Origin of the sequence: Sandarakinorhabdus sp. (assembly GCF_040398665.1) — a bacterium.
GTDB lineage: Bacteria > Pseudomonadota > Alphaproteobacteria > Sphingomonadales > Sphingomonadaceae > Sandarakinorhabdus.
In genome coordinates, this window is the sequence record NZ_JBBATQ010000011.1 from 1 (window position 1) to 111,787 (window position 111,787).

Below are 111,787 nucleotides of genomic sequence, written 5' to 3' on the forward strand. Positions count from 1 at the left end.
TCTTCACGCTGGACGGCGTGATCAGCGGCGACGGTGCGCTCACCAAGACCCAGGCGGGTACGCTGGTGCTGAACGGCGCCAATGATTACCGTGGCGGCACGGCGTTCAACGCGGGCACCATCCGTGTCGGAAACAGCCTTGCGCTGGGGACCGGCGCGGTGGCGGCGGCCGCCGGTACCATCCTGCAAGCCGGCAACGCCGGTGTGACGCTGGCGAACAACATTGCCCTGGCTGGCGGCATGACGGTCGATGTCTTCGGCCGGGTCTTCACGTTGGGTGGTGTGATTTCCGGCACTGGTCCGCTGTCGGTGATCGACACTGCGGCAGTTGTGGGTGACGCGCTGGTTCTGACCGGTGTGAACAGCTACACTGGCGGCACGGTGGTGACCGGCACCACGGTTCAAGTGAGCCAGGATGCCAATCTGGGCAATGTGTCCGGCGGTATCACGCTGATTGGCGGCGCGCTGCGCACGACGGCCAGCTTCACCACGGCGCGGGCGATCACATTGGGTGCCGGTGGCGGTTCCCTGCTGGTTGATATCGGCACGACGCTGACGGTCGATGGCGTGATCAGCGGCACCTCGCTCACCAAGAACAGCGGCAATCTGGTGCTGAATGCGGCCAATACCTACACGGGTGGCACGTCGCTGAATGCCGGCACCATCACGGTGGGCAACAACGCCGCGCTGGGAACGGGTGCTCTGGCCATGGCCGACGGCACAACGCTGAACACCAAGGTGAACGCTGGTACCACCACCAACACGCAGACTGTGGCGCTGGCCAACACGATCAGCACCGCCGGTGTGGGCACCGTCAATGTCGATACCGGCTTGACGCTGATCCTGAACGGCACCGTGTCGGGTGCCGGTTCGGTCAACAAGACGGGCGCCGGGCTGCTGGTGCTGGGCAGCCAGAACAGCTTTGCTGGCGGCACCACGCTGGTTGGCGGCACCATCCGCACTGGCAGCGGCCTGGCCCTGAGCACCGGCCGCCTGACGACCACCGGCGGCACCACGCTGCAGGCCGGTCTTGCCGACCTGACCGTGGCCAACGCCATCACGCTGGGCACGGGCACCACCACGGTGGACACGCAGGCCTTCACCTACACCCTGTCCGGTGTGGCGTCGGGTGCCGGCGGCGTGTCGAAGGCCGGTAGCGGTGTGCTCAACCTGACCGGCGCCAGCACCTACACCGGTGCCACCACGGTGGCGGCAGGCACGCTCAACGTCGCCGGCTCGCTGGTCTCGGCGGTCACGGTCAATTCGGGCGCGGCGATCACCGGCACCGGCACGGTTGGCGCACTCAATGTGCTGGCCGGCGCTTCGGTGAACCCGGCCGCTCCGGCCACCACCAACGCCGGGACGCTCACCGTCACGGGTGCAGCCACATTGGCAGGTACCTACACCGTGAATGTCACCGCTTCGGCAAACGACCGCATCACGGCGGGCGGTGCGCTGACCCTGGGTGGCACGCTGGCGGTGGTTCCGGCCACGTCGCCGATCTTCAGCCAGTTCAACGCGTCGTTCACGGTGGCCAGCGGCGCAACCCGCACCGGCACCTTCGCGACCGTCACCGGCCTCGATCAGTTCGGCATCGCCTTCAACCCGGTGGTGGATTACACCGCCACGCAGGCCAATATCCGTCTGGCACCGCAGAGCCTGGTGACGCTGGGCAACCGCTTCGGCGGCATCTCCGGCAACGCGCTGGAAGTGGCCAACGCCTTCGATCGCGCCGTGGCGGGGGGTTACAACCCGCAGGCGTTCTTCAACGTCTATGCCAACGCCGGTTCGGCGCTTCCGCAAACGCTGCGCCAGATGTCGGGTGAACAGCGCGCGACCGAACGCCGGGTGGTGCTCGATACCAGCCGCGTGGTCCGTGAATCGGCGCTTGATCGTCTGAATGGCGGCCTGGCCTCGCTCGGCGGCCAGCAGGTGAGCAGCAGCGATGGTGATCGCACGATCACCTTCTGGCTGCGCGGCGCCGGTTCGTGGGGCAAGAGCCGCACCAGCGGTGCTGCAACGGCCTTCACCGCCGAACAGCGCGGCGTGGTCACCGGTATCGATTGGGCCAAGGGCAACCTGACGGTCGGTGGCGCATTCCACTACACCAGCACCAATGTCGAATATCAGGTGCTGGGCGGCAGCTCGAACGTCGAAACGGTCGGCGGTACGGTCTATGCCGGTTATCGTCAGGATGGCGGTGTGGTCGCCAACGGCGGTGTCAGCGTCGCCGGCGCCCGCACCAACGGCAGCCGCGCCATCAATCTGCCGAGCTTCGCGCAGACATTGGCGGGGACCACCACGGGCACCACTTATCAGGTCTTCGGTGAACTGGCCTGGGATCTGGCGGCCTCGGCCGACACGCGGATCGAACCGTTCGCACGCCTCACCTATGTGAAGGCCGATATGGGCGGGCTGGCGGAAACCGGCGGCGTTGCGGCGCTTGCTGCGACCAAGCAGTCCTATGACATCACGGTCACCAACCTGGGTGCGCGGTTCGGCGGCAATGTTGCCGATGGCAAGGTGGCGCTGAGCGCAGCGGCATCGTGGCAGAACACCGGCGGCGATCGCAGTGCGGCGACGGTGATCGGCATCCCGGCGGTGGGCCAGAACAGCCTGATCCGTTCGGTGCAGATGGATCGTGACGCCCTGTCGTTGCAGGCCGATATTGGCGTGAACCTGTCCGATATGATCCGCTTCAGCCTCGGCTACTCGAGTCTCATCGGGAAGCGCAACGACGATCACGGCGGTCGCGCCACCCTCAACTTCGCGTTCTGATCGCGAAGCCAGCAGGGTTGAGCGATGGCAACGGCGGTCGCCTTGGGGCGGCCGCCGTTGCCATGTCCGGGGCTGTCCTGAATCCGCGGCTGCGACAAGTGGCAGGGCGCGTCCGGCATTGACCGGCGGGCATCGGCATCCCTATCGGAAGGCCATGAACCAGATCGCCAACTTCATGTCTGACAATGCCGCCGCTGCATGTCCTGCGGTGATGGCCGCGGTGGCAGCCGCGGCGCCGGCGCAGCCGGCGGGCTATGATGGCGATGATTGGTCGGGCCGGCTCGAGGCCATGTTCGGGGATATGTTCGCCCGTCCCTGTGCGGTGCTGCCGGTATCGACCGGCACGGCCGCCAACGCGCTGGCGCTGGCTTGCCTGGTGCCGCCGTGGGGCGCCGTGGCCTGCCATTCCGAAGCACATATCCATGTCGACGAATGCGGCGCGCCGGAGTTTTTCACCGGTGGCGCCAAGCTGCTGCTGTGCCCGGGCGACAATGGCAAGCTGACCCCAACCAGCATCGATGCGGGGCTGGCCAGCCACCGCGGCGATGTGCACCAGGTGCAGATGGCGGCCCTGTCGATCACCCAGGCCACCGAATGCGGCACGGTGTATCGCCCGGCGGAGGTGGCGGCGCTGGCGGCGCATGCCAGGGCTCAGGGCTGGCGGCTGCACATGGATGGCGCGCGCTTTGCCAATGCGGCGGCGTTTCTCGCCTGCCCGCCGGCCGATCTGGTGGCTGATATGGATGTGCTCAGCTTTGGCTGCATCAAGAACGGCGGCATGTCAGCCGAAGCCATCGTGCTGTTCGATCTCGGCCTGGCCGATCAACTGCGCTGGCGGCGCAAGCGGGCCGGGCAGATGCCATCGAAGGGCCGTTTCAACGCTGCGCAGATCCTGGCCATGGTGACGGACGGCGTCTGGCTCCGCAACGCAGCGGCGGCCAATGCCGGCGCACAGCGACTGGCCAGCGCGGCCAGCGATCGCCTGCTCTATCCGGTGGAGGCCAATGAAGTCTTCGTCCAACTGGCGCCAGGCGAGCCGGAGCGGCTGCGCGCGCAAGGCTTTCTGTTCTACGATTGGGGTGCTGCCGGATCAAACGAAGCGCGTCTGGTGGTGAGCTGGGACACGCCGCCCGATGCCGTGGAACGCTTGGCTGCTGCCTTGGCCGCCGGTTGATGGCCAACAGCGCAGCGCCGGCCGTCGGCCGCTTCACGCCGCGGGCCTGGGGGGCGTTCATCGGTTGCACCCTGATCTGGGGCTGCACCTGGTTCGTGATCCGCACCCAATTGGGTGAGGTGCCGGCGAGTTGGTCGGTTACCTGGCGGTTCCTGCTGGGCGCGGCGGTGATGTTCGGCCTTTGCATCGTGCGCCGCAAATCGCTGCGGCTTTCGGCGCGTCAGCACGGGTTTGCCATTCTGGTGGCGGTCAGCCAGTTCGTGCTGAATTTCAATCTCGTCTACCGGTCTGAACAATATCTCGCGTCCGGGCTGGTCAGCCTGACCTTCGCCTTTCTGCTCGTGTTCAACACGCTGCTGGCGGCCCTGTTCCTCGGCCAACGCGTGACCGGGCGGTTCGTTCTGGGCAGTTGCATCGGGCTGGCCGGGGTCGGCCTGTTGTTCGCGCCCGATCTGGCCCGGCCAGACAGTGGCGCGATGGGGCTGGGGCTGGCGCTGGCCTTTGGCGGTGTGCTGTCGGCCAGCATCGCCAATGTGTTGCAGGGAACCCGGTTCGGCCGGGCGATGCCGTTGGAGGCGGGGATCGCCTGGGCGATGGCCTGGGGCGCGTTGTTCGACGGCGCGCTGGCCTGGGCGCTGGCGGGGCCGCCGGTGATCTCGTTCACGCCCGTCTATCTGGCCGGGCTGGCCTATCTCGGCATTGTCGCCTCGGCGGTGGCGTTCAGCCTTTATTATGTGCTGATCCGCACTGTCGGGCCGGGGCAGGCAGCATGGAACGGCGTGGTGGTGCCGGTGGTGGCCATGGCGCTTTCGACGTTTCTGGAAGACTGGCAATGGACCGCCACTGCCGTGGCCGGCATTGCATTGGCGCTGGTCGGGCTGGCCATCGCGCTGACGGCAAAGCCAGCGGCCACGTGATTTCCCTTACGCAATGATCCGGATTCTGCGGTTCCCTGGACGAGGCCACACTGTTGCCAAGCCAACAAGGGAAACGCGCGATGAAGACGATCCTGGTGCACATCGAAGGCGACAACGGGCAGGAATCCCGGCTGAGCGCGGCGTTTGATCTGGCGCGCGCCACCGGCGGTCATCTCGTCTGCCTGTCGGTCATGCCCTATGCGGCCTATGCGTTGGGCGATCAGGCGATGGGCGCGTTTCCGATCACCACATTGATCGACGCGCTGGAGGCGCGCCGCAAGATCGAACGTGTGGCCATCGAAGCGCGGCTGGCGCGCGAGGGGGTGAGCTGGGACTGGCTGGCTGCCGATGGCGATGCCAGCGACCGGCTGGTCGAGCATGCGCGCCTGGCCGATGTGGTGGTGATGAGCGCCGGGCCCTTTGCCCATCAGGCCGCCCTGCAACTGGGCCGGACCGGGGATGTCGCCATCCGTGCGCCGGCGCCGGTGCTGGCCGTGCCCGAAGGCGCCGCGGGCATCGATGTGGCCGGGGCGGCTTTGCTGTGCTGGGATGGTGGGCAGGAAGCTGGCACGGCGCTGCGGGCGGCGTTGCCGCTGCTCAAGCTTGCCCAGAGCGTGACCCTGTTGACGGTCGCTGAAAAGGACACGCCCTACACCGCACGGGCGGCCGCGGCCTTCCTGTCCCGCCACGATACCCATGCCGAAGTCATCGAACGCGGCGGCGATGATGCCAATATCGAACAGGTGATCCGCAGCGTGGCTGCCGAACGTGAAGTGGCGTGGATCGTGCAGGGCGCCTATGGCCACAGCCGCATGCGCCAGATGCTGTTTGGCGGGGTGACGCGCGGGCTGCTTGCCGACGCACCGGTGCCGATCCTGATGGCGCACTGATCTGGGGTCAGGCCGTGGCCACCCGGCGGCGGCGCGCCGTCGCCCCGACCAGGCCGAAGCCGGCGATCAACATGGCCCAGCTCGCGGGTTCCGGCACGGCCGGCAATGGGCTGTAGGGCTGGCTGTAATTCTGGCCGGACAGGCTGCTCACCGTCGCGCCGGTTACCGGGTCGCTGTTCGCATCCAGAAATTCGATTCCCTGCCAGGTCACGCTGTTGCCCAGATTGCAGTCGAGATTGGAACTGTCGTTGCCGTTGGCGCTGCTGGCCGTCAGGCAGGACAGGCTGCCGCTCACCGTCCAGGGCTGGCTGATGTCGAATGCAAACACCCATTCAAAGGTGCCGAACGCATTGGCCGGATTGGTGCTGCTGTTGCTCTGCGGCAGGCCGCCGATGGTCGATTCGGTGTAGAGGCTGTTGGTCTGCACGACTGCACCGGTGAGCGGATCGGCAGAAATCAACGACAGCAGATCGAACCTGGCCGAATGGTTGTTGTCGTTTGACGATGCGGTGAAAAACACCCCGAAGCGCGAATCGCCGAACACGCGGGTAAGGCCGCCATCGCCGAGCACCGAGCCATCGATCTGCAATGTGATCCTGGCGAAACCGACCGGATCGACGCTGACCCCGGTGAGCGTGTCGGAAAAGGACGCGTTGGCCAGCGCAAAGACCGAATTCAAGCCCATCGGATCATGGACATAGTTGGTGAAGCTGACCGAAGTGCTGGCCTTGAGCAGACCGAAATCGGCCAGCGCGAAGGCGCTGGCGGCTTCGGTGCTGTTGGCCGGCAAGGCCAGCGCGGCGGTGCTCGAACCGGGGCCGCTTTGCGAGACGGTGGGGACAAATCCAGACTGCGGGCCAGAGGCTTGCGCCCGGGCCGAAGTGCTTGCCGGTGCGGCCAGCACCGGCGCTGCCGCCATCAATGCCAACGCCGACAGCCCGAACCTGAAATTCCGTACCATGGTATACCCCCCGTTACACCATGGCTATCTTACGTATCAGGCCGCGCGATGGAAGCCGATATTCTGCGCCAGCCGCCACAATTTTTCCGGCGTTGCCGGCATTTCGACCTGTTGCCCGTCCAGCGCGTCGATGATGGCGTTCATCACCGATGGCATGGCACCGATGGTGCCGGCCTCGCCGCAGCCCTTCACGCCGAGCGGATTGGTCGGCGATGGGGTGTTCAGCGTTTCGAAGGCCACTGCCGGCGGCATCACGTCGGCGCGCGGGATGCCATAATCCATGAAGCTGCCGGTGATCAGCTGGCCGGCGTCGTCATAGACGATATTCTCCAGCACGGCCTGGCCCAGGCCTTGCGCGATGCCGCCGTGGATCTGGCCTTCGACCAGCATCGGGTTCACCAGCACGCCGAAATCATCGACGATGCTGTAGCGCGTCACCGCGACCATGCCGGTGTCCGGATCAAGCTCGACCTCGGCGATGTGGCAGCCATTGGGGAAGGTCGGCGCGGGCTTGCCTTCCTTGGTCTGGTAGCGGCTGCGGCCATCGAGTGCGCCCGGATGGCGGGCGGCCAGTTCCGCCCACGATGCGGTGGCGTTGCTGCTGCGGGCGCGGAACAGGCCGTCGGCATAATCGACATCGCTGCCCAGATCGGCGCTGGCCAGCTCGCTGCCGCGCGCGATCATGTCGTCGGCGCATTGCAGCACGGCGCCGCCGCCGAACGCCATCGATCGCGAACCGCCGGTGCCGCCGCCCACATCCATGCGATCGCTGTCACCCTGCACGATGCGGATCTGCTCCATTTCGATGCCCAGCCGGGCGGCGAGCACTTGCGCATAGACGGTTTCATGGCCCTGGCCGTTGGATTGCGTGCCCACCGCCATTTCGATCGCGCCATCGGCGGCGACCCGCACATCGGCATGTTCCTCGGTGCCGCCGCCGCCGGCGATTTCGACATAATAGGCCATGCCGCGACCCAGCCGCTTGCCGCGGCGCGTGGCATCGGCCTGGCGGGCGGCAAAGCCCCCCCAATCGCCGACGACCTTGGCGCGTTCCAGCACCGCCGGGAAATTGCCGACGTCATAGGTGAGGCCCAGGCCATTGGCGTGCGGCAGTTCGGCCGGCAGCAGCAGGTTGCGCAGCCGCATTTCATCGACGCCGATGCCGATTTCGCGTGCCGCAGCTTCGACCAGCCGCTCCATCAGATAGGCCGATTCCGGCCGGCCGGCACCGCGATAGGCATCAACCGGCGCGGTGTTGGTGACAACGCCGTGCACCAGATTGTGGATCGCCGGGATGCGATAGACGCCGCCCATGATGCGGCCGCCAGCCATGGTCTGGATGGCCGGGCCGAACTGCGCCTGATAGGCGCCCAGATCGGACCAGGTTTCCACCTGCAGCGCCAATATGCGGCCCTCGGCATCCAGCGCCAGCGCGGCATCGCTGACCATGGCGCGGCCGTGCGTGTCGGTCTGGAAGGCGTCGGACCGCTCGCCGGTCCACTTCACCGGCCGCCCCAACGCGCGCGCCGCGTGCAGCACCAGCGCATATTCCGGGTAGAGGAAGCTCTTCATGCCGAAGCCGCCGCCGACATCGTGGGTGACGACGCGCACCTGATCGGTGGGCACTTTCAGGATATTCTTGGCCAGTTCGCGGCGCATCGACACCACGCCCTGGCTGCCGGTGGTCAGCGTGAAGCCGCCATCGGCTTCATATTCGCCCAGCGCAGCGCGCACCTCCATCGAGGCCGGGGCGACGCGGTTCTGCACGATGCGCAGGCGGGTGACATGGGCGGCACCCGCGACGGCAGCGGCCACGGCAGCGCCATCGCCGACCTGCCAATCGAACAGGCTGTTCGACGCGGCGGCCGCCCAGATTTTCGGCGCGCCGGGTGCGATGGCATCGTCCATGCTGGCGACCACGGGCAGCTCGTCATAATCGACCCACACGGCTTCGGCGCCGGCACGGGCGGCCTCGCGGGTTTCGGCGACAATGAAGGCAACGCCATCGCCGACAAAGCGCACACGGTCTGCCGCCAGCAGCAGGCGCGGGGTGGTCACGTCGCCCGACAGCGGCACCAGGCAGGGGATCGGGCCATAATCGGCAACATCGGCGTGGGTGTAGACGGCAACGACGCCGGGCACCTCCAGCGCTGCCGACACGTCGATGCGCTTGATTTCGGCATGGGCATAGGGGCTGCGCAGGCTGACGCCATAGAGCATGCCGGACCGCGCCAGATCGTCGGTATAACGTCCCTGGCCGGTGAGCAGGCGCGCATCTTCAACGCGGAGCGTGGATTGACCGGTGCCGAACTTCATGGGTGCATTTCCTTCAGACAAGCCTGCAAGCCAGCGTGATAATCGGGGTAAAGCAGCGACACGCCAAGCTGCCTTTTCATGCGGCCATTGGCCACGCGCCGGCATTCGGTATAAAAGGCGCGGCCCATCGGGGACAATGTGGCCTCAGCCAGCGGCACCAGCGGCGACGGTTCCTGCCCCAGCAACCGCGCGGCAGCGGCGGTGACGGCTTCGCCCGGCGCCGGCAGATCGTCGGCGATATTGTAGAGCCCGGGCGCGCCGCCCGCCATGCTGGCCAGCGCGGCGGCGGCGATATCGTCGACATGGATACGGCTGAAGACATGGCCGGGCTGGTCGATGCGCGCCACCGGCCCGGCGCGCAGCCGATCGAGTGCGCTGCGGCCCGGCCCGTAAATGCCGGGCAAGCGGAACACGCGCGCCTGGGGGTGAAGCGCTTCCCAATGTTCATCGGCCAGATTGCGCCCGGCGCGGCGGCCCTGGCGCGGGCTGGCTTCATCGACCCACGCCCCGCCGACATCGCCATAGACGCCGGTGGACGACAGATAGCCGATCCAGCGGGCCGGCGCGCGCGCCAGTGCATCACCGTGCGCCGCCAGCACCGGATCGCTGCCATCGGCGGCGGGCGGCACGGAAGACAATATGTGGCTGGCGCTGGCGATGACGCCGGGCAGATCGGGGCTGTCGAGGGTCAACACGCCATCGCCGGGGCGCGAGCGGACGGCGGTGATGGCAAAGCCGGCGTTGCGGGCGGCATCGGCGATGCGACCGGCGCTGTAGCCGAGGCCGAGGATGAGCAGGTGCATGGCTTTGGTGTAGCAGGCTGTGCGCATCGGGGGGAGGGGGTTAAGCCCGCCGATCAGCACAAGTCATGCTGGCGCAGGCCAGCATCCGTTGTGCCGCTTGGCCCATTCTCCACCGTGGATGCTGGCCTGCGCCAGCATGACTTGGTTCCTCTGGGAACGGCACGTCTTCAGCGCACGTCCGCCTCGGCCACATGTTCCGCCTTCCAGCGCATGGCCGTGCGCACGCGGGTGTGGCCGCTGGGGTGGTCGAAGAAGATATATTCCTCCCAGGCGCCCGGTTCGATCTTGCGATATTGCGACAGCTTCATGGCGATGCGGGCAAAGCCGTCGGGTGCGCGGGCGGCATTGAGGCCAAATATGTCGGCCTCCTGTTCCTGCACGCGGATCAGGCTGTTGGTGATCGGCGTGCCCAGCAGGAACACAAAACTGATCACGATGGTCAGCGCCGGCAGCGCGCCGGGATCGGCCATGCCCTCGATACCCCAGCGCCCGCCAAGGCGCGCCAGCAGCCAAGGCGTGCCTACTGCCACCAGCGCCAGGCTGAGGGCGATCATCAGGGCAACGGCGATGATCAGTTTCCACATGTGATTCAGCACATAATGGCCGAGTTCATGCGCCATCACTGAACGGATCTCGTGGATGTCCTGCTTCATCAGATTGTCATTCAGCGCGATGCGGATGGTGCCGAACAGGCCGGTGACATTGGCGGAAATGCGATCAGATTGACGGCTGGCGTCGACCAGATAGACATTGTCTGCTGGCACCCCATTGGCGCGCGCCATTTTCAGCACTTCGCTCTTCACCGGGCCATCCGGCAGCGGGGTGTAATCATTGAACAGCGGATTGAGATAGACCGGTGCCAGCGTGATGGTGACCATCAATACGCCAATGGTGAGGCCGGCGCCGCCCAGCCACCAGCCACGCGGGAAACGGCGGATGGTGGCGTTTATGCCCATCCAGAGCAGCGCTGCCAGCAATGTGTCGACGGCGATGAAGATCAGTTGCTCCCCGCCATATTCGGCAAAGCTTTGATTCGACAGGCCATAGGCATGTTCGCGCACGAAATCGGTGTAGATGCTGAACGGCAGGGTCAGCGCCGTGATCAGCAGCAGATAGGGCACGGCAAACAGGAAAGCCGCCAGCAGCGGCCCGGCCTTGCTGCGCGCCCAGCGTGACAGGCGCGCCGCCCAGCCCAGCCGCAGCACGATCAGATTGGCGATCAGCGCCACCAGAAAATCCCACAGGATCAACCAGTAACCGCCCTCGAAATAGGCGTCCGACTTGGCGCGCGCCGCGCCTTTCAGCGTTGCCATATAGGCCTGGGTTGCCAGTTCCACATCAAATGCCATCATGTCCTCCCGATGTGACCTGTCTTGCACAACTAATACAGTTGGGCAAGAGCCGCAAAGCCGACGTCGTTCCTGGCCCGATCCAAAATCCGCTTCCCTCGGCCGGCGGACTGACGCAACATCAAGACCATGCAAGATGTTCGCAACACGCCCGTGCTCACCTCGGTCCGTTTGGCCGATTACAGCCCGCCGGATTGGCTGGTGCCGGAGATTGATCTGGATTTCCAGCTGGATGCCACTCGCACGGTGGTGACCGCGCGGCTGCGTGTGGTGCGCAATGGCAATCATGATCGCCCGCTGCTGCTCGATGGCCATGGCCTGGAAACCCGCCGCATCACGCTGGAGGGTGCGCCGGTGCCCGCCGTGCCCAACAATGATGTGCTGCGCATCGATATCAGCGGCGACAGCGCGTTGATCGAAACCGAAGTGGTGCTGCACCCGTCGCGCAACACCCGCCTGATGGGCCTTTATGCCAGCGAAGGCCGGCTGGTGACGCAGTGCGAGGCCGAAGGCTTCCGCTCCATCACCTGGTTCCCGGACCGGCCCGACATCTTGTCGCGCTATACGGTGCGGCTGGAAGCGGACAAGGCGCTGTATCCGGTGCTGCTGTCGAACGGTGATCGCGGCGCGGCGCGTGATCTGGATGGCGGCCGCCACGAAATAAGCTGGACCGATCCCTGGCCCAAGCCGAGCTATTTGTTCGCGCTGGTCGGCGGGCAGCTCTCCGCGCTGCACGACGATTTCACGTGCGGAAGCGGCCGGCAGGTGAAGCTGGCGATCTGGACCGCAGCCGCCGACGTGCCGCGCTGCGCCCATGCCATGGCGGCACTGAAAGCCAGCATGGCCTGGGATGAAGCCATCTATGGCCGCGAATATGATCTGGATGAATTCAACATCGTCGCCGTGGCCGATTTCAATGCCGGCGCGATGGAGAACAAGGGTCTCAACATCTTCAACAGCAAGTATATTCTGGCTGACAGCGAAACCGCGACCGATATGGATTTCGATGCGGTCGCCGGCGTGGTGGCGCATGAATATTTCCACAACTGGACCGGCAACCGCGTCACCTGCCGCGACTGGTTCCAATTGTCGTTGAAGGAAGGGCTGACCGTGTTTCGCGATCAGCAATTTTCCGCCGATCAGGGCAGCGCCGCGGTGCGCCGCATCGATGATGTGCGCGCCTTGCGCGCCGTGCAGTTCCCCGAAGATGCCGGGCCGCTCGCCCACCCGATCCGCCCCGATCATTATGTGGAAATCGCCAATTTCTACACCGCGACCATCTACAACAAGGGCGCCGAGGTGATCCGCATGCTGCACAGCCTGCTGGGGGTCGATGGCTTCCGGCGCGGCACCGATCTCTATTTCGACCGCCATGATGGCGAGGCGGTGACCTGTGAAGACTGGTTGCAGGCGATGGAGGCGGCGGGCGGCATCGATCTGGCGCAGTTCCGGCGCTGGTATGATCAGGCCGGCACGCCGCGCGTCGCGGTGGAAACGCGGCAGACCGGCAGTTCGGTGGAGGTGACCTTGCGCCAGAGCGTGCCGGCCACCCCCGGCCAGCCCGACAAGGCGCCGATGCACATGCCGTTCCGGCTGGCGCTGATCGGGCGAGACAGCGGCGCGCGGGTTGGTGACGAACAGGTGGTGCAGATCAAGGCGCCGGTGACGCATCTGACCTTCGATGGCATCGCCGAGCCAGTGCTGCCCAGCCTCAACCGCGGCTTTTCGGCGCCGGTGGTGGTGGAGGCCAAGCTGGCCCGCGCCGATCTGGCCTTCCTGGCGGCGCACGACGATGATCCGTTCGCGCGTTGGGAGGCGTTTCAGCAACTGGCGCTGTCGGTGCTGGCCACCGACGATGATCCGGCCGAACTGGTCGCGGCGGTGCAGGGCACGCTCGAAGATCCCGATCTCGATGCGGCCTTCAAGGGCGAGGCCGTGCTGTTGCCCACCGAAAGCTTCATCGGCGATGCCGCCGATCTGGTCGCGGTGGAGGCCATCCACCGCCGCCGCGAAACCGCACGGCGCGCGATCGCCACGGCGCTGGAAGGGCAATGGTGGGCGATCTACGAAGCCCATGCCGGTGCCGCAACCGACCAGACACCGCAGGCCAAGGGCGCGCGCCGGCTGGCCAATGTCGCCCTGTCCTATCTGGTCACCGCCGGGTCCGACGCTGCGCTGGTGGCGGCGCGCAAGCAATATGACACGGCGGCCACGATGACCGATCGCATGGGCGCGATGACGGCGCTGGTGAACAGTGTTTCAAGCGAGCGCGAGGCGGTGCTGGCCGATTTCCATCGGCGTTTTGCCGGCAACAATGACGTGATCGACAAATGGTTCGGCGTGCAGGCGCTGGCCAATCGCCCCGATGTGCTGCTGGCGGTGGAGCGCTTGCTGAAACACCCGGATTTCACCATCACCAACCCCAACCGCCTGCGCAGCCTGGTCGGTGCCTTTGCCGCCAACCAGCGCTGGTTCCACGCTGCCGATGGCGAAGGCTATCGCTTGCTGGCCGATCAGTTGATCGCCGTCGACCGCATCAACCCGCAAAGCGCCGCGCGGCTGGCGGTGCCGCTCGGTCGCTGGCGGCGGTTTGATGCGGGCCGCGCCGGGCAGATGCGGGCGGAGCTGGAACGGATCATTGCAACGGCGGGCATGTCCAAGGATGTGCTGGAAATGGCGTCGCGGGCGCTGGCGTGATTGACGAGCAATCACCTCTCCCCTGTGGGGAGAGGTCGGACTCGCGCAGCGAGCCGGGAGAGGGTTCGCTGGGGCAAGAACCCCTCTCCCGGGCCGCGCTACGCGCGTCTCTCGACCTCTCCCCGGAGGGGAGAGGTGATACTTTATCCCTACCGCTCTTTTTCCATCCCGACTACGCGCCCACACTGCCGCCCGGCCACCGTTTCCCGATGTCGAAATATGCGCTGTTGCCCGGCGCATTGGACGCGCTGGGGCAGGCGGTCGAGCGGTTCGATCCGCCGCTGATGCCGGCCGAGTGGTTGAACGCCGTGCATGATCCGGCCTATGTCGCCGCCGTGCTCGCCGCGGCGGTGCCGGCAGAGATCGAACGGCGGATCGGCCTGCCGGTAACGGCCGCCGTTGCCCACCGCACCCGGCTGGTGGCCGGCGGCACCCATGCCGCGGCGCTCCACGCACTGGCGCACGGCTGGGCGGCGAACGGCGCTGGCGGCAGCCATCATGCCGGGCCGGACGGCGGCGCCGGCTATTGCGTGACCAACGATCTGGCCATTGCCGCCCACCGGCTGGTGCGCGAGGGCGCGGTGGCGCGTGTGCTGATCGTCGATTGCGATGTGCACCAGGGCGACGGCACCGCGCGCATCATGGCCGGGCGCGACGATATCATCACCCTGTCCATCCATGCCGCGAAGAATTTTCCGGTGCGCAAGGCGCGGTCACACGTCGATATCGAACTGCCCGATGGCACCGGCGATGCCGAATATCTGGCTGCGCTGGAACCGGAATTGCTGGCGCTGCTGGCGCGCCATCGCCCGCAATTGCTGCTGTATCAGGCGGGGGTCGATCCGCATGGCGAGGATCGGCTGGGGCGGCTGGCGCTTACCGACGCCGGGCTGGCGGCGCGCGAGGCGTTGGTGGCGCGGGCCTGCCACGGGGCGGGTGCGGCGCTGGCGGTGACGCTGGGCGGTGGCTATGCTGATCCGCCGGTGGCTGCGGCCCGCCATGCGGCGGTGCTGGCAGCGAGTTGGCAGGCGTGGTGCGCGCTGGGTTGAAACGCGGGGCTGAAACGAGGGAAGTTCCCGGCTGAAACGTAACAGGGGCAGATGAAGATGGATGCGCCTGCTCCCGGATCTGGCCCCTTGATGCCCTCGCTCGCGACGGCGCTGATGCTGCGCGTGGCGCAGGGCGATGCGGCCGCCTTCACGCAACTGGTGCGGCTGTTGGAACGCATGGCGCTGGGCCTGGCCTGGCGCACGCTGAATGATCGCGTCGAAGCCGAAGATGCCTGCCAGCAGGCGTTCGCGCGGCTGTGGACGCAAGCGGCGCGCTTCGATCCGGCGCGCGGCAATGTCGAAGCCTGGTTCCGCCGCATCCTGGTCAATCTCTGCCTCGATCGGCGCCGCGCCATCCGCCCGGTGCAATCGATCGATGCGGCGTTTGATCTCGCCGATACCGCGCCCGATCCGGAAGCCCAGGCCATCGCCCGGGACGATCAGGCAAGGCTGGCAGCCGCGATGGCGCGGCTGAATCCCCGCCAGCGGCTGGCGCTCAGCCTGTTCCATGGTGAGGGCCATTCCATGGCCGAAATTGCCGCGCAGATGGAGACCACCGCCAAGGCCGTCGAGGGATTGCTCGGCCGCGCCCGTAATGAATTGCGAACCATGATGAATGAGAGTGTGATGCCGTGACCGCCCTGTCTCCTGAAACCGCTCTGGCGATCCTGGCCAGCCATGGTGCCGATCCGGCGCGTTGGCCGGTGCAGGATCGTGCCGCGCTGCTGGCTCTGGCTGGCCGCGACGCCACCGTGGCGGCGGCGCTGGCCGACGCGCGGGCGATGGACGCGCTGCTGGCCGGTTGGGCCGCTGCGCCAGTGCCGCCGGCCCGGATCGATACGGCCGCGATCACGGCGTTGCCGCAGCAGCGCCCGGTGCCGCCTGGCCCCGTTCGCGCCTGGCGCCCGGCACTGCTGGCCGCCAGCCTGGCGCTGGTGGTGGCGGTGGGCGGTTGGATCGGTTTTGCCGGCCAATATGGCGGCCAAGTTGCCACCGAAATTGCCACCGCAACGCCGTCGTCGGCCGGCGTGGCGGCGGCAGAGGCCGATCTGGCCTTTGCCTATGTGTTTACGCCGACGGCTGCTGAGGAAGACGTGATATGAACCCGAGGATGCTGTTATTGGCAGCGCTGCTTGCTGCTGCTCCGGCCTTGGCCCAGCCCGCGCCGCCCCCACCGCCCCCCGGCCATCATGGTGGAGGCCCCGGCATGCCTGGTCGCGACCAGCGCAAGGGCGAACGCATGTTCCCCTCGATGAGCGAAGCCGGCCGCGCCACCATTCGCGAAGCGATGATGGCCGGCGGCGATCGCCGCGCCGATCGTGCCAAGGTGGAAGCCGCCCGGGAACGGATGATGGCGGCGCTGGATGCCGATCGCTTTGATGCCGCGGCCGTCAAGCGCGCCATGGACGAGGAACGTGCGCTGGCCGAAGCCACCAAGCTGGAACGGCAGGCCGCCATGCTCGCCGCCTTCGGCAAGCTGAGTGCGGCCGATCGCAAGGCGTTTGTCGCCGACAGCCGCGCCATGAAGGACCGGATGGACAAGCGCATGCGCGACTGGCGCGAACGGGTGCGCGACCGCCGCGACCGCCGTGGCGCGCCGCCACCACCGCCGCCGCAGGAATCGCCGGCGCCGGGGTTGGACAGCGACCTCTGAACTGAACTTCTCCCCCAGGCGCCCCCAGCGCCCGAACTCAGGCCCGCCAGCCCGTCTGGCGGGCCACTTCATTCCAGACCAGTTCGGCCAGCCGGTGCGTGACCGGCCCGGGCGTGCCGCCGGCCACCGCCTGGCCATCGATGGCGACCACCGGCAGGATCGGCGCGGTGGTGGAGGTCAGGAAGGCTTCATCGGCCGCACGCGCTTCGGTGAGGGTGAAGGCGCGTTCCTCCACCAGCATCTGGGCTTCACGGGCCAGCCGGATCAGGCTGTCGCGGGCGATGCCGGGCAGGATGTGGGTGCCGGTGGGATGGGTGATGATGCGTCCGTCCTTGATGATCCAGGCGTTGGTGCTGCTGCCTTCGCGCACGATATCATCTGCCACCATCCATGCCTCGAACGCCCCCGCCGCGCGCGCCGCCTGCTTGGCGAGCACATTGGGCAGCAAGCCCGTGGTCTTGATATCGACCCGGCCCCAGCGATTGTCGCCTTGCGTGATCACCTTGATGCCGGTGGCCAACTGGCGCACGCGCTGGGCAAAATCGAAGCGGCGCACCGTCATCACCAGATTGGCCGGCGCATCGGCCGGAAACACATGGTCGCGCCGCGCCGTGCCACGAGAGACCTGCAGATAGAGCAGGCAATCCTGGTGGCCATTGCGCGCGATCAGCCGCCGCGCCTGCAGGCCGAGCGGGCCGTCGGCGATATCGAGCGTGATGCCGAGCTCCGCCAGATTGCGGCGCAGGCGCACGCGGTGGGGCTGCCAATCGAGGATCTGGCCGTTCAGCACGGCGCACACTTCGTACACCGCATCGCCAAACTGGGTGCCGCGATCCTCGACGTGCAGGCTTGCCGACGCCAGCGGCAGGATCTGCCCATTCACATAGGCCAGTTGCGGCATGATGAAGCTTCCCCCAGAACTGGATGGTGACTTGATTGACCACAGGCCCTAGCGGCTGGCGCTCCTGTCTGTCGAGAGGCTGCGCCGATGACCACCCAGCTTGTCTGGTTTCGCAATGATCTGCGTCTGGCCGATCACCCCGCGCTGATCGCGGCGGCGGCGCGTGGCCCGGTGGCGGCGCTGTTCGTGCTGGACGATGAAACGCCGGCGCATTGGCGCATCGGCGCGGCGCAGCGGTGGTGGCTGCACCACAGCCTGGCCAGCCTGGGCGCCGAGATCGCGGCGCGTGGCGGCCGGCTGATCCTGCGCCGGGGCCGTGCCGGCCCGGTGGTGCAGGCGCTGGCCGCCGAGCTGAGCGCCGACGTGCACACGCTGGTGCATCACGAACCCTGGGCGCTGGTGCAGGAGGATGAGGCGGGCAATGTTTCGCGCCATCACGGCGTGACGCTCGCGCCGCCAGACAGCGTGCGCAGCGGCACCGGCGGGCGTTACCGCATCTTCACGCCGTGGTGGCGCAAATTGCAGGAGCAGATGCCGCCGCCGCGCCCGCGGGGTGTTCCCGATCTGCGCTGGGCCGATGCGGCCGGCGTCGCCAGCGATGATCTGGCGGCGTGGGGCTTGCAGCCGACCAGCCCGGATTGGTCGCGCGGTTTCGCCGATTGGCAGCCGGGCGAAGCCGGGGGCGCGGCACGGCTGACGGATTTCGCCCGCCGCGCTGCGCGTTATGACGACACGCGCAATCTGCCGTCGGTGGAGGGCACGTCGCGCCTGTCACCGCATCTGGCGGTGGGGGAGGTGTCGCCGAATGCCGCCTGGCATGTCATCGCCGATGCGGTGGGTGCTGCGGCGGCAGAGCCTTATCTGCGCGAACTGGGCTGGCGCGATTTCGGCGCCAATATCATCGATCAGTTCCCCGACCATGGCGATGCGCCGGGCCGCGATGCCTTCAACCGCTTCCCGTTCCGCGCTGATCCGGTGGGCCTGCGCGCCTGGCAGCGCGGGGCAACCGGCTATCCGATCGTCGATGCCGGCATGCGGCAATTGTGGGCAACGGGGTGGATGCACAATCGGGTGCGGATGATCACCGCCAGTTTCCTGGTCAAGCATCAACTCATCGATTGGCGGGACGGCGAACGCTGGTTCTGGGACACGCTGGTCGATTCCGATTATGGCAGCAATTCCTTGGGTTGGCAGTGGGTGATGGGATCGGGCGTCGACAGTTCGCCGTTCAATCGCATCTTCGCGCCGGTCGGGCAAAGCGCGAAATTCGCTGCGGCCGATTATATCCGCCGCTGGGTGCCGGAACTCGCCAGCCTGTCCGATGCGGACATTCACGCGCCCTGGGCGGCGGGTGTTGGCCTGATCCGCGCCGGGGTGAGGCTGGGCCGGGATTATCCGGCGCCGGTGGTGGAACATGAAGCGGCGCGGGCGCGGGCTCTGGCGGCGTGGGCGGGGGTGAAGGGATAAGTTCCCACCCCAACCCCTCCTGGCTGCGGGAGGGGAGTCGTTCGGCCCTTGCGCAATCTGCTCCCCCCGCAGCCAAGAGGGGCTGGGAGTGGGTCTCGGCGAGCGCTTTACGCCAGATCGAACACCAGCACCTCCGCGCCGGCATCCGACGCCAGCGCCAGTTCAGTGGCATCCTTCACCGCCAGGCCGTCACCTTGCGCCAACGCATGGCCATCGACCATCAAAGCGCCCTTGGCCACCTGCACCCAGGCATGGCCGCGGGTGATCGGGGCGGTCAGCGTGCCGCCCGGTGCCAGCACGGCGCGGGTGATGCTGGCGTCGCTGTGGATGGTGACGGCGCTGCCTGGCGCATCCGGCGCGGCGATCACGTCCAGCCGCGATTCGCCTGTCGCCACCGCCGGCAGCGTCTTCTGTTCATAGCCCGGCGCAATGCCGCGTTGGTTCGGCAACAGCCAGATCTGCAACAGATGCACTGGCTCTGCGGCGCTGGCGTTATACTCGCTGTGGCGGATGCCGGTGCCGGCGCTCATGCGCTGCGCCTCGCCGGGGCGGATGACTTCGCCGTTCCCGATGCTGTCGCGATGTTCCAGCGCGCCATCGAGGATGTAGGTGACGATTTCCATATTGTCGTGGCCGTGGGTGGGGAAGCCGCCGCCGCCGGCGATGCGGTCCTCGTTGATCACCCGCAAGCTGCGGAAGCCCATGATGTTGGGATCATGATAGCTGCCGAACGAGAAGCTGTGCCTGGCCTTCAGCCAGCCGTGATCGGCCTGGCCGCGGGCGTCGGATGTGCGATGCAGATACTGGGGCATGTCATGTCTCCCATTCCAGTGGTTGCGGCCGATATGGGGGCGGCGGCCGTCATTGCCAGATGCGAAACCATCGCAGCAGTCATGTCAAAAGGGAATGACGTCGCCCGCCCAGTCGATCAACTGGCCGGATTGTGCCGGGGTGGCGGCATCGATCACGCGCAACAGATGGCGGGCGCTGGTTTCAGGCGAGAACAGGGTCGGCACGCCCTTCTGGAACGGCTTGGACAGGCCGGAATCCGCCGTGCCGGGGTGCAGGGCCAGCAGAATCTGGTCGGGATTGCGGCGCGCCTGCTCGATGGCCATGGTGCGCAGCAACTGGTTGAGCGCCGCCTTCGACGCGCGATAGCTGTGCCAGCCGCCCAGGCGATTGTCGCTGATCGAGCCGACGCGGGCCGACAGCGCGGCCAGCACTGTTTTGCGGCCCTTGGGCATGATCGGCAGCACGGCGCGGGCGACCAGGGCCGGGCCGATGGCGTTGATGGCAAAGGCGGCGGCCAGTGCTTCGGCAGACAGTTGCGCAGTGGCCTTTTCCGGCGCCAGGCCCCCCCCGTGCAGCACGCCGGTGGCAATGAACACCAGATCGGGCGGGGTGGTGAGAGATGCAGCCGCACGCGTGATGCTGGCGGGGTCGGTCAGTTCGACGCCGCTGCTGCGGCTCCATCGCGTGACGTGCGCGCCATCCTGTTCGAGCAGCGTTGCCACCGCAGCGCCGATGCCGCCGGTGGCGCCGACCACAAGTGCGTGCAGCTTGGGCTGGAAACTGGGAAGCAGGCTCATCCCCGCCGCCTTATCGCGGCAGCCGCCGGCCGCCAGCGCCCGCGACGTCGCAGGCGCCTATTCCTTCTCCATCGTGCATTGCAGCGGATGGTTGTGGCGGCGGGCGAAATCGATGACCTGGTTGACCTTGGTTTCGGCGACTTCATAGGTGAAGATGCCGCACACCCCCACACCGCGCTGATGCACGTGCAGCATCACCCGCGTCGCATCCTCGATGGTCATCTTGAAAAAGCGCTGCAACGTCAGCACCACGAATTCCATCGGGGTGTAATCGTCGTTCAGCATCAGCACCTTGTACAGCGCCGGCTTGGCGGTCTTGGATTCGGGCTTGGTGGCCAGGCCCACGCCGGTGGTGCCGCGGCCGCCATCGGCGTCACGGTCCTCGTCGGTCATGGTCGGCATCAGGCTGGCGCCATCGATCATCAAACAACCCGGGGGCAAAAGGGGACGATATTGCCCCTGTATAGCAAAATCGCCGCCAGAAAAAAGGCCCGGCGCGAAGGGCGGGGCACGGGCGGTCAGCGCCGACACGAGAACGGGCGGGAGGCCTGCTGGCCACCCGCCCGGTTCCGGCCCGGGCGCGCTGGCGCCAGGGCGAAGGCTTCAGACCTTACTTGGCCCAGGTCGACTTCAACTTGTCGGTGGCCACGGCGATCTGGTTCTGCATCGGCTCCATCATTTCGCCGGCCAGCTTGACCATCATCTCGGTCAGCTTGCTGTATTCCGACACGGCGGAGTCGAACTGCGTCTTGGCGAAATCGGTCTGCAGCTGCAGCAGTTCGTTCGGGGTCTTGGCGGCGGTCAGGCTCTTCATGATGGCCGTGGAATCTTCGAACGACTTCTTCGACACTTCGGTCAGGTGGGCAACGACCTGCTCGACACCGGCCGTGGCGGCGCGGGCCGAAGCGATCAGCGCATCGACATTGGCGCGGGCCATGTCGTTCATTTCGTCGAGGCTCTTCATGCTGGCTTCGACGGCTTCCTTGGACTTGGCCGCAACCTGTTCCATCGCCGCCTTGCCGCTGTTGATGGCGGTTTCGGTCTGGGCGTTGAGGGTGGCGGTGGCGGCGCGAACGGTTTCGCCGGTGGTTTCAAAGGCAGTGGCCATGATCGGTTCCTTGATTGGGAGGATGGTGGAGGTCCGGAGGGGAATCAGCTTCGCGGTGGCCGGGGCGGGGGGCGCCGGTTCAGCCGCCGGGACCACCGCGTCCGGAACGGACACCGCAGTCACGGGCGCCGCCTTGGATGCGGGCCGCCGGGCGTTGCGCTTGGCCTTGGCCGAGGGTTCGGCAGAGCTTGGCGTGTGCTTGGCGGTCATGGTCATCTCCGGCTTTGCTGCGATGCAACATAAGCCGGTGCCAGCCGCGGTTCAAGGGGGGAAATGGTGCAGTGCAACAAAAAACTGGCGCTGCGGGTTCAGCGCCAGGACAAGCCATTGGCAGAGTGCGACAGTTCGCGGCCGGCCCGGTGCGCGGCGGCCACCACCATGGCGGCAACAGCGCCGCGATTGCACACGGCTGGTGCGCCGGAAAACACCGCGGCCACCGAATCAGGCCAGGTGCAGCCCTGCGCCATGATCACCGCAGACGGCGTGACAGTGATCGCGCGGGTGCGATTGAGATCGGCCAGCAGCATGGCACAGCCCGCCACGACGGCCGGCATGCCTTCGCTGGCATCGCCCGCAAAGGCCCAATCGACGTTGGTGCCATCCAGGCCTTCCCGGATCAGCCGTTCCAGGGCGGCCGAACTCATCGCGGCATCGGCCGCACCCAGCGCCAGCCGCACCAGACGCAGCCGGCCCGTCAGGCGGCGCGCGCCGAACTGGATCAACTCGTTGATCTCGGGGTCGGGCTTGTCGTCCAGCAATTCACTGGCCGTCATCACGCTGGCGATCGGGGTGGCCAGATCGTGGCACAGCCAGCGCACAAGATGATGGGGCAGTTCGTTCATGTTGCTGTCTCGATACCTTCGTTACGCAATTTCAAGCCAAATGCTATCAAGCGGCCATCGCCGTCTTGTGCAAGCTCGAAATCGAGTCGCTGCCCAGGCTGCAACGGTTCCAGCCCGGCATCGACCAGCGCACTGATGTGCACGAACACGTCGCGCGGGCCGAGATCGGGGGTGATGAACCCATAGCCCTTCTTGCCATCGAACCATTTCACCGCGCCGCTGGCCATCATGCGACCTCCAGCACGACAGGCTGGAAGGTCGCCGGGCCGGCGCCCACCGTATGGGCCGCCCAGGCGCCGATGCCACCGCCGGCGATGATCAGCCAGATCTGCCCGTTGTCGGTGGCGCGGGCGGCATCGCGGGTGGAGGGCTCGCGCTTGCCATCGGGGTGGCTGTGCCAATGGCCGATCACCTTCTGCCCGGCGGCGCGGGCGTTCCGGTGGCTGGCGAGCAGCGTGGCGGGCGCAATTTCAAAGCTGCGCGATGCATCGGCAGCGACATTCCGTGCCGGCAGCAGGGCGTCGACGCGGCCGGGCTGGCCGAGCAGCAAGCCGCAAATTTCATGATCCGGGCTGGCAGCAGCCGCCGCAAGCAGAAATTGCTGGTGTGTGCTTGATATCTGCAACTTCATCCCGACATCGCTAACCCATGGGGGACGAAGAGTCGATCATCATCACTTTGCCGGCCACGGCGGCCGGCCAGCGGCTTGACAAGGCGCTGGCCGAAACCCTGCCGCAATACAGCCGGGAACGGCTGAAAACGCTGGTGCAGGGCGGCCGCCTGACCGGCGCGGCCGGCGTGATGTGGGATCCGGCCACCAAGATGCGCGGCGGCGAGGCGTTCACCCTGGTGATCCCCGCCCCGCGCCCGGCCCACAACATCGCCCAGGATATCCCGCTGATCATCGTGTACGAGGATGAACATCTGCTGGTGATCGACAAGCCGGCCGGGCTGGTGGTGCATCCGGCCGCCGGCAATTTCGACGGCACGCTGGTCAATGCGCTGCTGCACCATTGTGCCGGCGGCCTGTCGGGCATCGGCGGCGTGGCGCGGCCCGGCATCGTCCACCGCATCGACAAGGACACATCGGGCCTGCTGGTGGTGGCCAAGAACGACCCCACCCATGAAGGCCTGGCGGCGCAGTTTGCCAAGCACAGCGTCGATCGCCGCTATGCCGCCGTGGTGGCCGGTGTGCCGGTGCCGCCGGCCGGGCGCATCGAAGGCGCCCTGGCGCGCAGCAGCGCCGATCGCCAGAAAATGGCCATCGTGAAGGACGGCCGTGGCAAGCACGCCATCACTCATTATCGCACCATCCAGACCTTTGCCGGCGCCGCGCAGGTGGAATGCCGGCTGGAAACCGGCCGCACCCATCAGATCCGTGTTCATATGGCATCCATCGGCCATGCCCTATTGGGGGATGCCTTCTATGGGCGCACACCCGGCAAGCTGTTGCCGTTGCTGCAAGGTCTGGGTTTTGCCCGCCAGGCGCTGCACGCCGCGACCTTGGGGTTCGTGCATCCGGTGCGCAAAGAAAAACTGTGTTTCGAAAGCCCTCTGCCAGACGATATTCTGGCGTTGATCGGCGCCCTGGATGGCGCAACGGTGGAGTGATGCGATGAGTTCGAATCTGCCCGCAGTGAAGCAAAGCAGCATCCCGGTGCTCGGATCAGAGGCCGGCCTCAACCGCTATCTGGCGGAAATCCGCAAATTCCCGCTGCTCTCGCCGGAACTGGAATATATGATGGCCCGGCGCTGGCAGGAACATCAGGATCCGGCCGCGGCGACCAAGCTGGTCACCAGCCACCTGCGGCTGGTGGCGCGCATCGCCATGGGCTATCGCGGCTATGGCCTGCCGGTGAATGAACTGATTGCCGAAGGCAATATCGGCCTGATGCAGGGCGTTCGCAAATTCGATCCGGAAAAGGGCTTCCGCCTCGCCACCTACGCAATGTGGTGGATCAAGGCGGCGATCCAGGAATATATCCTGCGGTCGTGGTCGCTGGTGAAGATCGGCACCACGGCGGCCCAGAAGAAGCTGTTTTTCAACCTGCGCCGCCTGAAGGGCAAGATCGGCGCGGTGGAAGATGGCGATCTGAAGCCGGCCGATGTCGAAACCATCGCGACCACGCTGGGCGTGGCGCAGGACGAAGTCGTCTCGATGAACCGGCGCATGGGCTATGGCGGCGATGCCAGCCTGAACAGCCCGCTGCGTGAGGATGGCGAAGGCGAATGGCAGGATTGGCTGGCCGATGATGGCCCGCTCGCCGACGAACTGCTGGCCGACAGCGAGGAGCGCGACCAGCGCCACGGCCTGCTGGTGGCGGCGATGAGCGAATTGAACGAGCGCGAGCGCGACATCCTCACCCAGCGCCGCCTGATCGACGAGCCCGAAACGCTGGAGTTGTTGTCACAGCGCTATGGCATCAGCCGGGAACGCGTGCGCCAGATCGAAGTGCGCGCGTTCGAGAAACTCGCCAAGGCCATGCAGACCGCGGCCATCGATCAGCGGCTGATGCTGGAGCAGGTGTAAGACGACCGCATTGACGCCCACCCCTCGCACAGGCGAGAGAACGGCAGATGATTGCGGGCTTCTTCTCGGCGGTGTTCGGCTTGGCGTTCCGGTTGGTGCTGGCCTTCGTGCTGCTCAGCTTTGCCTGGGTGGCGGTCTACCGCTTCGTGCCGCCGCCGATCACCTGGTTGCAGGCACGTGATGCCATTGCCGGCAAGCATGTCGCGCGGGAATGGGTGCCGCTGACGGTGATGACCAAGGCGCTGCCGCGCGCGGTGATCGGTGCCGAAGATGCCAAATTCTGCGACCATGGCGGCTTTGATCTGGACGCCATGGAAGCGGCCGCCAGCGCGAACATGGCCGGCAAGACATTGCGCGGCGGCTCGACGATCAGCCAGCAAACCGCGAAAAATGCCTTTCTGTGGCCGGGCCGATCCTATGTGCGCAAGGGGCTGGAGGCGTATTTCACCCTGTTGATCGAACTGGTGTGGGGCAAGCCGCGCATCATGGAAGTCTATCTGAACATCATCGAAATGGGCCCCGGCATCTATGGCATGGAGGCGGCGGCCGAGCATTATTTCGGCACCACGGCCAACAAGCTGAGCAAGCGGCAGGCGGCCCGGCTGGCCGCGATCGTGCCGCAACCGTTGAAGCGCAGCGCCGCAGCACCGTCACGGCAGGTCAAGCGCTACGCCCGCCGCATCGAGAAACGCGTGCGGGTGGTGGCGGAAGGTGGGATTGATTCCTGCTTGTGGCGTTGAACCAAATCCAGGCACTTCAGTTCCCTCCCCCTTGCGGGGAGGGCGACTCGGCGCCAGCCGAGCGGGGTGGGGGTTCCACATGTGGCCACGCGCAGGCCCCCGCTCGCGCCAAGAGCCGCAAGTCGCTTTCCCCGCAAGGGGGAGGGCGTGGCGCGCGCTAAACTAACCGCCACCCTGTCCGATCAACCCGGCACCACCAGATATTTCTGCCCGGTCCGCCGCGCATACCAGCCGGCGACGGCGTCGGGCGTCACCATCTCTTCCAGCGACACGCGGTGGCTGTAATGGCTGGCGAAGGTGGTGGTCAGTTCAGCCGCAACCCGCTGTTTCAGTTCGGCAAATTTGGCGTTGCCAAACACGCGCATGCGCGGGAACAACAGCCAGCCGCCCACCGCCCAGGCCATGCCGAAGCCGCGGCCGAATGTGGTGGGTGCCATGTCGAGCCCGCCATAGATATAGACCTGCTTCAGCACTTCCGAGCCATAGCGGCTGTAGCCGCCGGCGCGCGCGTTGATGGCAGCCTCCATCGCGGTGAGGATCTGCCCCGCCAGTGCGCCGCCGCCGATGGCATCGAAGGCCAATGTCGCGCCGGTTTCGGTGCAGGCCGCAATCAGCCGGCCCATGAAATCCGGCGCAGTCGAATCGATGACATGCGTCGCGCCCAGCGCCTGCAGCAGCGCCACCTGTTCGGCAGAGCGAACGATGTTGACCAGCGGCACGCCATCGGCGGCGCAGATCTTCACCAGCATCTGGCCGAGGTTGGACGCCGCCGCGGTGTGGATGATGGCGCTGTGGCCCTCCAGGCGCATGGTTTCGACAAAGCCCAGCGCGGTCAGCGGGTTGACGAAGCAGGAGGCACCCTGTTCTGCGGTTGCACCTTCGGGGAGCAGCAGCGCCTCGCTGGCCTTGACCACGCGGTAATCGGCATAGGTCGCGCCGCCGATGATCGCCACCTTGCGGCCGATCAGATGTTCGGCACCGCTGCCCGCCGCCACCACCGTGCCGGCGCCTTCATTGCCGCACGGCATCGCCTGACCAACGCGGGCCGCCATGGCGCGCAGGCCGGATGGCGGCACCGGCGCGCTGATGCCGCCCGGGATCGCCACCGTCTGGTTCACATCCGCGGCGCCGGTAAGGAGCCCGATATCGGACGGGTTGATCGGCGCTGCCTCGATGCGCAGCTTGATCTCGCCGGCACCCGGCTCCGGTTCCGGCACTTCGGCCAGCGCCAGAATCAGTTCGCCTTCGGCCGTGATCGTCGAATGAATTTGGCGCATTTGGTGGCTCCTCAAAAGTCGGGCAGTTTGAAACCGGGCGGCAGTTGCATTCCGGCGGTCAGCTTGCCCATTTCGGTGCTGCCGGCCTGGTCCGCCTTGTGCTTGGCATCATTGAACGCCGCAACGATCAGATCTTCCAGCATTTCCTTTGAATCAATCGTCAGCAGCGACGGATCGATCTCCAGGCTGCGCACGGCGCCGCGGGCGGTGGCCACCACCTTGACCATGCCGCCACCCGATGCGCCTTCCACTTCGATCTGATCGAGCTGGCTTTGCGCGCGCGCCATCTGCTCCTGCACGTTGCGCGCGGCTTCCATCAATTCTTCGAGACTGGGCATCTGAACCTCAAGCGCTTATTCTGATTGGGGAAAGTTCGGCATCGGGAAAGGCGGTCAGCAAGGCTGCCACGGTGGGATCATCGCGCATCCGTTGCTCCAGTGCCGCCAGCGCCGCCTGTTCGGTCTCGCGCAGCGTCGGCCCGCCGCCGTCGCTCAGCCATTCGATGCGCAGGCCCTTGCCGGTCCATTCGGCCAGGCGCTGATCGATATCCTGGATCACGTCACGCGGCACCCCGCGCGCGTTCAGCGCCGGTTGCGGCTGCCAGCGCACCGGGCGGACATCGTCGGTCAGATGATGCACCAGCCGCGATTCGCCCGCCGCGCGGAACAGCGCCACCATGGCTTCGAAACTGTCCGGCACGGCGCCGTTCTGCGGGGCCTTTGCCTGAACCGGTGCCGGAAACGGCGCGGCTTGCGGCCGTTGTACGGGCGCAGCAGCATCCGCAACCGGCGCGTCCTGCAATTGGCGAATCAATTTGCCGGGATCGGGCAGTTCTGCCGCATGGCACAGGCGCAGCAGCGCCATTTCGGCGGCCTGCAACGGCACCGGCGCCTGGTTCACCTCCTCCAGGCCCTTCAGCAACAACTGCCACAGCATCGACAGGCGCGGGAAGGGCAGGGCCTGCGCCCATTCATCCAGCGCCGCCTGTTCCTCGGCCGACAGCGCCGGGTCGCGGCGCGGCGCCATGCGTTGGCGGGTGATGCCGTGCACCAGCTCCAGCAGCTCGCGCAGCAACTGCGCCGGATCCTGGCCCAGATCATATTGCCGGCCCAGCGCCGCCAGCATTTCGGGCACCTCGCCGGCCAGCACCTGGCCGAACAGCGCCCGCACCGCGCCGCGATCGGCCAGACCCAGCATGTCGCGCACGGCGGCGGCGGTGATATGTTCGGCCGAATGGGCAATCGCCTGATCGAGGATCGACAGCCCGTCGCGCACACTGCCTTCGGCGGCGCGTGCGACCAGCGCCACGGCATCGTCTTCAAAGGCGACATGTTCGGCGCGCAGGATCGCCGCGAAATGCTCGACCAGCATTTCGGCCGGAATGCGCTTGAGATCGAAACGCTGGCAACGCGACAGGATCGTCGCCGGCACCTTGTGGACTTCGGTGGTGGCCAGGATGAACTTCACGTTGGGCGGCGGTTCTTCCAGCGTCTTCAACAGCGCGTTGAAGGCGTTTTTGGTGAGCATGTGCACTTCATCGATGATGTGGATCTTGTAGCGCGCCGACACCGCGGCATAGCGCACGCTTTCGATGATCTCGCGCACATCATCGACACCGGTGTTCGACGCTGCGTCCATCTCCACCACATCCAGATGCCGCCCGCCCGCAATGCCGGTGCACGGCTCGCACACGCCGCACGGCGATATGGTCGGGCCGCCCTGGCCATCGGAGCCGATGCAATTCAGCGCCTTGGCGATGATCCGCGCCGTGCTGGTCTTGCCCACCCCGCGCACGCCGGTCAGCAACCAGGCCTGCGCCAGCCGGCCGCGCGCAATGGCATTGGCCAGCGTCTGCACCATCGCCTGCTGGCCCAGCAAGGTTTCGAAACTGGCCGGGCGATATTTGCGCGCCAGCACGCGATAGGCCGGCGCGGGCGCAGGTGGCTCCATGCCGGGCAGGCTGATGGCGGATTCGTCAGGCATCGCCGACCGCTTTAGCGCAGGGGTCCCGCCCCGTCACGCCAGTCTTGCACTTCGCCGCGACTCCCGCCATATGCACCGTGGGAGCTGGGCGGACAGAGCGCTCGCCAACCCGGTCAGGTCCGGAAGGAAGCAGCCGTAACGATTCCGGTCTGGGTCGTTCCCGGCTCCCACCTCAAAACAGCATAGAGCCTTGCCACCCCGGCAGCGGACGTGGCATTTGATCATCAGGGTCATCACTTCGCCAGCCGGGGGCGCGTTCGATGATCCTTGCCAAAACGATATTGTTGCTCGCCGCCCTGGTCTCCCCGAACCAGCCGATCGCCGTAGCGGTCGCGGTGCAGCCCGGTGCAATCAAATCGCGGGTGGCGCCGTTCGATCCGGCCATGCTGCGCCAGGCGCTGCTGCGCGAACTGGCTGCGGCCGGCATCGCCACCGGCACGTCGCCCGATCTGCCGCAGCTGGTGGTGCAGGTCGATGCCGTCGATCCCGGCAACAGGCCGGCGCTGGATCAGACGGCAACGATTTCGGTCACCTCGTCATTCATGCAGACCGGCGCGCCTGGTCGGCCGGCAAGCAATGTGGCTATCCCGCCGGCAAGCTGCGCTGCTCGGGCCAAATTTGGCCTGCTAAGCACGCCCGGCGAGCGGGCGCGACTTGCGCTGGCCAGGTGCATCGATCAACTCGCCTTGCACATTACCGAGAATCTCACGGTAACCATTGGTTCGGTTCCCGCGCGTTGACGACGACCGCGGTACCCCACCAAATAAAAAATTTACGTCGCAAGTCTCATCTTAGATGTAGTTCGATCATTTTTGTGCTGCAGGATTAGAGGGTGTCGATGGCGCGACAGGAGAAGCTGGAACTTGAGTTACACCTTGCTGAGTTGTCGAAGCTGGACCTGCTGGCGGGTTGGCAGCTGTTTGTGGGGACGCAGGTTTTGCTAAAGCGTTACGAACAAACAGTGCCTCATCGATTTTTTCCCATGCCGCACGGTAAGCAAGAGGATCAAGAATAGGCTTGTCAGCCTGCGATCTCTGTCCATATGAACTGGAAGACTCAACCGAATTTACAAAATTCAACCTTATCTTTGTGTACCCGTTGGGACCTTGCTCGATAAAAGCTGTTGCTTTAGTAAGCCCTTGGGAGGCAATGCCAGCCATTGCACCCCAAAAATTTGTCTTGTTTTTTACCGGGCTACTCGCCGTAATAAAGCCAGTTTCAATATCTGCACTGTTTATTGTGTATCCTAAATCTTGAAACACGCTCATCGCTGACGCAAAAACGCTGGCCTTTGAAGCTTCAAATTCCTTCGATTGAAGAGCTTGCAATTCCATTGGCGTCAGAACTGGCTTCTTGGCAGCCAAGGCAGGTGTGTTGACGCAAGACATTGCCAATGCAATGGCGAAAGCAAAGCGAATATTATTTGTCATTGGATTAACCCCCTTATTCTCGGATGCGGATTAAAACTCACTCATTCGACTTTGAAAATCCGAAACGATATCAGATTTATCAAATTTGACAATTAACGTTGCGGTCCTTGTAGATTGGGAGAACCCCTCCGCTCTGCTGCCGGCGCTAGCAATAATAATAGAAAAAAAGGAACCGCTCGATGAAGACTGTGAAACAGTAGCGTGGCGCTGATAACTCCAGACTTCAGCACCGGACGAATCTCGAGTAGTAATGTTAGGTGAGCCAAATTTCTCCAGCACTTCTAATTTTGTGGTCTTTCCAACCGCTAGGTTTAGTTGAACGTTGCCCTGGGTTAGCGTGTTCGCTCTGGCATCAACGGGCTTGGTGCGCTCCTTTGGAGCGGCAGCAGCGGAGGTCGACAGCAAAAAAATTGACAAAAGTAAAATGGTTTTGAACACAGTATGATCTCCGTTTGGACCGACTGAATGGGCCGTCATTAACAATAGTCAGCTAACTCGTCTAGCTTCGATGAAATCAGACATACTGCCAGCAAGCATTTCTGCGGAGGCGTCGGGCTGCTCGGTTCCACGCGCGCTACCCCTCCGTCGCCCTGCCGGCGCCACCTCCCCTTGCAAGGGTGATGGCGGGTCCCTCAGCGGCTGTTGTCCATCACGCCGCGCGGCATCTTCACGTCCAGGCTGGTGATGTCGGCGGTCAGTCTGATCTGGCAGGCCAGCCGGCTCTGGCGGTTGGCGCCGGCGGCGAAGTCCAGCATGTCTTCTTCTTCGTCGGATGGCGGCGGCAGTTTGTCGGTGTCGCCGCCCACCAGATGCACATGGCAGGTCGAACAGGCCATGGCGCCTTCGCAGGTGCCTTCCAACGGCTGCCCATGCGCCTGCGCGATATCGAGCAGGCGGTCGCCGGCTTTGGCCTGCACCATGGTTTCATGGCTGCCATCTGCGGAAATGAAACGAATGCGGATCATGGGGTCGATGCCGAGGTTGAAAACTGTGGTGCGAATCTGTCCCGTCACTATTCTGCAAGATTGCGCTGCACTGCAACATTGATTTGCGCCGCTGCGGCGTCAATCTCGTCAATGGTGGTGAATCGGCCAAAGCCGAGGCGCAGGCTGGCCTTTGCGGGCCCGTCGGACAGGCCGATCGCCGTCAGCACATGGCTGGGCCGGCCGGTCACGGCGGCGCAAGCCGATCCCGACGAGATCGCCAGGCCCGGCAGTTGCGACAGCAGCGGCACCGCCACGCCGGGAAAGCTGAGGTTGAGATTGCCCGGCCAGCGCTGCGTGCGGCTGCCGTTGACGTGCACCTGCGCGGTCAATCCGGCGAGCAGCCGATCGCGCAACTGCACGGCGTGGGCATGATCGTCGGCCATGCGCGCCTGCGCAAGGCGCGCTGCCGCGCCCAGCCCGGCGATCAGCGCGGTCGGCAGCGTGCCGGATCGGCCATCCTCCTGGCCGCCGCCGTGCAACAGCGGCGTCAGCATGGTGAACGGCCGGCGATACAGCGCGCCGACGCCTTTCGGCCCGTAAATCTTGTGGGCGGTGATGCTCATCAGATCGATGCCCATCGCTTCGACATCGATCGATATCTTGCCGAATCCTTGCGCGGCATCGACATGGAAGACCGCGCCGACACCGTGCGCCAATGCCGAAATGCCGGCCAGATCCTGCACCACACCGATTTCATTGTTCACCGCCATCACGCTGACCAGCGCGACATCCTCGCCCAGCGCACGCGCCAGATCGCCATGATCGACCAGGCCGTCGCTGCGCACCGGCACGATGGTCAACTGCGCGCCGATGCTGGCGAGATACTGCGCGGTTTCCAGCACGCTGCTATGCTCGGTGGCGAGCGTGACGATGCGGCGGCGCGATTGGCCGGGCGCGGTGAGCAGGCCCTTCAGCGCCCAATTGTTGCTTTCGGTCGCACCACTGGTGAAGGCGATGGTTTCGGGCGGAGCGTTGATCAGCGCCGCCACCGCATCGCGCGCCAGTTCCACCGCAGCCTTGGCCTGATAGCCCCACAGATGCGCGCTATGGGGGTTGCCATAGCCGGCAATGCCCCAAGGCTCCATCGCTGCGGCCACCGCCGGATCAAGCGGCGTGGTCGCGCCATAATCGAGATAGAGGGGCTGGCTCATGCCCCATGCTTTCGGCCGAGCCGGGCGGCCATGGCAAGCCAGGCGGTGATGAAGTCGGCAATGTCGCCGTCGGTCGTGGCCGGCGACAGGCTGACGCGGATGGCTTCGCCGGCCTGGGCGCCCAGCCCCATCGCCGCGAGCACATGGCTGGATTTGACCTTGCCCGACGAGCAGGCGGCGCCGGCCGAGACCATGATGCCATCGAGATCGAGCATCATCACCTGCGTGGCCGCGGCCACGCCGGGCAGGGCGATGTTGCTGACATGCGGCAGGCGCGGGGCCGTGGCACCGTGGATGCGGGCGCCGGCGGCAACCAGCGCGGCCTCCATCGCGTCGCGCCTGGCGACCACCGACGTCCAGTCGTGCGCCCTGTCCGTGGCTGCGCCCACCGCCGCGCCGAAGCCGGCGATGCCGGGCAGATTGTGGGTGCCGCCGCGAAAGCCGCGCTCCTGCCCGCCGCGCTGGATGGCGTGCAGCGTGTCGGGATGCTTGACGATCAACGCGCCAACGCCCGGCGGCCCGCCGAGCTTGTGGGCGGACAGGGCGATGAAATCAGCGGCGGGCAGGGGCAGCTTGCCGGCGCTCTGCACGCAATCGGCGATCAGGAGGCCCCCGGCGGCCTGCACCAGTGCCGCGACCTCGGCCAGCGGCTGGATCACGCCGGTTTCATTGTTGCCGGCCTGCACCGCCACCAGCGCCGGGCCAGTGCGCAGGGCAGATTCCAGCGCGGCGAGGTCGATCAGGCCATGGTGTTCGACCGGCAGGATGGTGATGTCGTCGCGCGCGCCGAGCACGGCGCTGTGCTCGGTGGCGCTGGCCAGCACGCGGGAAACGCCGCGCGCGCCGCCCAGGGCCAGCGCCAGCGCTTCGGTGCCGCCGCTGGTGAAGATGATCTGTTCGGGCGCCGCGCCGGCAAAACGCGCCACGGCATCGCGCGCGCCCTCCAGGCAGGCATTGGCGGCCCGGCCGCCGGCGTGCACGCTCGATGGATTGCCGACGATGTCCAGCGCTTGCGCCATTGCGGCGCGCGCGGCGGCACCAACCGGCGTGGTGGCGGCGTGATCGAGATAGATGCGGCTTTTCATTGCATGCGGGCCTTCGCGACCCATATAGGATGCATCTTCAATTTTGTGCGAATTTAAGGGACCAATATGCCCGAAGTGATCCTTACCGGCCCGGAAGGCCGCCTCGAAGGCCGCTACCAGCCCGGTACCGCGCCGCGTGCGCCAGTGGCCATCCTGCTGCAACCGCACCCGGCGCAGGGCACGATGAACCATCCGATCGTGCTGGCGCTGTATCAAAGCTTCGTGCGGCGCGGCTTTGCGACGCTGCGGTTCAATTTCCGCGGGGTCGGGCGCAGCCAAGGCACGTTCGACAACGGCATCGGCGAACTTTCGGATGCGGCCAGCGCGCTCGATTGGTTGCAGCAGTTCAACCCGGAAGCCCACACCACCTGGGTGGGCGGCTTTTCGTTCGGGGCGTGGATCGGCATGCAGCTCCTCATGCGCCGGCCGGAGATCAAGGGCTTCATCTCGATCGCGCCGCCGGCCAACATGTATGATTTCACCTTCCTGGCGCCCTGCCCATCGAGCGGCATCATCGTTGATGGCGAAGTCGATGAAGTGGTGCCGACCGCGGCAGTGCAGAAGCTGGTCGACAAGCTGAAAACCCAGCGCCACATCACCATCGATCACGAGACCATCCCGGGCGCCAACCATTATTTCCAGAACGAAATGGTGGAATTGATGGCGGCGGTGGATGCCTATCTGGACATGCGCCTGGCGAACAACGGGCGGTAGGCCAAGGCCGCGCTGTTCCCGCGAGCGGGCGGGGAGCAGAGCCTTCATGCACAAGTGGCTCCCCTCCCGCTTGCGGGAGGGGCGGGGGGTGGGAAAATCCTACACCAGCCGCCCGCCCACCATCGGCATCGGCACCCCGGTCGTTTCCGGCCAACTGAGCACCTTGCCATCCAGCACCCGCACCGCCAGCCAGGCGAAGGCTTCGGCCTCCAGCGCGTCACCGTTCCAGCCGACGCTTTCAACCGGATCGCACGCCACGCCACAGCGCGTGGCGATTTCCGCCATCAGCACCGGATTGAGCCGCCCGCCGCCGGTCACCAGCAGCCGGCCGATCGGCGGGACGTGGCCCAGCGCCAGCCGCACGGTTTCGGCCGTGAACGCCGTCAGCGTCGCGGCGCCATCGCCCGGCGAAAGCCCGCGCAGCGCGCCGATATCCCAGGCGTTGCGATCCAGCGATTTGGGCGGCGGCGCATCGAACCAGGGATTGTCGGCCAGAGTCATCAGCACATTGTCGTGGACCATGCCGCTGGCCGCCACAGCGCCATCTTCGTCATAATTGCGCCCGGTGTGGGTGCGCACCCAATCGTCGATCAACGCGTTGCCGGGGCCGGTGTCGAAACTGCCCCAGGTGCCATCTTCGGCAAACCAGGTGAGATTGCCGACCCCGCCGAGGTTCAGCACGCCCAACGGCCGGCCCAGTTCTTCAGACCGCGCGCGGTGATAGCCCGGCGCCAGCGGCGCGCCCTGGCCGCCGGCGGCGACATCGGCACTGCGAAAGTCAAAGGCGACCGGAATGCGCGTGGCGACCTTCAGCGTGGCGCCATCGCCGATCTGCCAGGTCCATTTGCGATTCGGCCGGTGCGCCACGGTCTGGCCGTGAAAACCGATCACCGCCACGTCATCACGCCGGGTCTGGGTGGCGGCGAGCAGGCGGTGCACGGCCATGGCGTGCAGGCCGGTCGATTCCTGTTCCACCGCATCGATCAGGGCATCGCGGCACGGCGCATGCAGTTCAAGCGCCCGCGCGGTGGCGGCGCGCAGGCGGTGGCGGAAATCGGGCTCATAGGGAAAGAACATGAAGGCGACGGGGGTCACGATGCCCTCGCCATCGGTTTCGATCAGTGCGGCGTCGATGCCGTCCATGGAGGTGCCGGACATCAGGCCGATGGCAAGTCTTGTCGTCATGCGGGGCAGACTAGCGCGCTCTGGCGCGGCTGGCCATGCCGGCTTATGAACCTGCCATGCGCCTGATCCTCGCCCTTGTTCTGCTCTTGGCCAGCCCGGCCGCCGCCAATCCGTTGGCCGATCTCGTCGCGGGGCGCGATGCGCGCAGCCCCCGATTGTCGGGCGTGGCTGCCGTGGTGGCCAGCAGGAGCAGGATCATCCGCGCCGAAGCGCACGGGATGGCCGATATCGCCAACGGTCGGCCGTTGACGCCGGACAGCGTGATCCGCGTGGCGTCGATCTCGAAATTGGTGGTGGCCATCGCGGTGTGGCGGCTGGTGGAGCAGGGCAAGCTCGATCTCGATGCCGATGTTTCGGCCACGCTGGGCTGGCGGCTGCGTCATCCGGCCCACCCCGATACGCCGGTCACGCTGCGCCAGTTGCTCAGCCACACCAGCGGCATTGTCGACGGGCCGGGCTACAGCTTCCCGCTGGAGGACCGCTTGCAGGATCGGCTGACGGCCGAGCATTGGGGGCCCGGCGGGCCCGGCGGGCGGTTTCACTATGCCAATCTCAATTACGGCCTCATCGCATCGGTAATGGAGACCGCGACCGGCGAACGCTTCGACCGGCTGATGACGCGGCTGGTGCTGGCACCGCTGAAGATCGACGCCGGTTACAACTGGCAGGGCGCATCCGATGCGGCTGTGGCACGCGCTGCGGTGCTGTATCGCAAGGGCCGCGATGAAACGTCGTGGGACAGCGCCGGGCCTTGGGTGCCGCAAGTCGATGATCTGAACGGCAAGCGTGCCGCCTGCCCGGTCAGCAGCCGGGCGGGCTGCGATCTGGCCGGCTATCGCCTGGGCAGCAATGGCACGATGTTCTCGCCGCAAGGCGGCTTGCGCATCAGCCTCACCGATCTGGCGCGCATCGGGCAATTGCTGCTGCGCGGCGGCGAGGTGCCCGATGCTTCTGGACACGTGCGCTTGCTGAAACCCGCCACCGTGAAGGCCATGCACGCACCCGTCTGGCAGGCCGGCGGGCCGGTGCCGGGCGATGATTATGAAGGCCAGATGCTGTGCTACGCCGCCGGGCCGCAATGCCTGTCGGGCCGCGCCGGTGGGACGGATCAGCCGGTGGCCGAAGCCGCCTGGTGGGGTCACTTGGGTGAAGCCTATGGCCTGCTCGCCGGCCTGTGGGTGGACGAGCGTCGTGGTCGGGTGATGGCCTATGCGCTTACCGGCAGCGCCGACGATCCGTTCAAGGCGCCCAAGCTCAAATCCGCCTTTTCGGCGCCGGAGGACATCATCATGGCGGAATTGGCGAAATGACGGCCGAGGTAATGGCGGCGCGCACCGGCCTGTGGCATGTCTGCGGCGGTTTGATGGAGGACAGTCGATGATCGGTTACGCACTTTTCGGCAGCAACGATCTGCCGCGCAGCTTTGCCTTTTATGATGCGGTGTTCGCCAGCATCGGCATCAACCGGCTGATGGAATTTCCCACCGGCGCGGTGGTGTGGGGCACCGGCTGGACAGCGCCGATGCTGGGGACAGGCCCGGCCTATGATGGCCAGCCGGCCACGGCCGGCAATGGCACCATGATCGCCATCACCCTCGACAGCCGCGCCAAGGTCGATGCGTTTCATGCGGCGGCGCTGGCCGCTGGCGGCGCGGACGAAGGCGCGCCGGGTGTGCGCGGCGACGAAGGCCCGCAGGCCTTTTATGGCGCCTATTTCCGCGATCCGGATGGCAACAAGCTGTGCGCCTATCGGGTGGGGCCCGCCTGACCGACCTGGCGATCATCACCGGCGAACTGCAGGCCCGCGACCGGGATCGCTGGCTGGCGTGCCTCTATGCGCCGGCCAGCGCGCGCGGTGGGCTGATAGCGCTGTTCGCGCTTGATTGCGAACTGGCGCAACTGGTGGCGAGCACCACCGAGCCGATGCTGGGCGAGATCCGCCTGGCCTGGTGGCGCGAACGGCTGGAGGAACTGGATGCGGGCAAGGCCCCGGCGCAGCCCTTGCTGGTGGCGTTGCGCGACCACGCACTGCCGGTGCTGCGCGGCGCGGAACTGGCCGGGCTGGAGGATCGCTGGCTGCCGCTGATCGGCAGCGACGACGTGCCGCCGGCGCATGTGGAAGGCGGCGGGCATCTGTTTGCGCTGGCCGCAAGGCTGCTGGGCGGCGATGGCGGCCAAGCGCAGGACATGGGCCGGGCCTGGGTGTTGGGCGAGCCCTTGCTGCAACACGCGCCGCCGCCGCTGCGCCCCCTCGCCGGGCTGGTGGCGCTGTCGGCCCGCGACGCAGCGCGCGCCCGCGCCGGCAGCCCACGCGAAGCCCGTGGCAGCCTGCCCCGGCAGTGGCGCTTGCTGAAGTCTGTTGCGCTGGGGCGTTAGGCCGGATTATCCAGCAGCCACAGGGTCGGTTGGTGAAGGGGGCGTGATGCGCCGCATCCTGGGCTTTGCTGTTGCGCTGTTGGGTTTGCTGGGCGCCGGCCTGATCCTGTGGCGCGCGCCGCCGGTGACCGCGCCGGCCGCAGCGCTGGCGGTGCCGGCCGCCGATGCCGCCGGTGCGCCGGCCGACGATGCGCCGCCATTGGACGCACCGGATGCCCCGCAGGCCCCCGCCGAGCGCGAAGCGAAACGCCTGGCGCGCTATGACAAGGATGCCGACGGCATTGTCAGCCGCGTCGAGTATCTGGTCAATCGCCGCAAGGCCTATGACAAGGCCGATCGCAACCACGACGGCCGCCTCGATTTCGAAGAATTCGCCGCTGCCACCGCGAAGAAATTTGTCGTGGCCGACCGCAACGCCGATGGCCGGCTGACCCCAAGGGAATTCGCGACAACGGCGGTGAAGCGCAAGGCCAAGCCCGCCTGCGTGTGCCCGGTGCCGGAGGAGTGAGCGCCATATTGCACCTCCCCTGAGAGGGGGGGAGCTTGCGTTGGTTGCCAAGCATGTCCTTTCTTGACACGTTTGGCACATGCTGACCGGCCCGAAATCGACCCAGCGCAAGGCCCGCGCGTTGCGGCGGCAATTGACCTTGCCCGAGGTGATGCTGTGGCAGCAGTTGCGCCAGTCGCCCGCTGGCCTGCGCTTTCGGCGCCAGCATCCGGCGGGGCCATATGTGCTAGATTTCTATTGTGCGATCCGGCTGCTGGCGATCGAGGTCGATGGCGCGGTGCATGATCTTGAGGCCCAATGGCAGCATGATCTCGCGCGCGATTCCTGGCTGGTGGGCCAAGGCATCATGGTGATGCGGGTGCCGGCACGCGAGGTGTTGGTGGATTGCGGCGCTGTGGTGGACCGGATCGTGGTGACGGCACTGGCGCTGGTGGACATCAGGGCTCGGTAGGGAAATTGGTGCGCTGGTTTCGACGTGCGCCACCCCTCCGTCTCGCTGCGCTCGCCACCTCCCCTTGAAGGGGAGGAGCTTTGAAAATGCGCATTTTCAGGTTCCTCCCCTTCAAGGGGAGGTGGCGCCGAAGGCGACGGAGGGGTGGCGCCTGTGGGTATCGCAGCGCGCGTATATCGAAGGTCGCCACCCCTCCGGCTCGCTGCGCTCGCCACCTCTCCTGAAAGGGGAGGCGCAGAAAGAGGCAAGAAGCGTGGCCTTAAGCGACATCCAGCCACGCCGCCAGATCGGCCCGCGCTCGCGCCACCAGGGCGGGCTTGCGCTGGTCCTTTGACGTTGGCGGCGGCACCAGAGCCGGGAACAGGCCGAAATTGATGTTCATCGGCTGGAAGGTCGCCGCCGCGGCGCCGCCGGTGATGTGGTGGAGCAGGGCGCCCAGCGCCGTGGTGGCCGGTGGCGGTGCCGGTTCGCGGCCTTGCGCGTCGGCGATGGCGAAGCGCGCCGCCATCAGGCCGACGGCGGCGCTTTCGACATAGCCTTCGCATCCGGTGATCTGCCCGGCAAAACGCAGGCGCGGCTGCGCCTTCAACCGCAGCGTCGCATCGAGCAGCACCGGCGATTTGATGAAGGTGTTGCGGTGCAGGCCGCCGAGCCGGGCGAACTCGGCGCGTTCCAGCCCGGGGATCATGCGCAGCACCCGCACCTGTTCGGCATGTTTCATCTTGGTCTGGAAGCCCACCATGTTCCACAGGCTGCCCGATGCATTGTCCTGCCGCAGTTGCACCACGGCCCAGGCGCGGCGGCCGGTGGCCGGGTTGGTCAGGCCCACCGGCTTCATCGGGCCAAAGCGCGGCGTGTTGTGGCCGCGTTCGGCCATCACCTCGATGGGCATGCAGCCATCGAAATAGGGCACCTTCTCCCAATCCTTGAACACGGTCTTTTCCGCGGCGAGCAGCGCATCGATGAAGTTGTTGTACTGCGCCTTGTCCATCGGGCAGTTCAGATAATCCTTGGTGTCGCCATGTTCGTTGGGGCGATCCCAGCGCGATTGCGCCCACACGATATCCATGTCGATCGAATCGCGGTGGATCACCGGTGCGATCGCATCGAAAAACGCCAGACTGTCCTCGCCGGTCAGGTCGCGGATGGCCTCGGCCAGCGGCGTCGCGGTCAACGGCCCGGTGGCGATGATGACATTGTCCCAGTCTGCCGGCGGCAGGCCGGCGATCAGTTCGCGCACGATTGCAATATTGGGGTGCGCGGCCAGCGCAGCGGTGACGCCAGCGGAAAACACATCCCGGTCCACCGCCAGCGCCGATCCGGCCGGCACCCGCGCGCGATCGGCCTCGCGCATGATCAGGCTGTGCATCGCGCGCATTTCGGCGTGGATCAGGCCGACGGCATTGTTGTCGGGATCGTCGCTGCGAAAACTGTTGGAACAGACGAGTTCGGCGAGGCCGTCGGTCTTGTGCGCGTCCGTGCCCTGCACCCCGCGCATTTCGTGCAGCACCACGGGGATGCCGGCCTCAGCGATTTGCCAGGCGGCTTCGGAACCGGCAAGGCCGCCGCCGACGATGTGAACAGGCTTGGTCATGTCAGCGCTATAGGGTTGATTGGACGCGGTTCCAACCGGGTTCCAACCGGGGTTGCAACAGCGGCTGCCGGGCGCGGGCAGGCGCGGTCGGGGGGCGCGCCCCTGATCTGCCGCAGTGCGGGAAGCGCCTATCCCTCCCCGCAAATTTATGTGGGTAACGCCAAAGGCCGGTGTTTGGCCTTCCCACGGCTGGTGACGCTCGCTATACCCGCCCCGTTTGGCGCTCCCCCCCGGTTGTGTCGCTTTGGAAGTCATATTTATGTTCGTGCGGCCAGCGCTCGGCCGGACCAAAATGTCCGCACATGCGGCAGGATTGATCGAGCCATGCCCAGGTTGACCGTCGATGGAATAGAGGTGGAAGTGCCCACGGGCGCCACCGTGCTCCAGGCGTGCGAGATCGCCGGCGCCGAAATCCCGCGATTCTGTTACCATGAACGCCTGTCGATTGCCGGCAATTGCCGCATGTGCCTGGTCGAGATGGAAAAGGCCCCCAAGCCGGTGGCGAGTTGCGCCATGCCGGCTGCCGACGGTCAGGTGATTCACACGCGCAGCGAGAAGGTGAAGCGCGCCCGCGAGGGCGTGATGGAATTCCTGCTGATCAACCATCCGCTCGATTGCCCGATCTGCGATCAGGGCGGCGAGTGCGACCTGCAGGATCAGGCGCTGGCCTATGGCCGTGGCCAGAATCGGTATGACGAGAACAAGCGGGCGGTGACCGACAAATATATGGGTCCGCTGATCAAGACCGTGATGACCCGCTGCATCCACTGCACCCGCTGCGTGCGTTTTGCTGAGGAAGTTGCCGGCGTCGAGGAGATTGGTGCGATCGGCCGGGGTGAATCCATGCAGATCACCTCCTATCTGGAAAAGGCCGTCACCTCGGAAGTGTCGGGCAATGTCATCGATCTGTGCCCGGTCGGCGCGCTGACCTCCAAGCCCTATGCCTTCCAGGCGCGGCCGTGGGAGCTGAAGAAGACCGATTCGATCGACGTGATGGATGCGGTCGGCAGCAACATCGTCGTTGGCAGCCGCGGCGCGGCGGTGCTGCGCGTCACGCCGCGCAGCAATGATGACGTCAACGAGGAGTGGCTGGCCGACAAGGGTCGCTTTGCGGTGGATGGCCTGTCGGAGCGCCGGCTCGATACGCCGTGGCTGCGGGTGGACGGCAAATTGCGCAAGGCCACCTGGGCCGAGGCCTTTGCGGCGATTGCCGCCGGCCTGAAGGGCCTGGCCGGCGAACAGATAGCCGGGGTGGTCGGCGATCTGCAGGCCGTCGAGGACATGGCGGCGTTCAAGGATCTGCTTGGCAGCCTGGGCGCGAACCGGATCGAGTGCCGGCAGGATGGCGCGCTGTTCGACACGAGCGAACCGGCGGGCTGGCTGCTGGGCAGCGGCCTGTCGGGCATCGAGACGGCGGATGCGATCCTGTTGGTCGGCACCAATCCGCGCCACGAGGCGGCGCTGCTCAACGTGCGGTTGCGCAAGGCCGTCAAGAAGGGCGGCGCCAAGGCGTTCGCCATCGGGCCGGCGGTTGATCTGTCGTTCCCGGTGACGCAATTGGGCGATGATGCGGCGCTGTTGAGCGATCTGCCGGCGGCGGTGGTCGAGGCCTTTGCCAAGGCGGAGCGGCCGGCGATCCTCATCGGCATGGGCGCGCTGACCGTGCCCGGCCTGTATGTGGCCGCGCGCGCGGCCGCGACCCGGCTGGGCGTGGTGAAACCGGGCTGGAACGGGTTCAATCTGGTGCACACGGCAGCAGCGCGCGCGGGCGCATTGCGGCTGGGGCTGAGCACCGAAGGCGGCGTGAACGCGCTGCTCGGCGATGCCAGCATCAAGGCGCTATTCCTGTTGGGGGCGGACGAAGCGCCGGTTCTACCGGGAGCTTTCACCGTCTATATCGGCACGCATGGCGACAAGGGCGTGCGCCATGCCGATGTGATCCTGCCGGCGGCGGCCTACACGGAAAAGCCCGGCACCTGGGTCAATCTGGAAGGCCGGGTGCAGCGGGCACTGAAGGCGACGCAGCCGCCCGGCGATGCGCGCGAGGATTGGACCATCATGCGCGCGCTGTCGTCGGTGCTCGGCGTGAAATTGCCCTATGATGATCTGGCGCAATTGCGGGCGCGGATCGCCGCCGAGTGGCCCGATCTGGCGCAGAGTGGCCTGATCGAGCGCGCCGGCGTGCTGGGTGATGTGGCGACAACCGTGGTCGCTGGCCCGGTGCCGCATATCTACAGCAATTATCACCTGACCAACCCGGTGGCGCGCGCCAGCGGCACGATGGCGGCCTGCGTGTCGTCCCTGTTGGCGCCTGATATGGTGGAGGCCGCGGAGTGACCTACACCGGCTGGTTCATCGCGCAGTTCGGGGAAGGCTTCGGCTGGTTCCTCGCCAATCTGACGCTCATCCTCGCCATCGCCTTTCCGGTGATGGTCGGCGTCGCGCTGGCGGTCTATGCCGATCGCAAGATCTGGGCGGCGATGCAGATGCGGCGCGGGCCCAACGTGGTCGGGCCGTTCGGCATCTTGCAGACGTTCGCGGACGCGGCGAAGCTGTTCCTGAAGGAAACCATCATCCCCAGTGGCGCCTCGACGGCGGTGTTCCTGCTGGCGCCGATGATCAGCTTCACGCTCGCCCTGGTGGTGTGGGCGGTGATGCCGTTCGATGCCGGGCTGGTGCTGGCCGATCTCAATGTCGGGCTGCTCTATGTGTTCGCGGTCAGCTCGATGGGGGTCTATGGCATCATCATGTCGGGCTGGGCGTCCAACTCCAAATATGCGTTTCTGGGCGGTCTGCGCTCGGCGGCGCAGATGGTAAGTTACGAAGTCTCGATGGGCTTCATCCTGGTGTCGGTGATGCTGTATGCGCAAAGCCTGAACCTGTCAGACATCGTGCTGGCGCAGAAGGGCAATGTGCTGGGGCTGCTGAACGGCAATATCTTCAATCCCTTGCTGTTCCCGATGGCCATCATGTTCTTCATCACGGCGCTGGCCGAAACCAACCGGCCGCCGTTCGATCTGCCCGAAGCCGAAGCCGAACTGGTGGCGGGCTATCAGGTGGAATATAGCTCGATGAGCTTCGCGCTGTTCTTCCTCGGCGAATATGCCAACATATTGTTCATGTGCGCGCTGATCCCCACCCTGTTCCTCGGGGGCTGGCTGCCGCCGCTCGATCTGCCATTCCTTTATATCGTGCCGGGCTTCGTCTGGTTCCTCGTCAAGATGGCGCTGATGTTCTTCATCTTTGCCTGGGTGAAGGCCAGCGTGCCGCGCTATCGCTATGACCAGCTCATGCGGTTGGGCTGGAAGGTGTTTCTGCCCTTGAGCCTGTTCTGGGTGGTGGTGGTGTCGGGCTGGCTGATGTTCACCGGCCATTTCGATGCCGTGCCGGGCAGCGTGACGCTGTGACGGCGGTGCGTCCGGTCTTGACCCGCTTTGCCGGCATGCTGGCGCTGTCGGTGGTGGTTTGGCTGGCGGCCCGGCTGATCTATGCCGCCGTCGCCGATGTGCCGTTTGCCGATGCGCTGCCGGCCACATCCTTGAGTGTCATGGTGGTCGTGCTGATGTGCTTCTTGAACGCTCTGCCCCGGAATCAAGCATGACCGCGCTGCTCCGCTCCGCCAAGTCGCTGCTGCTGCTGGAGTTCGTCTCCGGCATGTGGCTGACCTTGCGCTATTTCTTCCGGCCAAAGGTGACGCTGAACTATCCGTTCGAAAAAGGCCCGGTGTCCCCGCGGTTCCGCGGTGAACATGCGTTGCGCCGCTATCCCAATGGCGAGGAACGCTGCATCGCCTGCAAACTGTGCGAAGCGGTCTGCCCGGCGCAGGCCATCACCATCGAAGCCGAACCGCGCGACGACGGCAGCCGCCGCACCACGCGCTATGATATCGACATGACCAAGTGCATCTATTGCGGCCTGTGCCAGGAAGCCTGCCCGGTCGATGCCATCGTCGAAACGCCGAATTTCGAATTCGCGACCGAAACCCGCGAAGAACTGATCTATGACAAGGGCAAGTTGCTGGCCAACGGCGAGAAATGGGAACGCGCCATCGCCAGCAACATCGCCGCTGATGCGGAGTGGCGGTGATGGTGGGTGTGAATGCGCCACTCAGCCCTAAGCTACCAGTCATGCTGGCGCAGGCCAGCATCCATGGTGGTGCAGGGGCTTTGCCGCGTCGTTTTGGCGGCACCGTGGATGCTGGCCTGCGCCAGCATGACTGGGCACTTCATGGTTGGGTTCGTTCTGTGAACGCGCAGGGTGCACGCGCATGACCGCGACCTTCGCCTTCTGGCTGTTTGCCATCACCCTGCTCACCGGCGGGCTGCTGGTGATCACCTCGAAAAACCCGGTGCACAGCGTGCTGTGGCTGATCGTGTGTTTCTTCAACGCCGCCGGGCTGTTCATCCTGCTCGGCGCCGAGTTTCTCGCGATGCTGCTGGTGATCGTCTATGTCGGCGCCGTCGCGGTGCTGTTCCTGTTCGTCGTGATGATGCTCGATATCGATTTCCGGGCGCTGCGGCGCGGCACGCTGCAGAATCTGCCGCTGGGGCTGTTCGTGGCCGGGGTGATCTTGGTCGAAACCCTGCTGGTCGCCAGCGGCTGGCAGGCGGGGCAGGGCGTGATCATCCACGAAGCGTTGGCCGGGCCACCGCCGGGCATGAGCAACACCCAGTGGATCGGCAGCCAGCTCTACACGCGCTATGTCTTCGTGTTCTCGATGTCCGGCCTGATCCTGCTGGCCGCCATGATCGGCGCCATCGTGCTCACCCATCGTCGCCGGGTGGGCGTGCGCAAGCAGGATATCGGCGTGCAGGTGGCGCGCACCCCGGCCGGCACCGTGCAAACTGCGCGGCCCGCCTTGGGCGAAGGGGTCAAATTGTGATCGGGCTTTCGCATTATCTTGCCGTATCGGCGGCGCTGTTCGTGCTGGGCGTGTTCGGGATTTTCCTCAACCGCCGCAACATCATCATCATCCTGATGTCGCTCGAATTGATTCTGCTCAGCGTCAACATCAACCTCGTCGCCTTCTCGGCCTTCCTGCACCAGGTGCACGGCCAGATTTTCGCGATGTTCGTGTTGACCGTGGCGGCCGGTGAAGCCGCCATCGGCCTCGCCATCCTGGTCATCTATTTCCGCAATCGCGGCACCGTGGCGGTGGATCAAGCCGATCTGATGAAGGGATGATGGACTTGACCGCCAACTCCCTCCCCCCTGCGGGGAGGGCGACCCGCGAAGCGAGCGGGGTGGGGGTTGCGCCCTTCGCCGGCGTGCGTTCGCTTGCTGCCACGTGCGTTACCCCCACCCCGGGCCTCGCCTGCGGCTCGTCTCTCGCCCTCCCCGCAAGGGGGAGGGAGGTATTGTCATGATCCAGCTCCTCGTCTTCCTGCCCTTGCTCACCGCGCTTGTCGCCGGGCTGGGCGGCCGCGTCATCGGCCATACCGCGGCCAAGGCCATCACCACCGGCGGGCTGTTCGTCTCCGCGGCGCTGGCCTGGGTGATTTTCGTCGGCTTCTGGCTGGACGGCGCGGCGGGCTACACCGTGCCGGTGCTGGACTGGATCGAAAGCGGCAATCTTTCCGTCCAGTGGGCGCTGAAGGTCGATACGCTCACCGCCGTGATGCTGGTCGTCGTCACCAGCGTCGCCGCACTCGTCCACCTCTACAGCTGGGGTTATATGGAGGAGGACCCGTCGCAGAGCCGGTTCTTCGCCTATCTGTCCTTGTTCACCTTCGCGATGCTGATGCTGGTGACGGCCGACAATCTCGTGCAGATGTTCTTCGGCTGGGAAGGCGTCGGCCTTGCCTCCTATCTGCTCATCGGGTTCTGGTACACCAAGCCGTCCGCCAATGCCGCGGCGATCAAGGCCTTCGTCGTCAACCGCGTCGGCGATTTCGGCTTTTCGCTGGGCATTTTCGGCACGTTCCTGGTGTTCGGCACCGTCTCCATCGATGCGATCCTGGCCGCCGTGCCGCTGCACAGCGGCCAGACCTTCAGCTTCCTCGGCTCCCAGGTCGATGTGATGACCTGCCTGTGCCTGCTGCTGTTTGTGGGCGCTTGTGGAAAGTCCGCGCAATTGGGCCTGCACACCTGGCTGCCCGATGCCATGGAGGGGCCGACGCCTGTTTCCGCCCTGATCCACGCCGCCACCATGGTGACCGCCGGCGTGTTCATGGTCTGCCGCCTGTCACCGATGTTCGAAGCCAGCGAAACCGCGCTGATGGTCGTGACGATTGTGGGCGCCAGCACGTCGCTGTTCGCCGCCAGCGTCGGCATGGTGCAGAATGATATCAAGCGGGTGATCGCCTATTCCACCTGCTCGCAGCTTGGTTACATGTTCTTCGCGGCCGGCAGCGGCGCCTATGGCGCGGCGATGTTCCACCTGTTCACCCACGCCTTCTTCAAGGCGCTGCTGTTCCTGGGCGCTGGCAGCGTGATTCACGCCATGCACCATGAACAGGACATGCGGTTCTACGGCGGCTTGCGCAAACATATCCCGATCACCTTCGCGTTGATGACCATCGGCACGCTGGCGCTCACTGGCTTCTTCTTCACCGCTGGCTATTACTCCAAGGATGCGATCCTGGAGGCGGCCTTTGCCAGCGGCACCAGCCATGGCCAGTTCGCCTTCTTCGTCGGCGCGCTCGTGGCACTGCTCACCAGCTTCTACTCGTGGCGGCTGGTGTTCCTCACCTTCTTCGGCAAGCCGCGCTGGGCCGGCAGCGAGCATATCCAGCACGCCGCGCACGGCGATCATGGCCATGGCCACGATCATGCCCACGATCACGCCCCCGATCATGGCCATGATCACGCCCCCGACCACGCTCACGCTCCTGCGCACCATGATGACGGCACGGCGGGCTATCACCCGCACGAAAGCCCGCTCTCCATGCTGATTCCGCTGTTCGTGCTGGGCGCCGGGGCGCTGCTGGCCGGCTGGGTCTGGCACGAAGCCTTTGTGGGCGCGGAAGAGGGCGCAGCCTTCTGGCGCGGCAGCCTGGCGTTTGACACGCACCTGATGCACGCCCTGCACGACGTGCCGACCTGGGTGGTGCAGGCGCCGACGGCCGCCTTCTTCACCGGTCTGGCGCTGGCCTGGCTGGCCTATATCAAGCGCCCGTCGATCCCCTTGTGGTGGCAGGCCAATGTGCCGGCGCTGTACAAGTTCCTCGTCCACAAATGGTATTTCGATGAGCTGTACAACGCCATCTTCGTGCAGCCTGCGCAATGGCTGGGCCGGCTGTTCTGGAAACGCGGTGATCAGCAGACCATCGATCGCTTCGGCCCGGATGGTGCGGCCGAGCTCGTCACCGTGGGTGCCGGCCTCGCCCAGCGCTTCCAGTCGGGCTATGTCTATTCTTACGCGCTGGTGATGCTGGTCGGCCTGGCCGCCGCCGCTGCCTGGATGATGGGCCAATGATCCCCGTGCTTTCGATCATGATCCTGGCTCCGGTTGTGGCGGCCTTGGTGGTGGTGACGCTGCCGGGCGACGACGCTTCACGCGCTGCCCGTGCCCGCATCGTGGCGCTGGCGACGACGCTGATCGAGTTCGCCGCCGGCATCTGGCTGTGGACGCAGTTCGATCAGACGACGGCCGCCTTCCAGTTCACCGAAGATCTGCCGCTGTTCGCGCCCTATCTCAACTGGTCGCTGGGGCTGGATGGCATCGCGCTGATGCTGATCGAACTCAGCGTGTTCCTGATGCCGCTGTGCATCCTCGCCAGCTGGGTGAGCGTGAAGAAGCGCGTGCCGGAATATATGGCGGCCTTCCTGTTCATGGAGGCGCTGATGATCGGCACCTTCGCGGCGCGCGATATCTTCCTCTTCTATCTGTTCTTCGAAGGCGGCCTGATCCCGATGTTCCTGATCATCGGCATCTGGGGCGGCGCGCGGCGCATTTATGCGTCGTACAAATTCTTCCTCTACACGCTGCTGGGATCGGTGCTGATGCTGGTGGCGATGCTGTGGATGGTCGGCCAGGCCGGCACCACCGACATTGCCGAACTCAGCCGGCAGGATTTCCCGAAGGACGCGCAATTCTGGCTGTTCCTCGCCTTCTTCGCGTCGTTCGCGGTGAAGATGCCGATGTGGCCGGTGCACACCTGGTTGCCCGATGCCCACGTCGAGGCGCCGACCGCCGGATCGGTGATCCTGGCCGGCGTGCTGCTGAAGCTTGGTGGCTATGGCTTCATCCGCTTCTCGCTGCCGATGTTCCCGGATGCCAGTGCGCAACTGATCTGGCTGGTGTTCGGCCTGTCGATGGTCGCGGTGGTCTACACCTCGCTGGTCGCGCTGGTGCAGCAGGACATGAAGAAGCTGATCGCCTATTCCTCCGTCGCCCACATGGCGTTCGTCACCGCCGGCCTGTTCGCGCTCAACACGCAAGGCATCGAAGGCGCGATGGTGATGATGCTCAGCCACGGCCTGGTATCCGGCGCGCTGTTCCTGTGTGTCGGCGTGATCTATGATCGGCTGCACACCCGCGAGATCGGCCGTTATGGCGGGCTCGCCGATACGATGCCCAAATATGCGCTGGTGCTGCTGTTCTTCACCATGGCCAGCGTCGGCCTGCCGGCCACATCGGGCTTTGTCGCGGAATTCCTGGTGTTGATCGGCCTGTATCAAACCAGCACCTGGGCGACCTTCGTGATGACCACCGGCATCATTCTGGGCGCGGCCTATATGCTGTGGCTCTATGCCCGCGTCGCCTATGGCAAGGCCGCCGGCGAAGACACGCGGGCCATGCCCGATCTGACGCTGCGCGAAGTCGCCATCCTGGCGCCGATCATCCTCGCGACCCTGTGGATGGGCATTTACCCGAACAGCTTCCAGGCGCCGATGCGGCCGGCCATTGCGCAGGTCGTCGCCCGGCTGGAAGGCCGCGAACTGGCCACCGTGCCGACCGACATGACGCTGTCGCCGGCGCGTCCGGCCCTCAGCGCACCGGCACATGCGGCAGAGAGCCACCACTGATGCACCCGATCTTCACTTCCCTCGCCATCGCCGGCCCGGAAACCATCCTGACGCTGGGGTCGTTGGCCGCGCTGATGCTGGGCACTTTTGCAAAAAAGGCGAACGCGCTGGCGACGACCAGTCTGTTTGTGGTGGCGATCCTGGCGCTGGCGGGTTTCAGCTTGCTGGATGCCCCCGCCGGCTCGCTTCAGGCCTTTGATGGCCTGTACGTTGCTGATGCTTTTTCCGCCTTTCTGAAAATCATCATCCTCGCCGCTGCCGCCGCCTCGGTGCTGCTGGCGCTGCCGTGGCTGGGCAGCAGCGACGGGCAGGGGGGCATTGTCGGCCGCTTCGAATATCCGGTGCTGATGCTGCTTGCCACGCTGGGTCTGACCATCATGGTATCGGCCAATGATCTGCTGACCCTCTATGTCGGCCTCGAACTGGCGGCGCTGCCCTCCTATGTGCTGGCCTCGTTCGCAAGGCATGACAATCGCTCGGCCGAAGCCGGGCTCAAATATTTCGTGCTCGGCGCGCTGGCGTCGGGGATCTTGCTCTACGGCGTCACGCTGATTTACGGCTTCACCGGTTCCACCCAGTTCGATGTGATCGCCGGGGTCGTTGGCGGGCAAACCGAACGCAGCCTTGGCCTGATGTTCGGCATCGTCTTCATCCTGGCGGGCCTCGCGTTCAAGGTGTCGGCCGTGCCGTTCCACATGTGGACGCCGGACGTGTACGAAGGCGCGCCAACCCCGGTGGCGGCGTTCTTCTCGGCAGCGCCCAAGGTGGCCGCGCTCGGCCTGATGGTGCGTGTGCTGGTCGTGGCCTTCCCCGGCGTGGCGGCGGCCGATTGGCAGCAGATATTGATCTTCATTTCCATCGCCTCGATGATCCTGGGCGCGGTCGCGGCTGTGGCACAGACCAACATCAAGCGGCTTCTGGCCTACAGCTCCATCGCCAACATCGGCTTCGCGCTGGTCGGCCTGACGCCCGGCACGCCCGCAGGCGTCACCGCGCTGCTGTTCTATGCCGCCGTCTATGTCGCGATGACGTTGGGCAGCTTCCTCGTCGTGCTGCAACTGCGCCGGCCCGATGGTTCGCCGGTCGAGGCCATGGCCGATCTTGCCGGCCTGTCGAAAACCCAGCCGAAGCTGGCACTGGCGATGGCGGTGTTCATGTTCAGCCTGGCCGGCATCCCGCCGCTGCTCGGTTTCTGGCCGAAATTTGCGGTGTTCCAGGCAGCGATGGCTTCGGGCCTGCTCGGCCTGGCCATCATCGGCTTCATCGCTTCGGTGGTCGCGGCCTTCTACTATCTGCGCATCATCAAGATCATGTACGCCGATGAACCCGGCGTCGCCCTGTCCAGCGAAGGCAGCGCGGTCAATGGTATGATGATTGCTGGCGCGGCGTTGTTCTGCTCGCCGATCGGCATGCTGGCGATCACGCCGCTGGTGGCGGCCGCGACGGCAGCGGCGGCGGCGCTGTTCCCGGCTTGATGGGGCCGGATTTCACCCACCTGCCCGAGATCGGCTCCACCAACGACTGGCTGCTGGCGCGTGTGCAGGCGCTGCCCGATGGCCATTGGGTGATCGCGGACCGGCAGACGGCCGGCCGCGGCCGGCGCGGCCGGGTGTGGAACGACGGCGCGGGCAATTTCATGGGCAGTGTGCTGGTGCACGCGGATGGACCGGTGCAGCAGTTGAGCTTCGTCGCGGCGCTGGCGGTGGTGGAGGCGCTGGGTGAAATCATCTCGCCCCCTTCTTCCCCCTCTCCCCTTGCGGGAGAGGTCGGACTCGGCGAAGCCGGCCGGGTGAGGGGTCCCCAACTTGCAGATGGTGCAACCCCTCACCCCGCCGCGCTGACGCGCGAGTCGCCCTCTCCCGCAAGGGGAGAGGGGTTTCGTCTCAAATGGCCCAACGATGTGCTGCTGAACGGCACCAAATGCGTTGGCATCCTGCTCGAACGGCAGGGCAGCGCCTTGGTGGTCGGCATCGGCATCAACCTCGCGCACCACCCGGAAGGCACCGAACGCCCCGCCACCAGCCTTGCCGCCGCCGGCCTGCCGGTGCCACAGCCGCTGGACGTGCTCGAACGCCTGGCGGCCCGCTTCACCCATTGGCAGCAGATCTGGGCGCGCGAAGGCTTCGCCCCCGTCCGCGCCGCCTGGCTGGCGCATGCCGGCGGCCTGGGCCAGCGCATGGTCGCCCGGCTGGGCACGGAGGCCCCCGAAGGCCGGTTCGACGGGCTGGCCGCCGATGGCGCGTTGCTGCTGCGGCTGGATGATGGCAGCGTGCAGGCCATTCATGCCGGCGAGGTGTTCGCGATTTGATGGTGAGGACAAGAAATGCTGCTCGCGATTGATGTCGGCAACACCAATATCGTCTTTGCGCTGTGCATGGGGGACACCATTGTCCACCGCTGGCGCATTTCCACCAGCGGCGATCGCACGGCGGATGAATATGCCGTGTGGCTGCACCAGTTGCTCGCGCTGGAGGGCGTCAGCCTCGCCGAGATCGATGCTGCGATCATCTCCACCGTGGTGCCGCCGGCGCTGTTCAACCTGCAGCGCCTGTGCCGCAAATATTTCCAGGTGGAACCGCTGGTCGTCGCCGTCGGCCAGATCGATCTGGGCCTGACCATCGATCTGCCCAACCCGGCCGAGGTCGGCGCCGATCGCCTGGTCAATGCGGTGGCCGCCCACGCCATCTGGCCGGGCGGCCTGATCATCGTCGATTTCGGCACCGCCACCACCTTCGATATCGTCTCGGCAGACGGCGCCTATCAGGGCGGGGCGATTGCGCCGGGGCCGAACCTGTCGATGGACGCGCTCTACCAGGCCGCCGCCAAGCTGCCGCGCATCGCCATCGAGCCGCCCCCCGAAGGCAAGGGCGCCATCGGCAAGGGCACCGTGCACGCCATGCAGTCCGGCCTGTTCTGGGGTTATGTCGGCCTGATCGAAGGGTTGGTGGCGCGGCTGGCTGCGGAGATGCCGCCGCCGGTCACCGTGATCGGCACGGGCGGTCTTGCCACCTTGTTCCAGCGCCACACCACTGCCATAGCCCATGTTGATTATGATCTGACCATTCGCGGCCTGATCCGCCTCCATGCCCTCAATACAAAGACCCAAACCCCATGATACCAGGCAATGAGCTGATTTTCCTGCCGCTCGGCGGTTCAGGTGAAATCGGCATGAACGTCAATCTGTACGGCGCCAACGGCAAATGGATCATGGTCGATCTTGGCATGACCTTTGGCGATGCGCGCTATCCCGGCATCGATGTCGTGCTGCCTGATCTGTCCTTCATCGAGGATCGCCGCAAGGACCTGCTCGGCATCGTTCTCACCCACGGCCACGAAGATCATATCGGCGCCATCCCCTATCTCGCCAACGAACTGAAGGTGCCGCTTTATGCCACGCCGTTCACCGCCGGCCTGATCGCCAAGAAGCTGGAGGAAGAAGGCCTGACCAAGGAGGTCAAGCTGAAGATCATCCCGATGGGCGGCAAGGTCGAGCTTGGGCCGTTCGGCCTCACCTATGTGGCGCTGGCGCACTCCATCCCCGAAGGCAATGCGCTGGTCATCGACACGCCCTATGGCCGGATTTTCCACACCGGCGATTGGAAGCTGGATGATGCGCCGATGATGGGCAACCCCGTCACCGCCGCGGAATTGACCCGCATTGGCGACAGCGGCATCCTGGCGCTGGTCGGCGATTCCACCAATGTGTTCAATGCCGAAGCGTCGGGCAGCGAAAGCGACGTGAAGGACGGCCTGATGCGCCTTATCAAGGCGCGCAAACAGGGGCGCGTGCTCGTCACCACCTTCGCCAGCAACGCGGCGCGACTGGCCACGCTGGGCCAGGTCGCCAAGGCGTCCGGGCGCGAACTGGTGCTCGCCGGGCGCAGCATGGATCGAATCGTCAGCGTGGCGCAGGCCACCGGCTATCTGAAGGATCTGCCGCCGCCGATCGATTGGGATCAGGCGATGGGCCTGCCGAAAAACAAGGTGCTTATCCTGTGCACCGGCGCGCAAGGCGAGCCGCTGGCGGCGCTCAGCCGGATCGCGGAGGGCACACACCCCAAGCTGAAGCTCGATAAGGGCGATCTCGTCGTCTATTCCTCGAAACAGATCCCCGGCAACGAACTGCCGATCGCCCGCGTGCAAAATGCCCTGGCGGCGCGCGGCATCGATGTGATCACCGAAAAACAGGCGCATGTGCACGTATCGGGCCACCCCGGTCAGCCGGAGCTGGAGGCCATGTATGAATGGATCCGCCCCGAAATCGCCATCCCCGTGCACGGCGAGCGTCGCCACATGGAAGAACATGCCAAGCTGGCGCTGGAATGCGGCGTGCCTCGCGCCATGGTGCCGGTGAACGGCAGTGCCATCCGCCTGGCGCCCGATGGACCAAAGCTGCTCAGCCATGAAAAGGCCGGGCGGCTGGTGCTGGACGGCGATGTCATCCTGCCGGCCGAAGGCGCCACCATGGTGGAACGCCGCCGCCTCGCGCAATATGGCGTCATCACCGTCGCCGTCGTCGTCGGCCGCAACGGCCTGCCCGCCACCACCCCGGTGGTGAACGCGCAGGGCGTGCCGGTGGAAGAAGACAAGGGCGATTTCCTCGCCGAATGCGCCGAAGCCGCCGAAAAGGCCGCCGCCAAGGCCGATCCCAAACGCGCCGAAGCCTATGCCGACGCCATCCGCAACGCCGTCCGCCGCGTCGCCCGCGACTGGACCGGCAAGAAACCCGTCACCGAAGTGCAGGTGCTCCGGCTGTGATGCCGGGCGTAAAACGCCCTCCCCCTTGCGGGGAGGGCGAGAGACGCCGCAGGCGGCCCGGGGTGGGGGTTACGCCCTTCGGTATCAACGGGCAGCAACCCCCACCCCGCTCGGCTGGCGCCGAGTCGCCCTCCCCGCAAGGGGGAGGGCGTTGGATCCCCCAACCCAACCACAATCGACCCTAGATGAAACCCCAATCCGCCCTCGCCATCTATCTCCTGTTCTGGACGATCACCCTGTTCGCCGTCCTCCCCTTCGGTGTGCGCACCAACGCGGAGACCGGCGCCAGCGACGTGCCCGGCCAGGCCCAATCCGCGCCCGTCAACCCGATGATCGCCAGGAAACTGGCGTGGACGTCCCTGATCAGCGCGCTGCTGTTCGCCCTGTTCCTGGCCAATTATCATTGGGGTTGGCTGGAACTGGACGATGTGCCGTTCTGGCGCACACGCGGGCCGTATGCGCCGGTGCCGCCGCAGGGGTGAACGTTCGGCTTCGCATTACGATCTGATACCAGCCAATCCGCGTGACGCTCGCCGGCCGTATCAGCCTTGTCGGGCGATCAACCGGTGCAGCGCCGCCGGCAACGCGCCAGCGCGCCAATGCCGCCAAGGCCGATGATCATCATCGCCCAGCTCGACGGTTCGGGAACCGGTTCGGTGACCAGATCGATCGACGCATAGCCGTTGCCGCTGTTCACCCCGCTCTTGCGCGCCGTATCGGTCATGATGTCTGCCAGGAAGGAGCTGCCACCGCCCCCGCCCCCGAGATAGCTGCTGCCACCGCCGCCCGAGAAGCCACCACCGCCGCCACCGCCAAAGCCACCACCGCCGCCGCCGCCGAAGCCGCCAACGCCACCGCGGAAGAAGCTGAAGCCGCCGTCGCTGCCGCCGCCGAAGCTGCTGCTGTCGCCATCGCCGCCGCGACCGCCAAAGCCGCTGCTGTCGCTGCCGCCGCCGCCGCCGAAACCGCCGCCGAAACCGCCGCTGCCACTGCTGGCACCGCTGCCGTCGCTGCCCCCCGAAACAAAGCCGCCGCCACCGCCACCGCCGGCGATTGCCAGCGGCGTTGCCGGATCGGCAAAGATGAAGCTGCCACCGCCGCCGCCGCCGCCGATGACGCCGCCTGCGCCGCTGCCGCCCTGGCCGCCGACAATGATGTTCAGCACGGTTCCGCTGGTCAGGGCCATCTTGCCCGAAACAACCGCCCCGCCGCCCCCGAAGCTGTAGCCGGCGCCGCCCTGCGCACCGGCGGCCCGCATCAGATAGACGCCCGTCTGGGTGACCATATAGGGTTGGACAACACCGGTGTGGATGAAGCTGACGGCATCAGCCGCCGTGCCAGTCAACGCAGCCACCGAAGCGCCTGCAAGCAGTATGAACCGCCACATCGATTTGCTCACCAATTTTGCAGGTGTCGCCGAATCTGACTAACCACTGTTCAGGATATGAGCGCAGCGTTCGGATCCATCAACAGAAACGGCCTGCCGAAGGGCAACAAAGGTGCCCAATATGGGCACGTTCAAGTTCATCATGTGTCGAAATCTGTAATTTCGGAAAATACGAAAATATCTTCATTGTTGTTCCCCATACGCGATCGGGCCTTTTTTCTTCGCACGACTTCGCCGAAAATTGCTCGGGCGGCGCAAGTGGGGGCGCGTTGGGCGCTTCAGATCATGCGCAAGCGGCTCTGGATGAATCCGCAATCCGCCCCCGCCAACCCGATGCTCGCCAAGAAACCCGCCCGGACCTCGCTGGCCAGCGCGCTCCGGGATGGGCTGCTGCTGGCCAATGGCCACTGGGGCTGGCCAACCGAGCCCGTGACGCCGATTGTTTGCGTGCCATGGTGGCCGACGGCGTTGGCTGGGCCAACATTGCGCCAAAGCGCAACCTGAACCACCGCATCTTTTACTACCACAGCTACTATTGCGGTACCGCAACCCGTTGTGACAAGCCCGGATCAACCTTCTTCGCCGTAACAAAGCGCGCCTGCACCAGGCTGGGATTGCGCCAATATGACTCCATGGCCTGGACTGCAATCGGATTGGTTCCAATTATAGTTGCTGGCTGCATGGCTGATCGATACCAAATAGTTTGTCTGCGCGCTATGCGAGGGGATTTTTGCTCCGACTTGCTTGGAAGTATGAAAGGAGGATTCAGCAATGCTCTTTATGTCATCGGCCTTTGCATCAACAATAAAATCGCCATCAATGGTATTTTATGCGCGAAAATTGTTTTGGCTGTTTGCTGCTATTTTCATCTCTCTTGGGATTTCGGATAACGTCTATGCGCAAAACGAAGCTCCTATAGCGTGCTGGGTGACAGAATTTGTTCCGGGGGAACGCAGCGATCACTGGCAAAAGGGTGCCGTACAACGGACACGCACGTTTTCTACTCAGAAAATTAGCATTGATGGGCTGAGTCTGGAAAAACTTTCTGAAATTTTCGAAAAGCATGTCCGCTCTTCGACTTCTCCGCTCAGCAGCAAGAGCCAATATGTCTCGGGTTGCACAGTTGGCGGCGCATATGAAGCCTCTTTTGGAGCCCTGGATTATCGAGGAGATAGCAAAGAAATTATCTGGGCTCCCTCGCCATCGGAGCTGGATGCCGCCAGGCGGTCAGCAACTGATTCGCAGTTTGTTTATGCGCAGTGCGTGCTTACCTATGGTCCGGGACCAGTCAGTACACCTTACGTTGACACGGTGCTTGACTTTGCCACAACCCCCATATTCATGGCAAAGTTAATTCCGGATCATAGGAACACGCGGGCGGATGCGTGGTCAAAGTTGAAGGATTGGGCCAGAGCGAACCGCATCAATGACCATTACAGCGCTTGTTTTAGCGCCTCCAGTCAGGAGAGGCTCAAGGCTGAGTATGCTTTCGCGATGGATCATTTTCGTGCTGGATCGCAAACCCGCGAGATCGACTTCAGTGAGCTTAAGCTCCGTCCAGGCTCGTATCTGCCCGGGGCCGAAGCCAAAGTGGCAGAAATACCAAAGCCTGCGCCGTCATCACCAGTTGCCTCGGGCTACTTGAGTGTTGAAGACAATGGCAACGCAGCCCGCGCCAAGGCTCAGGAGCTTGTGCTCCTCCAGGCCAAGCGTGAGGAGATCGCGCGGAAGGCCGCAGACGCAGCAGCCGCAGCTAAGTCAGCAGCCAAAAACAAGCAGATTTTGGACAAGGCGAGGGCCGAGCGCAAGAAGCGGGGGAACAGGCAATGACTTTTCGTGCAAGGTCATCATGCTTCGTGGCGACATCGCTGAGCGTCAGGCCTTCACACTGTTCGAAATACTGTGCTCGGGCAGGGTTTGCAGCGGCCGTGTTTCAAGGCTGATTGCGGTCTGGCTAGGCCGTGGGCTCATAGTGGCCCTGTCCGAGTGATGTGGCGCTATCGTAGTTTCAAGGGCATTACAGCCCCACAACCTTTTGATGACCTTAGGATTGCTTACGATGTTTCAATTGCAGATCAAAAAAAGGATTGCAATGGCGTTAGTCTCGCAGATTGCGGTGGAGGCAGCGGCAACGCAGTGTGATATGTTTTTGGAAGATAAGCATAACTACGAAGTCGTCAGTGGAAGTGGGTTAGGTGTGCTGGGTGCGCTTGTGCCTGGAGGTGCCTTATTGACTGGTGTGGCGGCTGGTTTGGCGACGGTCGCATCGGATTCGGTGATCAGTTCAAATAAGGGAAATGATAGCGAAAAAGAAATTGTGCTCCGAGATTTCCTCCGTAAAACGCAGCCAAAACCTGAAATGGCCGATTTGAATAAAATTGGTTTTCGTATGCTATCAGAAAATGTTTCACCGGCGGATTGCCGTATCGTAGCTACAATTAAGAAATCGCGGCTTGTGGGCGGTCGCTATGGTGGTGATACAATCGAGCAAACATTTGATATCGTTCGTATTTCCAATGGCGATACCGCAGAAATAAGTGATCTGCGGATTGATTCTGTTGTGAGGTTGCTCATTTTTCAGCCTAAGCCGCCTAAGCGACTTAAAGAAGACTCTCGCACAGGTAAGTACATTGATGTTACAAGCCCAATGATTGACGCTGATGTCTATAATCAAAAGGTGGCAAACTTGTACAGTAAGGTTACGGTCAAGCACCTCTCACTTGCTTTAAAAAAAGCTAAATTCGCCGATAAATAGATTGTACTTCAGATCGCAAATATTCTTTTTCCGTGATATTCGCATGGATAGCGGCGAATCCAGATTTTATTATAATAATTTACGCCAAATTCACGGCCGTCATCACCTGCTCGCTACTCATATTGCAGTAGAATACCGTCGTCTGGAAGGACGAGTGAGCCAGACCGGTTTGAATGGTCCGAATTCCAATGCCGGCAGCGTTCAGCCGTGTGGCGAATGTCCTGCGACCAGAATATGAGCTGGGCCGTGAGCTCATAGTGGCGTAGCCGCAGCCTGATGCAGGCCAGTTTGGTCATGGCGAGGAATGACGAACCGAGCTTGTCATCGCGAGTGGCGATGCGTCGGTCGTATTTGCGCTTGTTGAAGAATCGCTCGATCAGGTGGCGCCGGCGGCAGGGTCAGGGCGAGAAGCAGACAGGGTCGCGCCGGTTGCGCTTCGGCGGGGTGTCGGCCCCGCCACCGCCACAAGCGACCAGGGGGCGCAGCCAGTCGGCGTCATGGGCCCGCATGGACCATGGCGCAGGCTGGTGCCGTCGATCATGCGCCCATCGCCGCCTGTCCTACACGGGCAAAGCCTGTCATCATGGTGATGTCCGGTGGTGTGGCGCGCAGCGAAGAGGGGCGATGAAATCAGCGCCGATTCCCGCCGGATTCGGCCAAACCGGCAAAACTGCCGCTGTTGGATTCGGCATGGGCCGGCAACGATGAGGAAGGATTTGGGGCTCGTTGCGAATTTGTAATGTCAGCGCGGGTTCCGGTGCCTGGCCGTCGCAGCCGGCCCGGCGCGGTCAGTTGAACCGGCCCGCCGCCTGCCCGATCGCCAGATAGAGCTTGCCATAGGTGGAGGACAGCAAGGTCGCCCCCAGCGCTTCGCCGCCGCGGTCGGGGACGATTTCGCTGACCAGGGCTTCGAATTCGTTCAGGAAGCGGGTGGCTTCGTTGCGGAATTCGCTGTCGTGGCCGAAGTGGCGGACGAACTGGCGGCCGGTGCCGTGGTCGAGCCCGGCGGCGAGGCGGCGGGCGATGGCGCTGCGGTCGCCGGCGGCATAATCGGTCCAGGCCTTGTCGTCGATGTCGAAATCCAGCAACTGCGCCAGATCGACGGCGCTGGCCTGGAGATTGTCGATCAGCGTGTTGGCACGGCGGCCGAGCGCGTTGCGGGCCCGCACATCGGCGCGGGTTTCAACGGCGTCGACATGGGTTTCGACCTCGCTGATCGTGCGGGTCAGCGCCACCAGCCGCTGCGTCACCCGCTCGGCGGCGGCTTGCGCGGCATCGCCGGCGCGGCCTTGCGCGCTCACCAGTTCGTCGATGCGCAGCCGGATCGGCGCGGCGAAGGCGGTTTCGGCCTTCTCGGTGGCGACCCGGTCCAGCGCCTGTTCGGCCTCCTGCACCACGCCGTTCAGCGCGGTGCGCATCGCCCCGGCGGCGGCCTGCGCCACGTCGCGCACCCGGCCGAATGTCTCGATCAGCTCGCCCGAAGCGGTGAGCGAGAGGCGGCTGGTGCTCGATTCCATGTCGCGCAGGCTGTCTTGCGCGGCGGCGATGGCGTCGGTCAGCTCGGCGCTGCTGGCGGCGAGCATCTCGCGCGCCAGGGCCAGGCGATCGGTGGCGGCGGTGATGCTGTTGCCGCTGGCCGCCACCGGCGCGGCCAGGGCCAGGGCTTGCGCCGTCAACGCCGCCAGCCGCTCACCCAGCGCGGCCAGCATCGGCGCGCTGGCCGGCAGGCGCTCGTCGATCAGCGCCAGCGTCTGCCCGGCCTCGGCGCCCAGCGCCTCCAGTTGCGCCTGCACGGTGGCGAGCGCGGCGGTGGCGTTGTTGATCGGGTTGCCGAGCGCATCGGCGCTGGCCGTGGCGTTGAGCAACTGTGCATCCAGCGTGCCGAGCGCGGCGCTGTTGCTGGCGATCGCGGCACCCAGCCGCTGTTCGAGCGCTTCGACGCGGCTGCCGAGATCGCCGACCAGCGCGGACGCATTCTGCCCGGCGGCGGCGATTTCCCCGGCGACCCGCTCTGCCAGCGCCTGCAACTGCGCCAACCGATCATCGAGCGCATGCGCGGCTTCCCCACCGATATGTTCCAGCGTGGTGCGGGCCTGATTCAGGCTGGTGAGCAGGGCAGTGGTTTGCACATGCACGGCATCGCGGGTGGTATCGACGGCGCCGGTGGTGCGGGTGAAGGCGCTGTCGATTGCGCTGTTCAGATCGGCGAGCGGCGCGGCCACTGCGGCCTGGGCGCGGGCGGCGGCGGCGGCCATGGCCTCCAGCCCGCTGCGGCTCGCCTCCGCCGCGGCGCGGGCTTCGGCCTCGGCTTCGCTGGCGCGGGTGTAGAGGCTGGCGAGCATGGTTTCGGTTTCGGCCAACTGGGCGCGCAACTGATTGTCGGCACGGGTGAGCAGATCGATCAGCGCTTCGCCTTGCGCGGTGGCGGCGGGCACGGCGCCGGCGACATCGCCGCTGGCGGCAACTGCGGCGGCGATGGTGGTGGCCAGGCGGGCGTTCACCCCGTCCAGGGTGGCGGCAGCCGTATCGATGGCACTGCTGTGGCCGGCAATCGGCCGGGCCAGGCCGGCGAGGCGGTTGGCGGCGGTATCGAGCTGCGTCTCCAGCCGCGCGAGGGCTTCGCCGCTGCGCTCGACTGCGATGGCGGCGAGGCGGCTGCGGGTTTCAGCGGCTTCGGCGCGCATGGCCGCGATGGCGCCGGCATCCCGCAGGTGCAGCATGGCCAGCCAGATCACCGCCAGCGGGGCGAGCAGCGCCAGGCCGGCGATGACCAGCGGCATTGCGGCGGGATCGATCACGATCTGCCCGGCGTACACCGCCCAGCCCAGGCCGATGCCGGCCGCCCACACCAGGCTGGCCAGAATCGCGATGATCCACGGCCAGCGGCGCGGCGGCACAGGAGTGAACAGTTCGTCCATCGGGCTTATCCAAACAGGAAAAGGGGCCGCCGTTCAACCCGGCGACCCCTTTCCAGGCCTTCATGCGCAAAGATTCGGCAAATGGCTCAACCGCGGGCCGACAGCGGTACATATTCCCGGCGGCTATGACCGGTGTAAAGCTGGCGCGGACGGCCGATTTTCTGTTCCGGATCTTCCATCATTTCCGTCCACTGCGCGATCCAGCCGACCGCACGCGAAATGGCGAACAGCACGGTGAACATGGAGGTGGGGAAGCCGATCGCCGACATGACGACGCCGGAGTAGAAATCGACGTTGGGATACAGTTTCTTGTCGATGAAATACGGGTCGTTCAGGGCAATCTGTTCGAGTTCGCGGGCAACATCGAAGATCGGATCGTTGATGCCCATCCGGTCCAGCACATTCTTGGCAACCTTGGCCATCACCTTGGCGCGCGGATCGTAATTCTTGTACACGCGGTGGCCGAAGCCCATCAGGCGGAACGGATCATCCTTGTTCTTGGCACGGGCGATGAATTCCGGAATGCGTTCCGGCCGGCCGATTTCACGCAGCATGTTCAGCGCGGCTTCGTTGGCGCCGCCGTGTGCCGGGCCCCACAGGCAGGCGATGCCGGCCGAAATGCAGGCGAACGGGTTGGCGCCCGATGAACCGGCCAGGCGCACCGTGGAGGTGGAGGCATTCTGTTCATGATCGGCCTGCAGGATCAGCAGCTTTTCCATCGCATCCTCGATCACCGGATCGATCACATAGGGCTCGGCCGGCACGCCGAACGTCATGCGCAGGAAATTGCCGGGGAAAGACAGGCTGTTGTCGGGATAGAGGAAGGGCTGCCCGACAGAGTATTTATAGGCCATCGCGGCCAGCGTCGGCATCTTGGCGATGATCCGATGCGATGCGATCACGCGCTGCTGCGGATCGTGGATGTCGGTGCTGTCGTGATAGAAAGCTGCCATCGCGCCGACGATGCCGCACATGATCGCCATCGGGTGCGCATCGCGCCGGAAGCCGCGATAGAAGGTGGCGAGCTGTTCGTGGATCATGGTGTGGCGGGTGATGTTCCGCGTGAACTCCACATTTTCCGCGGCATTGGGCAGATCGCCGTTCAGCAGCAGATGCGCCACCTCCAGGAAGCTGGACTGCTCGGCGAGTTGCTCGATCGGGTAGCCGCGATAGAGCAGCACGCCTTCATCGCCATCGATATAAGTGATCTTGGATTCGCAGCTGGCCGTGCTGGTGAAGCCGGGATCATAGGTGAAGCGGCCGGTGTTGGCATAAAGCTTGCGGATATCGATCACTTCCGGACCGACACTGCCGCGATGGACGGGATAATCGCCGCTGATGCCTTCGATGCTGATATTGGCCGTGCTCATCCCGTGGTCCCCTGTGTTTGCAGCGCGTCTTCGATCCGCCCCAGCACTTCGTCCTGGCCCAGAACCTCCAGGACCTCGAACAGGCCAGGTGACTGGGCCGATCCGGTCACGGCCGCGCGCAGCGGTTGCGCGACCTGGCCGAGCTTCAGCCCTTCGCTTTCCGCCAACGTCCGGGCCGTCTGTTCCAGCGCGGCCGCCGTCCAGTCCGACTGGGCGGCGAATCGAGCCCGGGCGCGGTCAAGCAGCCCTGGCGTCGCAGAGGCTAGCAGCTTGGCAGCGCTTTCGTCCATGGGAATTGGGCGGGTGCGAAGATAGAAAAGGCTTGTAGCTGCCAAATCATTGAGGTTGCTGGCGCGCTTCTTCAGCTCAGGCATGGTGCGTTGCAGCAACGCCGTATCGACATCGCCGAGATCGCGACTCAATGCCGCAGCAACGCGCGGAGCGATCAACGCAACCAGACGGGCATCATCGGCGGCGCGCAGATAGTGCCCGTTCAGATTTTCCAGCTTCTTCAGATCGAAACGCGATGGCGATCGGCCGACTCCGGCCAGATCGAACCACGCTGTCGCCTGTTCGCGGCTGATGGTTTCGGCATCGCCGTGGCCCCAACCCAGCCGCAGCAGATAATTCTCCACCGCTTCGGGCAGCATGCCCAACTCGTCGCGATAGGCATCCACTCCCAGCGCGCCGTGGCGCTTGGAGAGTTTGGCGCCATCGGTGCCGTGGATCAGCGGGATATGGGCATAGATCGGCTCCGCCCATTCCAGCGCGCGGATCAGCGCCAGTTGCCGGAAGGCGTTGTTGAGATGATCATCGCCGCGGATCACGTGCGTCACGCCCATGTCGTGATCATCCACCACCACGGCCAGCATATAGGTGGGGGTGCCATCGGAACGCAGCAGCACGAAATCATCGAGTTCGGCATTGTTCACGGTCACGTCGCCCTGCACGCGATCGCTGATCGTGACGGCGCCTTCGCGCGGTGCCTTCAGGCGGATCACATAGGGCTGATCATTGGGGAAATCGTTGCGATCCCGCCAGCGGCCGTCATAGCGCATCGGCTGTTTGGCGGCGCGCTGGGCCTCGCGCAGCGCTTCCAGTTCGGCCGGGGTGGCATAGCAGCGATAGGCGCGGCCCTGGGCCAGCAACTGGTTCGCGACCTCGGCGTGGCGGGCCGCCCGGCTGAACTGATAGACGATTTCGCCATCATGGTTCAGATTCAGCCAGGCCATGCCGTCCAGGATCGCCGCGATCGCCGGCTCGGTGGAGCGGGCGCGATCGGTATCCTCGATGCGCAGCTGGAACTGCCCGCCGTGATGGCGTGCGAACAGCCAGTTGAACAGGGCGGTGCGGGCGCCGCCGATGTGCAGGAAGCCGGTTGGCGACGGCGCGAACCGGGTCACGACTTTGCCGACTTCGTCCTTGCTTGCGCTCATGCGCGTTTCGTCCAATCTGTCGGTTCAGGGGTCAAACATGCTTTGGGCCGGGAGGGGCCTTCGGAACGAGCGGGTGGTTAGCAGAAGGGCACAGTCCGCACAAATCGCAGCGCAGGTGCAGGCCGCCTGGCGCGACTGGCTGAGCGCTGAACGCGACCGGCTGGCGCTGTGGCTGCCGGTGGCGTTGGCCGTGGGCATATTGCTGTGGTTCGTGCTGCCGTGGGCACCGTGGCGCGCGGCGGCAGCGCTGGTGCTGCTGGCCCTGACGGCCGGTGGCGGCTTGGCCGGGCAACGGCCGCTGGCGCTGGCCGCAGGCTTTGCGCTGGCCGGCATGGCGGCGGTGGAGGTCCGAGTGGCCGGCAACACGCATGGCGTGCTGGCCGATCGCATCGTGGCGACCTTCGATGCGCGCGTGGTTGGCGTGGAGCCTGTGGCGGGCGGTGGCCAGCGACTGGTGCTGGCGGCCCGTGCCTTGCCCGGCGGCATCCGCCGCGCCCGGCTGACGCTCCGTGGCGAAGCCCCGCCGGTGCCGGTGGGTGCGCTTGTGCGGCTGCGCGCCCTATTGTCGCCGCCGGCCGGCGCGGCTGTGCCCGGCGGGCTCGATCTGGCGCGACGGGCGTGGTTTGATGCCATTGGCGCGACCGGTGTTGTGATGGGGCCGGTGGCCGTGCTGGCGCCACCACCGCCAGGCCCGCGCCTGTGGCTTGATCAGGCGCGCGCGCGGTTGCAGGCGTTGATCACCGCGCGGGTGCCGGGCGAGGCCGGCGCGTTGGCGGCAGCGTTCGTGACCGGGCAACAGCGCGCCATCCCGGAACCAGCCACCCAGGCGATGCGTGATTCGGGGCTGGCGCACCTGATGTCGATTTCGGGCCTGCATATTGCGGTGGTGGTGGGCGGCATCGCCTGGCTGGCGCGGCTGGGGCTGGCGCTGTGGCCCTGGCTGGCGCTGCGCGTGCCGGTGCCGACCATTGCCCTGGGGCTGGGGGCGCTGGCTGGCGCGGCCTATACGCTGCTGGCCGGCGCGCAGGTGCCCACGGTGCGCGCGGCGATTGCTGCCGCTATCGTGGTGCTGGGCATGATGCTGGGCCGGCAGGCGATTTCGTTGCGGCTGCTTGGCGCGGCAGCGCTGGCCATCTTGCTGGTGCGGCCCGAAGTGTTGCTTGGCGCGAGTTTTCAACTGAGCTTTGCCGCAGTGATCGGCATCGTCGCATTGTATGAAAGCCGGCTGGGCCGCTGGCTGGCGCAGCCACGCGATGATGAAAGCTGGTGGCAGTCACTGGCGCGCGGCGCGGCGGCGTTGTTGGCCAGCGGGCTGGTGGCAGAGGTCGCTCTGTCGGGTATCGGGCTCTATCATTTCGGCCGCGGCGGGCTTTATGGCATCGGCGCCAATCTGATCGCGATTCCGTTCACCAGTTTTGTCGTGCTGCCGATGCTGATGCTGGCGCTGCTTGGCGAGGCGCTGGGCACCGGCCTGTTGTGGCCGATTGCCGGCTGGGCGATGCAGATGCTGATCGATCTGGCCGATCAGGTCGCGGCCTTGCCGGGCGCGGTGCTCACCGCCGTGGTGCCGGCACCGGCCTTTGCCCTGGGGGCGGCCGGCGGCCTGTGGCTGGCATTGTGGCAAACCGGTGTGCGCTGGTGGGGTGTGGTGCCGATGCTGGCCGCGATGCTGATCGCGATCCAGGCGCCGCTGCCCGATCTGCTGGTCAGCGGCGATGGCCGCCACCTCGGCCTGCGGCTGGCGGATGCCCGTTCGGGTTGGCGCCTGGGGCACAGCCGGGAACGGGTCGGCGATTATCTGATCGGTGTGTGGAGCGAGAGCATCGGCGCTGATTCGGACGATGCACTTTGGCTGGGCCACACCGGCCTGGCGCGGTGTTCACCCGATGCCTGTGTGATCGAAGTGCTGCGTGATGGTCGGCGCTGGCGCGTGCTGGCCACCACCAGCACGGCGCTGATCCCGCGTGCCACCATGGCGCCAGCGTGCGCGGCGGCCGATATCGTGGTGTCGGATCGCCGGTTGCCGGGGTGGTGCAGGCCGCGCTGGTTGCTGCTCGATCGCGCGCGGCTGGGCGTCACAGGAGCCGTGGCAATCCGTCTGGTGGGCGGTACGGTGGCGACGGCGCGCGATGCCGTGGGGGACCGGCCGTGGCAGGTCCGAGCCGACAGCCCGCAAATGCGCCAGTCGCGGTTCCGGCATTTGCCGTCATGATGCCGCATAACAGTGAAGGGGCGCGCCATGGCCGACATCATCGATCCGCAATTGCCGATCATCGATCCGCACCATCATTTGTGGGACCGGCGCAGCCTTCCGCCGGCTGGCGCCGACGCCCACCCCTTCGTGCAGGCGATCGCGCTCAGCCCGCTCTATCTGCTCGATCAATTGCTGGCCGACATGGGCAGCGGCCACAATGTCGTGGCGACGGTGTTTCTGGAATGCGGGGCGTTCTACCGCGCGGAGGGGCCGGCGGCGCTGCGCCCGGTGGGGGAAACCGAATTCGTCAACGGTGTGGCCGCGATGGCGGCGAGCGGGCTGTACGGGCCGGCGCGGCCGTGTGCAGGCATCGTCGGCCATGCCGATCTGCTGTTGGGCGAGGGGGTGGCGGCGGTGCTGGACGCGCATCTGGCGGCCAGCCCGGCGCGGTTTCGCGGCATCCGCCATTCGCCGGCACATGATCCGGACCCGGACGTGCTCGGCATCTTGCAGCGCAATCCGCCGGAGCTGCTGGCCGACGTGCGCTTTCGGGACGGGCTGCGGACTTTGGCGCGCCATGGCCTGAGCTATGATTGCTGGTTGCTGGCTCCGCAGTTGCCGGAACTGGTGGCGATGGCGCGGGCGGTGCCGGACCTGACGATCATCTGTGACCATCTGGCGACGCCGCTGGGCGTGGCATCGCATGCGGGCAAGCGCGATGCGAACTTCGCCGAATGGGCGCGTGGAATCGCGGACCTGGCGGCCTGCCCGAATGTGGTGATGAAGCTGGGCGGCCTGGCAATGCCATTCGGCGGCTTTGCCAGCTTCATGGCTGATCCGATGGCGACGGCAGCGCAATTGGCCGACGAATGGCGGCCGTGGATCGAAACCGCGATCAGCGCGTTCGGCGTGCAGCGCTGCATGTTTGAAAGCAATTTTCCGGTGGATCGCGGCACCTGCGATTACGCGACGCTGTGGAACGCCTTCAAGCTGATCAGCGCCGGGGCGAGCGCGGACGAGAAGGCGGCGCTGTTCAGCGGCACGGCGGCGCGTGTTTATCAGTTGGCGGTGTGATTGCTGACCTGGTCGTTCAAAAGGAATCGGTCATGCTGGCGCAGGCCAGCATCCTCTTTGCCGATGGGAACTACGACCTGGTAACGGGCAGCTGAACAACAGTGGATGCTGGCCTGCGCCAGCATGACTGATGCTGAATTGGAGGGACGGCCACCAATCAGTGATAGCGGCGCAGCAAGCCCGCCAGCTTGCCCTGGATGCGGACCTGTTCGGGGCGGTAATGCTGGGGCTGGAAGGCGCTGTTGGCCGGATCGAGGCGGATCAGGCCCTTGTCGCGGCGCAGATATTTCAGCGTGGCTTCCTCATTGTCGATCAGCGCCACGACGATATCGCCATCGCGAGCATCCTCGCAGCGGCGGATCAGCGCGTAATCACCATCATGGATGCCGGCCTCGACCATCGAATCGCCGGACACTTCCAGCGCATAATGATCGCCGGGGCCGAGCAGCGCGGCGGGAACGGAGAGCGACTGGTCGCTTTCCAGCGCCTCGATCGGCAGGCCGGCAGCGATGCGGCCGTGCAGCGGCACCACCACCGTATCGTTGGCTGCCAGCATCGCCTGCGGCACCGGACGCGATTCCGGGCGCCGTTCATGTTGGGGCTGGCTCGCCACCAGACTGAGGGTCGGCTTGGCGGTGGCCAAGGCATCCGGCAGGCGCAGCACTTCCAGGGCGCGTGCGCGATTGGGCAGGCGGCGGATGAAGGCGCGTTCTTCCAGCGCGTTGATCAGGCGGTGCACGCCGGATTTGGACTTCAGGCTGAGCGCCTCCTTCATTTCCTCGAAGGAAGGCGACACGCCATCGGATTTCAGCCGCTCATCGATAAAGACAAGCAATTCCTGTTGTTTTCTGGTGAGCATCGCCGCGTCCCCTCCATGCCGTCAAAACGGAACATGGGCAGAACATCTAAAAAACAGATTGGAACATGTCAAGCGCGATACAGGTCACCAATTTGCCCGCCGCCGCTGCCGGCGCGTGCGGTTCGCGGATGATCAACAGATCGGCCGCGGCGAGGCGGGCGAGCATCGCGCTGTCTTGCGCGGCGAAGGCTTCGGCACCGGCCGGGGTACGCCGCGCGCGCAAATGATCGCGGCGGGCACCGTTGGCGCCGAGGGCTGCGGCCAGTGGCAGCATCTCGATCGGCAAGGCGTGACGGCGGCCAGCCAGGCGCGCAATCAGCGGTACGGCAAACAGCAGTGATGTCACGAAGGCCGACACCGGATTGCCGGGCACGCCGAGCACGCGACGCGAGCTGTTGGCGCCCGCCAGCATGCCGGCCAGCAACGGCTTGCCGGGCCGAATGGCCACCTTCCAGAAATCGATCTCCGCGCCCAGATCGCGCAATACCGGCACCACCAGATCATGATCACCCACCGAGGCGCCGCCGATGGTGAGGATCAGATCGGCATCCGCATGGGTGATGGCTGCGGCCAGCGCAGCGCGATCATCGCGCACCAGGCCGGGATCATGCACGTCGGCGCCGGCGCTGCGCAGCAGGGCGGTGAGCATCGCCGGCACGCTGGAGACGATCTGCCCCGGTCCCGGCGCGGTGCCCGGCCGCACCAGTTCGTCGCCGGTGGCGATCAGCGTGACCCGCGGACGCCGTACCACCGGCAGCGCGCCGTGCCCGGCGGCGGCAGCCAGCCCCAGGTGCGGCGGCGCCAGCCGCGTGCCGGCGGCGATCAGCGCGTCGCCCGCGGCGAAATCCTGGCCAGCCATGCGGATATGGGCGCCCTTGTGCGGCGGGCCTTCGCCACTCAGGCGCGCGCCGCTGCCATCACGCGCGACCTCTTCCTGCACGACGATCGTATCGGCGCCGGCCGGCACGGGCGCGCCGGTGAAGATGCGCACGGCCTCGCCCGGCGCCAACGTGCCGGTCCAGCCATGGCCAGCGGCACTTTCCCCGATCACCTGCCAGGGCGCGCGCAAATCCGCCCAGCGGATCGCATAGCCGTCCATGGCGGCCGCTGCGAACGGCGGCTGGGTGAGGCGGGCGGCCATATCCAGCGCCAGCACCCGCCCGGCGCAGTCAGCCAGCGCGAGGGTTTCGGCTGGCAGCGGTTCGGCACCGGCCAGCAGCCGATCAAGCGCCGCCTGGTAGGGCAGCAGACCGGTCATTCGGCGCCTAAATCGCCGGCCAGAAAATCGCCCGATCGCCCGCCGGACTTCTTCAGCAGGCGGATGCCGTCGATGCGCATGGTCCGGTCCAGCGCCTTGGCCATGTCGTATACTGTCAACAGCGCGGCGGAGACCGCGGTGAGTGCCTCCATCTCCACGCCGGTGCCGTGGGTGGTCGCCACCGTTGCCGTGGCGCGGATGCCGGTGGCGTCCAGTACCAGATCGACGCTCACCGCATCGATGGGCAGCGGATGGCACAGCGGGATCAGATCGGAGGTGCGCTTGGCGGCCATGATGCCGGCGATGCGCGCGGTGGCCAGCACATCGCCTTTCTTCACGGCTTGCGCGGCGATGGCGGCGAGGGCCGGCGCGGCGACATGGATATAGCCTTCGGCAATGGCTTCGCGGCGGGTGGCCGGCTTGGCGCTGATATCGACCATGCGTGCGGCGCCGCTGTCATCGAGATGGGTGAGCCTGCTCATGCGGCGAGGCCGAGCAGGGCGCGGGTGGCGGCTGTCACATCATCCTGCCGCATCAGGCTTTCACCGACCAGGAAGGTGCGGATGCCGACCTGGCCGAGCGCCGCCAGATCTTCATGGCCGGACAGGCCGGATTCGGCGACCAGTGTTTTGCCTTGGGTATCGGCAAGTTCGAAGCTGGTGGCCAGATCGACGGCCAGCGTTTTCAGATTGCGGTTGTTGATGCCAAGCAGCGGCGTTTTCAGCCGCAGCGCGCGGTCCCGTTCGGCGGCATCATGGACTTCGATCAACACGTCCATGCCCCAATCAAGCGCCACTGTTTCCAGTTCGGCGGCCTGCGCGTCGGACAGGGCGGCCATGATCAGCAGGATCGCATCGGCGCCGAGCGCGCGGGCCTCCACCACAGCCCAGGGATCGACGATGAAATCCTTGCGGATCACCGGCAGCGTGCAGGCGGCGCGAGCCTGCACCAGATAATCATCGCTGCCCAGAAACCAGCGCTCTTCGGTGAGCACCGACAAGCAGGCGGCGCCGCCGGCCTGGTAAGCGCGGGCGAGCGCAGCGGGATCGAAATCGGCGCGGATCAGGCCCTTGGAGGGGCTGGCCTTCTTGCACTCGGCGATCAGGGCATAGCGGCCGTCGGCGTGGGCGGCGTGCAGCGCGGCGATGAACCCGCGTGGGGATTCGGCGGCGCGGGCCTGCGCCTCCACATCGGCCAGGCTGCGCTGCGTCTTGCGGACGGCATAGAGGTCGCGCTTGTGGGCGACGATGGTTGAAAGTGTGTCGGTCATCGGAACGCAATCCAGCGGGCGAGGGTGTCCGCCGCGGCGCCGCTGTCGATGGCGGTGGCGGCGTGCGCGGCGGCCAGTGGCAGGGTCAGGGCGGGGCGGGCCACGGTCAATGCGGCAGCCGCGTTCAGGATCACCATGTCGCGATAGGCGTCGTGTTGACCGTTCAGCAAGGCCCGCAGGCGCTGCGCGTTATATTCGGGGCTGCCACCCTTCAGTGCCTCGTTCGGATGGCGCGGCAGGCTGGCAGTTTCCGGGGTGAGCGTGTGCGGTGTGAGCGCGCCATCGGCCAGCGCCATCGCGGTCGTCTCGCCGGAAATCGCCACTTCGTCAAAGCCCTGGCCGTGCACCACCAGCGCAGTGCGGCTGCCCAGTGCCCGCAAGGCCTGTGCCATCAACGGTACCGGTGCCGGCGCAAACACGCCGAGCAATTGTTGTTCGACGCCGGCCGGATTGCACAGCGGCCCCAGCAGGTTGAAGATCGTGCGCCGGCCAAGCGCGCGGCGCACCGGAGCGACCCGCGCCATCGCGGGGTGGTGCCGCGCCGCGTGCAGAAAGGTGATGCCGACCGTATCGAGGCACGGCCCCAGCCGGTCCAACGGCAATTCCGGCACGCCCAGCATCATCAGCACATCGGCGGCGCCGCTGGTGGAGGAAGCGGCGCGATTGCCGTGCTTGGCGAGCTTGACGCCGCAGGCCGCCACCACCAGCGCCACCGCGGTGGAGATGTTGAGGCTGTGCATGCCATCGCCGCCGGTGCCGCACACATCCAGCGCGGCGGGCGCGGTGAACGGCTGGATGGCGCGCATCCGCAGCGCCGTGGCGGCGGCGACGACTTCGCCGGCTGTTTCGCCGCGGTCGGCCAGCGTGGTCAGGAACGCCGCCAGCGCCGCATCCTCCACCTTGCCGTCGAAAATCGCGGCAAAGGCATCGGCCGCCGCTTGCCTGTCGAGCGGGCTGATCGGGTCGGGCAGCCGGCTCATGCCGCGATGGAGAAATCGGGCGACAGACCAGCCAGCGCCATGAAATTGGCGAGCAATCTGTGGCCGTGCTGGGTGGCGATGCTTTCGGGGTGGAATTGCACGCCGTGCAGTGGCAGCTCGCGGTGGTGCATGCCCATGATCAGGCCATCGGGGCTGTGGGCGTTGACCACCAGTTCGGCGGGCAGTCCGGCTTCGCGCACGGTCAGGCTGTGATAGCGGGTGGCCTCGAACGGGTTGGGGACATCACTGAACACGCCGGTGCCCGTGTGGCTGATCGTGCTGACCTTGCCGTGCATCACCTGCGGCGCGCGCTCCACAATGCCGCCAAACGCCTGGCCAATCGCCTGGTGGCCAAGGCAGACGCCCAGCAAGGGCGTGCGGGTTTCGGCGGCAGCCGCGATCAAGGCCAGGCAGATCCCGGCCTCGCTGGGCGTGCAGGGACCGGGGGAGAGCAGGATCGCGTCGGCACGCATCGCCATGGCATCCTGGGTGGTGATCGCATCGTTGCGCACCACCCGCGTGTCGGCCCCAAGCTCGGCCAGATAGTGCACGAGATTGAAGGTGAAGCTGTCGTAATTGTCGATGACGAGGATGGTCATGGCGAGGGGTTTAGCGTGTTGCTGCGCCGGCGTCATCTGCTTGAGTGTCATCCGCCGTTCGTGCTACAAAGGGATCATCGATAAGGAAACCGTATGATGAATACCGTGACCGTTTCGCCCAAATTCCAGATTGTCATTCCCAAGGAGATCCGCAACCGCCTGTCTATCGAGCCGGGACAAAAGCTGACCGCGATGGTTTGGGATGGCCAGTTGACCTTCGTACCGCAACTGTCTCTGGCTGATCTGCGTGGAATTTGCGCTGGCATGGAGAATGATTTCGTGCGGGATCGAAGCGACCTGGACAAGGATGTCTATTGATGTCTCCGATCGTTCCAGACAGCAATATCTGGATAAGCTGGCTGCTGGATGATCTGGGATCCGAACGTTTCTCTGGCGTGTTTGCCGAAGACAGCCAGGTGATTGTGCCCGGCATGGTGGTTTATGAAGTGACCAGATGGCTGTTGGTGCGTGGCAAGACGACCATCGCACGGCATGCGCGGGAACGCATGGAGCGGATGCTGTTGGTACCGCTTGACGGCAATCTGGCCAGTCGCGCCGCCCTGGTGGCGGCGGAGCACCGATTGGCCATGGCAGATGCCATGATTTTGGCCACGGCACGGGAATATGATGCTGAGGTTTGGACCCAGGATGTCGATTTCGCCGACGTGCCGGGTGTGCGGAAGTTCGAAAGGCTTTAGGCCGTAACCTTCACGCCCTTCCAGAACGCCAGCCGGCCCTTGATGTTGGCGGCTTGCGGCTTGGGATCGGCATAATACCAGACTGCGTCGCGGTTCTGCACACCGTCCACCACCAGGCTGTGATAATTGGCGGTGCCTTTCCAGCCGCACACGCTGGTGGTGGTGCTGGGCGTCAGCAGCGCCGGATCGACCGCGTCAGCGGGGAAATAATGATTGCCCTCCACGACCACGGTGTCGGGCGTGTCGGCGATGATGTGGCCGTTCCATATTGCGCGTGCCATGTGCGATGCTCCTGTTACTGGCCGAACCCGGCGCTGCCCGCCGCCGCGATGGCTTCGCGCGCTGCGGCGATCAGCGCGCCGGCCTTGGCTTCGCATTCGCGCTGTTCATATTCGGCGATGCTGTCCGCCACGATGCCGGCACCGGCTTGCACGTGCATCACGCCATCCTTCACCACCGCGGTGCGCAACACGATGCAGCTGTCCATATTGCCATTCGGGCTGAAATAACCCACCCCGCCGGCATAGGCGCCGCGGCCGACGCCTTCCAGTTCGGCGATGATCTGCATGGCGCGCACCTTGGGGGCACCCGATACGGTGCCGGCCGGGAAGCCCGCCAACAGTGCCGCCACCGCATCAATGCCGTCTGCCAGCCGCCCCTGCACGTTCGACACGATGTGCATGACATGGCTGTAGAATTCGACGAAGAACTTGTCGGTCACTTTCACCGTGCCGGGCACCGACACCCGTGCCGTATCGTGCCGGCCCAGATCGAGCAGCATCAGATGTTCGGCCAGTTCCTTCGGGTCAGCGAGCAGGCTGTCGCGGTTGGCGGCGTCTTCGGCAGCGTCGCGCCCGCGCGGGCGGGTGCCGGCGATCGGCCGGATCGTCACATCGCCATGACGGGCACGCACCAGGATTTCGGGCGAAGAGCCAACCAGCGCAAAGCCCGGCAGATCGAGGAAATAGAGGAAAGGCGACGGGTTGATGCGTCGCAGCGCCCGATACAGATCGAAGGCCGGCAGCGGGAAATCCACCGAAAAACGCTGCGACAGCACGACCTGAAAAATATCGCCGGCCAGGATATAATCGCGGGCGCGCGTGACCATGTCGGCAAATTGCGCGCGACTGGTGTGGTGATGCGGCGGCCCATCGGGCAGGGATGCCGGCGGGCGCGGCTGCATGGGCAGCGCCTGCGCCAGCTTGCGCTCGGCCTCCTGAAGGCGATCGGCCGCCTGGGTGTAGGCCGCATCCGGATCATCGGCGGCGAAAACCGGCGCGACGATGAACAATTCGTCCTTCAACCGATCGAACACCAGCAACAGCGTTGGCCGCACGAACACCATGTCGGGCAGGTCCAAGGGCGATTCGCCGGCCGACGGCACACTGGGTTCAACCAGCCGGATGGTTTCATAGCCCATATAGCCGACCAGGCAGGCCAGCGCCGCCGGCAGCTCTGGCGGCACATCGGCGCGCGCCTCTGCGACCAGGCTGCGCAGCGCCGCCAGCGTATCCCCGGCCACGGGTTCGAATGCGCCGCGATCCGTCTGCCAGCTTCGGTTGATTTCCGATGTGTTGCCGCGGGCGCGCCACACCAGATCGGGATCAAGGCCGAGCAAGCTATGGCGCCCGCGCACCTGGCCGCCTTCGACCGATTCGAGCAGGAAAGCGCCGGAGCCCTCGCCGCCGAGCTTCAGCATGGCCGAAACCGGGGTTTCGGTGTCGGCGACGATGCGGGTCCAGATCAGTTGCGGCCGGCCGTCAGCAATTGCTGCCACGGCGGCGGCGCGATCGGGCGAAATGCGCCGGTTGGGGTGATCCACGCTGATGACTGCCGATTACTGCGCGCCGTCGCCCGACAGGCGCTGACGGATGGTGCGCAATGTGGCTTCGTTGCGGTTGACGCCCACCGCCGCAGCGCTGGCGTTGGCCAGCGCCTCGGCCATTTCGGCGGGCAGGGCGCTGCCCACTTCGCGCCGGCTTGCCTCGATCAGGCCGGCTTCGGCGCGCGGATTGCCCGGGATGACGCGGTCGACATGCACCAGTGCCCAACCGCCGGGCACGGCCAGCAATTGCGTGGTGCCGGGCGCACCGTTCAGGAAGGCGCGGGCCGCAGCGGGCACTTGCTGCTGGCCGACCAGATCGATGCGGCGGCCATTCAGGGGACGCGGTGACTGGAACCCGGCATCGGCGACCGCCTTGGCAAACACCGCCCCCTTCTTGACCGCGGCCACCACCACTTCGGCCTTGGCGCGGGCGGCTTTCATCGCCTTGTCCTGCGCGGCACCGGCCATGGCCAGCGGCATCACCTGCTTGAACGGCGGCGGTGCGGCGGGCAGCACGGTCGTGGTTTCGATCACCACCAGCTGGCCGCCGCCGATATCCTCCACAACCGGGCCGTCGGCCGGCTCATGCTTGAAAGACCGCGCCGCAATGGTGGCGACTTCACCGGTCAGCGGCGGTTTGCCTTCGCCCAGGCCACGATCGGTCACCGGCGTCTGCACGGCGATGGTCAGCGCGGTTTCGGCAGCGATGTCGGCAAAGCTCTTGCCGGCTTCCACACCATCCTCGATGCGGGCGACGACATCGGCAACCGCGTCTTCCAGTGCGCGGTCGCGCAACTCGGCTTCGATCTGCGGGCGGGCCTGCGCCAGGGTCTTGCCGGCGCCGCCGATGCTGGCGACGCGCACGACATGCCAGCCCAGCGGCGATTTGATCGGGGCACTGATGCCGCCGGTCGGCAGCGCAAACGCCGCCTTTGCCACATCCGCGCTGGTGGCGCGGGCGAAACCAGCCTGCGTCTGGCTGCCCAGCGCGATATCGCCGGCGCCAAAGCCGGCGATGCTTTGTGCTGCGGCGGCGAAGCCCTGCTTGGCGGCGGCGGCTGCCAAGGCCTTGGCCTTGGCTTCGTCCGGCACCACCACTTGTTCGAGCGCACGGGTAGCAGCGCCGCCATATTTGGCCGGATCCTTGGCAAAGGCGTCGGAGATGGCCTTTTCAGTGACGGTCACGCCGGCTGCGATCCGGGCGCGATCAACGAAGGCATAGCGAAAGCTGCGGCGCTGCGGGATGGTGAAGCGCGCGGCATTGGCCTTGAACCAGCGTTCGGCCTCCGCCGTCGTCGGCGTGCCGTCGGGCTGGGCGGGCACCAGCACGACGGCGCCTTCGTGGCGATCGACCAGCAGGCGGGCATAAAGTTCGGCCACGCCATCGGGCACCGCCAGCGCCGAGGTGGTCGGCTTGATCAATTGTTCACGCGTCAGGTCGCCGCTCAACGATTGGCGCAGCCGCTTGTCGGTCAGGCCCTGGGCGGCAATGAGGCGATCATAGGTGGCCTGGTCGAACTTGCCGCCAGACTGGAAGGCGGGGATGCCGGCAATCGCCACATCGACGGCTTCGTCAGATGCGCCGAGCCCGGCCCGATCGCCCAATTCCTCCATCGCTGTCTGACCGATCAACTGGGTGGCCATCAGTTCCACCACGCCCTGGCGCGCAGCTTCGGCCTGGGTCATGGCCGGGTCGCGGCTGCGCACTTCGCGCACGGTGCGATCGATGGCTTGCATCAGATCAGGCTCGGTGATGGTGCGATTGCCGACCTTGGCCACCGATCCCGCCGGCGCGCTGCCGCCATAGGGATCGCCGACGCCGGTGACGGCAAAGGCCACCAGGATGATGCCGAACAGGATCAGCACAGGCCAGCTGGAAAGATAACGGCGGAAAAAACTGATCATCGATTACCCGTCAGACGGTGAACGCGCCGCTTGTAACGGCGCCTTCCGCTTGCCACAAGCGCCGCATCCGCAAACCCCTCCGCAACCCCTATTCTGAAGAGCGATCTGCCCATGGCTGCCCTCATTGTTGGCAACTGGAAAATGAACGGCATCGGCGAAGATATCGCCGAGATTTCGCAGATGGCCGGGGCGGCGTCCGGCGGCCGGCTGTGGATCGCGCCGCCGTTCACGTTGATCGATCGGGCGGTGATCGTTTCGGCTGGCGCGGTGCTGATCGGCGGGCAGGATTGCCACGCCAAGGTGAAAGGCGCCCATACCGGCTGTGTCTCGGCCGCGATGCTGGCCGACCTGGGGGCCGGGTTCGTGATCGTCGGCCACAGCGAGCGACGACGGGACAATGGCGAGAGTGATGCCGACGTGCGCGCCAAGGCAGAGGCCGGCCAGGCGGCAGGCTTGCAGGTGATCCTGTGCATCGGCGAAACCCAGGCGCAGCGCGATGCCGGTGAAACGGAAACGGTGCTGGCGGCGCAATTGGCGGGCTCGCTGCCCGATGCGGCAGAGGGGCTGATCATCGCCTATGAACCGGTGTGGGCGATCGGCACCGGCATGGTCCCCACCCTGGCCGATGTGGCGGCAGCGCACGCCTTCATCCGCACACGCCTGGCCCAGCGTTATGCGGGCGGCGGGCATGGCGTGCGCATCCTCTATGGCGGATCGGTGACGCCGGCCAATGCCGGGGAACTGCTGGGCGTTGACGAAGTTGGCGGCGTGCTGGTCGGCGGCGCGAGCCTGACGGCGGCAAGCCTGCTGGCGATTGCCGGGGCTGCCGCTTGATTGCACACGCTGCCGAACCAATGTAAGGCGCAGCCAATTCCGAAATCCGAACCGAAAGCGCGCCACACGTGATCACCTTCCTGCTTGTCATCCATGGCCTGATTGCGTTGGGGCTGGTGGGCGTGATCCTGCTGCAACGATCCGAAGGCGGGGCTTTGGGCATTGGCGGTGGTGGCGGAGCCGGCGGTCTGATGACGGCGCGTGGCGCGGCCAATCTGCTCACCCGCGCCACCACCGTGCTGGCGGCCTTGTTCATCATCACCTCGATCCTGCTGGCGGTGCTGGCGGCGGGCACCAACAAATCGCGGGTGATCGATCCGACGATCGCTGCCAAGACGGCCCCGGTGACCGCACCGGCCGCACCGGCACCGGTGCTGCCGGCCGTGCCGGTCGCGCAGTAAATCAAGCGCGTGCCCGGGGGGGAAATGGCGCGGCGACCAAGCCAGGCGCGCCAGATTTTCGGCGGCGCGGCCGGCAATCTCGTCGAATGGTATGACTGGTACGCCTATTCGGCGTTTGCACTCTATTTCGGGCCGCGCTTTTTTCCGCCGGGCGATGATCTGGCCGCGCTGCTGAACAGTGCGGCGATCTTTGCCGTGGGTTTTCTGATGCGCCCGATCGGCAGCTGGTTTCTGGGCGTCTGGGCTGATCGCCGGGGCCGCAAATCGGCGTTGACGCTGTCGGTTTCGATGATGTGCTTCGGGTCGCTGATGATCGCGCTGGCACCCACCTATGACGAGGTCGGGCTGCTGGCGCCGGCAATCCTGCTGTTGGCGCGACTGGTGCAGGGCCTGTCCGTCGGCGGCGAATATGGCGCATCGGCGACCTTCATGAGCGAGGTGGCAGGGGCCAAGTGGCGCGGTTTCCTGGCCAGTTTCCAATATGTGACCCTGGTCGGCGGGCAGTTGCTGGCGCTGGCGCTGCTGGTGCTGCTGCAGGCAGTGCTAAGCGATGCGGCGCTCGGCGATTGGGGTTGGCGCATCCCGTTCGTCGTCGGCGCGCTGTGCGCGGTGCTGGTGTTCTGGCTGCGCAAGGGTCTGATCGAAACCGAAGCCTTTGAAAACGCCAAGCGCGCTGGATCACAGGGCGAGTTGTTCCGCCGGTTGATGGCGCACCCGCGTGAGCTGCTCATCGTGCTGGCACTCACCGCTGGCGGCAGCCTGTGGTTTTACACCTTCACCACCTACATGCAGAAATATCTGGTGCTTTCGGCCGGCTGGAGCAAGCAGGAGGCAACGTCCACGTCTGCAATTGCCTTGCTGGCCTACATGGCGATGCAGCCGTTGTTCGGCGCGGCGTCTGACATATTGGGCCGGCGCACGCTGTTGCTGGGCTTCGGCGTGATGGCCAGCCTGGCCACCGTGCCGGCGCTGACCTATCTCGGCAGCGCGCAACCGGGGGTGGGCAGCGTCGCGATCCTGATCGGCTGCCTGGCCATCCTGTCCTGCTACACGGCGATTTCGGGCGTGGTGAAGGCGGAGTTGTTCCCGGCGCATGTCCGCGCGCTCGGCGTGGGCATGCCCTATGCGCTGGGCGTCGCCATCTTCGGCGGCTCGGCGGAATATGCGGCGTTGGCCTTCAAGGGCGCCGGCGTTGAAACCGGCTTCTTCTGGTATGTCACCTTCATGGCTGGCGTGGCGCTGCTGGCGGCACTCGCCATGCCAGAGACCAAGCGCCATAGCCGCATCGAAACCAGTTGAAGCGGCCTGCTCCGCCTTGCTGATCACCCGTGCGCCGCATAAGCTGGCCTCCGGCCGAACAGGGAGGCCATTGCCAAAGAGCGAGCATGTCGGGCGAAACCTCCAGCGCAACCCCCATCGCAACCACTGTATTCGTCAGCTATTCGCGCGGCGATCGCAAGCGAGCATTGCCGGTGATCCAGTTGCTGGAAGCCGCAGGCTTTGCCGTGTGGTGGGACGGCATGCTGGAAGGCGGGGAGCGTTTTGCCAACACCACCGCCCATGCGCTGGATAGCGCACGCGCCGTGGTGGTGCTGTGGTCGAAAACCAGCATCGCCTCGCACTGGGTGCATGACGAAGCCACCAGCGGCCGCGATCGGCGCTGCCTGGTGCCGCTCAGCCTGGATGGGGCCGAACCGCCATTGGGCTTTCGCCAGTTTCAGGTGATCGACATCAGCCAGGCCCGCATCCGACGCGGCGATGCGGCAAGCGAAGCCCTGCTGCGCGCGGTCGCCGCCCTGCACGAAGGCGCTGCCGTGCCGCCAACCCCGGCAAAAGCCGCCGCGCCGATCGATCGGCGCCTGCTGTTGATGGGCGGGGGCGCCGTCGCGGTGGCCGGGGTCGGGGCCTATGTGTGGCGGCAGCAGCGCGACGCGCCCGTGGTCGCGGCGGCCGCCAGTGTCGCCGTGCTGCCATTCGCCAATCTCAGCAACGATCCGCAGCAGGCCTATTTTTCCGAAGGCCTGGCCGCCGAAGTGCGCGCCGAACTGGCGCGCAATCCAAAGCTGCTGGTGGCCGCCCAGGCGTCAAGCAACCGGTTCCGCACCCGTGCCGAAGATGCCCGCACCATGGCCGGGCAATTGGGGGTGACCTGGCTGCTGGATGGCAGCGTGCGCCGGGCCGGAGAAACGATGCGCATTTCGGCGGAACTGATCGATGGCCGCAGCGGCTTCAGCCAATGGACCGAACAGTTCGAACGGCCCATCGCCGATGTGTTCGCCGTGCAGGACGAGATTGCCACGGCGGTGGCCACGGCGCTGAACGCCCAGTTGGGCGGTGCCGCCGCAAACACCGCGGCGCGGCCCATAGGCGGTACCACCAATGTCGCCGCCTATGATGAATTCCTGCGTGGCCGTGATCTGTTCGACCAGGCGGCGGACGAAGCCACTGATCGCGCGGCATTGGCGAAGTTCGACGCGGCGCTGCGATTGGACCGGCAATATGGGGCCGCCCACGCCGCCAGATCCCGCGTGCTGGCGGTGATCGGCAACCAATATGCCGATGCCAGGGCTCGCGCCCGCCTGTATGATGATGCGGTGGCGGCAGCCACGCGCGCCATCGCCGTGGCGCCGCAACTGGCCGATGCGCATTCGGCGCTGGGCTTTGCGCTGCTCAACGGCCGGCTGGATGTCAGGGGCGCGCGCGCGCCTTATGATCGTGCCGGGCAATTGGGGCAGGGCGATGCCGGCGTGCTCAATGGCTTTGCGCTGTTCTGCGCACGCACGGGCCGTTTTGCGGAGGCGCGCACGGCCAATGCGCGCGCTGCCACGCTCGATCCGCTGAATCCGCGGGTATGGCGGCTGGCCGGTGAAATCGAATATGCGGCGCGCGAATTTGCCGGCGCGATCCCGCCGCTGCAAAAGGCGCTTGCCCTCAATCCGCGCATGGGCGCGGTGCACGCGCTGATCGGCTTTGCGCGGCTGGGGTTGAATGATCTGCCGGCCGCCGCCACGGAATTTGCCGCCGAAACCAACAGCCTGGTCGGCCTGACCGGCCTCGCCATCGTCCGCCACCGCCAGGACCAACGCGCCGCAGCGCAAGCGGCGTTCGATCAGTTGGTCGCCGATCATGGCGATGCCGGTCTGTATCAACAGGCGCAGGTGCTGGCGCAGTGGAACGATGTTGCGCGTGCGCTGGATGCGCTGGCGCGGGCGCGCGCGGCTGGCGATGCCGGGCTGGTGTATCTGCGCAACGATCCGCTGGTCGATCCGCTGCGCAAGGCGCCGGCATTTTCGCAATTGCTAACCGGCCTGGGCTTCACCTAAGATAACGCTTCTTAACCGGGGAATTGATCATGCGCATTGCTGTTGCCGTATTTGCCGCCGCTCTATTGCTCACAGGTTGCAAGAAGGTGGTTGGCCCTGCCGCCCCGGACGCACAAGCCGAGGCCCCGGCTGCAGCCGTTGCCGCCGATGCCGCCGCACCGGCGGACGCCGTTGCAGCGCCGGCACCCAGCGGCGATCGCGCCAGGGAAGAAGGCAACACCGATCGCGGCAACCGCGGCAATGACGATCGTGAGGACGACGGCAACACCGATCGCGGCAATCGCGGCAATGATGACCGCGAAGGCGAAGTGACGACCGCCGCGCCGCAGGGCTAAGCCAGGCAATCCAAGGCCGGCCGTCGTCCGCGGATGACGGCCCGGCACTTGGCGTTCATGCCCGGCGTCGATGCCGCCATCATGGTGCTGATCCATGGCAGATAGCGGTCGACGCGCGTGTACAGCGCCGGCACGCCCGGCCGGCCGCAGCCCAGACCAACGCTGACCAGACCGACCAGCACACCGCGGCGGGTGAGCGGTCCACCGCTGTCGCCCTGGCAACTATCCTGCCCGGTGGTGTCGCCGGCCACGCACAGCACGCCATCCCACACGGTGCGCATAAGGTTTGGCACCTTGCGGCAGCGATCGGCAGCGACCAGATCCAGTCGCGCCTCCAGCAGCAGCGGCGAACCGCGCAGGGCCTTGCCATCGACATCGCGGGAGGCGCCATCCTCATTCTCGCCGGTCATGCCCCAGCCGGTGACCTTCAGCACATCGCCAGGCACCACCCGCTGCATCGGCGCCGGCAGCGTGGCCGGCATGGCATGGGCCAGCTTTGCCCGGTCGGTACGATCATCGGCGACCAGATGGATCAGCGCGATATCGTGGCGCCGGTCGCCGGCACGGCGGTAATCGGCGTGCACGATCACCCGATCGACTTTCAGTTCGGTGGCCTCCGGCAGATAATTGTTGCCCAGCCGCACCCGCCGGCTGCCAGCGGGGCGCAACACGTCATTCTTGTCGACGAAGCAATGGCCGGCGCTCAGCGCCCAGGCGCTGCCGCGTGCCCAATCGGCGGCGATGATCACGCCGCCGCACAAATGGGTCAGCTCCTCGCGGGACATGTCGGCATAGAATTTCTTGTTGAGGTCGCTGGACGGCAGCTCCCGATCTTCCTTGATCCGTTCGGGCGAGACCGGCGTGGTCATGTACAGCTGGATCTGCCACGGCGCAGTGCCTGCCGCCGCCGCCGTGCCGCGCACCACGCGGGAGCCTTCGTCCTGCCCAGCCGGCGGTGTGGTGGCGACCGGGGCAGTGTTCGCAGGCTCCGGCGGCGCATCCGACAACATCGATGGCCCGGCCGGATCAGGGCCGACAGGTGCCGGATCAGGCAGCGGTTGCGCCAACGCCAACCCGGCCAGCAGCAGGCGCACGATCATGGCACCACCTCCACGTCGATCACCGCCGCCGACCAGTTGTTCACCCGGCCGCCGCCGCCGCCGCGGGCGCCATCGGCACCAAGGCAAAAGGCCCGCGCCACCGCGCTCAGGCAGGCGGTAGTGTCCACCATATCGGTGCTCGATTGTTCCAGCACGGTGGCATTCAGTGGCACATCGCTGGCGATCGCGACAAAGCGCAAGGGTCCCGTTTCATCGGGCACGATATCCTGCCCGTCCGGGATCGGCAGCGCCTGGCCCGGCGCCAGCGCCGGTTCCCTGGCACCGAACCCCGGCAGCACCAGCGTCACATCATATTTCTGGCCGACCGCAAATACATAACCATGGCGCGGCGCATCACTTTCGTTGATGATCGAGACCAGCGCCGGTTGCTCCAGCTTCAGCGTGCGCCGGCCCGGCGGCGGCGGACAATAGGCCGGATCGAACGTGGCGCGGTTCCCGTTCAGCACGCACAGGCCCACACCAGGCCGCGGCCGCACGACATTCAGCCATGCCTCCACCCGCGCGATCTTTTCCAGCGCGCTCGCCAGCCGCACCCCGAATTCGGCGGCGGTGGCGGGCGGCAGGGTTGCCAGTGCCGTACCGCCGCGCCCACGCAGTTCCATGCCGGCCGGCCCTGCCACCAGCGCAAATGGCCCGCGCGCATCCACCGCCACAAAGCCCAGCCGCCGCACCGCCGCCAGCGCCGCTGGATCGGCGACCGCCAGCCCCAGTTTCAGCGCGCCGAACCCGTGCATCTCCTCGCGCGCCACCATCCGTCCGGGCAGGCCGGCCGGCAGCGGGCCTTCGGGCGCCAGCACGGCCATGCCCGGCGCCACTTGCACAATCCGCGCCCGCAGCAGCGGCGCGTCCCCACCGACGCGCAGCGCGGCGCTGGTGCCGGGATAGAGTGCAAAGCGGGAACCGGGTGTGATGCCGACCAGCGCGCCGCCGGCCAGGATCAACTGGTTGCCATCGCGCACGACATCGAAGGTTGCCACCTTGATTTCCGGGCCATCCAGCGCGGCGCGCAACGCGCCTTCGGCATGCGGCACCTGGCGGCCCCTGGTCTGCTGCGTCACCTCCTTCACCACGCTTGCCGCGATATCGGCAAAGCTGGCGCGCGGCATCGCCTGCAACGCGCTCGCCAGCGCGGTGGTGAACACGCCGGCCCGCGCGCCGACGCTGCCCACCTCCTTGGCGTCCTGCCCATCGCCGGCTGCGCCCAGATGCACGCGATAGGCGCCATAGGTGCCATATTGTGCCGGTTGTGCGATGGGGCGCAGGCCGCTGACGCGCAGGTCGGGCGCGGTGCGGCTGGCGGATTGGCCATCGCGGCTGGCGGTGCCGCTGTTGCAACTGTCGAACCAGGTGACCACCCGCACGCCCTTGGCCGTTGCCCGGTCGATCACGGCGCGCACTTCGTGATCGAGAATATCGGCATTGGCCACCGCGCCGGGCTGTCGGGCATTGGTCGCCATCAACGTGCTGTTGTAGCGGCTGGCTTGATCGAGCGCGCGATCATCGATGAAGCGCGAGCCATGGCCGGCAAAATACAGGATCAGCGTATCGCCCGGCTGCGATGCGGCAATGGCACTGTTCCAGGCCTGCAGGATCGCCGCCTTGGTGGCGCATGTGTTGGTGAGCGTGATCGACGTGGCATTGCCCGATCGGCACCCGCCCGGCGATGGCGCATCGAGCGCCAGGCCGTAAACCCTGGCCAACGTCGCCTTGATGCGCAGCGTGTCCCCTACCGCGCCGGACAGATCATCGAACCCGGCGCTCGCCACCCCGGCGCTGCGCGAAAATTGATAATTGTCGATGCCGACAAACACGGCGCGCACCGCTGCCGATGCCGACACCGGCGCGGCCAGGGCTGCAAGCAGGATTCCAAATCGCCAGATCATGGTTGCCCCCTCAGCACCACCGGCGACGGTGCCGGGTTGAAATCGAACAGGCTGGGTTCCTGCACGCGCGGCGGTGTTTTCAGTGCACGCATTTCCATGCGCACGCCGCCGCGCGAGACCATCACCCCGCCGCCCCGCCGAACTTCCTCGTTTAACGATGGTAACCGCGCCACCGCATAACGCAACCATTCATCCAGCAGCACCTTGCCATCCCGGTTGGTATCGGCCGGGCCACCTTCTGGCGTCAGGCCTTCGCCGAGCGCGGCCGTGAGAAAGCCCTGTGCCAGGCCGGCGTTCTCCAGCGCGACATCATCGGCCTGGGTCGCAGCAAGGATGCGAATGCCCTTGTCGAACGCCAGTTGGCCCAGCCCCGGATCGCCCATCGGGCCGGGCTTGAAATCGGGCGTGTTCACCGCTGCGCCGGAATGGCAGGCATCGATGATGAAGGCGATCTCCTGCGCGGTGATGGTGCGCAGCAACGAAGCCAGATAGTCGGCCGTGAGCACCGTGCCGTCGGCCGGCGCCGCATTGCCTGCCGGCCAGCTTGTATCGCTGGCCAGCAATGCAAAATTCCCCTGCGCATCGGCAAAGCCATGGCCGGAAAAGCTGATGATCACGAGATCATCGGGCGTGACCTGATCCAGCGCAGAACTGTCATGCCCGGCTTTGGCCAGCAATTTGCGTTCCGGGGCTGACGGAAATCCCGCCAGAATGCTCAATGCCGCCTTTATGTCATCAATGGTCACCGACAGTTTCCGGCCATCGGGCCGCGTGCGTGTGACCAGGCTGGTGTGGCGCACTTCATAGCCCGGCAACGCCGCCAGACGATCGGCGATGAGTTGCGCATCAGGCACCGCATAATTGAGCTTCAGCCGGTTTTCATCGTAGTCGTTGACTCCGATGGTGAGCACAAAGGCGCGGCGCGGACGCGGCGGCATTGGCGGCGGCGTCCAGCGGATGCGCACCGTCTCGCTCTTCACCCGATCGCTGTTGAAGGCATAGGCGGCAAATTCGATTTCGCGCCCGTCGCTGGGCAACTGCACCTGTTCGATCCAGTGCAGCGTGTCGCCTTCGCGTGTGCCGCGAATGTCATAATGGGCCCGCCATTGTTCCAGCCCCGGCTGCGGCATATAGGGATCGCCGGGATTGCGGCTGACTTCGCGGTTGTTCATCAACAATTTGGCGTTGAACGTCCCCGAACGCTGGCCTGATCCGCTTACTGTATCGGTCACGCTCAGGCGCACGTTCGCCCATCCCGGCCTGACGCTTGCAATCCCGGTGATGCGCACTTCAGGCAGTTGCCGGTTCAATCCGGCCACTGGCGGCACCGGCTTCATCACGCGCGCGCAACTGGCCGCAGCGGTGCAGTCCATCAATTTGCGGATCAATTGCGGTTCATAATAATCGCGCATGAAGGTTTGCGGGGCCAGGCTCTGGAACGGCCGGTCCGACATCAGCCAGCGGAAACTTTCGGATTCCGGGCCCAAATTGGTATCATATCGGCCATCGCCGCCCACCACGACATGGCGTTGCTTGGGCAGCAGGCTGATCGTCATCAACACCTGGCCGCTGCGCCGGTCCCACAGCCGCACGCCGTCGTTGGTGCTGGCCGCCCAGATGACGGGGCGGGTGCGCATGAACCCCATCGCCGCTGCGCCGGCAAAATTGACATCGGGCAGCGCCTTGCCGGTTGTCAGATCGATCTGACGGATCCGTTCAAAACTGCCGCCGCCGATCAACAGGCGATTGTCGCGGCTGGCAAAGCGCGTGGACAGGAATGTCTGCACTGCAAAGCTGCGCAGCACCGGCTTGCCGCCGGGGCCTGGCGGCGCATCAGGCTGCCATTCGTGCACGGCCAGCCCGTCTTCGCCGCCATCAAGGCTGCCGGCCAGCCACAGCCGCCGGCCATCGGGCGAAAACGCCAGCATCGACACCAACGGCTCGTCCGCGATGGAGAACGCCGGCAGCGAAAGCATGGCGCCCGGCGCACCGGTGGCCGCATCGTGGAGGCGCAGCCGCACGCTCCCATCGGCGAGATCCAGCGCCACGGCCAGCCGGTCACCGCGCGGACTGGCCGCCAGCTGATTGACCACCGCCCCCTTGGGCAGCGCAAAGCCCGGCAAGGCCGTCCAGACGCCCTCCACCAGCCGTTCCAGCGCTTGCCTGGTGGGTGCCTTCCGCCGGCAATTGGCCAGGCTCGCGCCGACAAGGCTGCTCGCCACCATGCCGGCGCCCGGCAGCACCACCATGTGGCACCGTGCTTCCACCCGGCCGGTGATGGCCCCGCTGACGGCGTTGACCACAAGCACCGGCAGCGCGGCGGCCGCTGCCGGTCCCTCGTCATCGCGATCGCGGGGCAGCGCGGCATAATGATCGGCATCCAGCCAGCGCACCCGATCATAACGGCCCGGCAGGTCGGCATGGGGCAGGACTTCGCCGGTGGTGATGTCGATCACGTCGATCGACGTGGTCTTGGCTGTATCGATCAGCCGATTGCCCGCCATGGTCATGATCGCCAGGCGCCGATCGTCGGGCGACAGATCGGCATCGGCGATGCCGGCCAGCATCGGCTTGGCGGGCATGGTCTGGCGTTTGCCATCGGCACCCACCAGCGCCAGGCCATCGCCGGCGCGCACCAATCCCCAGCGGCCATCGGGCGATTTCGGCAACGGTGGGAGCAGGGCGGGCAACTCGCGGAGATTACCGGCCATTTCGCCGGTCGGGTCGACGCCTTCTGCCGTGCCCATGGCGCCGACGAAACGTGCCATGCCGTACAGAAGAGCGCCCCAACCGGTCGGCCGGGCCTGGGTTGGCTTGGTGATGCTGATCCGGCGGCTGCCGGTGTCCACCAGATAGGCGCGGCCAGCGGCGAGAAAGCCGCTGTCAAAGCCGCGCATCACATCGCCTTCGATGCGCAATGTCCGTTTGTCGGGCTGCAACGTCATGCTGTGCAGCCTCATATGCTCTTGGGCAGATTTGCCATCCGAAGGCAGCCGCAGCCGATCGACAATGACACCCTGCTGCATGTCCCACATCAACAATTCGCGCCGCTCGCCCGATGCGGTGAACACGAAGCGGCTATCCGCCGACCAGGCCGCCACATCAAACCCGCCGGCCGAAAGTGCCTGCACCACGATCTTGGGGGAGACGGCGGCGGGTGGTGCTGCTGCTGGTGGCGGTGCCGGCTGTGGTGCCGGTTGTGCCGAAATCGCCGCAGCCCAACCCAGCAAGATCACGGCCGTAGCCATCCCGGCAAGGTGCATCCGGTTCATTGTTGGCCCCGCAGCACCACCGGTGATGGACCTGCGTTGAAATCGAACAGGCTGGGTTCCTGCACGCGCGGCGGCTGGGCATTGGGGGCGCGCATCACCAGCCGTACGCCGCGCGCTGCCATCGGCCCGCCGCCGCGCCGCACTTCTTCATTCAGGGATGGCAGCCGCGCCACCGCATAGCGCAGCCATTCATCCAGCCGCACCCGGCCATCGCGGTTCAGGTCGGCCGGCCCGCCCTGCGGGGTCAGGCCTTCGCCCAGTGCTGCGGTCAGCAGGCCCTGGCGCAACGATGCGCTTTCCAGCGCAACGTCATCGGCCTGGGTGGCGGCCAAGATGCGCAGGCCCTTGTCATAGGCCAGTTGCCCCAACCCGGTGTCGCCCATCGGTCCGGGCTTGAAATCCGGCGTGGCCACCGCCGCGCCCGAATGGCAGGCATCGATGATCAAGGCGATTTCGCCGGCGGCGATGGCGCGCAGCCACATCGTCAGGTTGGTTGCCGAAATCACGCTTTGGGCTTCGGGGGCCGCCGCCAGCGCCGGCCACGCCGCGTCGGACGGAACCAGCGCGAAATTCCCTTGCGCGTCGGCAAAGCCATGTCCGGAAAAGCTGATGATGACGATATCGTCGGGCGTGGCGTTATCGAGCGCGCTGCCGTCATGTCCGGCATTGGCCAGCGTATCTCTATGCGGCCCCGGCGGGAAGCCGGCCAAGATGCCGAGCGCGGTATTGATATCAGCGCGCGTGACCTGCACCACCCGGCCGTCGGCCAGCCGCCGTGTCACCAGGTTGGCGCGGCGCATTTCATAACCGGGGATGGCCGCCAGACGATCGCCGATCACCGCGGCGTCAGACACGGCAAAGTTCAGCGCCAAACGCGGCTCGGTATATTCATCCACGCCGATGGTCAGCACAAAGGCACGGCGCTGGCGCCGCGGCATCGGCGGCGGCGTCCATCGGGTGCGCACGGTGCTGCTTTTCACCCGATCGGCGTTGAAGGCATAGGCAGCGAATTCGATCGGCCGGCCATCGCTGGGCACTTGCACGATCTGGTTCCATTCCCGCGCTTCGCCCCTGGGGGAGGCCTGGATCACATTCGCCGCACGCCAATCGACCAGCGACTTGGTGGCTTCGGCAAAGCCATCATCGGGATTTTGCGCCACTTCGCGGCCGTTCATCAGCAGCTTGGCGCCATAGGCTCCCGATCGCTGGCCGGCGGCGTTCACGAATTCGGTCACGCTCAATGTCACGGCGGCCTCGCCCGGCCCGGTGCTGGTGATGCCGGTGATGCGCACGCTGGGCAGCAGGAAGTTCAGCCCGGCGATCGGCGGCACCGGCTTCAGCACAGCCCCGCAATTGTTGGCGACAGTGCAGTCCATCAATTTGCGGATCAGTTGCGGTTCGAAAAAATCGCGCATGAAGGTTTGCGGCGCGAGGCTGAGGAAGGGCGCGCTGGGGATGAACCAACGGAAATTTTCGGCATCCGGGCCGAGGTTGGTGTCGTATCGGCCGTCCTGCGCCACGGTCACGAAATGCTGATCGGGAAGGAAGGTGGTGATCATCATCACCTGGCCGTTGCGCCAGTTCCACATTCGCAACTGCCCCATGATCGAAACGGACCACATCACTGGCCGGCCTGGCAGAAAGCCCACCGCCACCCCGCCGGGATAATCCACCGGTGACAAGGGCTTGCCGGTGGCCAGATCGATCCGCACCATGCGCTCTTCCAGCGGCCCCACCACCAGCAATTGGCGGCCATCGCTGGCCACGCTGCTGGGAACCGTTGTCTGCACCGCAAAATCGCGCACCGCCGGGGTGCCATCGGCGGCAGCCGGCGCATCGGGCAACCATTCGGTCACGCCATTGTTGCCCAACAGCCAGATTTTGCGGCCATCGGCCGAAAACGCCGACATCGCCAATATGGCGTCCGGAAGGACCAGAGCGGCCCCCACCTCGCCGGTCTGCGCGTCCACCATCGTCACCACCGTTTGGCCATCACTCAGCCGCGTTGCCACCAGCAGCCGGTCGCCGCGCGGGCTGGCGACGATGATCCGCACATGGGCATCGGCGGGCACACTATAGCCTGGCAGCGCCTGCCAGCGCCCGTTCACCAGCCGCACCAGCGCCTTGTCTGCCCCCACCTGCGATCGGCAATTCGCCAGGCCCGCCCCCACCAGGCTGCCATCGGGCAGCGGGGCCACGAAACAGCGCGGCGGGTGGCTGGCCAGCACCGCTCCGGTGGCCGCGTCCAGCCGCAGCACCGGCGCCGGCACGCCTTGCATGGCACCATCCAGCGGGTCGTCATCACTGTCGAATGGCAGCGCCAATATCTGCCCGGCGTTCGTCCACAGCAGCTTGTCATAGGTGCCCGGCACCGCCATCGCCCCGACAAAGCGCCCCTGGGCGGTGTCGAACACATCGATCAGTGAGCGTTCGACATTGGCAAAGGCCGGATCGCTGTCATATTGCAGCAGCGCCAGCCGCCGGCCATCCGGCGACATGGCGGCATCATCGATATTGGAAAATCTGCCCTTCACCGCCAGGGTCCGCAAGCGGTTGTCATTGCTCAACAGCGCAAACGCCGGCGCGGCGCGCTGCAAACGCCATTGCCCATCCGGCGATGGCGGCAGCGCCGGCAGCACTTGCGCCGCTTCGGCCCGGGTCATGTCGGAGCCGCCTTGGTAAAACACCTCCAGCGCCTGAATCCAGCGCTGGGTCCGTGTCTGCCAGGCGGCCACCGCCGCCTGGATCCGGCGTTGATCGGCGGCCGATTGCGGGGCTGTGCGCGGGGGCATCGGCGGGGGCGGCACCAGGGTGACGCGGCGGCTGACGCTGTCAATCAGATACACGCGCTGGCCGATCAGATTGGCGCTGGTCAGATCCAGCACCTCGCCTTCGATGCGCAGGGTGCGGCCATCGGCGGCAAGGGCCATGCTGCGCAACTGCATGACTTCGGTGGTCGATTGGCGGGCGCCGGGCAACTTGATCCGATCGATGATCTGGCCGCGCGCCACATCCCACACCAGAAATTCGCGCAATATGCCCGATGCCGTGAAGATAAATCGGCTGTTGGCCGACCAGGCCGCCACATCGATCCCGGCCACCTGCATGGCCTGCACGACGATCTTCGGGGTGACGGCCGGCGCGGCGGGTGCGGATGGCGCCGCCGGCTGCGCGCTGGCCAGCGCTGCCCAGCCCATCATCAGCACGGCAGCCACCATCGCCCTGAAGCGCATGCTCTTTCTCCCGATGACAAAGAGTTGCAGAGGCTTGACGGCAAGTCAACACAGGAGCTGTGGGGCAATAGGCAGGGGGGCATCAGCAAGAATTGGCCTGGCCGACAGCCTCTGCATATTCACACACAAACTTGACGCCTCAGCCCAGGGTCGCGCAGAGACGACATATCAAGTGTCTTTCTGATCAAGGAGGTCTGCCATGGCTGATTTGTTCGACAATCCGCTCGGCCTGGATGGTTTTGAGTTCATCGAATTTTGTGCGCCGGCCAAGGGCGTGCTGGAGCCGGTGTTTGCCGCGATGGGCTTCGCGCCTGTGGCCCGCCACCGTTCGAAAGATGTGCAGTTGTGGCGCCAGGGCGGCATCAACCTGATCGCCAATTATGAACCACGCAGCCCGGCGGCGTATTTTGCTGCCGAGCATGGCCCATCGGCATGCGGCATGGGCTGGCGGGTGAAGGATGCGGCGGCGGCCTACCGCCAGGCGCTGGACCGCGGCGCCGAGCCGGTGGAATCGCGCACCGGCCCGATGGAGTTGCGCCTGCCCGGCATCCGCGGCATCGGCGGGTCGATCATCTACCTGATTGATCGTTATGCACCGGGCATGTCGATCTATGATATTGATTTCGTTTATGAAGCCGGTGTCGAGCAAAACCCGGTTGGGGCTGGCCTGCAGGTTATCGATCACCTCACCCACAATGTCTATGGTGGCCGCATGGTGCATTGGGCGGCCTTTTATGAACGCATTGCCGGGTTCCGCGAGATCCGCTGGTTCGATATCAAGGGCGAATATACCGGCCTGACCAGCAAGGCGATGACCGCGCCCGACGGCAAGATCCGCATCCCGCTGAACGAGGAAGGCGCCGGTGGAAAGGGCCAGATCGACGAGTTCCTGCGCGCCTACAACGGCGAGGGCATCCAGCATATCGCCTTTGCCTGCGATGATCTGCTCGGCGTGTGGGATCGGCTGAAGGCCATGGGCACGCCGTTCATGACGCCGCCGCCCGCCACCTATTACGAGATGCTGGCGGAGCGCCTGCCCGGCCACGGCGAGCCGGTGACCGAATTGCAACAGCGCGGCATCTTGCTGGACGGCACCACGGATGGAACCAGGCGCCTGCTGCTCCAGATCTTTTCGGAAACCATGATCGGCCCGGTGTTCTTCGAATTCATCCAGCGCAAGGGCGACGAAGGCTTTGGCGAAGGCAATTTCAAGGCGCTGTTCGAATCGATGGAGCGCGATCAGGTGCGCCGCGGCGTGCTTCAGGTCGAGGAGCCGGCCCAATGACCGCGCCGGTTCTCCAGCGCATCCACCATGTCGCCTATCGCTGTCGCGACGCCGCCGAAACCGTGGCCTGGTATGCGCGCGTGCTCGGCATGGCCTACACCACCGCCTTCGCCGAGGATCATGTGCCGTCAACCGGTGCCTATGATCCCTACATGCACGTCTTCCTCGATTGCGGCGGCGGCAATGTGCTGGCGTTCTTCGAACTGCCGAACCAGCCGGCGATGGGCCGAGACCCGAACACGCCGGCCTGGGTGCAGCATATCGCCTTCGAGGTCGCCGATGAGGCCGAGTTGCTGGCCGCCAAGGCGCATGTCGAGGCGCAAGGGGTCGATGTGCTGGGGCCGACCTGGCACGGCATCTTCAAGTCGATCTATTTCTTCGATCCCAACGGCCACCGCCTCGAACTGGCCTGCAACATCGGCACGCCTGATCAGCTTGCCGCGTTGAAGGCCGTCGCCCCAGCGATGCTGGCCGAATGGGCCGAGACCAAACGCGCGCCCCAGCATGCCGCCTGGCTGCACGTGCCGCCGGCGGACTGAGCCTCAATACACGTCGCGCCGCTCCAGATCGCGTTCCACGTCCGCCCGCGTCAGCCACAATTGCCGGAAACGCTGCTCGCTGATCAGCGGCAACTGATCGCTGCGATGGGGCGAACCGGGCTGGCTGCTGTTGCCATAGCTCATCGCGGCGATCGCCTTTACTGGCGTGGAAAATTCGATCAGATTGACCCAGGTTTCGCCGGCTTGCGGCACCCGCGTGGCGCCGCTCCACGGCCCCCAGCTGATGGTGCGGAACAGGCCGAGCCCGCCCAGGCCACCATTGCCCGGCGCTGAGGCGGCTTCGCCGGCACTGAAGCGGGAGACGTCGCCATAGGCCGGATCGAGGCGGCCGAAGCGTGACACCACCTCCTGCGCGGCGGCCTTCAGCATGGCGGTGGCGGCGGCATCATCCTTGATGCCATTTGGCGTGTTCACTGGATCCTCCAGCCTCCAGCCTTGCGCGAAATTGCGCTGATCGCCCAAACCCGGCCCGGCAAAGCGCTTTGCCCAGGTTTCGAACAGGATTGCCGCCCGGCTGTCGGGCTGGAAGCGATTGTCCCAACCGGCCAGCAATTCCCGCGCGGCGATCACGTCGGCATCGTCACTGCCGGCCGCCGCGGCCAGCAGCGGGCCCTTCATGCGATCGGCCAGCAGGCTGGTGGTGGTCAGCTTGCGGCGGGTGAATTCGGCAAAGCTGAGCTTGTCGCTGCCGGCCAGCAGCCGGGCCGACATCTGGGCGCGCAGGCTCATCGCCTCATCGCTGGCGACATGCGCGGGATAATCGCCCGGCTTGATCACCCGCGGCAGGCTGTTCACCCACGGCGTGTCGTTGGCGTTCTGCACGAAGCCGCCGGGCGGATCGAGCAGCTTGGGCAGCGATTCATACGGCTCGATCTCGGTCGAGATCAGATCGCTGCGATTGCCGGGGACAATCCCCGCCCAATAGGCGTGGCTGCCGCCGGTGGGGTGGCGGGGCAATATGCCGTTGCTGATGTGGAACACATGCCCGGCACGGTCCGCATAAACGATGTTGAAGCTGGGAATCTGCAAGCGCTTCAGCGCCGATTCGAAGCCGGCGAAATCCTGTGCCTTGCCCATGTCGAGATAGGCCTGCAGCACGCCGGGACGATCGAGCCCGGCGATGCGCACCGCGATGGCTTCACCGCCGACATCGAACACCGGACCATGGATGCTGTGGCGCTGCACGAAATGTTCGCGCTTCAGGCTGCCGTCGTTCTGGCGGATCAGCAGCGATTTGGTGGTGCGCTTGAACGCGAGGCGCTTGCCATCAAGCAGATAGCCATCGCCCGCCAGCGCCAGCCGATAGCGCGCCGCACCCAGCATATTGTTGACCGTATTGGTGAAACCCAGATTGTTGTTGAAGGCAAAGCGCAGCACCGGCAGGCCGACCTGGGTGGCGCCATAGACGCTGTAACCCGGCGAACTGATCTGGGCCTCATAATAGGTCAGCGGGGACGGCACCCATGGCAGGTGCGGATTGGCCAGCAACATCGCCGCGCCGCTCGCCGACCGCGCCGGTGCCACCGCCCAGCCGTTGGAGCCGCCGGCATCGCCATCCCCGGCATCGCCGATCCCGGTCGGCGTGAAGGCGGCCGGCGGGGTGAGCATGCGCGCCATCGGGGCAACATACAGGAACTGCATCAGCCGATGGGCGTGCGCCATCACATCGACGCCGGTGATCGGCAGCACGCGCTTCAGGTCGGCCGGCACGGAATCGGGGTGCGCTGCGATCCAGGCATTGATGCCGGCGGCGAAGCCATCGAGATTCGCGCGCATCTGCGGGCTTTGCGCCCTGTACCAGGCCAGGCTGCGCGCGGGCGCATCATGGGCGATCAGATAGCGATCGAGTGGCGCATAGTCCGCGCCCCAATATTCCGCCGCGCGGGCGCGGCTTTCGCCGTACATCCGGAGCAGGATATTGCCGTGGCTGGCGGCCTGCGCCCAGCCGAACCCCTTGAACGCGCCGGCTTCCGTGCTCGCCTCGATATGGGGGACGCCCCATTTGTCCCACAACACTTCATCCGCCAGGGCCGGGCTGGCGGCCATGGCAATCAACAGGATGGCAGGCAATTTCATGATGTGGTTCCCCTGAAGCACCCGCGCAGACTGCCGGACGGGGTGCAAGGGAACAAGGGCCAAACGTCAGCCGGTCTTGCCGCACGGCCCCAGGCTGGCCATCGCGTCGCGCCAGTCCCGGGAAAGGGCCGGATCGCTGCCGCCGGCCGCAGCGGGCAGGGTGCGGGGCAGGAAACAGGCGAGACGATACCAGAGCAGGCTTTCCGGCGCGACGCGGCGGGCCGAATCGTCGATGATATCGCCTTGCGCCACCAGCACACGCCGGACTTCGCCGGGCCGATTCTGCACGACCAATGTGGCCGGCTTGCCGTCGGCGGTGGTCAGGAAGAACTGGCTTTCGCTTTCGCCGGGGATGGTGCCGTCGGCGCGAAATCCGTTCGCCACGCCGCGGACGACGGGAATTGTGCCGCTGCGGGCTTCACTTGCAATCGCACGGACCCGGTCGACGAGCGCCAGGTCGTACGGCTGCTGGCCGCGCCGTGAGGCCAGGCGTGTGGCGCCGCCATTGCCCGGTGCCGCGACGAAGGCAATCACATCAAGGCCTTTGGCGGTCGGCGGCCGGCCGCGTGCATCGATGGGGGCATCCCACAGCCATTGCAACGTGCCCGCCATGGCGCCGGGCGCAATCAGCACATTGGAGACCGCAGCGGTCACCAGCAGTCGCATGCGACCTGCTGCCACACCCTCGGCCGCCGGGCCGCGAACCCGATCCGCGCGGGTGATGCCGGCCCGCACGATCACCGGGCTGGCGAGCGCCAGTTCCGCGACATCGGCGTAGCTGACCAGCTGATCGGAAAGCGGCACCGGCACCGGCTGGGCCAGGGCAGGGCCAACGCCTGCAATCGCGACCGGAATCAGCGGGATGAACAGAATCGAAAATCGCATGGAAGCACTGTAACCCTGTCATCGTCGCTGGGCCAAGCCTTGGCCATGCTGCACCGCCGTCGATGCTCGCCAAAGCCTGCCAAAAAGGGGGTGAATTGACGTACCAACAGGGAAACGGGCGGGATTGTGGCAAAAAGCCGGTTGCTCCTAGGCATCGCTTGCGTCTAGAGGATGCCACCGAGGGATCGGCGCAGGGTTTGAGGGGGGTCCTCTGTCCGCGGCTTTCCCCTGTAGTTAAGGGAGCGCCAGACCAGCCATGTCTTACATGGAACAGCCTGGGATGAGCAAAAACCGACAGATCGCGCTGGTCGGCGTTGCCGTCCTGCACGTGATCCTCGGCTATGCCATCATAACCGGTTTTGCCATTTCGATGGTCAAGAAGATCATCGAACCGCTGGAAGCGGTGAACGTGAAGGAGGAGGCGCCGCCGCCAGACGAGCCGCCACCGCCGCCGCCGAAGGAAATCGAAATCCCGCCGTATGTGCCGCCGCCGGAAGTGTCGGTACAGCAGGACGCGGCGCCGACGATTTCGGTCCAGTCGAACATCGCCCGTCCCGATCCGCCCGTGGTCGCCCCGCCGGCCCCGCCGCCTCCGGCCCCGGTGGCCGTTGGTCCGACGACTCCGGCGACGCCGCGTGGGCGCGGCAACGTGATCAGCGAAGACGATTATCCGAGCGCATCGCGCGCCGCCGAGGAAGAAGGCGTGGTCCGCGTCTCTTATGTCGTCGAAGCCGACGGCCGGGTGCAGACCTGCGACGTGACGCAGTCGAGCGGCTTCAAGCGGCTTGACGATGTGACCTGCTCGATCATCAAGCGCCGCTTCCGCTTCAATCCGGCCGTGCGTGAAGGCACGCCGGTGGCGGAGCGCAAGACCCAGCCCGTGCGCTGGCAACTGACCAACTGATCGGAAGCAACCCGTCCCGGCCGTGTGCCTCGGCGGGTTGTTTCATGAACCAGACTTTGCACTACAGACTGCAACGATAAACGAGGGAAACAGACAATGCAGACCGAAAACGCCGAAAATCCATATGGCCTGTTGGCCGCGCTGCAACAGGGCGGTGTGATCGCCTGGGCCGTGTTCCTGCTGCTGGTGTTCATGTCGCTGTACAGCTGGTTCATCATCATCACCAAGTATCTGGATCAGCGCAAGATCAACACCGAAGTTGCTGAGCTGGAAAAGAAATTCTGGTCGGCGCCTGATCTGAAGACCGGCGCGGGCAAGCTCGACAAGAACTCGCCCTTCCGTCAGATCGTCGAAGACGGCCTGCGCGCTTCCGATCACCACGAAGGCCGCCTGACCGACAAGATCGATCAGCACGAGTGGGTGACGATGGCGCTGAACCGTTCGGTCACGGCCATCAATGGCAAGCTGACCACCGGCTTCTCGTTCCTGGCTTCGGTCGGTTCGACCTCGCCGTTCGTCGGTCTGTTCGGCACCGTCGTCGGCATCTACCGCGCGCTCATCAACATCGGCCTCGCTGGCCAGGCGTCGATCGACAAGGTCGCCGGTCCGGTCGGTGAAGCTCTGATCATGACCGCTCTGGGTCTGGCCGTGGCCGTTCCCGCCGTGCTGGGTTACAACTGGCTGGTGCGCCGCAACAAGGACATCGCCGAACGCCTGAACAACTTCACCGCCGATGTGCACGGTGCTCTGGTGTCAGGTGCTCGCATCGAACGTCCGAAGGCGGCTGCTGCTGCTCCGGCCGCCGCCCCCGCTGCTCCGGTCAAACGCTGAACGGTCTGATCGCCGTCTGAAACGGGAGACAGACAAATGTCAATGAGTGTCGGATCGTCGGACGGTGACGAGAATGCACCGATGAACGAGATCAACACGACGCCGCTGGTCGACGTCATGTTGGTGCTCCTCATCATCTTCCTCATCACCGTCCCGGTCGTGATCCAGGTCGTGCCGCTGAAGCTGCCGACCGTGACCAACCTGCCAACAACCACCAAGCCGGAGAACGTGCTGATTTCGGTGGACTCCAACTGCGACACCTATTGGGGTCAGACGTTGGTGACATCGAAGCAGGAGCTGCTGGATCGTGGCGTCAGGGCGCTGAAGGACGAGATTGCCCGCCAGGAAGCCCTGGGTGGCAAGATCGAACTGCCGGAAGTGCATATCCGCGGTGACAAGGATGTGGCCTATCGCTGCATCGGCGGCGTGGTGTTCACCATGCAGCGGGCCGGCTTCCTGAAAGTTGGGTTCATTTCCGAACCCGTCGCCGGCGATGTGACGCGCGATTTTTGATAGGTTGAGGCGGCCGGCTTCCGGGCTGGCCGCCGCTTGACAGACAGGAGTAAGCGCCATGGCAATGTCGGTTGGCAGCAAGGACGAAGACGCCCCGATGGGCGAAATGAACACGACGCCGTTGATCGACGTCATGCTCGTCTTGCTCATCATGTTCATCATCACCATTCCGCCGCAGACCCACGCCGTGAAGCTGGATCTGCCGCCGCCGAACCCGAACCCCAGCAATATCGATCCGGTGTTCAACCAGATCGACATCGACTTCCTGGGCAATCTGTACTGGAACAAGACCGAAGTGACACTCGATGTCATGAAGGGCTACATGAAGCAGGCTGCTGCCATGCCGGAACAGCCGGAGCTTCGGATGCGTCCGGAAGCCGAGGCCAGGTACGAACTGGTTGACCAGGTGATGGCCGGGGCTCAGAAGGCTGGCATCGAGAAGATGGGCTTTGTGGGCAATGAGGCCTACGCGAACTGATCGCAGCCGGGTGCGCATTTCGCACAACGCTTTGCCGAATCCGGCAGGATCAGACCGCTAGAGAAAAAGGCGACCTTCGGGTCGCCTTTTTTGTTTCGTCGGCTCCGGATCACGTCCGGGGCAGGCCCCGGATCACGTCCGGGGCAGGCATTGCGGCTCTGCCGCGCGCTTTCGTTCCGACAGCGGCTAGTTTCTCGAAACGGACACGCCGGCTTGGCCAGCAGCCGTGGTCGTGTGTGCTGCAAGTCCGTGCGCTTGCCCCTCGTCCTCCCACGCCGGCAGCGTGGGCCCTTGCCCCGTCATGGGGGGAGGGGATTTTGGTAGCTATGCCTCCGCGCGCAGCGGCCCTAATCTCCCGCACCAAAGGGAGACAGAACATGACCAATCTTCACGGCAAGGTCGCACTCGTCACTGGCGCGGCCTCCGGGCTGGGCGCCGCGGCGGCTTGGGCATTGGCGCAGGCCGGGGCGGCGGTGCTGCTCACCGATCGTGATCTGGCTGGGGAGGAAGTGGCCGGCGCGATGGCCGACAAGGGCTTGAAGGCCGCATTTCGCCTGCATGATGTGACCAGCGAAGCCGATTGGGCCGCCGCGGTCGAACATGCCATCAGCGATTTTGGCCGCCTCGATATTCTGGTCAACAATGCCGGCATTTCCGGTGGCCGGCACGAACTGCTGGATCACAGCCTGGAGGCGTGGCGCACCATCCTCAGCGTCAATCTGGATGGCGTGTTCCTGGGCCTGCGCCATGCCGGTCCGCGCATCGCCGCAGCCGGTGGTGGCAGTGTGATCAATGTCAGCTCAATCCTCGGCAAGGTCGGCATGCCCGGGGCGGCGGCCTATTGCGCCTCGAAGGGTGGGGTCACCTTGCTCACCAAGGCGGCGGCGCTGGAATGGGCGCCGCACAATATACGAGTCAACAGCCTCCACCCCGGCTTCATCGATACGCCGCTGGTGTCGAACGCGCTGGCTGCTCGTGATGATGGCAATGAAGTGCGCGTGGCGTTGATGGCGGCGCATCCGATGGCACGATTTGGGTTGCCGCGTGAAATCGGCGAGGCAGTTCTGTTCCTGGCCAGCGATGCCTCGAGCTTCATGACCGGTGCCGAACTGGTGGTCGACGGCGGCTATACCGCCCAATAGGGGTCAGGCGGCAACCTGATCGAACTGCAACCGGGCCAGCCGCGCATAGAGGCCGCCACCCGCCATCAGGCTGTCGTGGGTGCCGGTGGCAACGATGCGGCCCTTGTCCATCACCACAATGCGATCCGCATTGCGCACGGTGGCCAGGCGATGGGCGATCACCAAAGTGGTGCGCTCCTTCATCATCTCATCCAGGGCAGACTGGACCAGTTGCTCGCTTTCGGCGTCCAGCGCGCTGGTCGCTTCATCGAGCAGCAGGATCGGCGCGCTGCGCAGGATGGCGCGGGCAATGGCCACCCGTTGGCGCTGGCCGCCCGACAGGCGGGTGCCGCTTTCGCCGAGATAGGAGTGGATGCCCTCCGGCAGTTCACGCAGGAAAAGATCGGCGTGCGCGGCTTCCGCAGCCGCCCATACGTCGGCTTCGCTGGCATCGGGACGGCCATAGCGGATATTCTCGAACGCGCTGGCGGCGAAGATCACGGTTTCCTGCGGCACGACCGCAATGCGTTCGCGGATTTCGTGCGGGTCGGCATCGCGATAGGCCACGCCATCGATGCGCAGATCGCCCGATTCCGGATCATAGAAGCGCTGGACGAGCTGGAACAAGGTCGATTTGCCAGCGCCGGATGGCCCGACCACGGCCACGGTTTCGCCCGGCGCAACATGCAGGGTGAAGCCGTTCAGGGCCGGCGCATCCGGCTTGGACGGATAATGGAAATGCACATCGTTCAGTTCCAGCCGGCCTTGTGCATTCGCCGGCAGCGCCGTGGGATTGGCCGGCGCGCTGATCATCGGGCGGGCCGCAAGCAATTCTTCCATCCGGCCCGAGGCACCGGCGGCGCGCATGAAATCGCCATAGACTTCAGTGAGCGTGCCGAACGCGCCGGCGACGATGGCGGCGGCAAACACGAACGCCGCAATCGACCCCCCCGACAGGGTGCCGGCAATCACATCGAGCGCGCCCTGCCAGAGCACCAGCGTGATCGCGCCGAACACCAGGCTGATCACCAGCGCGGTCATGATGGCGCGCAGCCGCATACGGGATTTGGCGGTGGCAAAGCTGCGCTCCACGCCGGCCGAGAAGCGTGCGGCTTCGCGGCCTTCCTGGGTGAAGGCCTGCACGATGCGGATGGCGCCGAGCACTTCGGACACCATGGTGCCCAGATCGGCGACGCGATCCTGGCTGGTGCGGGAAATCTCGCGCACCTTGCGGCCGAGAAACAGGATCGGCAGCATGGTCAGCGGGATCACCAGCATCATCAGCAGGGTGAGACGCGGGGAGACCCAGAACATGTAGCCGACGCCGCCGATGCCCATCACGCTGTTGCGCAGCGCCAGGCTGGCCGAGGTGGAGACCACCTGTTCGATGATGGCGGTATCGGATGTCAGCCGGCTGGCGATTTCGGCCGGGCGGTTCACTTCAAAAAACACCGGATCCAGCGACACCAGATGGCGCTGCACCGCGGTGCGCAGGTCGGCAACGACGCGCTCTCCGATCCAGGTGACGAAATAGAAGCGGGTCGCGGTTGCCAGACCGAGCATGCCGACCAGGCCGAGGAAGATGGTGAAGAACGGCCGGATGGCGGCGGGATCGCTGCCGCGCGAAAAACCGTTGTCCACGATCATCTTCAGGCCCTGCGGAATGGCCAAAGTGGTCACCGCCGCCACCAGCAGCGCCGTCAGCGCGGCGGCCAACTGCCACGGATAGGCGCCAGCGAACCGCCACAACAGCCGCAGCCGGGACAGTTTGCGTTCACCCACAGGCGGCAGCGGCGGTTTCGGCGGACGGGAAGCCATGGCGGCTGATAACAGGCAGGTGCCTCTTGCTCAATCATAATGGCATGGCTGTGGCATCAGCAACGCGGGGGAGCATTTGACCGTTGCAACACCCGTCCACCGGGCCGTTCCCGAATATTCGTCCGCTGCCCGCAGTTTTCGGTTTATGCTGCACCTGCGATATGGCACGGAAGATGGGCAGGCCGACAGGCCGCATCGAAAGGATTTCCATGCTTTACACGTCGTTCGAGATGCAGCGCGCCTGGATGGCCGGTGTCGGCATGATGGCCAAGTCCAGTTCCGATCTGTTGTTGAGCACGGCCAACCCGATGTCGTGGTCGCCAGTGGCGCCGGTGCTGGCGCGATCGCTGGAGGTCTTTGCCCACGCGGTTGCACCGCGCGGCAAGCCGCCGTTCGGTCTGGCGGCCACCATTGTCGATGGCGCATCGGTGGCCGTGTCGGAAGAGATCGTGCTGAGAAAGCCGTTTGGCCAGTTGAAGCATTTCCAGCGTGCCGTGTCTGGCCGGCGCGATCCGCGCGTGCTGGTGGTGGCGCCGATGTCGGGCCATTATGCGACCCTGCTGCGCGGCACCGTTGAGCGGTTGCTGCCCGACCACGATGTCTACATCACCGATTGGCGCGATGCCAAGCTAGTCCCGACCGGCGACGGCAAGTTCGATCTGAACGACTATGTCGATTATCTGATCGAATTTCTGGAGCATCTGGGGCCGGATACGCACATGCTGGCCGTGTGCCAGCCGTCGGTTCCCGCACTGGCCGCGGTGTGCCTGATGAACGCCGATGATCACCCGTGCGCGCCGCCAACGCTCACGTTGATGGGAGGGCCGGTCGACACGCGCAAGGCCCCGACATCGGTGAATGATCTGGCGCACAACCGGCCCTATGCCTGGTTCGAACAAGCGGTGATCCAGCGCGTGCCCGATGTCTATCCGGGCGCAGGGCGCAAAGTGTATCCCGGCTATCTGCAATTGTCCGGCTTCCTGTCGATGAATCTGGCCAACCACATGAAATCGCATTGGGAAATGTTCAAACACCTGATCGAGGGCGATACGGAATCCTCGGATGCCACCAAGGCGTTCTATGATGAATATCGCGCCGTCTGTGACATGACGGCCGAATTTTACCTGCAGACCATCGATCTGGTGTTCCAGCGTCAGGCGTTGGCCACCGGCCAGTTCTGGCACCGCGGACGCCTGGCCGATCCGGCGGCGATCACCCGCACGGCGCTGCTGGCCATCGAAGGCGAGCGCGATGATATTTCCGGCATCGGCCAGACGCGCGCTGCGCTCGAACTGGCCGTGAACCTGCCCGACACCAAGAAAGCCTATCACATGGCATTGGGTGCCGGCCATTATGGCATCTTCAACGGCCGCAAATGGCGCGAAGGTGTGGCGCCGGTGGTGGAACAGTTCATCCGTCGGCACGATACCGCCAAGGTTTCGCCCGCACCGTTGCGGGTGGTGCTGCCGCAGCACGTCGAACCGGCGGTCACGCCCGGAGCCGAGGTTGCCTGATCTGCTCGTGCGTCCGCTGGCGGCGGCGGATGTGGAGGCCTATCGCGCGCTGCGCCTGCAAGGGCTGCGGGACAATCCCCACGCGTTTGGCGCCGATGGGGATGAGGAAGCGGCGTGGCCGATCGTAGACTGGGTGGCGAGGCTGCAGCGGCGCTTCACCTTCGGCGCCTTTGTGGAAGGCAGGCTGGTCGGCACGGCGGCGCTGTCGGTCGAGCCGGGGCGCAAGCAAGGCCATCGCGGCAGCCTGGTCGGCATGTATGTCGCGCCGGCAGCGCGTGGGCGCCGCGTCGGGCGGGCGTTGATCGCCGCAGTGCTGGAACGCGCCAAGGGTAGGGTGGAAACGCTGGAATTGAGCGTTGCCATCGCCAATGCGCCGGCCATTGCGCTTTATCTGGCCTGCGGGTTCCGGCCCTATGCCATTGATGCCGATGCGATCCGCGTGGATGGCGTGCCGGTGGATGATGTGCTGATGCGGCGCGCGGTATAGGCTTGAAACAGAAATATTTCGGCGCCTTCCCCGTTGACGCTTCGCGTCGCCTCCGGCTGCGGCGAGGGCGACCCTGCGCCAGAGGAGCGGGCTGGGGGTTCCCCAAGCGGCCACCGGCGCCACCCCCACCCCGCTCGCGCCAAGGGGCGCGAGTCGCCCTCCCCACAAGGGGGAGGGAGTTAACAGCTTGAATTTTATCGTAGTCTGTTCGGCCGCTCAGCCGGCCAGTCCCTCTTCCATCGCCGCCAGTTCGAGCCAGCGCAGTTCGGCGCCCTCCATCTCGGCACGCAGCGCATCGAGATCTGCGCTGACCGCGGCGAAGCGGGTGGGGTTTTTCGCATAGAGCTCTGGGTCAGCCAGCCGGGCTTCGCGAGCAGTGATGTCCCGGCCCAGCGCCTCGATACGGCCAGGCAGTTCGGCAAGCTCGCGCGCATCCTTGTAACTGAGCTTGCCGGCCTTTTTCGCCGGAGCAGAGGCGACCGGCGTGGTCGATCCGGCAGAACGGCCCTTGCCCTTCGCGGCCGGGGTCTGGCGGGCCGCCCAGTCGCTCCAGCTGCCGACGCTGATATCGGCATGGCCGTGGCCATCCATGGCGACGATCATCGTCACCACCCGGTCCAGAAAGGCGCGATCATGGCTGACCAGCAGCACGGTGCCGTCATAATCGCCGATCACTTCCTCGATCAGATCGAGCGTTTCCATGTCGAGATCGTTGGTCGGTTCATCGAGCACCATCAGATTGGACGGCGTTGCGAATTCGCGAGCCAGCAACAGCCGCGATTGCTCGCCGCCCGACAGGCTGGCGGCCGGCGCATCCAGGATGCCGGGTTCGAACAGATATTCCTTCAGATAGCCGGCGACATGTTTCTTGGTGCCGTTCACCTCCAGCCATTCGCCGCCATCGGCCAGCACTTCGCGCACGGTGCGGCCGCTCAGGCGCAGGCGGTGCTGATCGATGATGGTGGGCAACAGTGTGGCTGCGCGGGTGATGCTGCCGGCGTCGGGCGCGATCTGGCCGAGCAGCAGCTTGATCAACGTGGATTTGCCGGCGCCATTGGGGCCGACAATGCCGATCCGGTCGCCCTTGCGCACGCGCAGCGACAGATCATCGATCAGCACGCGGCCACCGAACGCCACCGATACATGCTTGGCATCGATAAGGATCTTCGACCCCGGGTCTTCGCTCTGGGTGGAAATGCGTGCCGTGGTGGGGCCGCGATCCAGGCTGCGGCGGGTTTCGCGCAGGTCCATCAATTTCGACAACCGGCCCATGTTGCGTTTGCGCCGCGCTGTCACGCCGCGTTGCAGCCAATGTTCCTCGGCGCGCAGCTTCGTGTCCAGGCGCTGTGCCGTGCGCTCTTCTTCGGCGGCGACGGCTTCGGCCCAGGCATCGAACCCGCCAAAGCCCACCTCGGCCCGGCGCAGCATGCCGCGATCGAGCCACAGGCAATTCTTGGTCAGGCGGGTGAGGAAGGCGCGATCATGGCTGATCACCACCAGGGCGCAGCGGCTGCGATCCAGCCAGTTTTCCAGCCAGGTGATGGCACCGATGTCCAGATGGTTGGTCGGCTCATCGAGCAGCAGCAGATCGGGCGCATCGGCGAGCACCCGCACCAGCGCGGCGCGGCGGCGTTCCCCGCCCGATGAGGTGGCGGCGGGGCGGGCCATGTCCATCCCAAGTTGGTCGGCCAGCGCTTCGACCTCGTAAGGCTGCGCGCCGCCGGCCATGGCATAATCGCCCAACGTGGCAAATTCGGCCATGGGAGGATCCTGCTCCAGCCGGCCGATGCGCAGGCCCGATGCTGTCGCGCGGCGGCCTTCATCAAATTGCAGGCTGGCGTCGATGATCTTCAGCAAGGTCGATTTGCCGGCGCCGTTGCGGCCGATCAGGGCCACCCGGTCGCGTGCATCGATGGTGAGCGACAATTGCCGGAACAGCCAGTCGCTGCCGGTTTTCAGGCCGATGGAATCAAGGGTGAGAATGGGTTCGGGCATGGTTGCCATGGCAGTGGCGAAGGATGCCGCGACTGGCAAGGGGCGTGTGGGTGGGGGGCGCTGGGCCGGCCGTCTGTTGCACTGGTTGCACCGCTGCGCGGCTTGTTGCATGAACGGATGGCAAGAACAGCGATGTTCAGGGGTTGTTCAAGCGTCTGGCGGCATGCCGACGGAACCTTGTTGGGAATTTGATGTAGACATGCCAGTCCGTAAACCAGTTCTGGGGCTCTTTCTGATGGCTGCCAGCCTGTTGCTGGCCGCGCCGGTTGTGGCGGGCCCGAATGACGTGCGCGATATGGTGCAGGCCGGGGAAATCATGCCGTTCGAAGCCATAAGGCAGCGGATCGTGCAGGAAACGCCGGGCGAATATATCGGTGCGCAGTTTGATCAGAACAGCCGCGTCTATCGGTTCCGGTTCTTGCGTGACGGTAATCTGATCAATGTGGATGTTGATGCACGCACCGGTGAGCGCGTGCGGCGTCGGCAAAGCTATTGAGGTCGTATTATTGGATGATCGGATCGGCAGACAATTCGGGTGCCGGCGCCCCGGGCCATGTGACGGAGTAACGAGGCAGATGCGTATCTTGGTTGTGGAGGATGAGCCGAGCCTGCGGCACCAGTTGCGCAATGCGCTGGAGCAGGCCGGCTATGCCGTCGATGATGCTGCGGATGGCGAGGAAGGCCATTATCTCGGGGCCAACGAGGCCTATGATGCGGTCATCCTCGATCTCGGCCTGCCGGAAGTGGATGGATTGACCGTACTGGATCGCTGGCGCCGCAGTGGCCGCTTGATGCCGGTGCTCGTGCTCACCGCGCGCGACAGCTGGTCGGACAAGGTGGCCGGGCTGGATGCCGGGGCCGATGATTATCTGGCCAAGCCGTTCCAGATCGAGGAGCTGGTGGCGCGGCTGCGCGCGTTGATCCGCCGGGCGGCGGGGCAGGCGACATCGGAACTGATGGCGGGCGGCGTGCGCCTGGATGGCCGGTCGGGCCGGGTCACCCTGAACGGTGAACCGGTGAAGATGACCGCACAGGAATTCAAGCTGCTGAGCTATCTGATGCACCACAAGGGCAAGGTCGTCAGCCGCACCGAATTGATCGAGCATATCTATGATCAGGATTTCGATCGCGATTCCAACACCATCGAGGTGTTCATCACGCGTATCCGCAAGAAACTGGGTGCCGATCTCATCATGACCACGCGCGGCCTTGGCTACAGTCTCAACGATCAGCTCTGATCCTGCAGCCCCGGCTGTGGCGGCCTCGGTTGTGGGAAGGGCCAGACCTGCGGGCCGAACCGTAAGCTCCGGCCGTTCGCTCCGGCGGCGCATGATCCTCATTGCGGCGGTGTGGATCACGCTGTTGCTTGGGCTGGGCGGCGTTGCACTTGATCGCGTGCTTGATGAAACGCTCACCGCCAGCTTTGACGAGCAGCTCGCCAACAACCTGAATGCCATGATCAATTCGGCCGAACTCGACGAGGTCGGCGAGGTGCGGCTGTTGCGTCCGCTGGGCGATCAACGCTTTGCCGAGCCCTATTCAGGCCTGTACTGGCAGATATCCGGCAAGGGCCAGACCCCGTTTCCGTCGCGCAGCCTGTGGGATCGCCAGCTCGGGCCCCCGCCAGCCGGCCGCGATTGCCGCCAGCCATGCAAATATGAAGCGAAGATCTTTTCGGGTGAGCCGCTGCGCATCATCGGGCGCAGCGTGCGTCTGCCGGGCGCGCGGACGCCGCTGTATTTCCAGGTGGCGCAATCGAGCCGCGATCTCGATGCCCAGCGCGTGCGCACACGATCGATCCTGTTCTGGTCGTTATCGGTGCTTGGGCTGGGCCTGATTGCCATGGCGGCATTGCAATCCACCTATGGCCTCGCGCCGCTGCGCCGGGTGTCGGATGCGATCGCGGCGATCCGGTCGGGCCGTGCCAAGCGGGTGGCGGCGCAGTTTCCGGTCGAAGTCGCGCCCCTGGTGGGGGAAATCAACGAATTGCTCGATCATGGCGAGGCGCAGGCCGAAGCGGCGCGGCGCCATGCCGGCAATCTGGCCCACGCGCTGAAAACCCCGATGAGCATCATGCTGGGCGAGGCGCGGGGCCGCGACGATGCGCTGGCGCGCACGATCGAAACGCAGGTGCAGGTGATGCGCCGCCATGTCGATCACCAACTGGCGCGGGCGCGCGCCGCCGGGCGCCGCGCCGCATCGAGCGCCCGCACCCCTGTCTGGCCTGCGGTGGAGGCCATCGTGCGCACCGTGGAGCGGCTGCACTCCGGCCGGGTGACCATCGATCTGGCGGGTGACCGCACCGCAGCGTTTCGCGGCGAGCGCCAGGATCTGGAGGAGATGGTTGGCAATCTGGTCGAAAATGCCGCGATTCATGGTGGTGGCCGCGTGTTCATCACCATCGCGGTGGTGGATGACATGGTCGAGGTGCAAGTGGAGGATGACGGGCGCGGCATCCCGGAAGCGATGCGCAGCCGCCTGTTCGAACGCGGGGAGCGGTTGGACACCGACAAGCCGGGCACCGGCCTTGGCCTGGCCATCGTGCGCGACGTGGCCGAATTGTACGGCGGTCGGGTCAGCCTTCATTCGTCCGAAGATCTGGGGGGACTGCTGGTGACGATCAGCCTGCCCAAGGCCGTCTGAAGCGCGGCTGGATCAACGCCTCAACCCTGCGCGGCCCTGTGGTGGCGGATCACCTCATCGATGATGAAGCGCAGGAATTTCTCGGAAAATTCCGGATCGAGGTTCGCGCTGGCCGCCAGGCTGCGCAGCCGTGCGATCTGCTGGGCTTCGCGGCCCGGATCGGCAGGTGGCAGGCCGTTTTCGGCCTTGTAATGGCCAACGGCCTGCGTGATCTTGAAGCGTTCGGCAAGCATGAACACCAACGCTGCATCGATATTGTCGATGCTTTCGCGAAACGCCTTCAGAACCGGATCAGACACGCGCACTCCCCCAAAACCTTGTTGCCGGCACGGCGGCGGCCGCCATCTGTTTGCGTCACAGCGGCGCGGTGAGCAAGGCCGCGCTTGCGCGCGCCGCGCCATCGGTTATGGAAAAACCCGTGAGTGCAACCGTTCATACTTTGCGTCCGGGTCGTGAGCCGTCGATCGCCGCGCTGATGCAACTGACCGCGTCGGGGCTGAATGCGGTCAATCATGTCATCCTTGATCGCATGCAATCGCCGGTGGCGCTGATTCCGGAACTGGCCGGGCATCTGATTGCCGGCGGCGGCAAACGCCTGCGGCCCATGCTGACGCTCGGCTGCACGGCGCTGCTGGGCTATGAAGGCAGCCGCCATCACCGGCTCGCAGCCGCGGTGGAGTTCATCCACACGGCAACCTTGCTGCATGACGATGTTGTCGATGCATCGGGACTGCGCCGGGGCAAGGTCACGGCCAACGCGCTTTATGGCAATCCGGCAAGCATATTGGTGGGTGATTTCCTGTTCAGCCGGGCGTTTGAACTGATGGTCGAAGACGGCAGCTTGCGCGTCCTCAAGATCCTCAGCCGCGCGTCTGCCGTGATTGCCGAGGGCGAAGTGGCGCAATTGACCGCGCAGCGCGACGTGACCACGACCGAAGATCGGTATCTGGAGATCATCAGCGCCAAGACCGCCGCGCTGTTTGCCGCCGCCTGCCAGATTGCTGCCGTGGTGGCGGAACGCGATGATGCGGTGGAAGCCGCGCTCGCCAGCTATGGCCGCTATCTGGGCATCGCCTTCCAGCTGGTCGATGATGCCATTGATTATGTGTCGGATGCCCAAACCATGGGCAAGAATGCCGGCGACGATTTCCGGGACGGGAAGATCACCCTGCCGGTGATTCTGGCCTATGCTCGCGGCAGCGAATCGGAACGGGAATTCTGGCGCGCTGCGATGACCGGGCGTGCGGCTGGCGATGCGGAGCTGGTGCGCGCCGGCGAGCTGCTGCGCCAGACCAATGCGGTGGCAGACACGATGGCGCGCGCCCGCCATTATGGCCAGCGCGCCATCGATGTGCTGGGCACGTTCGCCAACGGTCCGGCGCGCAAGGCGCTCACCGAAACGGTCGAATTCGCCATTGCCCGCGCCTATTGAGCTTGGCCGTCGAAGTTGCGCTTGCCGGCGGGCCTGCCAGGCTGCAAAACAGCGCCATGCACGCCCGCCTGTATCAGCGCCCCAAACATGCCATGCAATCCGGGCGCGCCCGCACCGGGGAATGGTTGCTGGAATTCGAACGCGATGATCGCATGCGCGCCGACCCGCTCACCGGCTGGACCGGTAGCGGCTTCACGGCCGGGCAGATCCAGCTGCATTTTCCAACCGAAGCCGCAGCCCTGGCCTATGCACAGGCCAATGGCTTGATCGTTGAGGTGGTGCCGCTTGGCCCCAAGACACTGAAGATTCAGGCCTATTCCGACAATTTTCGCTGATGCGCAGCACGTTCGAATCGGCGAGCGTGCGTCTTTACCGGCTGGGTGACGGCGATCCGGTAGCGGAAACCTTGTTCTATGGCCCGCTTGCCGAGGCGCTGGCGCTGGCCGCCCAGGATGCCGACCCATCGGGATTGTGGATCGCCACCGACAATGATGTGGTGGCCTATACCGATCTCGCCCAGGGCTGAAGGCGCGCGCCGCACTGGATTTTTGCGACAATAACCGGCATTGCCCAAGCCTACGCGCCCATAGCTCAGCCGGATAGAGCACGTGCCTTCTAAGCTCGGGGTCGCAGGTTCGAGTCCTGCTGGGCGCACCATCTCTCTTTTTGATCCTGAAAAATCCTGTAAGGCCCTGAAGGGCAAAGAAAATTCAGCGGTTCGAAAACCCTCTTTTGCCACATAGGCCAAGTTGTCCGCGAATGCCAATTTGAGCACCGCACGGCGGTCCTCCAACCTCTCAGAAGTCCATAGTTTACAAGGGCTTGCGAGAAATTCCATCGCGGTTCGAAAAGTTTCGTCATAGTCTGGCAACGGACGACCGCAGTTTGCGATTTTCTCGTTCAGCAGCAGCTTCTGCGATTCAAATTCCTGCACACGCTTTTCATACGCCTTGATCACCGTCTCGCTGTCAGCATCGACAATCCGGTCGAGAAGCTGATTGAGTTTACGGTCAATCTGCGAAAGCTCTGCCTTCATAGAAAGCTTGGCAGCATTCTCCGACTCCGCACGTTGATCCCAAAGATCGCGGAATATGTGCGACGCCAGCGCGATGATATCCTTTGATGGAGTGAGACAGCGCAAGACTTGTTCAAACGCATCTTCGACCTTAGCGCGCGGGATGGACTTGCCCGAGCTCGCGCACCCCTTGGTGCGGCAGATGTAGTAAGGATAGTGCGTATGCCGCCCCTTCGACCAGTTTGCGGTCAAAGGAAGGTTGCAATCACCACAGGTCACAAAGCCACGCAGTGGGAAATCTGCGTTTACGTTCTGGCGCACCGGCAGGCGCGGCTTGCCGTGAAGGCGCTCTTGAATTTCAAGATAGGTTTCAAAGGTGATCAGCCCTTCATGCTGACCCTTGCGTAGCGATATATCCCATTTTGCCACTTCGATATGGCCCGAATAGATCGGCTGGTTCAGAATTTCGGTCACGCGCTGAATTGTGATGCAGCCATTCTTGGCTTTCGGGAATTGCGGCTGCGATTCAAAAAACCGCTGCACTTCGCCCTGCGATCCGAAGCGGCCCGTTGCGAAGCCATTGAGGGCTTCCGCAACAATCGAGGCGACAGGTTCGTTGCGCACGAGCAGCTTGCCGTGACCGGCCACGCGCTCGAAGCGATAGCCAACCGGCGGATAGAACGACCAATAGCCATTCATCGTTCGCGCGCGCATTCGGTTTTTGGTTTGCTCACCATTCTTTTGGCGTTGGTGCTGTGACACGCTCGCGAGAAGATTCTCGACGAGCTGGCTGTCTGAATCCTCGCCGAACTCGATTGAGGGCGATTCCAGTATGCCGCCTACAGCACTAATGGCCGCGCGCAACTTAAGATGCGCTTCCAGGCCACGCGCGAGGCGGCTGATATCGTCGATGATGACGACCGTGGTTTCTTTGCGGCGGCTTTTGAGGAATGCCAACATGGCCTGCATCGCGGGGCGAGTCACCAAGCCGCCCGATGCGTCATCCTTGAACACTTGACGTGCCCCCCTGATTGGTACCGATCAGAGGTGGAGTCCTTTGCTTTGATGG

The 111,787-nt window shown here is 65.6% G+C and carries 107 protein-coding genes, 1 tRNA gene, 1 other RNA gene and 1 pseudogene; 64 read left to right on the forward strand and 46 right to left on the reverse strand.

Annotation, left to right across the window (positions count from 1 at the left end; genetic code table 11):
• From ABWP22_RS12955 to ABWP22_RS12970, 4 genes are all read left to right on the forward strand, one after another.
• The coding region (locus ABWP22_RS12955; RefSeq protein WP_353200399.1) for an autotransporter outer membrane beta-barrel domain-containing protein at positions 1-2,777 on the forward strand (2,777 nt) is incomplete at its 5' end.
• A gap of 154 nt (positions 2,778-2,931) precedes the next feature.
• Positions 2,932-3,951 carry a threonine aldolase family protein gene (locus ABWP22_RS12960; RefSeq protein ID WP_353200400.1) on the forward strand — a complete coding sequence of 340 codons (1,020 nt, stop codon included), beginning with the start codon at positions 2,932-2,934 and terminating at the stop codon, positions 3,949-3,951.
• Positions 3,951-4,868, forward strand: a complete 918-nt coding sequence (locus ABWP22_RS12965) for a DMT family transporter (RefSeq protein ID WP_353200401.1) — start codon at positions 3,951-3,953, stop codon at positions 4,866-4,868. Before ABWP22_RS12960 ends, ABWP22_RS12965 begins: the two co-directional genes overlap by 1 nt.
• Before the next feature lie 80 nt (positions 4,869-4,948).
• Positions 4,949-5,758, forward strand: coding sequence for a universal stress protein (locus ABWP22_RS12970; RefSeq protein WP_353200402.1), 810 nt, complete (start codon positions 4,949-4,951; stop codon positions 5,756-5,758).
• Between the two features lie 7 nt (positions 5,759-5,765).
• Here the strand turns inward: ABWP22_RS12970 and ABWP22_RS12975 are convergent, their stop codons facing one another.
• The 4 genes from ABWP22_RS12975 to ABWP22_RS12990 all read right to left on the reverse strand — a co-directional run bounded on the left by ABWP22_RS12975 (position 5,766) and on the right by ABWP22_RS12990 (position 11,190).
• A complete protein-coding gene (locus tag ABWP22_RS12975) occupies positions 5,766-6,719 on the reverse strand; it encodes a PEPxxWA-CTERM sorting domain-containing protein (protein WP_353200403.1) in 954 nt (317 codons plus the stop codon).
• A gap of 36 nt (positions 6,720-6,755) precedes the next feature.
• Positions 6,756-9,035 (reverse strand): xanthine dehydrogenase family protein molybdopterin-binding subunit, encoded by a 2,280-nt coding sequence (locus ABWP22_RS12980; RefSeq protein ID WP_353200404.1) that lies wholly within the window; start codon positions 9,033-9,035, stop codon positions 6,756-6,758.
• A complete protein-coding gene (locus tag ABWP22_RS12985; RefSeq protein WP_353200405.1) occupies positions 9,032-9,838 on the reverse strand; it encodes a Rossmann-fold NAD(P)-binding domain-containing protein in 807 nt (268 codons plus the stop codon). Before ABWP22_RS12985 ends, ABWP22_RS12980 begins: the two co-directional genes overlap by 4 nt.
• Positions 9,839-10,005: 167 nt before the next feature.
• Complete coding sequence (locus tag ABWP22_RS12990) at positions 10,006-11,190, reverse strand: M48 family metallopeptidase (protein WP_353200406.1); 1,185 nt, start codon at positions 11,188-11,190, stop codon at positions 10,006-10,008.
• Between the two features lie 126 nt (positions 11,191-11,316).
• Between ABWP22_RS12990 and pepN the strand changes: the two genes are divergently transcribed.
• The 5 genes from pepN to ABWP22_RS13015 all read left to right on the forward strand — a co-directional run bounded on the left by pepN (position 11,317) and on the right by ABWP22_RS13015 (position 16,587).
• Complete coding sequence (pepN, locus tag ABWP22_RS12995; protein WP_353200407.1) at positions 11,317-13,884, forward strand: aminopeptidase N; 2,568 nt, start codon at positions 11,317-11,319, stop codon at positions 13,882-13,884.
• A gap of 209 nt (positions 13,885-14,093) precedes the next feature.
• Positions 14,094-14,933: a histone deacetylase family protein gene (locus ABWP22_RS13000; protein ID WP_353200408.1), complete on the forward strand. Its 840-nt coding sequence runs from the start codon at positions 14,094-14,096 to the stop codon at positions 14,931-14,933.
• A 90-nt stretch (positions 14,934-15,023) separates the two neighbouring features.
• A complete protein-coding gene (locus ABWP22_RS13005; RefSeq protein ID WP_353200502.1) occupies positions 15,024-15,569 on the forward strand; it encodes a sigma-70 family RNA polymerase sigma factor in 546 nt (181 codons plus the stop codon).
• Entirely contained in the window at positions 15,566-16,036 is a 471-nt protein-coding gene (locus ABWP22_RS13010) for a hypothetical protein (protein ID WP_353200409.1), read from the forward strand. Before ABWP22_RS13005 ends, ABWP22_RS13010 begins: the two co-directional genes overlap by 4 nt.
• 8 nt (positions 16,037-16,044) lie before the next feature.
• A complete protein-coding gene (locus tag ABWP22_RS13015) occupies positions 16,045-16,587 on the forward strand; it encodes a periplasmic heavy metal sensor (protein ID WP_353200410.1) in 543 nt (180 codons plus the stop codon).
• A gap of 37 nt (positions 16,588-16,624) precedes the next feature.
• Here ABWP22_RS13015 and ABWP22_RS13020 read toward each other — a convergent pair whose 3' ends face one another.
• A complete protein-coding gene (locus ABWP22_RS13020; protein ID WP_353200411.1) occupies positions 16,625-17,488 on the reverse strand; it encodes a D-amino-acid transaminase in 864 nt (287 codons plus the stop codon).
• An 87-nt stretch (positions 17,489-17,575) separates the two neighbouring features.
• Here ABWP22_RS13020 and ABWP22_RS13025 point away from each other — a divergent pair, with 87 nt between their 5' ends.
• A complete protein-coding gene (locus tag ABWP22_RS13025) occupies positions 17,576-18,955 on the forward strand; it encodes a cryptochrome/photolyase family protein (protein ID WP_353200412.1) in 1,380 nt (459 codons plus the stop codon).
• Between the two features lie 107 nt (positions 18,956-19,062).
• Here ABWP22_RS13025 and ABWP22_RS13030 read toward each other — a convergent pair whose 3' ends face one another.
• From ABWP22_RS13030 to ABWP22_RS13060, 7 genes are all read right to left on the reverse strand, one after another.
• Positions 19,063-19,767, reverse strand: a complete 705-nt coding sequence (locus tag ABWP22_RS13030; RefSeq protein WP_353200413.1) for a pirin family protein — start codon at positions 19,765-19,767, stop codon at positions 19,063-19,065.
• Between the two features lie 84 nt (positions 19,768-19,851).
• Positions 19,852-20,544, reverse strand: coding sequence for an SDR family NAD(P)-dependent oxidoreductase (locus ABWP22_RS13035; protein ID WP_353200414.1), 693 nt, complete (start codon positions 20,542-20,544; stop codon positions 19,852-19,854).
• 57 nt (positions 20,545-20,601) lie between these two features.
• On the reverse strand, positions 20,602-20,967 hold the full coding sequence (gene clpS / locus ABWP22_RS13040) for an ATP-dependent Clp protease adapter ClpS (RefSeq protein WP_500804638.1): 366 nt from the start codon (positions 20,965-20,967) through the stop codon (positions 20,602-20,604).
• Positions 20,968-21,154: 187 nt separating this feature from the next.
• Positions 21,155-21,652 carry a phasin family protein gene (locus ABWP22_RS13045; protein ID WP_353200415.1) on the reverse strand — a complete coding sequence of 166 codons (498 nt, stop codon included), beginning with the start codon at positions 21,650-21,652 and terminating at the stop codon, positions 21,155-21,157.
• Between the two features lie 308 nt (positions 21,653-21,960).
• Positions 21,961-22,494 carry a hypothetical protein gene (locus ABWP22_RS13050; protein ID WP_353200416.1) on the reverse strand — a complete coding sequence of 178 codons (534 nt, stop codon included), beginning with the start codon at positions 22,492-22,494 and terminating at the stop codon, positions 21,961-21,963.
• Positions 22,491-22,724 (reverse strand): cold-shock protein, encoded by a 234-nt coding sequence (locus ABWP22_RS13055; protein ID WP_353200417.1) that lies wholly within the window; start codon positions 22,722-22,724, stop codon positions 22,491-22,493. The genes ABWP22_RS13050 and ABWP22_RS13055 overlap by 4 nt, the downstream gene beginning before the upstream one ends.
• The gene (locus ABWP22_RS13060; protein ID WP_353200418.1) at positions 22,721-23,125 is read right to left on the reverse strand and encodes a M67 family metallopeptidase; all 405 of its coding nucleotides are present in this window, start codon (positions 23,123-23,125) and stop codon (positions 22,721-22,723) included. Before ABWP22_RS13060 ends, ABWP22_RS13055 begins: the two co-directional genes overlap by 4 nt.
• Positions 23,126-23,142: 17 nt before the next feature.
• On the opposite strand from ABWP22_RS13060, the gene ABWP22_RS13065 reads away from it, so the two are divergent.
• From ABWP22_RS13065 to mtgA, 3 genes are read left to right on the forward strand one after another with little or no spacing between them, the layout of a single operon-like run.
• Positions 23,143-24,105 carry an RluA family pseudouridine synthase gene (locus ABWP22_RS13065; protein ID WP_353200419.1) on the forward strand — a complete coding sequence of 321 codons (963 nt, stop codon included), beginning with the start codon at positions 23,143-23,145 and terminating at the stop codon, positions 24,103-24,105.
• 4 nt (positions 24,106-24,109) lie between these two features.
• The gene (gene rpoH, locus ABWP22_RS13070; RefSeq protein WP_353200420.1) at positions 24,110-25,024 is read left to right on the forward strand and encodes an RNA polymerase sigma factor RpoH; all 915 of its coding nucleotides are present in this window, start codon (positions 24,110-24,112) and stop codon (positions 25,022-25,024) included.
• A gap of 47 nt (positions 25,025-25,071) precedes the next feature.
• Complete coding sequence (gene mtgA, locus ABWP22_RS13075) at positions 25,072-25,764, forward strand: monofunctional biosynthetic peptidoglycan transglycosylase (RefSeq protein ID WP_353200421.1); 693 nt, start codon at positions 25,072-25,074, stop codon at positions 25,762-25,764.
• A 182-nt stretch (positions 25,765-25,946) separates the two neighbouring features.
• Here mtgA and ABWP22_RS13080 read toward each other — a convergent pair whose 3' ends face one another.
• Genes ABWP22_RS13080 through ABWP22_RS13090 form a run of 3 tightly spaced genes read right to left on the reverse strand, consistent with a single transcriptional unit; the run spans position 25,947 to position 29,024 of the window.
• Positions 25,947-27,041, reverse strand: coding sequence for a zinc-binding dehydrogenase (locus ABWP22_RS13080; protein WP_353200422.1), 1,095 nt, complete (start codon positions 27,039-27,041; stop codon positions 25,947-25,949).
• Positions 27,042-27,052: 11 nt separating this feature from the next.
• Complete coding sequence (locus ABWP22_RS13085) at positions 27,053-27,379, reverse strand: YbaB/EbfC family nucleoid-associated protein (RefSeq protein ID WP_353200423.1); 327 nt, start codon at positions 27,377-27,379, stop codon at positions 27,053-27,055.
• A 7-nt stretch (positions 27,380-27,386) separates the two neighbouring features.
• Positions 27,387-29,024, reverse strand: coding sequence for a DNA polymerase III subunit gamma/tau (locus tag ABWP22_RS13090; RefSeq protein ID WP_353200424.1), 1,638 nt, complete (start codon positions 29,022-29,024; stop codon positions 27,387-27,389).
• 77 nt (positions 29,025-29,101) lie between these two features.
• On the opposite strand from ABWP22_RS13090, the gene ffs reads away from it, so the two are divergent.
• Both ffs and ABWP22_RS13100 read left to right on the forward strand, forming a co-directional pair.
• Positions 29,102-29,197, forward strand: an RNA gene (gene ffs / locus ABWP22_RS13095) — signal recognition particle sRNA small type.
• Between the two features lie 87 nt (positions 29,198-29,284).
• Complete coding sequence (locus ABWP22_RS13100) at positions 29,285-29,764, forward strand: hypothetical protein (RefSeq protein ID WP_353200425.1); 480 nt, start codon at positions 29,285-29,287, stop codon at positions 29,762-29,764.
• A 66-nt stretch (positions 29,765-29,830) separates the two neighbouring features.
• On the opposite strand, the gene ABWP22_RS13105 is transcribed toward ABWP22_RS13100, so the two are convergent.
• From ABWP22_RS13105 to ABWP22_RS13125, 5 genes are all read right to left on the reverse strand, one after another.
• The gene (locus tag ABWP22_RS13105; protein ID WP_353200426.1) at positions 29,831-30,454 is read right to left on the reverse strand and encodes a hypothetical protein; all 624 of its coding nucleotides are present in this window, start codon (positions 30,452-30,454) and stop codon (positions 29,831-29,833) included.
• 30 nt (positions 30,455-30,484) lie between these two features.
• A complete protein-coding gene (locus ABWP22_RS13110; RefSeq protein WP_353200427.1) occupies positions 30,485-30,892 on the reverse strand; it encodes a hypothetical protein in 408 nt (135 codons plus the stop codon).
• 194 nt (positions 30,893-31,086) lie between these two features.
• Positions 31,087-31,419 carry a 2Fe-2S iron-sulfur cluster-binding protein gene (locus tag ABWP22_RS13115; protein ID WP_353200428.1) on the reverse strand — a complete coding sequence of 111 codons (333 nt, stop codon included), beginning with the start codon at positions 31,417-31,419 and terminating at the stop codon, positions 31,087-31,089.
• 47 nt (positions 31,420-31,466) lie between these two features.
• Positions 31,467-32,591, reverse strand: coding sequence for a cysteine desulfurase family protein (locus tag ABWP22_RS13120; RefSeq protein WP_353200429.1), 1,125 nt, complete (start codon positions 32,589-32,591; stop codon positions 31,467-31,469).
• Complete coding sequence (locus ABWP22_RS13125; protein ID WP_353200430.1) at positions 32,588-33,676, reverse strand: cysteine desulfurase family protein; 1,089 nt, start codon at positions 33,674-33,676, stop codon at positions 32,588-32,590. Before ABWP22_RS13125 ends, ABWP22_RS13120 begins: the two co-directional genes overlap by 4 nt.
• 66 nt (positions 33,677-33,742) lie before the next feature.
• Here ABWP22_RS13125 and ABWP22_RS13130 point away from each other — a divergent pair, with 66 nt between their 5' ends.
• Complete coding sequence (locus tag ABWP22_RS13130; protein WP_353200431.1) at positions 33,743-34,390, forward strand: alpha/beta hydrolase; 648 nt, start codon at positions 33,743-33,745, stop codon at positions 34,388-34,390.
• 99 nt (positions 34,391-34,489) lie between these two features.
• Here the strand turns inward: ABWP22_RS13130 and ABWP22_RS13135 are convergent, their stop codons facing one another.
• Positions 34,490-35,575 carry an anhydro-N-acetylmuramic acid kinase gene (locus ABWP22_RS13135; protein WP_353200432.1) on the reverse strand — a complete coding sequence of 362 codons (1,086 nt, stop codon included), beginning with the start codon at positions 35,573-35,575 and terminating at the stop codon, positions 34,490-34,492.
• Between the two features lie 56 nt (positions 35,576-35,631).
• Between ABWP22_RS13135 and ABWP22_RS13140 the strand changes: the two genes are divergently transcribed.
• From ABWP22_RS13140 to ABWP22_RS13160, 5 genes are all read left to right on the forward strand, one after another.
• Positions 35,632-36,885, forward strand: coding sequence for a serine hydrolase domain-containing protein (locus ABWP22_RS13140; RefSeq protein WP_353200433.1), 1,254 nt, complete (start codon positions 35,632-35,634; stop codon positions 36,883-36,885).
• A gap of 67 nt (positions 36,886-36,952) precedes the next feature.
• Entirely contained in the window at positions 36,953-37,342 is a 390-nt protein-coding gene (locus tag ABWP22_RS13145) for a VOC family protein (protein WP_353200434.1), read from the forward strand.
• Positions 37,315-37,950, forward strand: a complete 636-nt coding sequence (locus ABWP22_RS13150; RefSeq protein WP_353200435.1) for a squalene/phytoene synthase family protein — start codon at positions 37,315-37,317, stop codon at positions 37,948-37,950. The genes ABWP22_RS13145 and ABWP22_RS13150 overlap by 28 nt, the downstream gene beginning before the upstream one ends.
• Positions 37,951-37,996: 46 nt before the next feature.
• Positions 37,997-38,458 carry an EF-hand domain-containing protein gene (locus ABWP22_RS13155; protein WP_353200436.1) on the forward strand — a complete coding sequence of 154 codons (462 nt, stop codon included), beginning with the start codon at positions 37,997-37,999 and terminating at the stop codon, positions 38,456-38,458.
• 79 nt (positions 38,459-38,537) lie between these two features.
• A complete protein-coding gene (locus ABWP22_RS13160) occupies positions 38,538-38,909 on the forward strand; it encodes an endonuclease domain-containing protein (RefSeq protein ID WP_353200437.1) in 372 nt (123 codons plus the stop codon).
• A gap of 259 nt (positions 38,910-39,168) precedes the next feature.
• Here the strand turns inward: ABWP22_RS13160 and trmFO are convergent, their stop codons facing one another.
• Positions 39,169-40,503, reverse strand: a complete 1,335-nt coding sequence (gene trmFO, locus ABWP22_RS13165; protein ID WP_353200438.1) for a methylenetetrahydrofolate--tRNA-(uracil(54)-C(5))-methyltransferase (FADH(2)-oxidizing) TrmFO — start codon at positions 40,501-40,503, stop codon at positions 39,169-39,171.
• 324 nt (positions 40,504-40,827) lie between these two features.
• Between trmFO and nuoG the strand changes: the two genes are divergently transcribed.
• From nuoG to ABWP22_RS13230, 13 genes are all read left to right on the forward strand, one after another.
• The gene (gene nuoG, locus ABWP22_RS13170; RefSeq protein ID WP_353200439.1) at positions 40,828-42,840 is read left to right on the forward strand and encodes an NADH-quinone oxidoreductase subunit NuoG; all 2,013 of its coding nucleotides are present in this window, start codon (positions 40,828-40,830) and stop codon (positions 42,838-42,840) included.
• A 17-nt stretch (positions 42,841-42,857) separates the two neighbouring features.
• Entirely contained in the window at positions 42,858-43,910 is a 1,053-nt protein-coding gene (gene nuoH, locus ABWP22_RS13175) for an NADH-quinone oxidoreductase subunit NuoH (RefSeq protein ID WP_502951129.1), read from the forward strand.
• Positions 43,911-43,945: 35 nt separating this feature from the next.
• Positions 43,946-44,104: a hypothetical protein gene (locus ABWP22_RS13180; RefSeq protein WP_353200441.1), complete on the forward strand. Its 159-nt coding sequence runs from the start codon at positions 43,946-43,948 to the stop codon at positions 44,102-44,104.
• A complete protein-coding gene (nuoI, locus tag ABWP22_RS13185; RefSeq protein ID WP_353200442.1) occupies positions 44,101-44,589 on the forward strand; it encodes an NADH-quinone oxidoreductase subunit NuoI in 489 nt (162 codons plus the stop codon). The genes ABWP22_RS13180 and nuoI overlap by 4 nt, the downstream gene beginning before the upstream one ends.
• 181 nt (positions 44,590-44,770) lie before the next feature.
• The gene (locus ABWP22_RS13190) at positions 44,771-45,385 is read left to right on the forward strand and encodes an NADH-quinone oxidoreductase subunit J (protein WP_353200443.1); all 615 of its coding nucleotides are present in this window, start codon (positions 44,771-44,773) and stop codon (positions 45,383-45,385) included.
• Positions 45,382-45,687, forward strand: coding sequence for an NADH-quinone oxidoreductase subunit NuoK (gene nuoK, locus ABWP22_RS13195; RefSeq protein ID WP_353200444.1), 306 nt, complete (start codon positions 45,382-45,384; stop codon positions 45,685-45,687). The genes ABWP22_RS13190 and nuoK overlap by 4 nt, the downstream gene beginning before the upstream one ends.
• A gap of 178 nt (positions 45,688-45,865) precedes the next feature.
• Positions 45,866-47,920 carry an NADH-quinone oxidoreductase subunit L gene (gene nuoL / locus ABWP22_RS13200; RefSeq protein WP_353200445.1) on the forward strand — a complete coding sequence of 685 codons (2,055 nt, stop codon included), beginning with the start codon at positions 45,866-45,868 and terminating at the stop codon, positions 47,918-47,920.
• Complete coding sequence (locus ABWP22_RS13205) at positions 47,917-49,473, forward strand: NADH-quinone oxidoreductase subunit M (RefSeq protein ID WP_353200446.1); 1,557 nt, start codon at positions 47,917-47,919, stop codon at positions 49,471-49,473. Before nuoL ends, ABWP22_RS13205 begins: the two co-directional genes overlap by 4 nt.
• Positions 49,473-50,948 (forward strand): NADH-quinone oxidoreductase subunit NuoN, encoded by a 1,476-nt coding sequence (gene nuoN / locus ABWP22_RS13210; RefSeq protein WP_353200447.1) that lies wholly within the window; start codon positions 49,473-49,475, stop codon positions 50,946-50,948. Before ABWP22_RS13205 ends, nuoN begins: the two co-directional genes overlap by 1 nt.
• Complete coding sequence (locus ABWP22_RS13215; RefSeq protein WP_353200448.1) at positions 50,948-51,781, forward strand: biotin--[acetyl-CoA-carboxylase] ligase; 834 nt, start codon at positions 50,948-50,950, stop codon at positions 51,779-51,781. Before nuoN ends, ABWP22_RS13215 begins: the two co-directional genes overlap by 1 nt.
• A 15-nt stretch (positions 51,782-51,796) precedes the next feature.
• Entirely contained in the window at positions 51,797-52,588 is a 792-nt protein-coding gene (locus ABWP22_RS13220; RefSeq protein ID WP_353200449.1) for a type III pantothenate kinase, read from the forward strand.
• Positions 52,585-54,231, forward strand: a complete 1,647-nt coding sequence (locus tag ABWP22_RS13225; RefSeq protein WP_353200450.1) for a ribonuclease J — start codon at positions 52,585-52,587, stop codon at positions 54,229-54,231. The genes ABWP22_RS13220 and ABWP22_RS13225 overlap by 4 nt, the downstream gene beginning before the upstream one ends.
• A 185-nt stretch (positions 54,232-54,416) precedes the next feature.
• Positions 54,417-54,713 carry a DUF1467 family protein gene (locus ABWP22_RS13230; protein WP_353200451.1) on the forward strand — a complete coding sequence of 99 codons (297 nt, stop codon included), beginning with the start codon at positions 54,417-54,419 and terminating at the stop codon, positions 54,711-54,713.
• Between the two features lie 77 nt (positions 54,714-54,790).
• Here ABWP22_RS13230 and ABWP22_RS13235 read toward each other — a convergent pair whose 3' ends face one another.
• A complete protein-coding gene (locus ABWP22_RS13235; protein ID WP_353200452.1) occupies positions 54,791-55,585 on the reverse strand; it encodes a PEPxxWA-CTERM sorting domain-containing protein in 795 nt (264 codons plus the stop codon).
• Positions 55,586-55,675: 90 nt separating this feature from the next.
• On the opposite strand from ABWP22_RS13235, the gene ABWP22_RS13240 reads away from it, so the two are divergent.
• The 4 genes from ABWP22_RS13240 (at position 55,676) to ABWP22_RS13255 (ending at position 58,373) form a co-directional block, all read left to right on the forward strand.
• Positions 55,676-56,122, forward strand: a complete 447-nt coding sequence (locus ABWP22_RS13240) for a hypothetical protein (protein WP_353200453.1) — start codon at positions 55,676-55,678, stop codon at positions 56,120-56,122.
• On the forward strand, positions 56,071-56,508 hold the full coding sequence (locus tag ABWP22_RS13245; protein WP_353200454.1) for a hypothetical protein: 438 nt from the start codon (positions 56,071-56,073) through the stop codon (positions 56,506-56,508). The genes ABWP22_RS13240 and ABWP22_RS13245 overlap by 52 nt, the downstream gene beginning before the upstream one ends.
• Entirely contained in the window at positions 56,438-57,448 is a 1,011-nt protein-coding gene (locus tag ABWP22_RS13250; RefSeq protein WP_353200455.1) for a hypothetical protein, read from the forward strand. Before ABWP22_RS13245 ends, ABWP22_RS13250 begins: the two co-directional genes overlap by 71 nt.
• A gap of 229 nt (positions 57,449-57,677) precedes the next feature.
• Positions 57,678-58,373 (forward strand): hypothetical protein, encoded by a 696-nt coding sequence (locus ABWP22_RS13255; protein ID WP_353200456.1) that lies wholly within the window; start codon positions 57,678-57,680, stop codon positions 58,371-58,373.
• Positions 58,374-58,452: 79 nt separating this feature from the next.
• Here the strand turns inward: ABWP22_RS13255 and ABWP22_RS13260 are convergent, their stop codons facing one another.
• From ABWP22_RS13260 to gltX, 4 genes are all read right to left on the reverse strand, one after another.
• Positions 58,453-58,629, reverse strand: a complete 177-nt coding sequence (locus tag ABWP22_RS13260) for a tyrosine-type recombinase/integrase (protein ID WP_353200457.1) — start codon at positions 58,627-58,629, stop codon at positions 58,453-58,455.
• Between the two features lie 532 nt (positions 58,630-59,161).
• Positions 59,162-61,291 (reverse strand): coiled-coil domain-containing protein, encoded by a 2,130-nt coding sequence (locus ABWP22_RS13265; RefSeq protein WP_353200458.1) that lies wholly within the window; start codon positions 61,289-61,291, stop codon positions 59,162-59,164.
• Positions 61,292-61,377: 86 nt separating this feature from the next.
• Positions 61,378-62,661: a citrate synthase gene (gltA, locus tag ABWP22_RS13270; protein WP_353200459.1), complete on the reverse strand. Its 1,284-nt coding sequence runs from the start codon at positions 62,659-62,661 to the stop codon at positions 61,378-61,380.
• On the reverse strand, positions 62,658-64,097 hold the full coding sequence (gltX, locus tag ABWP22_RS13275; RefSeq protein WP_353200460.1) for a glutamate--tRNA ligase: 1,440 nt from the start codon (positions 64,095-64,097) through the stop codon (positions 62,658-62,660). The genes gltA and gltX overlap by 4 nt, the downstream gene beginning before the upstream one ends.
• A 115-nt stretch (positions 64,098-64,212) precedes the next feature.
• Here gltX and ABWP22_RS13280 point away from each other — a divergent pair, with 115 nt between their 5' ends.
• Complete coding sequence (locus tag ABWP22_RS13280; RefSeq protein WP_353200461.1) at positions 64,213-66,309, forward strand: ComEC/Rec2 family competence protein; 2,097 nt, start codon at positions 64,213-64,215, stop codon at positions 66,307-66,309.
• A 27-nt stretch (positions 66,310-66,336) separates the two neighbouring features.
• The gene (locus ABWP22_RS13285) at positions 66,337-67,365 is read left to right on the forward strand and encodes an amidohydrolase family protein (RefSeq protein ID WP_353200462.1); all 1,029 of its coding nucleotides are present in this window, start codon (positions 66,337-66,339) and stop codon (positions 67,363-67,365) included.
• Between the two features lie 157 nt (positions 67,366-67,522).
• On the opposite strand, the gene lexA is transcribed toward ABWP22_RS13285, so the two are convergent.
• From lexA to ABWP22_RS13315, 6 genes are read right to left on the reverse strand one after another with little or no spacing between them, the layout of a single operon-like run.
• Positions 67,523-68,224, reverse strand: a complete 702-nt coding sequence (lexA, locus tag ABWP22_RS13290) for a transcriptional repressor LexA (RefSeq protein ID WP_353200463.1) — start codon at positions 68,222-68,224, stop codon at positions 67,523-67,525.
• Between the two features lie 46 nt (positions 68,225-68,270).
• Positions 68,271-69,482: a molybdopterin molybdotransferase MoeA gene (locus ABWP22_RS13295; protein ID WP_353200464.1), complete on the reverse strand. Its 1,212-nt coding sequence runs from the start codon at positions 69,480-69,482 to the stop codon at positions 68,271-68,273.
• Positions 69,479-69,964 carry a cyclic pyranopterin monophosphate synthase MoaC gene (gene moaC / locus ABWP22_RS13300; protein WP_353200465.1) on the reverse strand — a complete coding sequence of 162 codons (486 nt, stop codon included), beginning with the start codon at positions 69,962-69,964 and terminating at the stop codon, positions 69,479-69,481. The genes ABWP22_RS13295 and moaC overlap by 4 nt, the downstream gene beginning before the upstream one ends.
• The gene (gene trpC, locus ABWP22_RS13305; RefSeq protein WP_353200466.1) at positions 69,961-70,752 is read right to left on the reverse strand and encodes an indole-3-glycerol phosphate synthase TrpC; all 792 of its coding nucleotides are present in this window, start codon (positions 70,750-70,752) and stop codon (positions 69,961-69,963) included. Before trpC ends, moaC begins: the two co-directional genes overlap by 4 nt.
• Positions 70,749-71,732, reverse strand: coding sequence for an anthranilate phosphoribosyltransferase (gene trpD, locus ABWP22_RS13310; protein WP_353200467.1), 984 nt, complete (start codon positions 71,730-71,732; stop codon positions 70,749-70,751). Before trpD ends, trpC begins: the two co-directional genes overlap by 4 nt.
• Entirely contained in the window at positions 71,729-72,331 is a 603-nt protein-coding gene (locus ABWP22_RS13315; RefSeq protein WP_353200468.1) for an anthranilate synthase component II, read from the reverse strand. Before ABWP22_RS13315 ends, trpD begins: the two co-directional genes overlap by 4 nt.
• Positions 72,332-72,424: 93 nt before the next feature.
• Here ABWP22_RS13315 and ABWP22_RS13320 point away from each other — a divergent pair, with 93 nt between their 5' ends.
• Positions 72,425-72,649 carry an AbrB/MazE/SpoVT family DNA-binding domain-containing protein gene (locus ABWP22_RS13320; protein WP_353200469.1) on the forward strand — a complete coding sequence of 75 codons (225 nt, stop codon included), beginning with the start codon at positions 72,425-72,427 and terminating at the stop codon, positions 72,647-72,649.
• The gene (locus ABWP22_RS13325) at positions 72,649-73,029 is read left to right on the forward strand and encodes a type II toxin-antitoxin system VapC family toxin (protein ID WP_353200470.1); all 381 of its coding nucleotides are present in this window, start codon (positions 72,649-72,651) and stop codon (positions 73,027-73,029) included. The genes ABWP22_RS13320 and ABWP22_RS13325 overlap by 1 nt, the downstream gene beginning before the upstream one ends.
• On the opposite strand, the gene ABWP22_RS13330 is transcribed toward ABWP22_RS13325, so the two are convergent.
• Genes ABWP22_RS13330 through ABWP22_RS13340 form a run of 3 tightly spaced genes read right to left on the reverse strand, consistent with a single transcriptional unit; the run spans position 73,026 to position 76,759 of the window.
• Entirely contained in the window at positions 73,026-73,310 is a 285-nt protein-coding gene (locus ABWP22_RS13330; protein ID WP_353200471.1) for a DUF427 domain-containing protein, read from the reverse strand. The genes ABWP22_RS13325 and ABWP22_RS13330 overlap by 4 nt on opposite strands.
• A 14-nt stretch (positions 73,311-73,324) precedes the next feature.
• On the reverse strand, positions 73,325-74,851 hold the full coding sequence (locus ABWP22_RS13335) for an anthranilate synthase component I family protein (RefSeq protein ID WP_502951127.1): 1,527 nt from the start codon (positions 74,849-74,851) through the stop codon (positions 73,325-73,327).
• Between the two features lie 15 nt (positions 74,852-74,866).
• A complete protein-coding gene (locus ABWP22_RS13340; protein ID WP_353200472.1) occupies positions 74,867-76,759 on the reverse strand; it encodes a peptidylprolyl isomerase in 1,893 nt (630 codons plus the stop codon).
• 111 nt (positions 76,760-76,870) lie between these two features.
• Between ABWP22_RS13340 and tpiA the strand changes: the two genes are divergently transcribed.
• From tpiA to ABWP22_RS13365, 5 genes are all read left to right on the forward strand, one after another.
• The gene (gene tpiA, locus ABWP22_RS13345; protein ID WP_353200473.1) at positions 76,871-77,593 is read left to right on the forward strand and encodes a triose-phosphate isomerase; all 723 of its coding nucleotides are present in this window, start codon (positions 76,871-76,873) and stop codon (positions 77,591-77,593) included.
• A 68-nt stretch (positions 77,594-77,661) separates the two neighbouring features.
• A complete protein-coding gene (secG, locus tag ABWP22_RS13350) occupies positions 77,662-77,994 on the forward strand; it encodes a preprotein translocase subunit SecG (protein ID WP_353200474.1) in 333 nt (110 codons plus the stop codon).
• Positions 77,995-78,018: 24 nt separating this feature from the next.
• Positions 78,019-79,293: an MFS transporter gene (locus tag ABWP22_RS13355; protein WP_353200475.1), complete on the forward strand. Its 1,275-nt coding sequence runs from the start codon at positions 78,019-78,021 to the stop codon at positions 79,291-79,293.
• Between the two features lie 86 nt (positions 79,294-79,379).
• A complete protein-coding gene (locus ABWP22_RS13360; RefSeq protein WP_353200476.1) occupies positions 79,380-81,317 on the forward strand; it encodes a TIR domain-containing protein in 1,938 nt (645 codons plus the stop codon).
• Between the two features lie 29 nt (positions 81,318-81,346).
• Positions 81,347-81,652: a hypothetical protein gene (locus tag ABWP22_RS13365; protein ID WP_353200477.1), complete on the forward strand. Its 306-nt coding sequence runs from the start codon at positions 81,347-81,349 to the stop codon at positions 81,650-81,652.
• On the opposite strand, the gene ABWP22_RS13370 is transcribed toward ABWP22_RS13365, so the two are convergent.
• From ABWP22_RS13370 to ABWP22_RS13385, 4 genes are read right to left on the reverse strand one after another with little or no spacing between them, the layout of a single operon-like run.
• Positions 81,649-82,752 carry a serine protease gene (locus ABWP22_RS13370; protein ID WP_353200478.1) on the reverse strand — a complete coding sequence of 368 codons (1,104 nt, stop codon included), beginning with the start codon at positions 82,750-82,752 and terminating at the stop codon, positions 81,649-81,651. The genes ABWP22_RS13365 and ABWP22_RS13370 overlap by 4 nt on opposite strands.
• Positions 82,749-84,656, reverse strand: coding sequence for a caspase family protein (locus tag ABWP22_RS13375; RefSeq protein ID WP_353200479.1), 1,908 nt, complete (start codon positions 84,654-84,656; stop codon positions 82,749-82,751). Before ABWP22_RS13375 ends, ABWP22_RS13370 begins: the two co-directional genes overlap by 4 nt.
• Positions 84,653-87,892, reverse strand: coding sequence for a caspase family protein (locus tag ABWP22_RS13380; protein ID WP_353200480.1), 3,240 nt, complete (start codon positions 87,890-87,892; stop codon positions 84,653-84,655). Before ABWP22_RS13380 ends, ABWP22_RS13375 begins: the two co-directional genes overlap by 4 nt.
• A 32-nt stretch (positions 87,893-87,924) precedes the next feature.
• The gene (locus ABWP22_RS13385) at positions 87,925-91,161 is read right to left on the reverse strand and encodes a hypothetical protein (protein WP_353200481.1); all 3,237 of its coding nucleotides are present in this window, start codon (positions 91,159-91,161) and stop codon (positions 87,925-87,927) included.
• Positions 91,162-91,360: 199 nt separating this feature from the next.
• Here ABWP22_RS13385 and hppD point away from each other — a divergent pair, with 199 nt between their 5' ends.
• Together hppD and ABWP22_RS13395 are read left to right on the forward strand one after the other, a co-directional pair.
• Entirely contained in the window at positions 91,361-92,446 is a 1,086-nt protein-coding gene (gene hppD / locus ABWP22_RS13390) for a 4-hydroxyphenylpyruvate dioxygenase (RefSeq protein ID WP_353200482.1), read from the forward strand.
• Entirely contained in the window at positions 92,443-92,985 is a 543-nt protein-coding gene (locus ABWP22_RS13395; protein ID WP_353200483.1) for a VOC family protein, read from the forward strand. Before hppD ends, ABWP22_RS13395 begins: the two co-directional genes overlap by 4 nt.
• A gap of 3 nt (positions 92,986-92,988) precedes the next feature.
• Here the strand turns inward: ABWP22_RS13395 and ABWP22_RS13400 are convergent, their stop codons facing one another.
• Both ABWP22_RS13400 and ABWP22_RS13405 read right to left on the reverse strand, forming a co-directional pair.
• On the reverse strand, positions 92,989-95,082 hold the full coding sequence (locus ABWP22_RS13400; RefSeq protein ID WP_353200484.1) for a penicillin acylase family protein: 2,094 nt from the start codon (positions 95,080-95,082) through the stop codon (positions 92,989-92,991).
• A gap of 66 nt (positions 95,083-95,148) precedes the next feature.
• Positions 95,149-95,967, reverse strand: a complete 819-nt coding sequence (locus ABWP22_RS13405) for a hypothetical protein (protein ID WP_353200485.1) — start codon at positions 95,965-95,967, stop codon at positions 95,149-95,151.
• A gap of 280 nt (positions 95,968-96,247) precedes the next feature.
• Between ABWP22_RS13405 and ABWP22_RS13410 the strand changes: the two genes are divergently transcribed.
• The 5 genes from ABWP22_RS13410 to ABWP22_RS13430 all read left to right on the forward strand — a co-directional run bounded on the left by ABWP22_RS13410 (position 96,248) and on the right by ABWP22_RS13430 (position 99,835).
• Entirely contained in the window at positions 96,248-96,871 is a 624-nt protein-coding gene (locus ABWP22_RS13410; protein WP_353200486.1) for an energy transducer TonB, read from the forward strand.
• A 96-nt stretch (positions 96,872-96,967) separates the two neighbouring features.
• Positions 96,968-97,702 carry a MotA/TolQ/ExbB proton channel family protein gene (locus ABWP22_RS13415; protein ID WP_353200487.1) on the forward strand — a complete coding sequence of 245 codons (735 nt, stop codon included), beginning with the start codon at positions 96,968-96,970 and terminating at the stop codon, positions 97,700-97,702.
• 42 nt (positions 97,703-97,744) lie between these two features.
• Positions 97,745-98,215 carry an ExbD/TolR family protein gene (locus tag ABWP22_RS13420; protein ID WP_502951130.1) on the forward strand — a complete coding sequence of 157 codons (471 nt, stop codon included), beginning with the start codon at positions 97,745-97,747 and terminating at the stop codon, positions 98,213-98,215.
• A gap of 58 nt (positions 98,216-98,273) precedes the next feature.
• Positions 98,274-98,693: an ExbD/TolR family protein gene (locus tag ABWP22_RS13425; RefSeq protein WP_353200489.1), complete on the forward strand. Its 420-nt coding sequence runs from the start codon at positions 98,274-98,276 to the stop codon at positions 98,691-98,693.
• A 377-nt stretch (positions 98,694-99,070) separates the two neighbouring features.
• Positions 99,071-99,835 (forward strand): SDR family NAD(P)-dependent oxidoreductase, encoded by a 765-nt coding sequence (locus ABWP22_RS13430; RefSeq protein WP_353200490.1) that lies wholly within the window; start codon positions 99,071-99,073, stop codon positions 99,833-99,835.
• A 3-nt stretch (positions 99,836-99,838) separates the two neighbouring features.
• On the opposite strand, the gene ABWP22_RS13435 is transcribed toward ABWP22_RS13430, so the two are convergent.
• Positions 99,839-101,632 (reverse strand): ABC transporter transmembrane domain-containing protein, encoded by a 1,794-nt coding sequence (locus ABWP22_RS13435; protein ID WP_353200491.1) that lies wholly within the window; start codon positions 101,630-101,632, stop codon positions 99,839-99,841.
• Between the two features lie 209 nt (positions 101,633-101,841).
• Here ABWP22_RS13435 and ABWP22_RS13440 point away from each other — a divergent pair, with 209 nt between their 5' ends.
• The gene (locus ABWP22_RS13440) at positions 101,842-103,146 is read left to right on the forward strand and encodes a polyhydroxyalkanoate depolymerase (protein ID WP_353200492.1); all 1,305 of its coding nucleotides are present in this window, start codon (positions 101,842-101,844) and stop codon (positions 103,144-103,146) included.
• Complete coding sequence (locus ABWP22_RS13445) at positions 103,139-103,633, forward strand: GNAT family N-acetyltransferase (RefSeq protein WP_353200493.1); 495 nt, start codon at positions 103,139-103,141, stop codon at positions 103,631-103,633. The genes ABWP22_RS13440 and ABWP22_RS13445 overlap by 8 nt, the downstream gene beginning before the upstream one ends.
• A 216-nt stretch (positions 103,634-103,849) precedes the next feature.
• Here ABWP22_RS13445 and ABWP22_RS13450 read toward each other — a convergent pair whose 3' ends face one another.
• The gene (locus tag ABWP22_RS13450) at positions 103,850-105,628 is read right to left on the reverse strand and encodes an ATP-binding cassette domain-containing protein (RefSeq protein WP_353200505.1); all 1,779 of its coding nucleotides are present in this window, start codon (positions 105,626-105,628) and stop codon (positions 103,850-103,852) included.
• Between the two features lie 235 nt (positions 105,629-105,863).
• Between ABWP22_RS13450 and ABWP22_RS13455 the strand changes: the two genes are divergently transcribed.
• The 3 genes from ABWP22_RS13455 (at position 105,864) to ABWP22_RS13465 (ending at position 108,271) form a co-directional block, all read left to right on the forward strand.
• Positions 105,864-106,124, forward strand: a complete 261-nt coding sequence (locus ABWP22_RS13455; RefSeq protein WP_353200494.1) for a PepSY domain-containing protein — start codon at positions 105,864-105,866, stop codon at positions 106,122-106,124.
• Positions 106,125-106,203: 79 nt separating this feature from the next.
• Positions 106,204-106,866, forward strand: a complete 663-nt coding sequence (locus ABWP22_RS13460) for a response regulator transcription factor (protein WP_353200495.1) — start codon at positions 106,204-106,206, stop codon at positions 106,864-106,866.
• A 91-nt stretch (positions 106,867-106,957) separates the two neighbouring features.
• Positions 106,958-108,271: a sensor histidine kinase gene (locus tag ABWP22_RS13465; RefSeq protein WP_353200496.1), complete on the forward strand. Its 1,314-nt coding sequence runs from the start codon at positions 106,958-106,960 to the stop codon at positions 108,269-108,271.
• A 20-nt stretch (positions 108,272-108,291) separates the two neighbouring features.
• On the opposite strand, the gene ABWP22_RS13470 is transcribed toward ABWP22_RS13465, so the two are convergent.
• Entirely contained in the window at positions 108,292-108,570 is a 279-nt protein-coding gene (locus ABWP22_RS13470; protein WP_353200497.1) for a chorismate mutase, read from the reverse strand.
• Between the two features lie 119 nt (positions 108,571-108,689).
• Here ABWP22_RS13470 and ABWP22_RS13475 point away from each other — a divergent pair, with 119 nt between their 5' ends.
• From ABWP22_RS13475 to ABWP22_RS13490, 4 genes are all read left to right on the forward strand, one after another.
• Positions 108,690-109,703, forward strand: coding sequence for a polyprenyl synthetase family protein (locus tag ABWP22_RS13475; RefSeq protein ID WP_502951128.1), 1,014 nt, complete (start codon positions 108,690-108,692; stop codon positions 109,701-109,703).
• Between the two features lie 56 nt (positions 109,704-109,759).
• Positions 109,760-110,038: an NADH dehydrogenase ubiquinone Fe-S protein 4 gene (locus tag ABWP22_RS13480; protein ID WP_353200499.1), complete on the forward strand. Its 279-nt coding sequence runs from the start codon at positions 109,760-109,762 to the stop codon at positions 110,036-110,038.
• Positions 110,038-110,229, forward strand: coding sequence for a hypothetical protein (locus ABWP22_RS13485; RefSeq protein ID WP_353200500.1), 192 nt, complete (start codon positions 110,038-110,040; stop codon positions 110,227-110,229). Before ABWP22_RS13480 ends, ABWP22_RS13485 begins: the two co-directional genes overlap by 1 nt.
• A gap of 54 nt (positions 110,230-110,283) precedes the next feature.
• A tRNA-Arg gene (locus tag ABWP22_RS13490) sits at positions 110,284-110,360 on the forward strand.
• Between the two features lie 490 nt (positions 110,361-110,850).
• Here ABWP22_RS13490 and ABWP22_RS13495 read toward each other — a convergent pair.
• Positions 110,851-111,678 (reverse strand): annotated as a pseudogene (locus tag ABWP22_RS13495) (recombinase zinc beta ribbon domain-containing protein); the annotation flags it as partial.
• Here ABWP22_RS13495 and ABWP22_RS13500 point away from each other — a divergent pair.
• Positions 111,589-111,787: hypothetical protein (locus tag ABWP22_RS13500; RefSeq protein WP_353200501.1), on the forward strand; the 199-nt coding region annotated here is incomplete at its 3' end. The pseudogene ABWP22_RS13495 and the gene ABWP22_RS13500 overlap by 90 nt on opposite strands.

Bases quoted from the DNA above. Each gene is read 5' to 3' on its own strand.
- ABWP22_RS12960 (WP_353200400.1), top strand. From the start codon at position 2,932: ATGAACCAGATCGCCAACTTCATGTCTGACAATGCCGCCGCTGCATGT.
- ABWP22_RS12965 (WP_353200401.1), top strand. From the start codon at position 3,951: ATGGCCAACAGCGCAGCGCCGGCCGTCGGCCGCTTCACGCCGCGGGCC.
- ABWP22_RS12970 (WP_353200402.1), top strand. From the start codon at position 4,949: ATGAAGACGATCCTGGTGCACATCGAAGGCGACAACGGGCAGGAATCC.
- ABWP22_RS12975 (WP_353200403.1), bottom strand. From the start codon at position 6,719: ATGGTACGGAATTTCAGGTTCGGGCTGTCGGCGTTGGCATTGATGGCG.
- ABWP22_RS12980 (WP_353200404.1), bottom strand. From the start codon at position 9,035: ATGAAGTTCGGCACCGGTCAATCCACGCTCCGCGTTGAAGATGCGCGC.
- ABWP22_RS12985 (WP_353200405.1), bottom strand. From the start codon at position 9,838: ATGCACCTGCTCATCCTCGGCCTCGGCTACAGCGCCGGTCGCATCGCC.
- ABWP22_RS12990 (WP_353200406.1), bottom strand. From the start codon at position 11,190: ATGATGGCATTTGATGTGGAACTGGCAACCCAGGCCTATATGGCAACG.
- pepN (WP_353200407.1), top strand. From the start codon at position 11,317: ATGCAAGATGTTCGCAACACGCCCGTGCTCACCTCGGTCCGTTTGGCC.
- ABWP22_RS13000 (WP_353200408.1), top strand. From the start codon at position 14,094: ATGTCGAAATATGCGCTGTTGCCCGGCGCATTGGACGCGCTGGGGCAG.
- ABWP22_RS13005 (WP_353200502.1), top strand. From the start codon at position 15,024: ATGCCCTCGCTCGCGACGGCGCTGATGCTGCGCGTGGCGCAGGGCGAT.
- ABWP22_RS13015 (WP_353200410.1), top strand. From the start codon at position 16,045: ATGCTGTTATTGGCAGCGCTGCTTGCTGCTGCTCCGGCCTTGGCCCAG.
- ABWP22_RS13020 (WP_353200411.1), bottom strand. From the start codon at position 17,488: ATGCCGCAACTGGCCTATGTGAATGGGCAGATCCTGCCGCTGGCGTCG.
- ABWP22_RS13025 (WP_353200412.1), top strand. From the start codon at position 17,576: ATGACCACCCAGCTTGTCTGGTTTCGCAATGATCTGCGTCTGGCCGAT.
- ABWP22_RS13030 (WP_353200413.1), bottom strand. From the start codon at position 19,767: ATGCCCCAGTATCTGCATCGCACATCCGACGCCCGCGGCCAGGCCGAT.
- ABWP22_RS13035 (WP_353200414.1), bottom strand. From the start codon at position 20,544: ATGAGCCTGCTTCCCAGTTTCCAGCCCAAGCTGCACGCACTTGTGGTC.
- clpS (WP_500804638.1), bottom strand. From the start codon at position 20,967: ATGATCGATGGCGCCAGCCTGATGCCGACCATGACCGACGAGGACCGT.
- ABWP22_RS13045 (WP_353200415.1), bottom strand. From the start codon at position 21,652: ATGGCCACTGCCTTTGAAACCACCGGCGAAACCGTTCGCGCCGCCACC.
- ABWP22_RS13050 (WP_353200416.1), bottom strand. From the start codon at position 22,494: ATGAACGAACTGCCCCATCATCTTGTGCGCTGGCTGTGCCACGATCTG.
- ABWP22_RS13055 (WP_353200417.1), bottom strand. From the start codon at position 22,724: ATGATGGCCAGCGGCGCGGTGAAATGGTTCGATGGCAAGAAGGGCTAT.
- ABWP22_RS13060 (WP_353200418.1), bottom strand. From the start codon at position 23,125: ATGAAGTTGCAGATATCAAGCACACACCAGCAATTTCTGCTTGCGGCG.
- ABWP22_RS13065 (WP_353200419.1), top strand. From the start codon at position 23,143: ATGGGGGACGAAGAGTCGATCATCATCACTTTGCCGGCCACGGCGGCC.
- rpoH (WP_353200420.1), top strand. From the start codon at position 24,110: ATGAGTTCGAATCTGCCCGCAGTGAAGCAAAGCAGCATCCCGGTGCTC.
- mtgA (WP_353200421.1), top strand. From the start codon at position 25,072: ATGATTGCGGGCTTCTTCTCGGCGGTGTTCGGCTTGGCGTTCCGGTTG.
- ABWP22_RS13080 (WP_353200422.1), bottom strand. From the start codon at position 27,041: ATGCGCCAAATTCATTCGACGATCACGGCCGAAGGCGAACTGATTCTG.
- ABWP22_RS13085 (WP_353200423.1), bottom strand. From the start codon at position 27,379: ATGCCCAGTCTCGAAGAATTGATGGAAGCCGCGCGCAACGTGCAGGAG.
- ABWP22_RS13090 (WP_353200424.1), bottom strand. From the start codon at position 29,024: ATGCCTGACGAATCCGCCATCAGCCTGCCCGGCATGGAGCCACCTGCG.
- ABWP22_RS13100 (WP_353200425.1), top strand. From the start codon at position 29,285: ATGATCCTTGCCAAAACGATATTGTTGCTCGCCGCCCTGGTCTCCCCG.
- ABWP22_RS13105 (WP_353200426.1), bottom strand. From the start codon at position 30,454: ATGACAAATAATATTCGCTTTGCTTTCGCCATTGCATTGGCAATGTCT.
- ABWP22_RS13115 (WP_353200428.1), bottom strand. From the start codon at position 31,419: ATGATCCGCATTCGTTTCATTTCCGCAGATGGCAGCCATGAAACCATG.
- ABWP22_RS13120 (WP_353200429.1), bottom strand. From the start codon at position 32,591: ATGAGCCAGCCCCTCTATCTCGATTATGGCGCGACCACGCCGCTTGAT.
- ABWP22_RS13125 (WP_353200430.1), bottom strand. From the start codon at position 33,676: ATGAAAAGCCGCATCTATCTCGATCACGCCGCCACCACGCCGGTTGGT.
- ABWP22_RS13130 (WP_353200431.1), top strand. From the start codon at position 33,743: ATGCCCGAAGTGATCCTTACCGGCCCGGAAGGCCGCCTCGAAGGCCGC.
- ABWP22_RS13135 (WP_353200432.1), bottom strand. From the start codon at position 35,575: ATGACGACAAGACTTGCCATCGGCCTGATGTCCGGCACCTCCATGGAC.
- ABWP22_RS13140 (WP_353200433.1), top strand. From the start codon at position 35,632: ATGCGCCTGATCCTCGCCCTTGTTCTGCTCTTGGCCAGCCCGGCCGCC.
- ABWP22_RS13145 (WP_353200434.1), top strand. From the start codon at position 36,953: ATGATCGGTTACGCACTTTTCGGCAGCAACGATCTGCCGCGCAGCTTT.
- ABWP22_RS13155 (WP_353200436.1), top strand. From the start codon at position 37,997: ATGCGCCGCATCCTGGGCTTTGCTGTTGCGCTGTTGGGTTTGCTGGGC.
- ABWP22_RS13160 (WP_353200437.1), top strand. From the start codon at position 38,538: ATGCTGACCGGCCCGAAATCGACCCAGCGCAAGGCCCGCGCGTTGCGG.
- trmFO (WP_353200438.1), bottom strand. From the start codon at position 40,503: ATGACCAAGCCTGTTCACATCGTCGGCGGCGGCCTTGCCGGTTCCGAA.
- nuoG (WP_353200439.1), top strand. From the start codon at position 40,828: ATGCCCAGGTTGACCGTCGATGGAATAGAGGTGGAAGTGCCCACGGGC.
- ABWP22_RS13180 (WP_353200441.1), top strand. From the start codon at position 43,946: ATGCTGGCGCTGTCGGTGGTGGTTTGGCTGGCGGCCCGGCTGATCTAT.
- nuoI (WP_353200442.1), top strand. From the start codon at position 44,101: ATGACCGCGCTGCTCCGCTCCGCCAAGTCGCTGCTGCTGCTGGAGTTC.
- ABWP22_RS13190 (WP_353200443.1), top strand. From the start codon at position 44,771: ATGACCGCGACCTTCGCCTTCTGGCTGTTTGCCATCACCCTGCTCACC.
- nuoL (WP_353200445.1), top strand. From the start codon at position 45,866: ATGATCCAGCTCCTCGTCTTCCTGCCCTTGCTCACCGCGCTTGTCGCC.
- ABWP22_RS13205 (WP_353200446.1), top strand. From the start codon at position 47,917: ATGATCCCCGTGCTTTCGATCATGATCCTGGCTCCGGTTGTGGCGGCC.
- nuoN (WP_353200447.1), top strand. From the start codon at position 49,473: ATGCACCCGATCTTCACTTCCCTCGCCATCGCCGGCCCGGAAACCATC.
- ABWP22_RS13215 (WP_353200448.1), top strand. From the start codon at position 50,948: ATGGGGCCGGATTTCACCCACCTGCCCGAGATCGGCTCCACCAACGAC.
- ABWP22_RS13220 (WP_353200449.1), top strand. From the start codon at position 51,797: ATGCTGCTCGCGATTGATGTCGGCAACACCAATATCGTCTTTGCGCTG.
- ABWP22_RS13225 (WP_353200450.1), top strand. From the start codon at position 52,585: ATGATACCAGGCAATGAGCTGATTTTCCTGCCGCTCGGCGGTTCAGGT.
- ABWP22_RS13230 (WP_353200451.1), top strand. From the start codon at position 54,417: ATGAAACCCCAATCCGCCCTCGCCATCTATCTCCTGTTCTGGACGATC.
- ABWP22_RS13240 (WP_353200453.1), top strand. From the start codon at position 55,676: ATGAGCGCAGCGTTCGGATCCATCAACAGAAACGGCCTGCCGAAGGGC.
- ABWP22_RS13245 (WP_353200454.1), top strand. From the start codon at position 56,071: ATGGTGGCCGACGGCGTTGGCTGGGCCAACATTGCGCCAAAGCGCAAC.
- ABWP22_RS13250 (WP_353200455.1), top strand. From the start codon at position 56,438: ATGGTATTTTATGCGCGAAAATTGTTTTGGCTGTTTGCTGCTATTTTC.
- ABWP22_RS13255 (WP_353200456.1), top strand. From the start codon at position 57,678: ATGTTTCAATTGCAGATCAAAAAAAGGATTGCAATGGCGTTAGTCTCG.
- ABWP22_RS13260 (WP_353200457.1), bottom strand. From the start codon at position 58,629: ATGAGCTCACGGCCCAGCTCATATTCTGGTCGCAGGACATTCGCCACA.
- ABWP22_RS13265 (WP_353200458.1), bottom strand. From the start codon at position 61,291: ATGGACGAACTGTTCACTCCTGTGCCGCCGCGCCGCTGGCCGTGGATC.
- gltA (WP_353200459.1), bottom strand. From the start codon at position 62,661: ATGAGCACGGCCAATATCAGCATCGAAGGCATCAGCGGCGATTATCCC.
- gltX (WP_353200460.1), bottom strand. From the start codon at position 64,097: ATGAGCGCAAGCAAGGACGAAGTCGGCAAAGTCGTGACCCGGTTCGCG.
- ABWP22_RS13285 (WP_353200462.1), top strand. From the start codon at position 66,337: ATGGCCGACATCATCGATCCGCAATTGCCGATCATCGATCCGCACCAT.
- lexA (WP_353200463.1), bottom strand. From the start codon at position 68,224: ATGCTCACCAGAAAACAACAGGAATTGCTTGTCTTTATCGATGAGCGG.
- ABWP22_RS13295 (WP_353200464.1), bottom strand. From the start codon at position 69,482: ATGACCGGTCTGCTGCCCTACCAGGCGGCGCTTGATCGGCTGCTGGCC.
- moaC (WP_353200465.1), bottom strand. From the start codon at position 69,964: ATGAGCAGGCTCACCCATCTCGATGACAGCGGCGCCGCACGCATGGTC.
- trpC (WP_353200466.1), bottom strand. From the start codon at position 70,752: ATGACCGACACACTTTCAACCATCGTCGCCCACAAGCGCGACCTCTAT.
- trpD (WP_353200467.1), bottom strand. From the start codon at position 71,732: ATGAGCCGGCTGCCCGACCCGATCAGCCCGCTCGACAGGCAAGCGGCG.
- ABWP22_RS13315 (WP_353200468.1), bottom strand. From the start codon at position 72,331: ATGACCATCCTCGTCATCGACAATTACGACAGCTTCACCTTCAATCTC.
- ABWP22_RS13320 (WP_353200469.1), top strand. From the start codon at position 72,425: ATGATGAATACCGTGACCGTTTCGCCCAAATTCCAGATTGTCATTCCC.
- ABWP22_RS13325 (WP_353200470.1), top strand. From the start codon at position 72,649: ATGTCTCCGATCGTTCCAGACAGCAATATCTGGATAAGCTGGCTGCTG.
- ABWP22_RS13330 (WP_353200471.1), bottom strand. From the start codon at position 73,310: ATGGCACGCGCAATATGGAACGGCCACATCATCGCCGACACGCCCGAC.
- ABWP22_RS13340 (WP_353200472.1), bottom strand. From the start codon at position 76,759: ATGATCAGTTTTTTCCGCCGTTATCTTTCCAGCTGGCCTGTGCTGATC.
- tpiA (WP_353200473.1), top strand. From the start codon at position 76,871: ATGGCTGCCCTCATTGTTGGCAACTGGAAAATGAACGGCATCGGCGAA.
- ABWP22_RS13355 (WP_353200475.1), top strand. From the start codon at position 78,019: ATGGCGCGGCGACCAAGCCAGGCGCGCCAGATTTTCGGCGGCGCGGCC.
- ABWP22_RS13360 (WP_353200476.1), top strand. From the start codon at position 79,380: ATGTCGGGCGAAACCTCCAGCGCAACCCCCATCGCAACCACTGTATTC.
- ABWP22_RS13365 (WP_353200477.1), top strand. From the start codon at position 81,347: ATGCGCATTGCTGTTGCCGTATTTGCCGCCGCTCTATTGCTCACAGGT.
- ABWP22_RS13370 (WP_353200478.1), bottom strand. From the start codon at position 82,752: ATGATCGTGCGCCTGCTGCTGGCCGGGTTGGCGTTGGCGCAACCGCTG.
- ABWP22_RS13375 (WP_353200479.1), bottom strand. From the start codon at position 84,656: ATGATCTGGCGATTTGGAATCCTGCTTGCAGCCCTGGCCGCGCCGGTG.
- ABWP22_RS13385 (WP_353200481.1), bottom strand. From the start codon at position 91,161: ATGCGCTTCAGGGCGATGGTGGCTGCCGTGCTGATGATGGGCTGGGCA.
- hppD (WP_353200482.1), top strand. From the start codon at position 91,361: ATGGCTGATTTGTTCGACAATCCGCTCGGCCTGGATGGTTTTGAGTTC.
- ABWP22_RS13395 (WP_353200483.1), top strand. From the start codon at position 92,443: ATGACCGCGCCGGTTCTCCAGCGCATCCACCATGTCGCCTATCGCTGT.
- ABWP22_RS13400 (WP_353200484.1), bottom strand. From the start codon at position 95,082: ATGAAATTGCCTGCCATCCTGTTGATTGCCATGGCCGCCAGCCCGGCC.
- ABWP22_RS13405 (WP_353200485.1), bottom strand. From the start codon at position 95,967: ATGCGATTTTCGATTCTGTTCATCCCGCTGATTCCGGTCGCGATTGCA.
- ABWP22_RS13410 (WP_353200486.1), top strand. From the start codon at position 96,248: ATGAGCAAAAACCGACAGATCGCGCTGGTCGGCGTTGCCGTCCTGCAC.
- ABWP22_RS13415 (WP_353200487.1), top strand. From the start codon at position 96,968: ATGCAGACCGAAAACGCCGAAAATCCATATGGCCTGTTGGCCGCGCTG.
- ABWP22_RS13420 (WP_502951130.1), top strand. From the start codon at position 97,745: ATGAGTGTCGGATCGTCGGACGGTGACGAGAATGCACCGATGAACGAG.
- ABWP22_RS13425 (WP_353200489.1), top strand. From the start codon at position 98,274: ATGGCAATGTCGGTTGGCAGCAAGGACGAAGACGCCCCGATGGGCGAA.
- ABWP22_RS13430 (WP_353200490.1), top strand. From the start codon at position 99,071: ATGACCAATCTTCACGGCAAGGTCGCACTCGTCACTGGCGCGGCCTCC.
- ABWP22_RS13435 (WP_353200491.1), bottom strand. From the start codon at position 101,632: ATGGCTTCCCGTCCGCCGAAACCGCCGCTGCCGCCTGTGGGTGAACGC.
- ABWP22_RS13440 (WP_353200492.1), top strand. From the start codon at position 101,842: ATGCTTTACACGTCGTTCGAGATGCAGCGCGCCTGGATGGCCGGTGTC.
- ABWP22_RS13450 (WP_353200505.1), bottom strand. From the start codon at position 105,628: ATGCCCGAACCCATTCTCACCCTTGATTCCATCGGCCTGAAAACCGGC.
- ABWP22_RS13455 (WP_353200494.1), top strand. From the start codon at position 105,864: ATGGCTGCCAGCCTGTTGCTGGCCGCGCCGGTTGTGGCGGGCCCGAAT.
- ABWP22_RS13460 (WP_353200495.1), top strand. From the start codon at position 106,204: ATGCGTATCTTGGTTGTGGAGGATGAGCCGAGCCTGCGGCACCAGTTG.
- ABWP22_RS13465 (WP_353200496.1), top strand. From the start codon at position 106,958: ATGATCCTCATTGCGGCGGTGTGGATCACGCTGTTGCTTGGGCTGGGC.
- ABWP22_RS13480 (WP_353200499.1), top strand. From the start codon at position 109,760: ATGCACGCCCGCCTGTATCAGCGCCCCAAACATGCCATGCAATCCGGG.
- ABWP22_RS13485 (WP_353200500.1), top strand. From the start codon at position 110,038: ATGCGCAGCACGTTCGAATCGGCGAGCGTGCGTCTTTACCGGCTGGGT.